Below are 115,343 nucleotides of genomic sequence, written 5' to 3'. Positions count from 1 at the left end.
TCTTGATGCCGATCTGGAGCAACTGCTGGCTCAGGGTCTCCAGCGCGGTGATGTAGTCGGTCCAGCCGGCGACCACCTTCACGGTCAGCGCCAGCGGCTTGCCGTCTTTGGCGTAGATGCCGTCCGGGCCCTTGGCGTAGCCGGCGGACGTGAGCAGCTCGGCGGCCTTGGCGACGTCGGCGTTCATCGGTGCCATGCGGTCGGTGAGCTTGCTCGACAGCAGCGCGGTGTCGCGCGGCTGGAGCGTGAAGCCGGGGGACATCTCGCTGCCGGTGTTCTGGAACGCCAGCGAGTTGATCTGCGTGCGGTTCATCCCGTGGTAGATCGCCTGGCGCACGGCCGGATCGGTCTGCGCGCCCTGGCAGCCGAGCTGCGCGTTGGAGCAGGTGAACAGCGAGACCTGGTTGAGCGGCAGCGTGACGACCTTGTAGCCGGGGTAGTTCTTCTCGACGTCCTTGATGTCCGGGACCGGGCCGGTCTGCCAGTCGATCGACCCGGCCTTGAGCGCGTCCACGCCGGCCTGGTTGCCCGACAGCGACAGGTATCGGACCTGCTTCACCGCGGGCTCGCCGCCCCAGTACTTCGGGTTCGCCTTGAGGGTGAAGGACTGCGCCTTGAAATCGCCGAGCTGGAACGGGCCGGTGCCGACCGGGTTCGGGTTCACCTCGGTGGCGGGCGTGGCGTAGTTCTTCCAGATGTGCTCCGGCATGATCCACAACTGGCCCAGCACCTGCGGTCCGTCCATGTAGGACGGTTCGGGGAACTTGACGACCACGTGGGTGTCGTCGACCGCCGTCGTCGTGCCCTTGAAGCCCGTCTTGTTGACAGCGGGGGTCTTCGCGACCATGTCGAGCGTGAACTTCACGTCCTCGGCGGTGAACTTCTCGCCGTCGGACCAGGAGACGTCGTTCCTGAGCGTGACCGACAGCTCGGTGCCGTCCGGGTTCCACCCGAACTCGGTGCCGAGCATGGGTTTCGGCGGCTGGTCCTTCGCGATGTTGAAGAAGAACAGCGGCTCGTAGATCGTGCCGGGGCCCTCGATCTGGGTGGGGGCGTACGGGTTGAAGTTCAGCTGGTAGTCGCCGGCCTGCCCGGTGTAGACGACGAGCGTGTCGCGGGACCGGCTCGTTCCGCCGGATCCGGAGCAGGCGGCGGTGGCCGCGACGACCACCGCGAGACCGAGTGAGCAGAGCCTCTTGTGCAGGAACATCGTTGATCCTCCCGTGGGCTGGGTGGTTCGCGGCGAGGATTCTTCAGTTACTAAACAAAGAAAGTCAACGACTCGGGATGCTTTACTGATCCCGAACTTGTCGATGTGCCAAGTTCGTCGTTCGACGGAGGAGTGCGGTGAGCGGACCGGCGCGGGTGACCCACGCGAGCACCAGGGCGGCGGTGCTGGACCTGGTCAGGGCGGCGGGAATGATCAGCCGGGTCGGCCTGGTCAACGCCACCGGCCTGACCGGCGGAACGATCTCCACGGTCGTGCGCGGCCTGATCGACGAGGGCCTGGTCGCCGAGACCGGGCACGCCGAGTCGACCGGCGGCAAACGCCGAGTCATGTTGCAGCTCAACCACTTCGCGCGTTACGCCGTCGGCGTCCACCTCGACGACGCGCGGATCACCTACGTGCTGACCAACCTCGGCGGGGCGGTCGTCGCCAGGATCTCGCGCGCCGGTGCCGGTACCGACGATCAGGCGGCAGTGGTCGCCAGGGTGGCCCGCGAGGCCGACGCGCTGATCGACAGCGTGGGCGTCGAACGCGATCGAATCCTGGGGCTGGGACTCGTCGCGGCTCGCCCGGCGGAGCACCACGAGTTCGGCCGTGCGCTGGAACGCGCGACAGGCCTGCCCGTCGTGCTCGACCACGACGCGACCGCGGCGGCGATCGGCGAGCACTGGTCCGGCGGTGTCGGCGCGACGTCGACGTTCGCCGCGCTGTTCATGGGCACCGGCATCGGTGCGGGGGTCGTGCTCGGCGGCACGACCTACCGCGGTCCGAGCGGCCACACCGGCGAGATCGGCCACGCCTGCCTCGACATCGACGGCCCGCGCTGCTGGTGCGGCGCGAGGGGGTGTCTGGAGGTGCTGGCCGGTCCCGCCGCCGTCGTCGAGCAGGCGCGGGCCGACCGGGCGCTCACCCGTGCGGCGGGTCTGGTCGGCGGCCGGACCCGCGCGGCCACGCCGGTCGCGGCGGACTTCGCGGCGATCAGCAGGGCGGCGCGGCAGGGCAACACCCGTGCGGTGGCGTTGCTGGAACGGTCCGCCCGGTACGTCGCGGCGGCGGCGCGCACGCTCGCGAACCTGCTGGACCTGGAGGTGCTGGTGCTCACCGGTCCGAGCTTCGCGATCGCGGGCTCGGTCTACCTGCCCGTGTTGCGCGCCGAGCTCGACAGCGCGTTCATCGCCCGCGACGCCCACCCGATCTCCGTGCGGTTGTCGCCGTCGGCGGCCTCGGCGCCCGCGATCGGCGCCGCGGCGATCGTGCTCCAGTCGGAACTGGTGCCGCGGCGGCAGGGGCTGCGGCTGCCGGAGGACCTGGCGGCGGAGGAGCCACCGGTGTTCCAGGTACTGCGCTGAATGGCGTTTCTTTTGTCTCAAAAGGAGCTGACCCTTGTAACAAGGAGGTGTCCTTCCCAGACAATGCCGGGCATGACTAGGCAAGACAGTGGCGCAGGTCACAAACCCAGGCGATGGATCGCGGGCACGGCCGCCGTGATCATCGTGCTGGTCATCGGGACATCCGTGCTCGTCAGCGGAGTGTTGAGCGGCGAGGAGCCGGCTGCCACCGTCCTGACCACGGCGCCGGCCGCGCCTCCGCCGCCCGTCGAGGACTGGTACGACCTCACCGCCTACCAGACGGTCGAGTCCGGCGACGGGCACGAGACCGTGGCGTCGATCAGCATCGGGGTGGGCAAGGAGCCGTTCTCCCGCGGCATCCGGGGTTCGGCCGTCTCGTCGGCGACTCAGCCGGCCAACTTCCGCACCTGGTCCACCGCGGGCAGGTGCACCCGGCTGTCGGTGTGGATCGGCAAGGACGCGGCCTCGCCCCAGGCGGAAGGGGTCGGCCAGTTCGTGATCAGGGCCGACGAGGCGGACGCGGTCACCCGGCAGGCGGGCATCGCCGACGCTCCCCAGCACGTCGAGATCGACATCTCGGACGTCGAGCGGCTGACGTTGCTGGACGTGCGCGCCGGCCGCGACGCCGCCAACGCCTGGGGGACCCCTCGGGTGTTCTGCGCCGCGCCGCCCGGCAAGGCCGTCTGACCGCCTCGTTCGGGAGGCTCTGGCGGTGCGGTGGGCAATCGCGTGAAGGTGGTGCGCGAGTCGTCGCGCCGGTGAGGCTTTGCGTTGAGGAGCAATAGCTTCAGCACGCGCGGGTGAGCGCTGTTAACTGCCGTCATGGTTTCGAGAACCTTCAGCAAGATCGCCGGCCGGATCGCGGCCGCCGCCGTGGTCGCGCTCTCGGCTGTCGTCGTCAACGCGCCCTCGGCCGGTGCCGCCGCGCAGGAGTGGATCTACTCGGGGCAGGACTACGGGTACGCCGGGGCGACGTTCGACTGGACCGGGCGGAGTTCGGTGGGCAACATCGATCTGCTCGTGTCGGACTGGGGCTGTGACGCCAAGCCGGTCTACGCCTACTTCCTGTTCTACAACGGGTCGCTGCACCCGGACACGACGCCGACGCGTCGTTACGACTACTCCGGTTGTGACAAGGAGGACTACTCCTCCTACAACAACCTGACGTGGTCGATCAGCGGCGACTCGATCACCTACATGGGCGTCGTCGTCTGTCGTGACGCGTCGAACGGCCCGTGCAAGGTGGGCGGGCTCTCCGGGCGCAACCCCTACGCGTAAAGCCCGCTCCACAAAGGACTCCCGCTGAACGGGTCGTCGAACGACGAAATGTCGTTCGACGACCCGTTCGACGCAGTTCGACACCTTGCTTGACGCTCGTGATGCATCGATGCAGACTCCGGAAAGCGTTTTCCAGACGACGGGGTCAGGAGCTCATGAGCGCTCTCGACGAACTGCGCGGGCTGCGCCGCGGCGGTGCGCAGGTGCGCAAACGGGACAACCGGGCCGCGTTCTGGTTCCTGGCGCCCTGGTTCGCCGGGCTGCTCCTCGTCACGGTCGGACCGGTGCTCGCGTCGTTCGGGCTGGGGTTCACCAGGTACAACCTGATCCAGCCGCCCAGGCTCATCGGATTCGACAATTTCGCGCGCATCCTCAGCGACACGCGTCTGCACAACGCGTTGCGGGTCACGTTCACGTACGTGCTCGTGTCCGTGCCCCTGCAGTTGGCGTGCGCACTGGGTGTGGCACTGCTGCTCAACCGCGGGCTGCGGGGGCTCGCGTTCTACCGCTCGGCGTTCTACCTGCCGTCGCTGCTCGGGTCGAGCGTGGCGATCGCGGTGCTGTGGACGCAGGTCTTCGGCACCGAGGGCCTGGTGAACCGCGTGCTGGGCTTCTTCGGGGTCGAGGGCAAGGGGTGGATCTCCGACCCGGACACCGCGCTGTCGACGCTGATCGTGCTGAACGTGTGGACGTTCGGCTCGCCGATGATCATCTTCCTGGCCGGGCTGCGGCAGATCCCCGAGGTCTACTACGAGGCCGCCGCGATCGACGGGGCCGGCAGGTGGTCGCGGTTCTGGCGGATCACGCTGCCGCTGCTGTCGCCGATCCTGTTCTTCAACCTGGTGCTCCAGATCATCCACGCGTTCCAGTCGTTCACGCAGGCGTTCGTCGTCTCCGGCGGCACCGGCGGACCCTCCGACTCGACCATGTTCTACACGCTCTACCTGTACCAGCAGGGTTTCAGCCGGTTCGACATGGGTTACGCGTCGGCGCTGGCCTGGTTCCTGCTGCTGATCATCGCGGCGTTCACGGCGATCAACTTCTGGGCGGCGAAGTTCTGGGTGTTCTATGACGACTGAGCGGCTCTCCCGGCTGGCCAAGCACGCCGGCCTGGTCCTGATCGGGTTCGTGATGCTGTACCCGGTGCTGTGGATGGTCGTCAGCTCGTTGCGGCCGGGCGACGAGATCTTCCGCAGCCCCGGACTGATCCTCGACAGCCTCCAGACCGAGAACTACACGGAGGGCTGGAACGCGCTCACGCCGTCGTTCGGGACCTACCTGCTGAACTCGGCGATCCTGGTGCTGGGCTGCATCGTCGGCAACCTGGTGTCGTGCTCGATGGCGGCCTACGCGTTCGCCCGGCTCCAGTTCACCGGCAAGCGCTGGTGGTTCGGGATCATGCTCGGCACGATCATGCTGCCGATCCACGTGATCATCGTGCCGCAGTACGTGCTGTTCTCGAACATCGGCTGGGTCAACACGTTCCTGCCACTGATCGTGCCGAAGATCCTCGCCACCGACGCGTTCTTCGTGTTCCTGATGGTGCAGTTCATCCGCGGGCTGCCGCGTGAGCTGGACGAGGCGGCGCGCATCGACGGCTGCGGCCATCCGCGGATCTTCCTGCGGATCGTGCTGCCGCTGATGAAACCGGCGCTCGCGGCCACCACGATCTTCACGTTCATCTGGACGTGGAACGACTTCTTCAGCCAGCTGATCTACCTGACGGACCCGGAGATGTACACGGTTCCCGTCGCCCTGCGCTCGTTCGTCGACTCGACGGTCGCCACGTCGTGGGGCTCGCAGTTCGCGATGAGCGTCGTGTCGCTCCTTCCGATCTTCCTCGCGTTCCTGATCGGCCAGCGGTACCTCGTCCAGGGGATCGCCACGACCGGGGGCAAGTAGCCGAAAGGACAGCTCATGTTCAGAGGTGTTCGCCGCGGTGCCGCGTGGGTGGTGCTGCTGTCGCTGACCGCGTCCCTGGCGGCGTGCGGGTCCGGGTCCGACGCCGGTGGCGACCTGACGACGGAGAAGGTCACGCTGCGCTTCACGTGGTGGGGCGCCGACGACCGGCACAAGCGGACCCAGCAGGTCATCGACATGTTCCAGAAGAAACACCCGAACATCACCGTCAAGGGCGAGTTCAAGGAGTGGAACGGCTACTGGGACAGCCTCGCCACCACCATGGCCGCCAACGACGCGCCGGACATCATGCAGATGGACGAGCTCTACATCGCCTCCTACGCCGAGCGCGGCGCGTTGCTGGACCTGAACGAGGCGAAGAAACACCTCGACACAGCCAACTTCGACCAGAAGGCGCTCGCCACCGGTGCGATCGCAGGCAAGCAGTATGGGTTGCCCGTCGGCCTGGGCATGTACTCGATCATGGTCAACCTCGACCTGCTCGCGAAGTACAACATCCCGGTTCCTGATGACACGAAGTGGTCCTGGGACGACCTGAAGAGCATCGGCGACCAGGTGTCGAAAGCCGGTGGCGGCGCGGTGTTCGGCGTCCAGTCGCCCGGCATCAACGACGCGGCCGGGCTGAGCATCCGGGCACGCCAGCAGGGCAAGGCGATGTTCGACGCGGACGCGAAGGTCGTGCTGCCGCAGGAGATCGCGCGCGACTACTGGCAGTACATCCTCGACCTGGCCAAGTCCGGGATCGCGGCGCCGCCGTCGGTGACCGTCGAGAAGGCGTCCGCCGGGCTGAACCAGTCCGCCACCGCGACCGGCACCGCGGCGTTCGGGCTGTGGTGGAACACCCAGCTGACCGCGCTGACCGCCGCCAGCGGCGCCAAGCTGAAGCTGCTGCGGCTGCCCGGTGAGACCCAGGGCACGGCACCCGGCGCCTACTACAAGCCGTCGATGTTCTGGTCGGTGTCCTCGCGGTCGAAGTACCCGGCCGAGGCCGCCGCGTTCGTGAGCTTCCTCGCCAACGACGAGGAGGCCGCGAAGATCCTGCTGACCGAACGCGGTGTGCCCGCCAACCAGAAGATCCGGGAGGCGATCGCGGGACAGCTCAAGGACACCGACAAGGCCGCCAAGGAGTACCTCGACACCGTCCCGGTCAGCGACCCGCCCAGGATCACGCCGAACGGTGCCAGCACGCTCGACACCATCCTGAAGCGGCACACCGAGGACGTGCTGTTCGGCCGGACCACCCCCGACGCTGCCGCGGCGTCGTTCATCAAGGAAGTGCAGTCCGAAGTGGACGCTGCGAAGTGAGGCACGCCGCCATCATCGGCACCGGTGCGATCGCAGCCGCCCACGCCGAAGCTCTGCGGGCGGCGGGAGAACGCGTGGAGCTGGTCGCCGTGGTGGACGTGGACGCCGGTCGTGCGACGGCGTTCGCGCAGGAGTGGGGTGTGCCGCGCACACACCCCACTCCGGCCGCGCTGCTCGACGCGGAGGACCTGGACCTGGTGCACATCTGCACGCCGCCGCGCTCTCACCTGCCGCTCGCTCTCGAGTGCCTCGCCGCGGACGTGAACGTGCTGGTGGAGAAGCCGCCGGCGTTGTCGCTGAGCGAGATCGACACGCTGATCGCGGCCGAACGCGGCTCGGCCGGACGGCTCGCGACGGTGTTCCAGCACCGGTTCGGGCCCGCCGCGATCCGGTTGCGGCGGCTGGTCTCCGAGGGTGTGCTCGGCCGGTCGTTCGTCGCCAAGTGCGACACGCTCTGGTATCGCGGCGACGCCTACTTCGACGTGCCGTGGCGCGGGACGTGGGAGAGCGAGGGCGGCGGGCCGACGATGGGCCACGGCATCCACCAGTTCGACCTGATACTGTCGATTCTGGGGCCGTGGCAGGAGATCCGTGCGGTGGCGGTCCGGCAGGCCCGGAACGTGCAGACCGAGGACGTCTCGCTGGCGTTGGTGACCTTCGCCGACGGCACGGTCGCCTCGGTGATCAACTCCTTGCTGTCACCGAGGGAGACCTCGCAGCTGAGGTTCGACTTCGAGCGCGCCACGGTCGAGGTCGAGCACCTCTACGGCTACACCGACGCGCATTGGACCGTCACTCCCGCGCCTGGCCACGACGAGGTCGTCGCTGCCTGGCGTGGCGACCAGCCGCTGGTCGTGAGCGGTCACCGGTGTCAGGTGGCGGCGTTGCTGGACGCGCTGGACAACGGCGAGACGCCACCGGTGACCCTCGCGGACACGAGGAACACGATGGAGTTCGTCGCGGCGCTCTACGCCTCCGCGTTCACCGGGGCCGCCGTGAAGGCCGGCGAGATCGGTCCGGACAGCCCGTTCTACGCGACGATGGAAGGAATCGGTGCCCCGTGGGCGGATCCCCGGTGATCACGCGGCAGGACGACGAGGTGCTCGCCGTGTCGGTGGGCGACGTCGAGCTCTTCTCTTATGTGCACCAGCCGTCGACGCCGGCGTTCGAGGGCCCGAAGCCGTACCTGCATCCCGTGCGCACGCTGGCCGGTGATGTGGTGACGGCGTTCCGGCCGCACGACCACCGCTGGCACAAGGGCGTGCAGATGACCGCGACCGACGTGTCGGGGGAGAACTTCTGGGGTGGCGTGACGTACGTGCGCGACCAGGGGTACGTGGTGCTGCCGAACGTCGGGACCATGCGGCACGAGGAGTTCGAGGTCGACGGGGTCCGGATCGACGAGCGGCTGTCGTGGTTCACCGAGGCAGGAGAACGCTGGGTCGGGGAGACGCGCTCGTTCTCGGTGTGCGACGTCGAGAACGACTCGTGGACGCTGGAGTTCACCACGACGCTGACGAACCTTCGCCAGGAACCGTTGGTGTTCGGCAGTCCGACGACCAACGGCCGGGATCTCGCGGGCTACACCGGCTTCTTCTGGCGCGGCCCGCGTTCGTTCACCGACGGCGCCGTCATCGCGGCGGACGGGGGAGCGGGGCAGGAGATGATGGGCAGGACCGCGCCGTGGCTCGCGTTCATCGGCCGCCACGACGAGGTGGACCGCTCGTCGACCCTGCTGTTCCTGGACCACCCGGACAACAAGGGCACACACTGGTTCGTGCGCAGCACCCCGTTCGCCGCCGTCAACCCGTCGTTCGCCTTCCACGACACGGTGGAGCTTGCTCCCGGCGACGCGCTGACCCTGCGCTACCGGCTCGTCGTGGCCAACGGCGAGTGGGACAGGGCACGACTGGAATCCTATGTGGAGGAACATCCGTGGTGACGCCGTTTCCCGGCGGGGTCGGGATCTCCGGGCTGAGGGTGTACGACTGGCCGGCGGTGGACGGGGCCTGCGGAGGCTCGCCGCACGTCCACCTCGCCTGTTCGGAGTGCTACTACGTGATCGGCGGGCAGGGCAGCGTCCAGACCCTGACGCCGCGCGGGTTCGCCGAGACGCCGTTGCGCGAGGGCACCGTCGCCTGGTTCACACCCGGCACGATCCACCGCCTGGTCAACGACGGCGACCTGCGGATCCTGGTCGTGATGCAGAACAGCGGCCTGCCCGAGGCGGGCGACGCGGTGTTCACCTTTCCCTCCGAGGTGCTGGCCGACGCGGAGAACTACCCCGCGCACGCTCAGGCCGGTGACGAAGGATCCGCTCGGCGGCGCAGGGATCTTGCCGTCGAAGGATTCCAGGAGTTGCGCCGACGCGTCGAGGCGGGCGAGGACTCGGCGCTCGACGACTTCTACCGGTCCGCGGTGCGGCTGAAGCAGGACGCTCTGGACGCCTGGGAGAAGCGGTGGCGGGCCGGCGCGCTGGCGTCGGCCGAACGCACCGGTGAGCAGCTGAACCGGTTGCGGGTCGGCGACATCGGCCACCTCGCCGAGGCGGACGTCCACGTGATGCGCACGGAAGGGCCGCGGCGGTTCGGCATGTGCGGCCGGCTCGACGTCCACGACCCGGCGGAGGGGATCTCGCCGCACGACTGAACCCGTCGAGTCGAACGGTCCGTCGAATCGACGAAACTGTTGTGCGGCAACAAGTCTGTCCTGGACAGTGAGACGATGAGAATCGCAGCAGGCGCACTCGTCGTCGTCCTCACCGCCGCTTCCACGACCCCCGCGAACGCGGCGGTGTGGGAAGAGGTGATCGGGACGGGTTCCTTCAGCGGCTACGGCGCGCTGGAGTCGGAATGGAACTACCGCTACCCCTGGGGCTCCGACCACAACGGCACGGCCAGGATGTACGCGAGCTCCAGCGACCACAACCACGTGTCGCTGTCCGGCGGCGTGCTGACGGTGAAGGCGACGCGCATCTCGTGGGACGAGGGCAACAGCGGGGCCGATCCGCACCTGCCCATCCGCTACCACTCCGGTGCGATCCACGCCAGGGAGCACGTCGTGGTGAACGACCAGTTCCCGAACTGGGAGGTGAAGGGCGACTTCCAGGCGCCGTCCGTCCGCGGCACCTGGCCCGCGTTCTGGCTGACCGGGGTCAACAGCTGGCCGCCCGAGAGCGACGTCCTGGAGTTCAAGGGCGACAACCGGAACTGGTTCAACACCTTCCGGACGTCCAGCGACGTGTCGAGCTCGATCGTCGGGGTGTCCTCGCCGGGTTCGTGGCACACCTACCGGGCGTGGATGACCAAGGTGAACAACACCGACGTCGTCATCCACTACTACCTCGACGGAAAGTGGATCGCCCAGCACACCGCGAGGAACTTCGTCGGCAAGCCGCTCTGGGTGATCATCAACCTGCAGATGGAGGGCTCGTCCGGCAGCCCGGGCCCGACCGCGGAGACCGTCTACCGGGCCCGAAACGTCTACATCGGACGGACGCGGGCGTGACAAGGAGGTGGCCCCGGTGAACCTCGGGGCCACCTCCACCGGTCAGGCCCCCGCCGGAAGGCCCGACCAGGCCTCCTGCGACGTCAGCGGTCGCATCGTGATCGTGTACTCGTAAGTGCTGTCGGGACGGACCTGACTGCGCTGCCGCACCGGGTTCGGCGTGTCACCGACACCGGTCACGGCGTGATCGGCGTGCAGCGTGAAGTACCCCTTGTTGCGCTGCAACATGAACGGGTACGCGGCGCGCTCGATGTCGTCGTACTGCGTCACGCTGACCTCGCGAGCACCTGAGACCAGCAGACCGGACGTCCGTCCGTCGGTGAGCAGCGCCCACCGGGTGTCGGTGTGGTTGCCGTGGTCCTGCGGACGGTGGTACTCGACGTACTGGTCCGCCACCGAGGTGGAGTGCACCCCGATCGGCGTGCCGTCCTTGCGGTCGACGTAGCTCTCCGCCTTCCGGCCGTACCAGGAGAACTCGGAGAAGCGGTCAGGTACGGACAGCTGAACACCGATGCGCGGCAGGTACGGCAGGGTCCGCATGGAGCCCTGCGGCGTCACCCGGTGCCCGAGTCGCAGCACACCGGCCGAGTCCACCGAGTAGACCATCGTCTGGTCGAACCACGCCCCGCTCACACCGGGCGCGGCCACCTTGCTGTCCACGACGATCCGGGTGGTCTGGTGGCCGTCCTTCTCCACCCGCACACCGGACACGGTGGTCTCCAGGCGGTCCAGGCCGGCCTTGCGCCAGTCCTCACCCTCGGCGCGGCCCCACGTGTAGGTCTCGTTGCTGATCGGCGCGCGCCACGCGTCGAGCTTCGGACCGCTGGCGAGCAGTTCGCGTCCCCAGGACTTCATGGACGTCAGCGCACCGGACTTCTTGTCCACCGTGTAGGTGGCGCCTGCCGCCGTCGCGGTGACCTTCTGAGCGTCCTCGTGGGTGAACACGACGGCCCAGTCGAGCGGCGCCTTGTCCAGGCCGGGAACGCGGCTGCCGCCCAGCGAGAACTGGTCGTGCGCGAGCACGTGCCCGGCCGGCAGCAGTGGTGCCGCGGCCGAAGTGACCGTCTCGACCGTCAGGAACCGTTCCCGATCGGCGTCGTTGACCGGCACCGGCAGCGAGATCGGCGCGGTCGACGCGGCGGCGACGCGCAACGGTTGTTCGCCGCTCTTGACCACCCGTGAGCCTTCGGTGATCCGCCAGCGCAGGGTGAGGTCGTCGGTGCCGGTGAACTGCCGTTCGTTGGTCACCGACAGCACGCCGCCGGAGTAGCCGAACCGGATCGGCTGGTGTGCCCACGCCATCTGCGTGGTCTCCGGCTGCGGCTTGCGGTCCGTGCCGATCAGACCGTCCACACCGGACAGCGTAGATCCGTACGCGAAGTGCGTGCCGCGTTCCCGCACGCTGTCGAAGTCGAGCGCCAGCACGGCGCCGCCGGCCGGAGCGGAGGAGGTACCGAGCTCAGCGGCCGGCAACGCCCTGTCGTAGACGCGCACGTCGTCGACCTCACCGCGGGCCATCCAGCCGACGGTCGACGGGTCGTTCCACGACATCTCGAAGTCGCGGCCGATGTTCACGTCCGCCGCCGAGTAGTCGATCGTGCCGGTGAACGGCAGGGTGCCGACCTCGGCGCCGTCGATGTACAGCCGCAGCGCGGTGCCGTCGTACGTGCCGCTGACCCGGTGCCACTTGCCGTAGAAGTCGGCGGGCACCTTCGCCTGCACGGCACGCCACGTGCCGCTGTGGATGAAGAACTCGAGCGTGGTCTCGTTCTTCATCTTGAGCGTCCACTGGTGGTCGCCCTTGGCGATGATCGGGAACTGGCCGGTCCACTTGCCGGGCTTGACCCACGCGTCCAGCGTCAGCGCCGTGCCGGTGATGTCGAGCCTGCGGTCGCGGTAGACCTCGACGAAGTCGTCGAGCCCGGACAGCGACAGCGCCTTGCCGCGGTGGCCGTCGACGAGCTTCGGCGCGCCCGACAACAGTGCCGTGATGTCGTTGCCCGAACTGTCCGGAGCGACGCGGGTCTTCTGCTTGATGTTCTGCTCGGCCCAGTCCCAGATGAAGCCGCCCTGGGTCTGCGGGTTCGCCCGGATGATGTCCCAGAACTCCCGGAAGTTGCCCAGGCTGTTGCCCATCGCGTGGGCGTACTCACCGAAGATCAACGGCTTGGTCGTGCTCTTCGCCTGCTCGGCGAACCTTTCCGGCGACGGGTAGCGCGGCCCCCACACGTCGGCGAACGGCGCGTCGCCGTCGGGGTTGTTGGACTGGTGGTAGATCGGCCGCGACGGGTCGTTGGCCTTGAGCCACTTCGCCATCTCGTAGTGGTGCGCGCCGAGCCCGGCCTCGTTGCCGGTGTCCCAGAGGAAGACGCTCGGGTGGTTCTTGTCCCGCTCGACCATGCCGATCAGCCGGTCCAGGAAGGTGTCGCGCCACTCCGGCTGGTTCGCCTGGCACCACCGGGCACAGTTCTCGTGGTTGTGGGTCTCGATGTCGACCTCGTCGTCGATCCAGATGCCGTGCTGGTCGGCGAGGTCGTAGAAGTAGGGGTCGCTCGGGTAGTGCGAGGTGCGCACGGCGTTGACGTTGAGCTGCTCCATCAGCGCCACGTCGCGTTCCTGCGCCGCACGCGGGACATGCCGTCCGTGGTCCGGGTCGGTCTCCGCGCGGTTGACGCCCTTGAACAGCACGCGCTTGCCGTTGACCAGCAAGGTCCTGTTCCGGATCTCGATCTCGCGGAAACCGGTGGTGTCACTGGTGATGTGCGTGATCCTGCCGTCGGGCGCGGTGAGCGTCAGCACGACGGTGTAGAGGTTCGGCGTCTCGTCGGTCCACTTCGCCGGGTTGCGCACCGGCAGGGTGAGGCGTGCGGTGCTGCCGTCCGTTTCCTGGCTCACCGAACCGACTTCGGCTCCACGAGAGTCACGCAGACTGGCGGTGACGCGGTGCGTGCCGGTGGTGCCGCCGGGTTTGTGGCCGAGTTCGACGTCGGCGGTGAGGGTCGCGTCGGTGTAGGTGGCGTCGAGGTCGGTCTTGAGGGTGACGTCCTGGATGAACGTGGCTGGCGTCGAGTACAGCGACACCGAGCGGAAGATGCCCGAGTACCGCCACTGGTCGTAGTCCTCGAGGTAGGAACCGGCGCTCCAGCGGTGCACCTGGACGGCGATCTTGTTGCGGCCCGGTCGCAGCGCGGAGGAGATGTCGAACTCGGCCGGGGTGTAGCCGCCCTGGTCGTAGCCGATGTACGTGCCGTTGACCCACACGAAGTAGCTGGACGTCACGCCTTCGAAGCGCACGAACGTGGCGCGCTTCGTCCAGTCCGCGGGCACCTCGAAGTCACGGACGTACGCACCGGTCGGGTTCACGTCGCGGGGCACGCGGGGCGGGTCGTCCGGCTGCACCTCTGTGGCGATGTTGCGGAAGATCGGGTGGTCCAGGCCGTCGGTCTGCCAGGTGTGCGGCACGGTCACCGTGCGCCAGCCGGACGTGTCGTGGTCGTCGGCGTAGAACCGCGCCGGAACGTCGGCGGGCTTGTCCGCCATGGAGATCCGCCACTTGCCGTCCAGCGACTGCGTGAACGGCGTGCGCTCGTCGCGGCGCACGGCCGAGGCGATGTCCGCCTGCGGGAGCAGCAACGCGTGGTGCGGCTCCTGTCCCTCGGCGATCTTGCGTGGATCCTCGAGGTAGGTGTGCACGTCCGGAGGCGGATCTGCCGCGGAGGCGATCGGTGTCATCGAACCCGCCGCAACCAACAGCACCGTGGCAAGAACAATCGCACGCCGCACGCTGAACCTCCATGTTCAGACAGAACTCAACACAAGTGAACAGTCGGCGTGGAAGGGCGACAAGGGGCCACGAGGTCCGTGCCGTTCACACGACGCCTGCTGTTATCGAACAACTCGACGCTTGCGTTCGATTTTGTTCGACTTCACGCTCCGGGGAACAAGCCGAACCGCGACCTGCCGGGGGAACCGTGAAGAGGACAGCTCTGAGCTTGGTGGCCGCGATGCTGCTGGCATCGCTGGGAACCGCGGCGGGTGCGCCCGCGGCGGCACCGGCGGTGAGCCTCGTGGGCGACACACTGCTCGATCCTTCGGCGCTGTACTTCGTGTCCTACGACGGAGTCGTGAACAACAACTCGTTCCAGCAGGACGCGATCCTGACCTACCAGGGACGTCAGTACGCCACCTGGTACACCGCGAGCCGTGACGCGGTGGTCGCGCGGCGGACCGTGGGCAGCACGCGGTGGGAGACCGTGGTCCTGCCGCACCGGCTCAGCGTCGACGACTCGCACAACGTGATCTCGCTCGGAATCTCCCCGCAGGACAACGCGATCCACGTCGCGTTGGACACGCACAACACGCGCTTGTTCTACTTCCGGTCACAGCCAGGCCTCGCGACCGGCGCCCAGCAGTGGAACGCCGCCGCGTTCGGTCCGGTGCAGCGCACGCTCGGCGGCGTCGAGCTCGGTTCCATGACCTACCCGCAGTTCGTGGTGACACCCGAGGGCAGGCTCCAGTTCAGCTACCGCACCGGTGGCTCCGGCAACGGCGTCAACGAGCTGGCCGAGTACTCCGGCGGCACGTGGCGCAAGCTCGGCGGCTGGTCGTCCGCCACCGGCTCGTACACCGGCCCGAACGGCGTGGTGTCCACGACCCGCAACATGTACCTGCACGGCCTGACCTATGACCGAAGTGGACGGTTGCACGCCGCTTTCACCTGGCGTGAAGGCAACACCGGCGTGCTGTGCAACGCGGGCGGGCTGACCAACCACGACACCGGGTACGTCTACAGCGACGACCGCGGCCGGACGTGGCGCAACGGTGCCGGAACAGTGGTGGGCACGACAGGTGGCACACCGGTGAACGTCAACTCGCCAGGTCTGGTGGCCGATCCGCTCGACCCGAACCACGGCCTGATGAACCAGGAGAGTCAGGCCGTGGACGCCCAGGGCCGGCCGCACGTGGTGATCAGCTACGTCCCCGGCCGGTTCACCCAGTGCGTGTCGAACTACGCGCAGCAGCGCACGCAGTACGGCCGCACCTTCCACGTCTTCCGCGGAGCGGACGGTAGCTGGACCAAGATGGAGGTCCCGATCCCGCCGAACCACACCCAGCGCACGAAGATCGTGTTCGACCGGGACGACAACGCGTACCTCGTGCTGCCGCGCGGGAAGATCGTGGCGGCGAGCAGGGCCAGCGGGTGGACGGACTGGACGACGTTGTTCGACCGCCCGTCACTGCGGGCGTTCGGCGAGGTGAACGTGGACGCGTCGCGCGTCGTGTCCCAGGGGATCCTGTCGGTGCAGTACCAGCAGACCTCCAGCGGCACCACGCCGTCGCCGATCCGCGTCGCCGACTTCCGGCTGGGGGCCTGACGTGGCGAGGTTTCTACTGGCCCTCGCGCTTGTCGCCGCCGGCCTCGTCACGCCGGCCGCCGCAGCGGACCCGTTGCCGCAGAACGCGGTCACCGTTCGCGTCGACCCGTCGTACCAGCAACCGGAGTTCGAGGGCTGGGGCACCAGCCTGGTGTGGTTCGCGAACATCACCGGCGGCTATCCGGAGCCGATCCGCCGCAAGCTCGTCGACCTGCTGTTCGGTGAGGACGGGCTGCGCCTGAACATCGCGCGGTACAACATCGGTGGCGGCAACGCGCCCGACGTCCGCAAGGACTACATGAAGAAGGGTGCGACGATGGAGGGCTTCTGGAAAGCCCCTCCCGGCACCACGCGTGAGGACGTGGACTGGTGGCAGCCGGACAACCCGGACCACTGGGACTTCTCCGCGGACGCCAACCAGCGCTGGTGGGTCGACCAGGTCAAGCGCAAGGTCACGAGGTGGGAGGCGTTCAGCAACTCGCCGCCGTGGTTCCAGACCGTCAGCGGCTACGTCTCCGGCGGGTTCGACGCGAACACCGACCAGATCCGGCGGGACCGCGTCGAGGACTTCGCCACGTACCTGGCCCGCGTGACCCAGGAGGTGGAACGCGCGCACGGCATCAAGTTCGACACGCTCGCCCCGTTGAACGAGCCCAACACGAACTACTGGGGCACGCAGATCGGCCAGGACGGTCAGCCGACCGGCGGACGTCAGGAAGGCGCGCACGCCGGACCCGAGTTGCAGCAGGATGTTCTGCTCGCCACGCGACGCGCGCTCGACGAACTGCGGTCGCGGGTGAAGGTGTCCGCGATGGACGAGACGAACCCGGGCACGTTCGTGCGCAACTGGAACGGCTACGGCCCGGCGCGGGACGTGGTCGACCAGCTCAACGTGCACACCTACGGCACCAGCCAGCGCACCAGCGTCCGCGACATCGCCAAGGGCGCCGGCGAGAAGCTCTGGATGAGCGAGGTCGAGGGCACCTGGGGCAACGGCACCACCGACTACACGAGCATGGAACCCGGTCTGGGCATGGCGACCAGGATGCTCGAGGACATCCGTGAGCTCGAACCGTCCGCGTGGGTGTTCTGGCAGCCGGTCGAGGACACCGCCCCGCAGACGGTCGCCGGCAAGAACTGGGGCAGTGTCCACATCCCGTTCGACTGCACGGCGAACGACACGCTGGAGACCTGTCCTATCAGGACCAACACCAAGTTCCACGCCATCCGCAACTTCACCCACTTCGTCCGGCCGGGCGACCGGTTCGTCAAGACCGACGACCCGTCGAGCGTCGCCGCGGTCAAGCGGTCCGGTCTGGACGCGACGGTCGTGCACGTCAACAGCGGCGACACCGATCGCGCGGTGACGCTGGACCTGTCCCGGTTCGGGCTCGTCTCGCCGCTGGCGAAGGTGACCCCGGTGGTCACCGACGCGTCCGGGGCCCTCGTGCGCGGCAAACCGGTGCGGGTGGCCGGAAAGTCGGCGACACTCGCCGTACCGGCGAAGTCGGTCACCACGTTCCTCGTCGACGGTGTGGCGGGGGTGTCCGGCGACGCCGCGCTCGTCCAGCCCGGCCACGTGTACCGGATCGCCACGGGTGGGAAGTCCTTGCAGCCGTCCGACGACTGGGCGAAAGCGGTCCTGCGGACCACCGACACCGCGAGTGCGCGGCAGCTCTGGTCGGTCCGGAAACTGGGCGTGGGCAACGGAAACCGCGAACGGTACGAGATCGTGAGCGCGGTGACCGGAACTCGGCTGGCCGCGTACGGTGACGCTGTCGTGCTGCAGTCGGCCAGGGACACCGCGGCTCAGTGGATCATGTCGACGACCGGCGACGGCGGCTGGACGTTCGTCAACGCCGCCACCGGCACGCTGATCGACGCGACCGGGGAGACCGTGTCGGCCAGGACCCCGACCTCCGGCGCGAGCCAGCGCTGGACACCGGTCGATGAGACCGCGCAGCGGGTTCAGGACACCGCCGTGTTCACGGTTCCCAAGCTGCGGCCCGTGTTGCCGTCGACCGTGACCCCGGTGTACCCGGACGGAGCTCGAGGCGCTCTACCCGTGGTCTGGAACCTCCCGCCGGACCGGCACTGGCAGCAGCCCGGCACCGTGCGCGTCCACGGCACGGCGACGGACGTGCTCGGGCGGAAGCTGCCGGCACTGGCGGTGGTCACCGTCGACACGATCGCGTCGACACTGCCCGCTCGCGCGAAGACCTACGTCGGCGGGCGGCCCGAGTTGCCGGCCACCGTCACGGGTGTCGGAAAGCGGGGCGGCAGGGCCGAACTTCCCGTGGTGTGGGACGCCGCGGTGTTCGACCACGTCGGGACGGTGACGGTGACCGGACGTGCCCAGGTCGTCGACGGCAGCACGGTGGCCGCGACAGCGGTCGTGCGGGTGACCGAGCCCGTCGAGGTGAACGCGGCGCTGGACTCGGCTGTCGCGGCGACCTACACCGAGCCCGGCTATTCCGCGGAACGGCTGCGCAACGGCGTCACAGAGGAGAAGGCGTGGTCGAACTGGAGGTCCGGCACCAAGAACCCTTCCGACACGATCACCTTCACCCTGCCCGGAACCCGTGATCTGACGCGGGTGGCCGTGCATTCCCACCGCGACGGTGAAGGCGGCATCGCCCAGAGCCTCAAGGTCCAGGTGCGCACGGTCGACGGCACGTGGGTCGATGCGAGCGGCGACGTCGAGGTCACCGCACTGCGGACGGAGGTCGTGCTGAACCCCTCGCCGCCGGCGACCGCGGTGCGAGTCGTCCTCACCGCGCGTCCGTCCGGATATCTCACCCTCGGCGAGATCGAGGTGCTGGCGAAGGCACCTGCTTTGTGAGAGGCGTCGAATCCAGGTCGAAGAAACTGCCCTCCGCGCATTCGATTTTTCGACGCTACCGTTCCTCGTGGTGAAACGTTTCAATTCTGCGGATCACTTCTGGGGAACACATTTCCGGTGTCAGGAGGGTGATCGACGATGAGACGGACAACGATGTCAGCGCTGCTCGCGGCGATACTCGTCGCGAGCGGCGTTCCCGCGGTCGCGGCCGAACCGGCGGGTGCCGCCGACCGCGGGCTGGTCAGCATCCGGTCGGTGCGCGGCGACGGCAACTTCGTGTCGTGGCGGCTGCTCGGTTCGGACGCCGCCGAGGTGGCGTTCAACGTCTACCGCGACGGGGTGAAGGTCAACCGCGCGCCGGTGACGACGGCGACGAGCTATCTCGACGCGGGTGCGCCCGCTGACGCGTCCTACTCGGTGCGCCAGGTGAGCAGAGGCGTGGAATCGGCGGCGGCCACGCGTTCCGTCGGCACCCTGGCGACGAGCAGGGACGTCCCGATCCAGAGTCCGGGTTCCGGCTACGTGGCGAACGACGCGTCGGTCGGCGACCTGGACGGCGACGGCGAGTACGAGATCGTCCTGAAGTGGGATCCCGCTGACGCCAAGGACAACTCGCAGGCAGGCCGCACGGGCAACGTGTACCTGGACGCGTACAAGCTCAGTGGCGCCCGGTTGTGGCGCGTCGATCTCGGCCGCAACATCCGGGCGGGCGCGCACTACACGCAGTTCCAGGTCTTCGACTACGACGGTGACGGCAGGGCCGAGATCGCCGTGAAGACCGCGGACGGCACGCGGTCGGGCACCGGACAGGTGATCGGCAACGCGAACGCCGACCACCGCAACAGCGACGGCTACGTCCTGGCCGGGCCGGAGTTCCTCTCGGTGTTCCGCGGTACGGACGGCGCGGTGCTCGACACCGAGAACTACGTGCCACCACGCGGAACCGTCTCGTCGTGGGGTGACAGCTACGGCAACCGGGTCGACCGCTTCCTGGCCGCCACCGCGTACCTGGACGGCGCGCGGCCGAGCATCGTGATGGCCCGCGGGTACTACACCCGCAGCGTGATCTCGGCGTGGGACTTCCGGGGCGGGCAACTGACCCAGCGCTGGACGTTCGACTCGGCGTCCCAGTCGAACCGCTCGGCCTGGGAGGGCAAGGGAAACCACAACCTCTCGATCGCCGACGTGGACGCGGACGGCCGCGACGAGGTCGTCTACGGCTCGATGGCCATCGACGACAACGGCCGCGGCCTGTGGCAGAACAACACCCACCACGGCGACGCCCTGCACGTCGGCGACTTCGTCCCGTCCAGGCCGGGACTGGAGGTCTTCAAGCCGTCGGAGTGGACGACCGAGGTCTCGCACTGGATGGGCGACGCGCGCACCGGTCAGATCATCTGGAGCGCGCCGTCGTGCGGCTGCGACAACGGTCGCGGGGTCGCCGCGGACATCTGGGCGGGCAACCCCGGCGCGGAGGCCTGGTCCTCGTCCGTCGCGGGCCTGCGCAGCGCCACCACGGGCGCCCAGGTCACCGCGCGGAAGCCGGGTTCGACCAACTTCGTGATCTGGTGGGACGGTGACGCGCAGCGCGAGTTGCTCAACGGCACCACGATCGACAAGTACGGCCCCAACGGCGACACGCGGCTGCTCACCGGTTCGGGCGTGGCCTCCAACAACGGCACCAAGTCCACGCCGGCGTTGCAGGCGGACATCCTCGGCGACTGGCGCGAGGAGGTCATCTGGCGGACCTCGGACAGCAGCGCGTTGCGGATCTACTCGACCACCGAGCCGACGACGATCCGGCGGGCCTCGCTGATGGAGGACCGGCAGTACCGGGAGGCGGTGGCGTGGCAGAACACCGCCTACAACCAGCCGCCGCACCCGAGTTTCGCCTCGCCCTGAATCTGACTGGGAAACCGAATTCACGAACGGTGAGCCGTTCGCGAGTTCGGTGTTCCCGCGTGGAACTACTATGCGGAGCATGACGCGATACATCGACGAGGACCTGCGTGGTGCGGAGTTCCGCGAGTGCGATCTGACCGGGGCGCGTCTCATCGGCGTCGTCGTGCAGGACGCCGTGATCGACGGGCTCGTCACCAACCTCGTGGTGAACGGTGTCGAGGTCACCGAGTACGTCGAGGCGGAGTTGGACCGGCGTCATCCGGTGCGGGTGCTGATCCGTTCCGACGACCCTGCCGATCTGCGCGAGGCAGCGCGTCGGCTCCATGCCGGCTGGGCCGCCACGATCGACCGAATCCGCCGTGCGCCCGGCATCGAGCGCCGCGGCGTGAACGACGAGTGGTCGGCGGCGCAGACGTTGCGCCACCTGGTCTTCGTCCACGACTCGTGGTTCCGCCGCTGCTGCCTGGGTTCGACGGAGCTGTTCACGCCGATGGGCATCGGACCGGCGGTCGAGCCCTACCGTGAAGCGCACGGGCTCGACCTGTCGCTCGATCCGGCCCTCGACGAGATCGTGAGCGTGCGTGCGGCCCAGGCCGCCGAGCTCGAGGCCTGGCTCGACGAGGTCACCGCGGTGCGGCTCGCAGCGCCGGCGCCGGTGCCCGCCGACGACGTATGGCCGCCGTACGCCCGAGGCCGCTCGGTGCGGCAGTGCCTCCGCACGGTGCTCAACGAGACCTTCGAGCACCACGGTTTCTGCGTCCGCGACCTGGACCTGATCGAGGCAGAAGACGCCGAGCAGGGCGGGCGCCGCTAGATCCTGGCTGCCACGATCGGCGCCAGCCTCTCGGCGATCTTGCGGTGGCCCTGGTCGTTGGGGTGCACGTTGTCCGTCGTGTCGGTGGCCTCGTCGATCCAGCCCAGCGTGTCGACGAAGTACACGTTGCGGTCGCCGCCGTCGGTGAGCGCCTTCACCGCCGCCTGGGTCTCCGGGACGTACCGCTTGCGGAACGTGCCGAGGGCGAAGATCGCCGCCGTCGGGTACTTCTCCCGCGCACGGCGTAGAAGCGTGACGTAGGAGGAACGGAACTCGTCCTTGGTGACGCTGTGGCCGACGTCGTTCGTGCCGAGGTTGATCACGACGGCGTTCGCCCTGTACCGGCCGAAGTTCCACGCTGGCGCATTCAGTGCCAGGCCGGTGCGCAGGAAGCCCTCGCGCATGCTCAGGCAGCCGTCCGCCGCCGGGTGCAGGCACGCGCCGCCCACCGCGACCTGAGTGTGGCCAGCCTTGAGCTTCTCGCCGGTCAGCCAGCCGTAAGCGGTGAGCGCCTGCTTCGACGACAGCTGGCCGACGGTGATCGAGTCGCCGACGAACTCGACGATCTTCGACGGCACGGTGGGTGTGAACGTGCGTGCGCCGGTGTCGATCTCGATGCCCTGGTACACCGCGTCGCCCTTGTAGGAGCCCGCGATCGGGCGGTAGGAGACGCGGAGGGTGTGGTTGCCCGCGGCCAGTGGCGTCGCGGTGAGGTCCACCGTGCCGGTCCGGTTCACGTAGGACACGTCAGGCCCGCCGTCGATGCTCACGAAGAAGTCGATCGCGCGGCGCTGCCTGAGCTTCACCGTCCGGCCGGTGAAGCCGACGACGAGGTAGGCGCCCGCCCACTCGGAGACGTAGGCGCTCGACGAGCTCGTGTTCCAGCGGCCGAAGTACCTGACGTTCGGGTCGGTGGGCGAGCTTGTCGTGGCAGCTGATGCCGTCGGGGTCGCGGTGCTCACGAGTACCGCGACCGTGAGGAGAAGTCTTGTGATCATGGACCGGCCAATCGGTGCGAGGGCAGGGGAACGCGCGACCAGTCGACGTCCGAGGCGAAGTAGAAGCCCGGGTACGACGGCTGGTTGTAGGTGGTCTGCTGACGAGCGACCTCGACGCGGTACTGGCGGTCGTGCATGAGCGTGTACATCTTGTGGTGCGTCGGTTCGGTGCTGAGGTAGAAGCGCAGGGCCGTGCTGTCCTGCGTGCGCACGACCAGTTCCTCGCGCCAGTCACCGAACACGTCGGCCACGAGCGACGGGTTTCCCTTGGTGCCGTTGTTGGTGCGCGTTCCGGTGGCGGTGAGCAGCGTGCCGCGCCGCCAGTCCTCGACGGCCGGCGTCACGTCCTGGGCGCCGGTCACGATCTGGGTGGTCAGGTCGCCGGCCCAGCGGATGCTCATGTTCGTTCCGGGAGAACGGTTCTCGAGCCGGCGGCCGTCCGCGCTCCAGATGCCCGCGGAGTCCGAGCCGTTCGGCATGGACGCCCACGTCTCGAGGCCGGGCACGTCCGGGCGGACGTCGCCGATCATGCCGCGGCCGGTGTCCATTCCGGAGTAGGCGCCGTAGATGGTCGCGCCGGTGCGGGCGTCGCGCAGCGCGTAGCCGTACGGGGCGGAGCGCGCGCCCTCGTGGACCATGTAGATCTCGAGACCGGGACGGTTCGGGTCGATGTCGGTGACGTGCAGGGCGTCACCGTGTCCGACCCGAACCTCGGCTCCCGGTTCCGCGCTGCCCGGTGGCAGCACACCGACCGAGCTGTACATCAACGAGCCGTCGTCGTCGAGCGTCGCGCCGCCGTAGATGATCTCCTGCCTGCCGTCGCCGTCCACGTCGGCGACGCTCAAGGAGTGCGCCCCCTGCGTCGTGAGCTTGGCGTGACTGGGGTTCGTGCCGTCGCGGCCGTGCGGGGAGTCGCGGAACGGGTTCGTCATCGGCACCCAGCCGCTGTCGGCGAGCCAGCGTTTCTGGAGCCGCCTGCCGTCCCAGTCGTAGGTCGCGACGGTGGAGCGGGTGTAGTAGCCGCGGGCGAAGATCGCGGACGGACGCTTGCCGTCCAGGTAGGCGACTCCCGACAGGAAGCGGTCGACGCGGTTGCCCGGTTCGATGCGGGGCATCGCGTAGTCGCCCCACATCAGCCCGTCGTCGGTGCGCCCGGGCTCGTAGCGGACGGTCTGCAGCTCGCGTCCCGTGGCGCCGTCGAACACCGTCAGGTACTCCGGGCCGTCGACGATGAAACCGGCGAACTGACGCAGTTTGTTGTTGGCGCTGCGGGACGGCGCGTAGACGTCGATGAAGTGGTCGACCAGCGCGGCAGCGTCCTCTGTGGACAGCGGGTAGGTGTACCGCCGCTCGATGCCGAACGCCTGCTCCAGCGTCGTGGGCCACCGGCCGGCGACCACCTCGGGATGGGAGTCCCAGCCGCGGAACACGCCGATGAGACGGTTGCGGTAGCCCTCCGGGCTGAGCCGGTGATCGTCGGTGTTCCGGTACCCGGCGCGCACGTCCTCGCGCGGCATCGTGATGAACCGCCCGCGGCCGTCACGCGTGCCCGGCGCGGTCTTCGTCATCAGCTCCGCGCGGCCGTCGCCGTCGAAGTCGTAGACCAGGAACTGGGTGTAGTGCGCGCCCGCCCGGATGTTCACGCCGAGGTCGATCCGGTGCAGCAGCGTGCCGTCGAAGCGGTACGTGTCGAGGTACACCGGTCCGGTGTAGCCGACCTGCGAGACGTCCTTGGAGTTGCTGGGGTCCCACTTGACGACGTACTCGTACTGGCCGTCGCCGTCCACGTCACCGACGCTGACGTCGTTGGCGGAGTAGGTGTAGTGCTCACCGGCCGGTGTCACGCCGTCGGCGGGCTTGTGCAGCGGCAGGTCGTGGTGGGACGCCGGCCACGCCGTCACGGACTTGCTGCGCCCCAGCTGGACACCGCGTCGCACCGGAGCGACCTGGTACCGCGCGCCGGGTGCCGCGCCGGTGTCGACGTAGGTGGTGCTGTCGGTAACGGTCGCGATGCGCTTTCCGTCCCGGTACACCGCGAAATCAGGTCCCGAGAGGCCGGTCGCGGTGGCGCCGGTGGCCTCCCGGCCGAGCAGGCGCCAGCTCAGGTGCACGCCGCTCTGGACGGAGGCCGCGACGAGCCCGCGGTCGAGGCGTTCACCGGGCGTGGGGTGCGCGGAAGCAGGCAGCTGCCCGGCCAGGACGGCGGTGAACACGAACGGCAGCAGAACCCCTCGTCGCAGATCCACAACGGCTACGATGACCCTTGTCCAGCACCTGACGCAAGGGTCTGAATGTGTTGCTGCATAATACGGAAAGCGTTTTCCGTCTTCGTTGTCGAATCGAGCGCGCCGTTCGACGGGAGAGGTGTCGAACGAGTCGAATCGCCCTGGTGGTGGCGCGGTGACCCGCCTGTGGTTCGAGGCCCCCGCCGGGGCGTGGGAGGAAGCGCTGCCGCTGGGCACCGGCAGGCTCGGCGCGATGTGCTTCGGTGGCATCGGCACCGAACTGGTGCAGCTCAACGACGACCGGCTGTGGACGGGGTCACCGCTGCCGGCGCCGTCCGGTGATCCGGATCTGGTGGAGCAGGCCCGCGCGCACGTGCTGGCCGGCTCACCTCGTGCGGCGGAAGAGGTGTTGCGACGCCTTCAGGGGCCTGACACCGCCAAGTACCTGCCGCTGGCCGACGTCTCGCTCGTCGGTGGGCCCGACCGGGCCGAGGCCTACCGGCGTGAACTTGACCTGCGCACCGGCGTGTACTCGGTCTCCTACCGGACGGGGGAGAGAGTGGTGCGGCGGGAGGCCGTGTGCCACGCGGGCCTGCACGTCCTGGCGTTGCGGGTGACCGGTGCCGGCGTGAGTCCGGTGCTGCGCGGGTCGTTGCCCGGCGAGCACTTCACCTCGTCCGGCGGGATCGTGGGAGTGCGAGGCGTGGTGCCGTCCGGAATGGCCTGGGCGGCGGTCGTGGCGGTGGACGGCGACACGGTCTACGTCACCACGGAGACCGGCTACCGCGGGCCTGGCACCGTGCCGGTGGACGATCCCGCCGAATGCTCCCGTGTGGCGCTCGAGCGGGTCGAACAGGCCCGAGGGCTGGGCTGGGCGACGTTCCGCGACCAGGCCGTCCAGTCCCATCAGACGTTGTTCGACCGGGTGAGCCTCCAACTGGGCCCGGTGCCGGACCTGCCCACCGGCGAGCGGATCGCGCGGCCCGACCGGGCGTTGCCGGCGTTGCTGTTCCAGTACGGCCGCTACCTGCTGATCACCAGCTCCCGGCCGGGCACGCTGCCCGCGAACCTGCAGGGCATCTGGAACCCGCACACCGATCCGCCCTGGCGCGGCAACTACACGCTCAACATCAACCTGCAGATGAACTACTGGCCGGCCGAGGTCACCGCGTTGCCCGAGTGCCACGAGCCACTGCTGGAGTTCATCGCGCGGCTGTCCGGACCCGGTGCGGCGACGGCGAAGGTCCTCTACGGCGCGCCGGGCTGGGTGGCGCACCACAACAGCGACCCGTGGTGCCTCACCACCCCGGTCGGCGACGGCGGTGGCGACCCGGCGTGGGCGAACTGGCCGATGGCCGCGCCGTGGCTGTGCCGGCATCTCCTGGACCACTACGCCTTCACCGGTGACGTCGGCTGGTTGCGTGACCACGCGTGGCCGGTGCTGCGCGCGGCGGCCGAGTTCTGCCTGCACTGGCTGGTCTCGCGCGACGGCGTGCTCACGACGGCGCCGTCGACGTCACCCGAGAACCACTACCTGGCCGGGGGAGAGCCGGTCGCGGCCGGCGTCGGGTCGACGATGGACCTGGCGTTGACGGCGGACCTTTTCGCCGGTCTGGTCCAGGTCGCGGAGGTGCTGGGCCTGCGCGACGACGTGGTGGACGAGGTGCGGAGGATCGAGCTGCCGCCACCGCCGATCGGGTCGCACGGCGGGCTGCTGGAGTGGGCCGACGAGGTGCCGGACGCGGAGCCGGACCATCGGCACGTGTCGCACCTGTACGGCCTGTACCCCGGTGATCAGATCGATCCCGCGCGCACTCCGGAACTGGCCGAGGCCGCCCGGCGCGCGCTCGTCGCCAGGGGAGACGCGGGCACGGGCTGGTCGCTGGCCTGGAAAGCCGCGCTGTGGGCACGGCTCGGTGACGGGGACCGCGCGCACACGTTGCTCTCGATGTTGCTGACGGAGGCGACAGACGGCAGCCCGCACGGGGGAGGGGTGTACCGCAACCTGCTGTGCGCGCACCCTCCGTTCCAGATCGACGGCAACTTCGGCGCCACCGCCGCGATCGCGGAAATGCTGCTGCAGAGCCACACCGGCGAGCTGCGCCTGCTGCCCGCGCTGCCGTCGGCGTGGCCGACCGGGGTAGTGCGCGGACTGCGGGCACGGGGCGGCGTGGTCGTCGACCTGTGGTGGGACGGAGGGGAGTTGAAAGCTGTCGCGCTACGAACTCTCCAAGGGGAGAAGACGGTCGTCGTGACGTGCCAGGGACATGCGGCAGAAGTGACGATCCGGCCGGACGTTCAGCTGATGCTCGGCGAGAAGCTCGTGCCGAGGTGACGACGTCCGCGCCCCGCGTGCCACGGGGCGCGGACGTCGTCCCGTTTCTCAGGCGGGCACGAAGATCGCGCCGAGCCGGTCGATCTCGGTGCCCGACCTGCCGGTGAACCCGGCGATGCGCCAGCCCGCCGGTGCGGTGACGGTGAGCGTTTCCCCGGTCGGCTGACCCGCCGAGAGCGTGCGCCCCCGGTTGGTGGTGAAGGCGGCCGAGAACACCCGCGTGCGACCGTTGTACTTGCTCTGGCTCAGTTTCGCGGACACGAAGTGTTCACCCGGTTCGAGCGTGAGGGACGTGGCCGTGCCGCCAGAGCCGCCGTGGGTGAGCGTCGTGCCGTTCGTGAGGGTGGCCGCGACCTGGTCCAACCTGCTGCCACCGCGCAATGTGAGCGTGCGCACGGCACCCAGGTCGACCGCCGCGACGTCGGTGAACGGGCTTCCGTGCGGACCGCCGGCCTCGGCGCTGAGCTTGATGTTCTCGTCCGCCGTCCAGTCGAACCGCGCGGCGATCGGGTAGTGGTCGGACAGCGGTTTGCCCTGTGCGTCCACGAACGCCGCGTTGTCGTTGCGGTAGTCCCGTGCGGTCAGCGTGATCTGCCGGTTGCCCCGGTAGAGGATCTTGTCGACGACCTCGCAGGAGTCGGTGAGCGCGGCCGGGTCGCACACCAGTGCCGGGGCGCCCGCCGCCGGTGCCTGGCCGCCGCGTTCGAGCTGCACCCATGCGTCGGTGAGTCCGTTGGTGCCGGCCAGTTCGCGGATGTTGTCGTCGGCACGGGTGTAGCGGGTGTTGGTGTCGCCCATGACGATGACCGCGTTGCCCGCCGAGTACGCGGCGATGAAACGGGACAGCTGGGTGATGTTCGACCGGCGCGCGGCGAGGTCCGCGTTCTCGGTGCCGGCGTTGGGGTGCAGGTTGTAGACGTCTACGGACACCCCTGCGGCCAGCTCGACCCGTTTGTACGAGAAGCCTTTGGGTGTGAGGCAGTCCGTGCCGTTGCAGGACGACCACTTGATGCGTTCGAGGTCGCTGTAGGGCCGGTGCGACAGCGTGTTCAGGCCGCTGCCGAACGGGACGCCGCCGGTCGTGGGCGTGCGGTGGGCGTGGTTGTCGCCCGCGTACAGCGCCGCGTGGTAGTTGAAGTCCTCCTGGACGTTGACGATGTCGTAGGGCGCGAGACGCGGGCTGATCAACGGGGTGTTCACGGCGGGGTTGCCGGACGACAGCGGCTCCGGCAGGCCTGCCACGTTGTAGGTCAGCACCTCGAAGCTGCCACCGGTGGTGGCGTGTGCCGGTGTGGCGAGCGCCGCCAGCACCACGGGGATCAGGAGCAGGGGTCTGATCATCAGTTGCGCGTCCACTTCTGGTTGGCGGCGCCGTTGCACGTCCACAGCACGAGTTTCGTGCCGTTGGTCGTCGCCGCGTTGTAGGCGTCGAGGCAGAGACCGGACTGCACGCCGGTGATGGTGCCGTCGGCGTTGAGGTTCCACTGCTGGTTGGTGCCACCGGTGCACTCGTAGATGGCTACCTTCGTGCCGTTGGTGGTGCCGTGGTCCCACGCGTCGAGGCACTTGTTCCCGTAGACCACGAGTTCCTTGCGGGATGTGAGCGTGAACGTCTGCTGCTCGCCACCGTTGCAGTCCCACAGCTGGGCCTGCGTGCCGTTGGTGATGGTGTTGCCGTTGATGTCGGCGCACCGGCCGGACTGCGAGCCGATCACCTCGGTGCCCGCGGTGCCGGGTAGTTCGCGCACCTCGACGGCCGTCACCCCGGTTCCGGACAGCGTCAGCGAGTTGGTTCCCTTCGCCAGGGACACGATCGCGGACACGGTGCCCTTGGGCGTCGGCGGAAGAGCGAGCGTGGTGGGGACCTGGCCGCCGTTGACCTGCAGGGTGGTCTGGCGGGCGACGCGATCACCGTTGGTGTACTCGAACGTGGCGACCGCCAGCCCGCCGGTCCTGGCGGTGATTCCGGTGGCGCTGGAGTTCACTACGGAGTAGGTCGCGGCGCTCGCCTCCGAACCGGCGATGGACAGCAGCACCGCGTCGCCCGCCGGAACCGTGACGCTGTGGCTGCCGTTGGTGATCGGTGTGGCGACGCCGCTCCACAGGTCGCGCGCGGCCGCCATCCGGCCGGCCAGACCGAGATCGGCCAGCCTGACCGTCATCGTGGCCGCCGAGGACGTCCGGTTGAGCAGGGCCACGGCCCTGCGTCCGGTGCCGGACAACACCTTCGCGTAGACCTGCTGGTCGCGGACGTCCTCCGCGACCTCCACGGCGGGCAGGCCGCGCGGGTCCTGGCCCACGGCGAGCACGTCGCGGTTGGTCAGCACGGACAGCGCGTTGTCGTCCATCCTCGCCAGGTCGTTGCCGAGCAGCATCGGCGAACCGCCGACCGCCCACAGGCTCATGTGCACCCGGCTCGCCGCGGCGGACAGGCCGGGCATGCCGATCATCATCATGTCCGGGTCGTTGTAGTAGCCGGTGTGCTGCGCGGTCGGCCGCTGGTTCTTGTCGAAGTTCTCGTGGACCATGCCGATCGACGGCGTCTCGTGCGCGAAGATGATGTCCGTTCCGGTGCGCCACAACGGCGCCATGCCCGGCGCCCAGTTCCACGGGTCGTTCTTGCCCCACTCGCAGATCGACAGCACCAGCTCACGTCCGGTGGTGGCGCTCGCCTTGGCCGCGGCGTCGCTGAGCGCCCGGTAGGTGCCGGGCGCGTCGAGCTTCTCGACGTCGGCGCCGCACCAGTCGACCTTGACGTAGTCGAAGCCCCAGCGGGAGAACCGCAGCATGTCCTGCTCGTAGTGCCCCTCGCTGCCGGTGCCGGCGTGCGGTGGACCGGGGGTGGGGAAGTAGTAGCCGCAGCCGTTCTTGCCCGCGTCGGTGTAGATCCCCGCCTTGAGCCCCTTGCCGTGGATGTAGTCGGCGATCGCCTTCATGCCGCCGGGCCACTGGGCCTCGTCCACGGTGATGTCGCCCGCGCTGTCGCGGGTCCCCTTCCACCAGCCCGAGTCGATGTTGACGTACCGGTAGCCGGCGGCCGCGAGCCCGGACGACACCAGGGCGTCGGCCTGCGCCTTGATCACGTTGTGGTCGATGTTCTCGAAGAACGTGTTCCACGAGGCCCAGCCCATCGGCGCCGCGGGCACCCGGACCTGGTTCGCGGAGATCGCGGGCCCGGCAGACGCCGGCGCACCGCCGATCCCGGTGACGGTGCTCAAGGCGACTATCAGAACAAGCAGGCGTGTGAGCGTTAACATCCGCTTTTGTGACTCGCTTTCCGCTTGGCAGGGGGATTCAGGGAAAGGGAAATCCGACGTGATGTGAGCGCTGCCATGATCTAGCCGCGAACTGGGGCCGTCAACGGCCCGGCGAATGTTCGCGGTCGATTCGACGAATGCGTTCGACGGTCTGACAGGGGCCGTCCGGCCGGACAAACCCGAGGTCAGCCGGATGTCCGCAGTGGACAGGCTCCGCCGGTGGGCCACTCGGCGGTGTCTCGGGGTGATCGGCTGGCTAGGGTCCGAATTCTGGGAGCGCTCCCAGAATTCCCCGAGATCAACCGAACATTTCCCTGGAGGTCGTCGTGACCTTGCGATTTCTCCGAGCGGTGGTGACCGGGCTGCTGCTGGCGGCCTGTGTCGTCATCGCTCCCACCGCGGTGAACGCCGCCGCACCCGCGCGCGTGATGGCGCTCGGTGACTCCATCACCGGCTCCCCGGGGTGCTGGCGGGCGCTGCTGTGGAAACACCTGCAGGACACCGGGTACACCGACGTCGACTTCGTCGGTTCGCTGCCGGCGCCGGGCTGCGGGTTCACCTACGACGGTGAGAACGAAGGCCACGGCGGGTTCCTCGCCACGAACATCGTGCGGGACAACCAGCTACCAGGCTGGCTCTCCACGGCGCGGCCGGATGTCGTGCTCATGCACCTCGGCACCAACGACGTCTGGAGCAACATCCCCGCGAGCACGATCCTCAACGCCTACACCGCGTTGCTCGGCCAGATGCGGGCGAGCAACCCCGCGATCAAGCTCATCGTCGCGCAGATCATCCCGATGAACCCGTCGAACTGCTCCGCGTGCGGGCAGCGGGTGGCCGACCTGAACGCCGCGATTCCGGGCTGGGCCCAGGCGAACAGCACGACGGCGTCACCGATCACGGTGGTGGACCAGTGGACCGGGTTCAGCACCGCCGCCGACACCACCGACGGCGTCCACCCCAACACCACCACCGGCATCCAGAAGATCGAGAGCCGCTGGTACCCGGCGCTGGTGGCGGCCCTGCGGCCACAACCGGCGGCGATCGGCCTGCACGTCGAGGGCACGCGGGTCGTCGAGGGCAACGGCGCCACGTTCGTCATGCGCGGCGTGAACCACGCGCACGTCTGGTACCAGAGCCAGACCAGGGCGTTCGCGGACATGAAGTCCTTCGGCACCAACACGGTGCGGGTCGTGCTGGGCAGCGGGCAGCGGTGGGGACCTACTCCGGCGGCGGAGGTCTCGAGCGTCATCTCGCTGTGCAAGCAGAACAAGCTGATCTGCGTGCTGGAGGTGCACGACACCACCGGGTTCGGCGAGCAGAGCGGCGCCGCGAGCCTGGACCAGGCGGCGACCTACTGGATCGGCGTGGCCGACGCTTTGAAGGGGCAGGAGAACTACGTCGTCGTCAACCTGGGCAACGAGCCGTTCGGCAACAACGCCTCGGTGAGCGCGACGTGGGCCAGCGCCACGAGCAGCGCGATCAGCAGGCTGCGCGGTGCGGGGTTGCAGCACCTGATCATGGCCGACGCGCCGATGTGGGGCCAGGACTGGGGGAACATCATGCGCGACAACGCGGCGTCGGTGTTCAACGCCGATCCGTTGCGCAACACCGTGTTCTCCATCCACATGTACGGCGTCTACGACACCGCGGCCGAGATCAACGCCTACTTCGACGCGTTCCGGACCGCCGGCCTGCCACTGGTGGTGGGGGAGTTCGGGCACAACCACAGCGACGGTGACCCGGACGAGGCCACGATCATGGCGCAGGCGCAGTCGCGCGGCCTCGGTTACCTGGGCTGGTCGTGGAGCGGCAACAGCAGCGACGTCGGTTACCTCGACATGACCAACTCCTTCAACCCGGCGAGCCTCACCTCCTGGGGCGAACGGTTCCTCAACGGCGCCAACGGCGTCCGGCAGACGTCGAAGGAGGCGACGATCTACGGCGGTGGCAATCCCGGCGACACCCAGCCGCCGTCCACGCCGGGCACTCCGGCGGCTTCGGCGGTCACGTCCACCGGCCTCACGCTGAACTGGACGGCCTCGACCGACAACGTCGGCGTCACCGGCTACGACGTGCTGCGTGCCGTGGGCAGTGGCTCGTTCGCGGCGGTCGGCTCGACGGCGACCACCACCTACGCGGACTCCGGCCTCACCCCGTCGACCACCTACCGCTACCAGGTGCGGGCGAAGGACGCCGCCGGCAACATGTCGGCGACTTCCGGCATCGTGTCGGCGACGACCGGCGCGGGCGGTGGCACCGGTGCCTGCAAGGTCGGGTACTCCGGCCAGAACTGGGGCGGTGGCAACGGTTTCACCGCCAGCGTCACCATCACCAACACGGGCACCTCGACGGTCGACGGCTGGACGCTGGCCTTCAGCTACGCCAACGGCCAGAAGGTCACACTCCCGGGCTGGGGTGCGACGTTCGCCCAGTCGGGCGCCGCCGTCACCGCGACGAACCTGAGCTGGAACCGCTCGCTGGCGCCGAACGCGTCGGTGGGCATCGGGTTCAACGGCACGTACGGCGGGTCGAACCCCGCGCCGTCCTCGTTCACCCTCAACGGAAGCACCTGCACGACCGGTTGACGTTTAAACGATTCAACCGGTGATGTCCGATTGTGGACAGCCTGCTCCCGCAGTCCTTGACACTCCGTCTCGCCCACCACAGTCTGGCCCTCGACGCAGCGATTGAAACGTTTCATCCAGCGACGAAGGTGGAGACGACGTGCGCAGACGTGAGTTCCTCAGGACATCGGCCGTCGGGCTGTCCGCGACGGCGCTCCCGGTCGGGGTGGCGCACGCCGGGCCCGATGAGAAGGCCGGCGGGTTGCGGGTCGTGCGCACGACCGTCGAGTACGCGGAAACGTTGCTGGGCACCGATGTCACGGCACCGAGGCTCGGCTGGACACTCGCCGCCGGCGGTACCGGTGCTCGGCAGACGGCCTACCAGGTCGAGGTCGGCACCTCTCCTGGACGGTCGGACGTGTGGCAGTCCGGCCGGGTCGCCTCCGACCGCACGGTCGGGGTTCCGTTCGCGGGCAAGGAACTGAAGCCGCGCACGCGTTACCACTGGCGGGTGCGCGTGTGGGACGGCTCCGGCCGGGTGTCGGCGTGGAGCACGACGAACTGGTGGGAGACCGCCCTGCTCGGCACGCCGTGGCAGGCGCGGTGGATCGGCGCCGCCGACACGTCGATCACCTTCGCCGGCGCCTCGTGGATCTGGTCGGCGACGACACCGGCGGAGAGCCGGTGGTTCCGGACGTCGGTCGAACTCCCCGCGGACGCGGTCAGGGCCAGGCTCGTCGCGACCGCGGACGACGACTTCACGTTGTACCTCAATGGCTCTGAGGTCCTGCACGTCCCGGAACAGGTCGACGTCTGGAAGGTCGGGCAACGCGCCGACGTGACCCGCCTGGCCGGTCGGCGGATCGTGCTGGCCGCCCGTGCCACCAACAGGTCGCCGGGTCCGGCCGGACTCCTGCTGCGACTGGTGGTCGATCTTCCCGACGGTCAGCGCGAGATCGTCACCGGTCCTGGCTGGAAGGTCGCGCAGACCGAACAACCCGGCTGGCAGACGCCGGACTTCGACGACTCGGCGTGGACGCCCGCGACCGTGCTCGAACCGTACGGCCAGGGGCCGTGGGGAGCGAACGTCACGGTGAAGGAGCAACCGGCGCCGTTGCTGCGCAGGGAGTTCACGCTGGCCAAGCCGGTCAGGCGCGCCCGGCTGTACGTCAGCGGTCTCGCGTACCACGAGACCGAGATCAACGGCCGCCGCGTCGGCGACCGCGTGCTCGACCCCGGATTCACCGACTACGACAACACCGTTCTGTACGCGACGCACGACGTCACCAACCTGGTCCGCCGTGGCCGCAACGCGATCGGCGTGACGCTGGGCCGCGGCTTCTACGGCATGAAGACACCGAACGTGTGGCGGTGGGAGCGCCCGCCGTGGCACGACGAACCGAAACTGCTGGCACAGCTGGAGATCGACCACCCGGACGGCACGCGCACGACCATCACGTCGGACGAGGAATGGCGCCTGACCGACGGTCCCACGGTCTCGAACTCGCTCTACACCGGCGAGACCTACGACGCCCGCCTAGCCCCGCGCGACTGGACGAAACCGGGCTTCGCCGACGGCACGTGGCAGCGCACGACGATCAGGCCCGCGCCGAAGGGCACGCTGAAGGCCCAGGAGCACGAACCGATCCGCGTGATCGAGTCGGTCACGCCGACTGTGAGCGTGCTCAAACCGGGCGTGTTCGTGGCCGACATGGGCCGCACGATGTCCGGCTGGACGCAGCTCACCGTCACCGCCCCCGCCGGAACCCTGGTGCGGCTCAAGCACGGCGAGACGCTGAACCCCGATGGCAGCGTTCACATGGAGAACGGCCACGTCACCGGCAACCGAATCCAGCTCGACGAGTACATCTGTGCCGGCGGCGCGGAGACGTGGGAACCGAAGTTCTCGTACAAGGGTTTCCGCTACGTCGAGGTGACCGGACTGACGACGGCACCGAAGCTCGTCGGCCGGCTGGTGCACTCGGACGTGCCGCAGGCCAGCACCTTCCGCTGCTCCGAGCCGCTGTTCGAGCAGTACGACGCCGCGATGCGCCGCACCGTCGCCAACAACCTGCACGGCATCCCCACCGACACCCCGACCTACGAGAAGAACGGCTGGACGGGCGACGCGCAGGTCGGCGCGCCGTCGATGCTCGCCGAGTTCGGGATGGCGAAGTTCTTCACCAAGTGGCTGGGCGACCTCGCCGACAGCCAGGACACGGCCGGACAGCTCCCGGTGATCGTCCCGAGCGGAGGCTGGGGCTACCGCGAACTCGCGCCCGCTCCCGAGTGGACGACCGTGTACCCGTTCGTGCTCAGGGAGATGTACCGGATCTACGGCGACGACCGCCTGCCCGCGCAGCACTGGCCGGTGCTCACCCGCTACCTGGACTGGGAGATCGGCAGGCTGCGCGACGGCCTCGCGATCACCGCGCTGGGCGACTTCCTGCCGCCCGGCTCGGGCGGCATCCCGCCCGAGGACACCAGGCTCACCGCCACCGCGTACCTCTACCGGGCGTTGGTGCACACCGCCGAACTCGGTGACGTGATCGGCAAGCCCGTCCCGCGCTACCGCGAGGTGGCCGCGAACCTGTTGTCGGCGTTCAACGCCGCGTTCCTGGACGGCTACTACCGCACCGCCAAGGACACCGACTACCGGCAGACGTCGAACGCGATCCCGCTCGCGTTCGGCATGGTGCCCGCCGGCTCCGTCCAGACCGTCGCGGACAAGCTGGCCGCCGAGGTCCGCGCGAACGGCAACCACGTCAACGTCGGCTGCCTAGGCGCCAGCGTGCTGCTCCAGGCGTTGGGCGACAACGGTCACGCCGACGTCGCGCACGCCATGGCCACCGAGCGTTCGTACCCGAGCTGGGGCCACTGGTTCTCGAACGGCGCCGACACCATGTGGGAGATGTGGGACACCGGCACCCGTTCCCGCAACCACTACTTCAAGGGCACCGTCGCACAGTGGCTGTACGAGCACGTCGCCGGTCTGCGGCCGGGCGACGCCGGCTACCGGACGTTCACGGTCCGGCCTTCCGTGACAGCCCTGTCCTGGGCGCGGATGGAGTTCGAGAGCGTGCGCGGACGCATCAGCGTGGCGTGGGCCAAGGTCGACGGCGTGCTGCGGCTGACCGTCGAGGTGCCGGTCGGATCAACCGCCGAGGTGCACGTGCCGCATTCCAGCGGTGTCGCGGTGGTGAAGGTGCCGCACGGGCGGTGGAAGTTCACCGGGGGAGGTAGCGCCGCAGCGGCGGCGACCGCCGAACCGGCTTCCTGAGATCGGGCAGCGGTCGTGGACGCTGTCACGGCCTGCCTTGCATCCCGTTCGTGCGCGACAGTCGGCCCGTCCTCCGCGTTCCGCTGGGCGGGCTCGACTGAGTCCTTTGTGTACGTTGGCTCGTCGTGACCGGCTCAGGTGGTCGCCGTCGCCCAAGTTCGCTGGTTCGCACCACGAGGTGCCGGCAGGTCGCTCGTGGGCGCGTCGGTCACGATCAGGTCGAAGCGTTCACACCGCATGGCGTAGCTCGCCGGCGCGGACAGGGGTGCTCGCACCCAGAACTCCTGGGTCTCGCCTGCGCGCAGCGGTTCCCGGAAACGCAGCCCGCACTCTCCTTTCAGCGCTCCTTTCAGCACGGTCACGTCGGTGGTGCAGGGAAGAGTGAACTCGTCCACGCCGTCGCGCAGGGCCACGACCGTCCAGTGTTCGACGCGGGTCGGTGGCGACTCGTTCAGCCGGAGTTCCACGCGGATGCGCGCGATGTACCACTCTTCCCGTGGCCGCCGGCGTGGCCGGAGCGCTGCCTCGGCCAGGCGCGCGAATCCGTCGTCGAGTCTGCGTCGGACGGTGCGCGCGTCCCTGTGTGAGCGGTCGGCGAGCCAGTCCAGCCGATGAGAGAGAAACAGGTGTTGTGCTTGCGGGTTCAAGCCGAGCGCGGTGGTGACGACCAGTCGCAGGTCTTCCGGCAGCACGTGGACGAGGCCGTCGACCCACGTCCGGAGTTTCTCCCTGCTCATTTCCGCGCCGTCGTGCTCTTCCACCGCGGTTGCGGTGCGCAAGAACGGACCGATGTGTCGCTCGAGACCAGGCGCCTGCACGCCACGACCGCGGCATAACGATTTCAGCTCGCACACGAGCTGATGCGTCGAGACGGTCATGCTTCCCTCCGACCAGATCGTCCCCAATAGACTCGGTTTTCTGAGCGCTATGTCGACGATGGCATCGGGTGCGTTACCGGCTTTGCGAGAACGTTGTTTTCCAGGTGGCAAAGAATGTCAACTTCGGGAAACTTGCAAAAAACACGACAAAATCAGGACTCGCGCTTTCTGGCGACTTGCTGCTCGAACCAGTCGAACGCGTGCATCGCCGCGCTCGGGAGGATGGTCGCCAGGAGTTCGGCCGTGAACGCCTGGCCGTAGAGGTCGTTGCGGCGTCCCATCTCCTCCACCGCGTCGCGTCGCACCGATCGGAACGTCCGCCTGGCCTCCGCGCGGTCGCCTCGCCAGAAGTGCATGATCCCGAGCTCGTAACGCGTTCTCAGCGTTTCCGGGTGGCCGGCGCCGAGCACGCGCTCCTGGCCGTTCAGAGCTCGGGTGTAGTGGTCGAACGCCTGGTCACGATCTCTGTTCTGGGCGTGTGCCTGGCCGAGGAGGAACACGGTGCGCAGGTGGAGCCGGTGGTCGGAGCCGAGGTGTTCGGCCACGATGCCGGCCAGGTCCGCGTACTCGGCCAAGACCAGGTGAGGGGCACCCTGCCCGACCATGACCCGCAGGTGTGCCACGGTCGCGGCCAGAGTCCTCGGGTTGCCGGCGCCGAACTCGCGGCGGGCGGCCGCCACCTGTTCGCGCAACGCCACCTCAGCTCTCACCCAGTCCTCCTTGGCCGGGAACTTCTCCAGGATGAAGACCTCCAGCTGCGCCTCGTGCAGCAGCGCCGCGGCCTCCAGCGCGTGGATGTGGCCGGGAAGTCCTTGGCGCTGGTAGTGATCGACGATCTCCTTGGCCTTGATGCGCGCGCCGATGCGGTCCTCCGTCGCCATTCCGATGGCGACCAGCTCGAGCTGAAGGGGTATCAACTCCTCGGTGAACTGTCCGCCCATCTCGGCCACCAGCGTGTTCGCCAGGCTGGTCGCTTCGGTGAAGTAACCGAGCGCGCGGCGGTTGCGAACGTGCGCGGTGCGGACCGTGATCTGCTCCTGCGGTGGTGCGCTCTTCAGCGCGTCGCCCGTGACCAGTCGTTGCCAGATCGGTTCGGCTTCGCGGTGCCGGGTCCTGGCGTCCAGCACATCGGCTCGGACGTGGTCTGCCCGCATGGTCGTCACGTCGTCCTGCGCGAGTTCGGCGAGCTTGCCGGCGTGTTCCAGTGCCTTGTCGTAGTCGCCGGCGGCGAACCTGTTCCGGGCCGCCGCGTGCAGGTGGCCGAGCTGGTCGGGCTGCCAGCCGAACAGCTCCTCGTGGCGCGGTGCCGCGAGGCCGGGCTCACCACGCGCGTCGTGATGGGCGGCTACCAGCTCGTTGAGCGAGATCGACAGGTCGGGTGACGACGTGGTCCGGGAGAGCAACGCGCGTGCGTGCGGTGCCAGCTCGGCTGTGCCGGTCTCGGCCAGTGCGAGCAGCTGACGCGCTGCGACCACGGCGACCGCGCCCTGCTCGTCCTGTCCGGCGCTCTGCGTCATTGCCTCGCGCACCAGTTGGTGCACCTGCCACGACGTGTCTTCCTGAGCGACGAGCCGGTCCTGGTCCAGCTTGGTCAGCACCGCGGCCGTGTGGGGGAGCGCCGACGGTTCCAGCGCCCCGATGACCTTGCTGATCAATGCCGCCGGCAACGGTTCGGGTGCGCACACCGCGGACAGCACGAGCACGATGCGTTCAGGGCCGTCACGGTGTTCGATCGCGTCGCGGGTCATCGCCAGGGCCCGGTCGAGCACCCCGGCGTCGGAGGTGAGGTGGTCGACCCGTTTGCGCAGGTGCCAGAGCCCCTCTCGCCCGCGGGCTCCCGCCGCGGCGAACCGGATCGCATAGGGGTGCCCGCCCAGACGTTTCACCACCGTGTCCACGGCGTCGACCTCGTCGCCCACCGGCGGGTGGCGCTGCTGCTGTGAGAAGAGCTCGCGGCCGTCGTCCGCGGAGAGACCGTCGAGTCGCACGGGTGCGGCGATGCTGTGGGAGAGCTCCTGCTGCCCGATGAGCAAGGTGTGCACGCCACCGACGTCCGGGACCAGCTCGGCGAGAACGTCGTCCGGCGTGCCCGCCGGTACCGCGTCCACCACCCACAGCTTGGGACCCGGCCGGTCCTGCAGATGCCGAGTCCACCAGCCGAGCAGCTGACGGCGGGTCAGACCGCCCGGCAGGCGGTCGACCTGTTCGGCGAGCTCACGCAGGCGCGCTGTGTGCACCGCACGCGCCCGGTCCGCGTGACGAGTCGCGCCGGTCAGGTCGGTCCAGTAGATGCCACCGGGGTAGATGAACCCGTAGTCGTGCACGTACACCTTGGCGAGCGAGGTCTTGCCCATGCCGGTCATGCCGGTGAGCGAGGCCACCTGCGGTGCCGTCACCGGGTTCATCAGCGGGTGGTCGCCGCGGTGCAGGGCCGAGTGCAGCGCCCACCGGTCGCGGTACCTGCCGACGAAGTCCACCGTCGGCTCGAACTTCCGGTGATGCGTCAGGGGTGGCGGGCCGAAGTCCATGCCGGGGAACGGGCCGTCCAGCGCCTCCGCCTTCTGCCGGACCAGCGCTACCAGGGTGGCGAGATCGCGCTTCGACTGCCAGGTCCGCACGTACCGGTTGGTGCTCAGCTCCAGCGGTAGCAGGTGGCCGGTGTTCGGGTCCTCCGGGTTGACCACCAGGATCCGCTGCTCGACCTCACCCGCGCGCAACGCCGTGAGGTAGGCGTACCGCAGCTCGAACTCGCACGCCGACCGCTGCGGGAACGAAGCCGAGTAGTACACGAGCATCGTCTTCGACTCGCGTAGCGCCGTCGTGATCTCCGCGGTGACGCCATGGCCGTATCGGATGCCGCGCTCGTCGATGAACGCGCGCAGGCCCTCGTCCTTCAGCGCCTCGTACAGCTCCATGACTCGCGGCCGATCATCGCCGCTGAACGACAGGAACACGTCATAACCGGCTTCCACGCCGTGGACGGTATAGGTCGATGCGTGCTGCTACTCGGCAATGTCCTGCTTCCACCGAGAAACTGTCACTTTTCTGTCCTGGTCGAATCCGTTGGGTGCGGCATCATCGGGCGCCGCAGAATGCGACAGGGAACTGTCCCGGTTCTGTCCACTGCGGCCTGGGGGTGGGCGCCTACGCTCGTCTTTCACCAATTCGTGGGAAAAAGTGAGGTTTCGGCGCATGACGCGACGCTTGGGGAGTCGGTACACGCTGGGCGAGTTCCTCGGTTCCGGCGCGATGGGCCAGGTGTACGAGGGCGTGGACGAGAGCGGCGCGCCTTATGCGTTCAAGCTGCTGCGTTCCGACCTGGTCGACGATCCGGATTTCATCGCCAAGTTCCACCAGGAACGAGCGATACTGACCAGCCTGCGGGGGCAGCACCTCGTCGCTGTTCACGACCTCGTCGTGGAGGGCGACACGGCCGCGATCGTGATGGACCTCGTGCGGGGCGGCAGTCTGCGCAAGTCGCTCAACGCCGCGGGCGGCACGCTGTTGCCGGCCGAGGTCGCGCGCATCGGCGCGGGCATCGCGGACGCCCTGCACAGCGTGCACCTGGCGGGGTTCGTGCACCGCGACGTCAAGCCGGAGAACGTCCTCATGGACTCCTCCACGCCCAGGCTCACGGACTTCGGCATCTCCAAGATGGCGAACGCGTCCAAGGTCGGCCGCAGCACGATGCTCGCGGGCACGCCGTACTACGTGGCGCCCGAGCTGGTCGACGGCAAGGACGTCAGCCCGGCTGCCGATCTCTACTCTCTCGGGATCGTCCTGTACGAACTGTGCTGCGGTGTCACGCCGTTCGTGGGTGACTCGGTGTTCCAGGTGTTGCGCGACCACTGCGAGAAGGCCCCTGGGCGGCCGAACAGCGTTCCGGACGAGCTGTGGGACGTGATCGCGAACCTGCTGCACAAGAACCCGGCCGCCCGGCCGCGGTCCGCGGAGCTCGTCTCGGCGGTGCTGCTGAACCTCTCGTCGCGGCTGCTGAACGCGCCGGTCGGCACTCGTCTCGACCTGCCGCCCGCGGCCATTCCGTTGAATCACGGCAACGACAACGAAACGGTGCTCCGCGTGCCCAAGGCCTCCTCGTCCGCGCCTGCCAAACGCAAAAGCCGAGCGCTCCCCATCCTGGCCGCGGTCATCGTTCTGCTGGGTGGCGCCGGCGGTACCTACGCGTTGATGTCGGCCAAGGAGAACAGTTCCGGCAACGGCGCGGCCGCCGCCACTCCGACCGGTGGGAACAACAACACGACCACGACGACCACGGAGTCGACCACCACGACCTCCAGCGAGGTCCGGATCACCACGATGCCGGATCTGATCGGCAAGAACGTCAGCACGGCGAAGGACGCGTTGCCCAGGTCGATGAAGGTGGAGATCGTCGACCAGGTCGACGAGAAAGCTGCTGCGGACACGGTGCTCAGCCAGGAACCCGCTGCCGGGCAACCGATCGGTGAAGGCGCGAAGCTCGTCGTCGCCCGCGCGGGAGTGGTCGTCTACCTCGACTCGCAGGAACCGTCATCCGGTAGTTGGGGCACTTCGAGAAGCGCGTTCGTCGTCGGTATGGGCGCCAAGCAGTACGTGCACTCGCTGGGTACGTCGTTCTACTCCTACTGCGCGGAGCGGACTTACTACGCCGAGTACAACCTCTCGAAGGGGTACCGGCGGCTCGTTGCCTCGGCGGGTATCAGTGACGACTCAGCCCGTACGGCGTTGAAGGTCCAGCTCGAAGTGCTGGCGGACGGCAGGCAGATCTCCAACACGGCAGTGGGGTTCGGTTCGACCGTCCCACTGGACCTGGATCTCACCGGGGTGCTGAGGCTGAGGTTCCAGTACCAGGTGACGAGTGGCAACGGGACCTGCGACGGAACGTTCGCCCTCGGTGAGGCGAAGCTGCTCGGCCTGGCCAGGGAGATTCCCACTTCGGGTCTGCCGCCGGTCTCCACCGCGTCGACGACGACCACGACGACGTCCCGGTGACAGCCGAGTTGGAGGTGTCGTCGGGCGGTCGGTCGTGGACGTTCCCGCCGGGAGCTTCGGTTCTCGTGGGACGCGGTGCGGCGAGCGATGTGGTGGTCGAGGACCCGGCGGTGTCGCGCCACCACCTGCGGGTCGAGTACGACAACGGGTGGGTACTGCGTGACCACGGCAGCGCGGGCGGCACCTGGGTGGACGGTCGGCAGGTGCGTGAACAGCGCATCGCCGGTGAGCTCGTGGTGCGGCTGTCAGGTGAGGTGGAGGTGGTGTTCCGCTGCGGTACCGCCACACCACCGAGCGGCGTGATCAGCATCGGCCGGGCGGCCGGCAACGACCTGGTGCTCGCTGATCCGATGGTGTCACGGCGGCACGCGACCGCGCGGTACACCGGCGACGGCTGGCGGGTCTCCGATCTGGGCAGCGCGAACCCGGTGCTGCACAACGGCGAACCCATCGCGGCCGATGCTCTGGTGTCCTCTGGTGACCTGCTCACCTTCGGTTCTACGGACGTGATCGTCACACCGGTCGGACTGACGTCGTTGCCGGGTGCCAAGCAGCACCTGGTCGTCGACGACGTGGGGTTCACGTTGCCGAGCGGCCAGCCGTTGCTCTCCGGAGTATCGCTGGACGTGCGGCCGGGCGAGCTCGTCGCGGTGGTGGGCCCGTCCGGCGCGGGCAAGTCGACGCTGTTGAAGGTGCTGACCGGCACGCTCGTGCCGACGCACGGTCATGTCAGCTACGACGGACTCGACGTGCACGAACACCCTGCTGTCCGTGAGCGCATCGGCGTCGTGCCGCAGAAGGACGTGATGCACGTCCGGCTCAGCGCACGCCGTGTACTCGCCTATGCCGCGAAGCTGAGGTTGCCTGCCGACACCATGCGACGTGAACGCAACGACGTCGTTGCCGCGGCATTGGCACAGGTGGATCTCACCGCACAAGCACGGACCACGGTGCGCCGGCTGTCCGGAGGACAGCAGAAACGCGTGTCGATCGCGATGGAGCTGCTCACATCGCCACCGCTGCTGTTGCTCGATGAACCGACCTCCGGCCTCGATCCGTGGCTGGACAAGCAGATCATGACCTCCTTGCGCACTGTTGCGGACACCGGACGGTCGGTCGTGGTCGTGACCCACAACCCCGACAATCTCGCTCAATGTGACCGGATCCTCGTGCTGGCGCCTGGCGGCGTGCCGTTCTTCCTGGGCGCGCCCGACGACCTGCGCGTCCGGTTCGGAGCGGCCAGTTGGGCCGACATCTTCGAAGCGGCCGCCAGCCGGCCCGTGCCCACCGGGGTCGGCGCTCCCGAACGGCGGGTGGCCGCGAGCGTGCCGCGGTCCGTCGCCACCCCGAGAACGATGTGGCGTCAGCTGGTGACACTGGTGTCCCGGCACACCAGGCTCATCCTGGCGGATCCCGGCTATGCCGCGTTCCTCCTGCTGATCCCGTTGTTGCTCGCCGGGCTCGCGCTGGCCGTGCCGGGTGAGGCAGGACTGGGTCCACCGGGAGCGGCGGATCTCACCGAACCGACGCAGATGCTCGTTCTGTTGTTCGTCGGAGCGGCATTCACCGGCGGCGCCTGCGGAGCAAGGGAGATCGTCGCGGAACGGGCGATCTTCCTGCGTGAACGTGCGGCCGGGCTGAGGCCCCGTGCGTACGGGTTGAGCAAGCTGCTGATGTTCGGCGTCATCGTCGCTGTGCAAGCGGTCCTGCTGGTCGCCGGGACCCTGGCGGTGAAACCAGGACCGGCGGACGCCGTCCTGCTCGGTCATCCGGCGGTCGAACTGATCGTGGCTGTCTGGCTCACCGCCTTCGCCTCGTGCGCGCTGTCGTTGGTCGTGTCGGCGTGGGTGAAGTCCTCGGAGCAGGTCATGCCGTTGCTGGTCGTACTGGTGATGGCACAGCTGGTGTTGTGCGGGGGAATGATCCCGGTCACCGATCGGCCGGTGCTGGAGCAGCTGTCCTGGCTCGCCCCGGCGCGCTGGGGGTACGCCGCCGGGGCATCCACTGTGGACGTTCGGGCGCACGTGCCCGGTCTGCCCGCGGAGCCGTTGTGGCGCCACGAACCGCTGTGGTGGCTACTCTCCGCAGGAGTCCTGCTTGCCATGACGGTTCCGCTCGCGGCGCTCCTCGTGCGCAGGGCGGGCCGGGTCCGAGCCGAGTGACCGCCTTTCGTCCCAGGCGATTCCGTAGGACAGGTTGGGGGTGAGATCGCGGAAGGCCACCTTCACCTCACCCGCGCTGTCGGGCCGGATCGGTCCTCGCGGCGCGGCACTGTCGTTGACCTCGCTCATGCGCAGACCGTCCACCTTCCAGACAGCAGCAGGCGGGCGGTCCGCGGCGAATCTGACATGTAGATCGAAGAACTCGCACGGAAAGCTCGGGGTGCACGCGTAGAACGGCCCCATTCTCCTGGCGCCGGAAAAGCGGAAGCGAACGAAGAACTCGTGTTCGTTCCCCTCGGTGAGCGGCTGCGCCAGTTCCAGGTCGAAAACGACGCGACTCGACGAGTAGTTCGCCCGTGCCTGCAATGTTCCGCCGGTCAGCACCACTATTTCCGGATCATCGATCGGAGTGGTGCTGTCCCAGTTCTCGGGAACTGGGACCGAAACCTCGAGGCGCACTTCCCGTACTTCACTCGCTGACGTCGTGATCCGGCGCATTTCGTACACCTCGGTCACGTCGCGATCGAGCACCACCCAGGTGCGCAATGCCCTTGTTCGCCACGGCGCCGGCTCCGGCCTGTCCTCCGGAGTTGCTTTCGAGAGTTCCGCGATCGCGAGCTGTGCCAGGAGCTGGATCCCTTCGTCGATCCGCCTGCTGGCCGTTCGCCGATCGCGGTGGATCTGCCGGGCCACGAGAGCGACGCGGTCGCCGTACAGACGGGTGCGGCTGTCCTCGGCCAGCCCGAGAGCCGTCGCCACGGCGGCGGCGAAGTCCGGGTGCAAGCGTGCCGCCAGTTCGGTCAGCTTGAGGGACAGAACCGTTCTGGCCTGCGCAGGACCCGTGTCCGGCGCAAGCGAGAACGTTGTCCGCAGCGCCGGTCCGATGCGGGGCAGGATGTCGGGCGTGTCCAGTCCTCGCCCCTTGCGCAGTGCCTTGAGCTCGGCGACGAGGTCACCGATGTCGACCCGCATCTCTGCCTCCCACGAGCAACGCGAGGCACGAGAGTCTAGTCAGCGCCTGTTTCCAGGTTTCCCGTTGGTTCGGGTCACAGGAAACCACTTCTGTCCGATCGGTCCGCGGGTGAAGCTTCTGGTGTCGGCAAAAAGCTGACGAAGAAGAGGAAGAAAGCGTCGGCGGGCGTAGCGGCGGAGGTATGAGATGAGCCTTTTCGTGTCGGTCTCCGTGCTGTGCAGAATCGTCGCACTGGCCTTCGTCGTGGGACTTTTCCTGGGCGCCTGGTTCGGCGACTGGACAGGTTCCGCCCCGCCTCCGCAGCCTTCCTCGGCCACCCAGGAGGTAACACAGCCATGCACACCCACTTCGTCATCGTCGTTGACTTCGTCCAGCTCCTGCTCGCCCTGATCTGAGTGTGGCAGTGATGTTCCGGCCGCCGGGTGAAGCTTCCGGCCGGAACGTCGACAAGCATTCTTTTCAGCTGCCGGGTGAGGCATCATCAATCCATGGCAGCAGCGGAGTTGTCCCTTTTCGGCGGTGAGCTGCGACGGTTGCGCCTGCTGGCAGGGCTGTCCCAGTCCCGGTTCGCCGTTCTGATCCACTACAGCAAGGGTTATCTCAGCAAGGTCGAGACAGGCAGTGCCGAGGTCAACCGCGAGTTCGCGAAGGCCTGCGACGACGCGCTCGAAGCCAACGGCGCGCTGCTGGAGCTGGCCGGTGACCGCCCGCGCAAGCGATCGGTGGGTCAGCTGGCAGCCACGATGAGCGGGCTACCACCGTCCACACCGCATTTTGTCGGCCGTTCCGCGGAACTGGCGCGGATCACCGCGTTCCTGTCCGCCGAGCAGGGAGCTGTCGCCTGCGCGCTGACCGGACTCGCGGGCGCGGGCAAGACCGCTCTCGCGTTGCGGGCGGCTTGGGCCGTGGCGGACTCGTTCCCGGACGGGTGTGCCTACCTCGACCTCGCCGGACACGCCCCCGAGGCGCAGGCAATGAGCGCACGGGACGCGTTCCACCCACTTCTACGCATGCTCGGCGTCCCAGCCGAGCAGATCCCGTCCCATCCGGACGCCAGAGCCAACCTTTATCGCAGTGTGCTGCGCGGCAAGCGATGCCTGTTCGTACTCGACAACGTCGGCAGTGCGCGCCAGGTCGCGCCGCTGCTGCCTTCCGAACCGAGGTGTCGAGTGATCATCACGAGTCGCAACCGGCTGAACGCGTTGGATGACGCGGTGCACGTCACGGTGGACGTGCTGCCTGCGGAAACAGCGGTGTCGTTGTTTCGCGCCATTGCGCGGGAGCGTGCGGAGTCCGCCCCGGACGAGGTCGTCGCCCGAGTCGTCGACCGCTGTGGTCGTCTGCCGCTCGCGGTGCGCATCGCCGCGGCGCGGTTCCACGGCAGTCCGATGTGGACGCTGGAGGAGTTCGACGAGCGCCTCGTCGGCGAGGCGTCCAGGCTGAGTGCGTTGAACGACGGTGAGCGCAGCGTCGCCGCGGCGTTCAGTCTGTCGTGCCAGGCGTTGACCGCTGCCCAGCTGCGGCTGTTCGCACTGCTCGCACTCCATCCAGGCCGTGACGTGGAGGTGCGCAGCGCGGCGGCACTCGCCGACCTGGGTCTCGTGGAGACGCAACGGTTGCTGGACGACCTCGGCGACGTGCACCTCGTTTCCCCGCTCGGCACGAACCACGTCACCGTGCACGACCTCGTGCGCGCGTTCGCCGGCGATCGCCTTCTTCCGGGTATCGGGCCGGCCGAGCAGGCGGCCGCGTTGCGGCGGTTGCTGGACCACAGCCTTGTGCTGACCGAGTCCAGCGACGAGTTCCTCGCACCGCACCGGCATCGCCTGGCGCTGTCGGTCGGAACGCTCCCGGAGGTCTCGGTGAAGTTCACCGAGCGCGCGACCGCCACCGCGTGGATCGACGCCGAGTGGCCGAACCTGGTGGCCCTCTGCCGCACCGCGGCGGCACGTGGACTCCACGACCAGTGCTGGCAACTGGCGTTCCTGCTCAGGGACTTCTTCTTCCTGACGAAGCTGTGGGACGTGTGGATCGACCTGCACCTCCTCGCCGCTGACGCCGCTCGTGTCGCCGGGGACGGGAAGGCGCTCGCGATCACGTTGAACAACCTGGGCATGGCCCATGCCGACCGGGGCGAGCTCGCGGTCGCGATCGGCTACTACGAGGAGGCGCTGGAGCAGTTCCGCGAACTGGAGGACCCGCGCGGGGTGACCGACGCGCTGTCCAACATCGCGTGGGCCGCGCTCTATCAGGGCGATCCGGGCAGGACGATGCGCGACCTGAGTGAGGCACGCGCTTCCTATCTGCGAATGAACTCCCCACGTAACGCGGCGATCGCGTTTCGCGGCATGGCGCTGGCCGAAGTGGAGCTCGGCTCGTGCGATGACGCCGTGCGGCACGCGGAGGAGTCCGAAGCCGAGTTCGCGGCGCTCGGCCTGGAGCTGGACGTCGTGATGTCCGCCAACTGCACGGCGTGGGCCCACTTCCGAGCCGGTCGGCTCGACGACGCGGCGGAACAGTACGCACGCGCGGTTGAACTGGCCAGGAACTGTGGAAGCCAGTACGAGATGGCTCGCGCGACGACCGGCCTGGGCAACGTCGATGCGGCGAAAGGACACCTGGGGGCGGCGGCAACGCACTGGGCGGCGGCCGACCAGCTGCACGGTGGCCTGAACGATGTCATGGTCGGTGAGACGCGCGCCCGAAAAGCCCTGGCGTGACACGGTTTACCCAAAAGCTGGGCAGTTTCGTGACAACGTGCGGCAGGTCGTTAACGGCGCAGCACGCCGTCCGATGACGAGCGGGGAGGCAATGAAGAACCCGACCGCCCGGAGGCCGCAGTGGACGAATCCCAAGCACAGCAACCACAGCAGGAGAAACAGAAGCGAAGGCGCCGCTCGGTCGCCTGGGTGTACTACGCGATCCTCGCCGCCGTCGGCCTGTACGTGGGCTTCGACGTCAACGCGAGCCTGCTGATCCCCGGCGCCCTGTGCGCGTTGTACGCGGTCTACATCTTCCGCGGTGGCCGGTTCGTGGTGTGGATCTGGTGACCGCCATGAGAGGAGTGTCGCTGATGATCGTGGTCGCCGTGGCTCTAGCGGGCTGCTCGTTCGGGCCGACCACGAAGGACGAGGTGTGCGAGAGCTACCAGGAACTCGGGCACAGTGTGAGCAACGCCAACGGTATCTTTGACAACGCGATCTTCAGCGATGCCGGCACGTTGTCCAGTGTGGCCGGTCGCTACGAGGGCGGTAGCCGGCTCGAGTCGGACGCGGAGGCACTCGACGCGATCGCCGACTCGAAGAGCACCAGTGTTCTGGCGCTGATGAACGCGACGCAACAGATCGCACAGCTTTGCGGTCAGCAGTTGGGCCGTGGATCCTCGTTACCTGGCTAGTGGCGCGAAGATGGGCGACGGCTGCACCAGCCGTCGCCCATCTCCGTGTCGGCGTTCGGATCAGCAGTGACCCACCGAGGTCTGGTTCTCGACCAGCGAGGAGCGGGTCCATCCGGTTCCGGCCGGAGAGGCGATCCGGAACCAGCGCGGCGAGGCGTAGCCGGACTGGGGCGGGTAGACCCGCGGCGCGATGCCTTCGGTGCGGGAGGACGGGGTTGGCCGGCAACGCGCCAAGCGCGTCGAGCAGGCCGTGGTCGGCCGCCCAGCTGTTGACCGTCGAGGTGCCGGTGGGATCACCGCCGAGGTGCACCGCGCAAGGCTTCTCGGTCCGCTCCATGCCCCATGGACGTTCAACGGAACAGCTTGAGCGGAACGGCCTCGGCGAGCATGCGGTAGCCCGTGGGATTGAGGTGCAGGTGGTCGCCGACGTCCGCGACGGAAAGCAGCTGCCGCGGGATGGCAGGGTCGCGGACGGCGGCGTCTAGGTCGATGACGGCGTCGAAGCGGCGGCTGGTGCGGATCCAGCGGTTCACCGTCTGCCTCGCCGCCTCGTGGAAGCCGCCGGGGTCGTCGTAGCTGTGGCCACCGAAGGGAAGGAGCGTCGCGCCGTACACCTTGATGTCACGCGCGTGGGCGCGGTCGACGATCTGTTGGTAGGCCGCGATCAGATCATCGGCCACCTGTTTCTGGGCGGCTTCGGTCGCGGCGGCCGTGCCGATGTCGTTGACGCCCTCGAACAGGATCAGCCACCGGACCCCGCTCTGCGCCAGCAGGTCGCGGTCCAGCCGGGCCAGGACGCTGGGGCCGAGGCCGTCAGCGAGCACCCGGTTGCCGCCCGCGGCCTGGTTCAGCACCGCGACGCCGCCGCGCAGCCGGTCGGCGAGCCGGTCCGGCCAGCGGTCGTTGCCGTTGGTGGTGGAGCCTCGGCCGTCGGTCAGCGAGTCACCGATCACCACGACAGCAGGCGCGGTCGACAGCACCTCGATGCCGCTGAGGAAGTACCAGTGGTCGGTGGGCGTCGAGCCCGGCAGGTCCGCCGCCTCGACGTGGTTGCCCGTCAGCAGGTGGGACGTGGTGCGGGAGCCGGGATGCGAGGAGACCTCGTTGGACGCCTGTCCTCGGGCGAGATAGGCGGTCACCGTGAGGATCGTTCCTGGAGTCAGGGCGAAGTCCAGCGGGTCGGACACCACGGGTGCACCTCGGGGAACGTCCACTGAGGACCGTCCGTTGAAGGTGACCCGTTGCGTTGTGCCCGGCTGGATCGCGCTGACACCCGCGCGGCCGTCTTTCGGAAGCGCCACGGTGACCGCGGTGATCGGCAGCACCGCGCCGCCGAACGCGTTGGAGAAGCGCAACCGCATCCGCCGCCCGCCGACCGTGACGCGGACGGTCTGGCGCAGCGTGGCGTCGTTCATCACCAGGCCGTCCTGGGTGAACGGCGGGGGCGGCATGTTGTGCGGCTCGGCCTGCTGGGGCATGGACGTCCAGGTGTTGACCCAGCCGGTTCGTGCCGGGGCCTCGGCCTGGGCGGCTGTCGGGGCCAGCAAGCCGGTGGCGGCCAGACCGAGGAACAAGCGCCTGCGCATCTTCCACGCCCTTTCGGAAAAGGAACCGAAAGATCAACCTAGAAGTGCGCGCAAATAGGCGTCAATTGACAAAGGGCGTCGAATTCATTTTCGAAACCTTTTCGAGAACGTCACCGCGGGAGATAGCGCCGCAACGGTTGTGACTCCAGCACCAGCTTCCTGAGGTCGGAGAGTGTGCCGTGGGCCGCCCCCACGGCACGCGCCTGCACCAGGACGTTCCCCAGCGCGGTCGCCTCGGCCGGACCCGCCACGACGGGCAGACCGCACGCGTCCGCGGTGAGCTGGCAGAGCAGCTCGTTGTGCGAGCCGCCGCCGACGATGTGCACGACGTCGACCTCCTTGCCGGACAACCGCTGCGCGTCCGCGATGGCATCGCGGTGGGCCAAAGCGAGACTGTCCAGAATGGACCGGACGATCTCCGCTCTCGTCATGGTCTTCCCGCACCACTGCTGGATGCGGGCGGGCATGTCGCCGGGCGGGAGGAACACCGGGTCGTTGGGGTCGAACACCGCGCCTGACGCAGTGCCGGCTTCCCGCAGCAACGGCTCCAGCGAGGTGTCCCAGGTCCGCAGGCATTCCTGCAGGAGCCAGAGGCCCATCACGTTGCGGAGGTAGCGGATCGTGCCGTCGACCCCGCCCTCGTTCGTGAAGTTGGCGGCGCGGCTCTCGGCGGTGAGCACCGGGAAGTCGAGTTCGACGCCGACCAGCGACCACGTGCCGCACGAGATGTAGGCGAACCGGTCCGTCTCCGCGGGCACCGCGACGACGGCGGACGCGGTGTCGTGCGAACCGACCGCGGTGACCGGGATGCCCTTGAAGGTGCCCGCGAGGTCGCCGGGATGGCGCAGGGCCGGCAGGAGGCCGGGTGGGAGGTCGCGGGTCAGCTCTGGTGACCACTGTCCTGTTCGGACGTCGATCAGGCCGGTCGTGGTGGCGTTGGTGTACTCGGTGCCGCGTTGCCCGGTCAGCCAGTAGGAGAGCAGGTCGGGGATCAGCAGGAGCTGGGAGGCCTGGGGGAGCAGTGGTTCGGCCATCAGCTGGAACATCGTGTTGAACGGCTGGAACTGCAGTCCGTTGATCTCGTACAGGCCATCGGCGGGCGTGATGCCGTCGGTGCGGGAGTCGCGGTAACAAACGGGATTGCCCAGCAGTTCGCCGGACGGGTCGAGGAGTCCGTAGTCGACCGCCCAGCTGTCGATGCCGATGCTCGCCAGGCCGCCGGCGCGTCTCAGTCCGGCGAGAACCTCGTGGTAGAGGCCGGGCAGGTCCCAGTGCAGCCGGTCGCGGTGGCGCACCGGCCCGTTGGCGAACCGGTGCACCTCCTCGATGTGCACGTTGCCATCGGTGACGATCCCTCGTACCACCCGGCCACTGGACGCGCCGAGGTCGATCGCCGCGACCGCTGTCATCGCAGGAACGCTGCTGCGACGCCGGCGTCGACCGGCACGTGCAGGCCGGTCGTGAGGGACAGGTCGCCGGCTGTTAGCGCGAACACCGCCGCTGCCACATGTGAGGGCAGCACCTCGCGCTTGAGCAGTGTGCGCTGGGCGTAGAACTCGCCGAGCTTCTCCTCGGGCACGCCGTAGACGGCGGCGCGCTGGGCGCCCCAGCCGCCGGCGAAGATCCCGGAACCGCGGACCACGCCGTCGGGGTTGATGCCGTTGACGCGGATGCCGTCCCCGCCGAGTTCGGCTGCCAGCAAGCGGACCTGGTGCGCCTGGTCGGCTTTGGCCGCTCCGTACGCGACGTTGTTCGGGCCGGCGAAGACCGCGTTCTTGCTGGAGATGTAGACGAGGTCGCCGCCCATGCCCTGAGCGCGCATGACCTTGGCCGCCTGCTGCGAGACCAGGAACGATCCCTTGGCCATCACGTCGTGCTGGAGGTCCCAGTCGGCCTCGGTGGTCTCCTCGAGCGGCTTGGAGATCGACAGGCCCGCGTTGTTGACCACCAGGTCGACGCCGCCGAACGCGAGTGCCGCCGCACGGAACGCCTCGGCGATGCCCGCGGCGGAAGTGACGTCGACCGTCACCGGCACCGCCACGTCCGAGGAACCAAGGCTCAAAGCGACTTCACGCGCGCTGTCACCGTCCCGGTCCGCCACCACGACGCACGCACCCTCGGCGGCGAGTCGCTGAGCGACCGCGCGACCGATGCCCGAGCCACCACCGGTGACGAGGGCGACGCGGGTGGCGAGCGGCTTGGGCTTCGGCATCCGCTGGAGCTTGGCCTCCTCGAGCGACCAGTACTCGATGCGGAACTTCTCGCGCTCGTCGATCGGCGCGTACCGCGAGACGGATTCGGCGCCCCGCATGACGTTGATGGCGTTCACGTAGAACTCTCCGGCGACGCGCGCGGTCTGCTTGTCGCGGCCGAAGCTGAACATCCCGACGCCCGGCACGAGCACGATCGCCGGGTCGGCGCCGCGCATGGGCGGGCTGCCCGGCTCGGCGTGCCGCTCGTAGTAGGATCGGTAGTCCTCGCGGTAGGCGTCGTGGAGCTGTTCCAAGCGCGTGACGGCGTCCGTCAGCGGCGCGGTCGGCGGCAGGTCGAGCACCAGCGGCCGGACCTTGGTGCGCAGGAAGTGGTCGGGACACGACGTGCCGAGCGCGGCCAGTTCCGGATGCCGTTCCCGCGACAGGAAGTCGAGCACCACGCCGGAGTCGGTGAAGTGGCCGACCTGCGGGCTGTCCGTGGAAGCCAGGCCGCGGATCACCGGTGCCAGCTCGGCGGCCCGCACCCGCCGCTCGTCCGCAGACAGCGGCGCGTGGACCACCGGCCCGAACGGCTCGGCGCGGCCGTGTTCGTCCAGGTAGCGCTGGGCGGTCTCGATGATCTCCAGCGAGTGCGACTCGCACTCCTCGCTGGTCGCGCCCCACGCGGTGATGCCGTGCCCGCCCAGGACGACGCCGATCGCCTGCGGGTGGTCGCGCTTGATCGCCGCGATGTCCAGCCCCAGCTGGAAACCGGGCCGCCGCCACGGCACCCACGCCACGCGCTCGCCGAAGCACGCCTTGACCAGTGCCTCGCCGTCCGCGGCCGTCGCGAACGCGATGCCCGCGTCCGGATGCAGGTGGTCGACGTGGGCGGCGTCGACCAGGCCGTGCATGGCCGTGTCGATCGACGGCGCCGCGCCTCCCTTGCCGTGCAGGCAGAAGTCGAACGCGGCGACCATCTCGTCCTCGCGCTCCACACCCGGATAGACCTCGGTCAGCGCGCGGAGCCGGTCGAGCCTGAGCACGGCGAGCCCGGACTCCTTCAGCGTTCCCAGGTCGCCGCCGGATCCCTTGACCCACATCAGGTCCACGGGCTGCCCGGTCACCGGATCCGTCTCGGCTCCCTTGGCCGAGGTGTTGCCGCCCGCGTAGTTGGTGTTGCGCGGATCGGCGCCGAGCCGGTTGCTCCGCCCCAGCAGCGCTTGGACCTGCTCCATCACGCACCCCACCCGGCGGCCTCGCCACCGACTCGTTCCCGGACGATCTGCTCGGCGTACCCGGACCGCCGGTACGCGGCCATCGGATCGGGATCGAGGCCCATCTCCGCGCGGAGCTCCCGCAGAAGTGGCCGCACGTCGGTGTTGTACGCGTCCATCACCGCGGCGTTGGCACCCAGCACGTCACCGGCCTGCTGGGCCTCCGACAACATCTTCTGGTCGACGAGCAGCGCCTTCGCCGTCGCCTCCTGGACGTTGAGCACCGACCGGATGATCGCCGGGATCTTCGGCTCCAGGTTGTGGCACTGGTCGAGCATGAACGCGATGCCGGCGGCCGGCTTCAGCGCGTCGGCCAGCACGATCTCGTGCATGATCCGGAAGAGCTGGAACGGGTCCGCCGCCCCGGCCATCAGGTCGTCGTCGGCGTAGAAGCGCGAGTTGAAGTCGAACGCGCCGAGCTTGTCCGCCCGCAGCAGGAACGACACGATGAACTCGATGTTCGTGCCGGGGGCGTGGTGCCCGGTGTCGATCACGACCTGCGCCCGTTCGCCCAGCTGCACGCAGTGCGCGAACGCAGTGCCCCAGTCCGGCACGTCCGTGGCGTAGAAGGCGGGCTCGAAGAGCTTGTACTCCAACAACATCCGCTGATCGGCGCCGAGCCGTTCGTAGGTTTCGGCCAACGCCTCGGCGAGCCGGTCCTGGCGTGCTCGAAGGTTGTCCTGGCCGGGGTAGTTCAGGCCGTCGGCGAACCACAGCTTGAGATCGCGCGACCCCGTCTGGTCCATGATGTCGACGCAGTCGAGCAGGTGCCCGATCGCCTTGCGGCGCACCGTCGCGTCCGGATGGCAGACGCTGCCGAGCTTGTAGTCGTCGTCCTGGAACACGTTGGAGTTGATGGCCCCGAGCGCGACGCCCCGGTCCCGCGCGTACTCGGACAACTTCCCGTAGTCGTCGACCCTGTCCCACGGAATGTGCAACGCGACGGTCGGCGCGATGCCCGTGAGCCGGTGCACCACCGCGGCGTCGTCGATCTTCTCGTACGGCGTGCGCGGAACTCCTTGCTGCGCGAACACCTTGAACCGGGTGCCGGAGTTGCCGTACGCCCACGACGGCGTCTCGATCCGTTGCTCGCGCAGCGCGTCTTTCACACTCATGGTTCTCCCCAAAGCTTTTCAGTCGAGGTGGAAGACCTCGTCGAGCGGGCGCATCCGTTCGTCGGCGTTGCCGTCGCCTTCGAAGAACTCCGCCATCTCGGTCTGCCAGCGCGCGTTCACCTCGGTGCGTGCCATCTCCGCGAGCGCCGCGTCGAAGTCGTCGCACTCGAGGTAGCCGATGAGCAGGCCGTCCCCGGCGAGGAAGAGGGAGTAGTTGCGCCATCCCGCTTCGCTGAGGGCGGCCCGCATCTCCGGCCACACCTCGCGGTGTCGCGCCCGGTACTCGTCGAGACGGTCCGGGCGGACCCGCAAGGTGAAGCAGACGCGCACGTCAGAAGTCGAACTTGTCGATGTTGTCCTTGGTGAACACGGTCGGCGGGCCGAGCACGACCTCGCCCTTGGCGCCGATCGTGTAGTCGCCGAGCTCGCCGGCCTTGTACTTCTCGCCCTCCGCACCGGTGATCTGCCCGGACGCGAGCGCGGCGGCGGTGTAGGTGGCGAGGTAGCCGAGCTTGCTCGGGTCCCACAGCGCGAACGACTTCACCGTGCCGTCCTGGACGAACTTCCGCATCTGGTTCGGCGTGCCGAGACCGGTCAGCTGCACCTTGCCCTTGTACTCCGAGGAGCTGAGGTACCGGGCGGCGGCCGCGACACCGACGGTGGTCGGCGAGATGATGCCCTTGAGGTTCGGGTGCGCCTGCAACAGACCCTGGGTCTTCTGGAACGACGTCTGGTCGTCGTCGTTGCCGTACGCGGTCTCCACGAGCTTGAGACCGGCGAACTCGGGCTTCGCGAGCTCGGTCTTCATGACCTCGATCCACGCGTTCTGGTTGGTGGCGTTGGGAGTCGCGGACAGGATCGCGATCTCACCGGATCCGCCGACCGCCTCGGAGATCAGCTTCACCTGGCCGGCGGCGATCTCGGTCGACGTGGCCTGGTTGATGAAGACGTCCCTGGCGTCCGGCGCCGCGTCGGAGTCGAACGTGACGACCTTGAGTCCTTGTGAACGCGCGCTCTTCAACGCCGGAGCCACGGCGTTGGCGTCGTTCGCGGAGATCACCAGCGCGTCCTGCTTCTGCTGCGCGGCGGTGTTGATGTAGGTGACCTGCGAGGAGGCGGCCGCGTCGGACGGTCCCGTGGCCTTGAGCTCGGCCTTGATCGCCGTGCCCGCCTGTTCGGCACCCTTCTGCGCCACGGTGAAGTACGGGTTGTTGACCTGCTTGGGCAGGAACGTGATCTTCAGGCCCTCTTTGAGTGCCGCGTTGGGATCGCCCTTGGCGGCGTTGGTGGCGCCACCGGTCTGGTCGCCCGCGCTGTCCTTCGTGGTGCCTCCGCAGGCGGTGAGTGCGACAGCCCCGGACATCACCAGGGCAAGCACTAGACGTGTGTTCATGGGGCTGCCTTTCTTAGGCTTCCTACGCGACGGGTGACGGACGGAGCGAGAACGCTCACCAGCAGCAGGAGGCCGGTGACGATGGTGAGGACCTCGGTGGAGGTGTCCTGCAGGATCAGGAGGTTGCGCAGACCGCCCAGCAGCAGCACGCCCGCGAGCACGCCGAAGAGCGATCCCTTGCCACCGAAGATGGACACGCCGCCGAGCAGCACCGCGGCGACGACGGCCAGCTCGAGCCCGACGCCGTTGTCCGCGCGGGCGCTGGAGAAGCGGAACGTGTAGACGATGCCGGCGATCGCGGCCACGGCCCCGGCGAGCACGAACAGGGACAGCTTGACGCGCTTGACCCTGATGCCGGAGAAGCGCGCACCCTCTTCGTTGGAGCCGATCGCGTAGACGGACCGGCCGAACGAGCTGGCGTGCAGGGCGACGCCGAACAGGACGGCGAGGATCGCGGCCAGCACGATCGGATAGGGGATGTCGGTGCCGGGCAACGGAGTCGTGCCGAACGAGGTGTAGCTCGCCGGGAAGTCGGCGACCGCGGTGTCGCCCAGCACGACCAGCGCGAGGCCGCGGTAGAGCGCGAGCGTGCCGATCGTGACGGCGAGTGAGGGCAGCCCGAGGCGAGTGACCAGCAGGCCGTTGACCGCTCCGCACACCGCGCCCACGACGATCACGGTGGGCAGGATCGTTTCCAGCGACCAGCCCGCGTTCCACAGCCAGCCGATCAGAGCGCTGGACAGGCCGAGCACCGACGCGACGGACAGGTCGATCTCGCCCGCGACGATCACCAGCGTGAGCGGGAGGGCGATCAGCGCGATCTCGCCGATGTCGAGGCCGAGGTAGAAGAGGTTGCCGCCGGACAGGAACGAGCCGTCCGTGCTGACCTGGCCCGTTAGCGCTACCACGATGAGAAGGAACACCAGCGCGGTCTCCCACCGCAGGAGGTTACGCATGGCTGGTCCCTTCGGAGGTGCGCAGGGCTTTCGCCAGTCGCAGTGCCAGGAGCCGGTCGACGGTGATCGCGCTCAACAGGAGCGCGCCCGCGATCGCCTGCTGCCAGAACGCGGGGATCTGCAACACCACGAGGCAGCTTGTGATCGTGCCCAGCAGGAGCGCGCCGAGCGCTGCCCCGGTCACCGTTCCGGAGCCGCCGAAGATCGCGACTCCGCCGACCACGACCGCCGCGACGACCTGGAGTTCGAGGCCGGTGCCCGCGGCCGCGTCGACCGTTCCGTACCGGGCCACCCACAGCGCGCCCGCGAGCCCGGCGATCAGTCCGGAGACGGCGAACGTGGTGAGCGTGCGCTTGGCGACCGGGATGCCGGCGAGCGTGGCGGCCTCCGGGTTCGAGCCGATCGCGTACAGCTCGCGGCCGGACCGGTAGGAGCGCAGGTAGACGGCGGCCACCACGATCACCACGACGGCGACCAGCACGAGGATCGGGATGCCGAGGACGCGGCTGCTGCCCAGGTTCAGCAGGGCGTCCGGGAGATTGGCGGCGTTGACCTGCTTGCCTTGGGCCAGTGCGTAGTCGACGCCCCGGAACACGTACAGCGTGCCGAGGGTGACCACGAGGCTGGGGACGTTGCCGAGCGCGACCAGCAGGCCGTTGAGCAGGCCGCACGCGAGACCGACCGCCACACCGAAACCGATGCCCAGGACGAGTGGGGTGCCGGGGTTGTCGGCGAAGTGCTGGGCGGTGAGGAAGGCGGACAGGCCCAGGACCGAGCCGACGGACAGGTCGACGTTGCGGGTGATGACGACGAGGGTCTGACCCACGGCGAGAAGCGCGACGATCGAGGCGTTGAGGAGGAGGTCGCGGAGGCTCTGGGGCTGGATGAAGCGCGGGTTGACGATCGCGGTGGGGATGACCACGAGGGCCAGCGCCACGACGATGCCGAGTTCGCGGACCCGGCCGACTCGGGTGCTCAGGCGGCGGGCGGCGGTGCGACGAGAGGGTGCGACGGCAGGGGTGAGTTGGGTGGTCATGGAGCCACCGCCCGCCCGCAGAAGCGACGACGTGCCGGCGTTGCGATCATTTCGCCACCGCCTGTCCCGCGGCCGCCATCGCCACGCGTTCCTCGGTCGCCTCGGCCCGCGACAGTTCCTCGACCAGACGGCCTTCGTGCATCACCAGCACGCGGTCGGCCATGCCGAGCACCTCCGGCAGTTCCGACGAGATCATCAGCACCGCGACGCCCTGCCCGGCCAGTTCGGACAGCAGCCGGTGCACCTCGGCCTTGGTGCCGACGTCGATGCCGCGCGTCGGTTCGTCGACGATCAGCACGGACGGCCGGCGCGCCAGCCACTTCGCCAGCACGACCTTCTGCTGGTTGCCGCCGGACAGCACGCCGACCGGGTCGCTCAGCTTCGAGAACTTCAGCCGCAGCTTCACCGCCCAGTCCTGGGCGAGCGCACGTTCACTACGACGGCGCAGCAACCCGAACGTCGACAGCCTGCCCAGCGAGGCGAGCGCGGTGTTGCGTTCGATGGACGCGTCCATCACAAGTCCCTGCTGGCGGCGGTCCTCCGGCACGAACCCGATGCCCGCGGCCATCGCGGCGGTGGGGGAGCCGTACTTCAGCCGCCGGCCTCCCACGTGCACGGAACCCGCGTCGGGACGGTCGATGCCGAAGATCGCCCGGGCCACCTCGCTGCGGCCGGCGCCGACGAGCCCGGACAGGGCGACGATCTCGCCCGCGCGCACGTCGAAGGAGACGTCGGTGAACACGCCTTCGCGGGTCAGGCGCTGCACCGAGAGCAGCACCTCTCCGGCGGTCGTGTCCTGTTTGGGGAAGAGTTGCGACAGTTCGCGGCCGACCATGCGGCGTACCAAGGAGTCCGGTGTCTCGTCGGTGAGTTCGCCGGACCACACGAACCCCCCGTCGCGCAGCACGGTGGCGCGCTGGCACAGTTCGAACACCTCGCCGAGCCGGTGCGAGACGAACAGCACGGCGGCGTCCTGCGCGCGCAATGCCTGCACCACCCCGAAAAGCCGCTGGACCTCGTGCGCGGACAGGGCCGCGGTCGGTTCGTCCATCACGATCACGCGGGCGTCGAACGACAACGCCTTGGCGATCTCGACGAGCTGCTGGTCCGCAATGGACAGTCCGCGTGCCGGACGGGCCGGGTCGAGCTTGACCCCCAGGCGGGAGAACAACTCCGACGTGCGGGCGTGCATCGAGGCGACGTCGATGCGGCGGCCGAACCCGAGCGGCTGGCGGCCCATGAACACGTTCTCGGCCACCGACAGGTCGCCGAACAGCGTCGGTTCCTGGTAGATGATCGCGATGCCCGCGGCGAGGGCGTCGGCGGGACCGGAGAACCGTTGCGCGGCGCCGTCGACGAGCACTTGTCCGGCGTCCGGGCGGTGGACCCCGGCGAGTGTCTTGATCAGCGTCGACTTGCCGGCGCCGTTCTCGCCGAGCAACGCGTGGGCCTCGCCGGGCAGCAGTCGCAGCGACACCCCGGACAACGCGCGGACGGCGCCGAAGGACTTGCTCACCTCGTCCAGTGTCACCACGGGAGGTCGGTCCACGTCCGTCTCCTCGATGTTGAAACGTTTTAACGCCTGAGTTACGAGCACTCTGGGTGTGTTACGGCACCATGTCAAGGGTTGCGGGGTACGATTCGTTGTCACGTTTCAACAAAGGAGCCGCCGGTGAAGCCGTCAGTGGGCATCCGCGACGTCGCGCAGCACGCCGGCGTGTCCAACGCGACCGTCTCGAACGTGCTGAACCGGCCCGACGTCGTCGCTCCCGCCACGCGCCAGCGGGTGCTGGCCGCCATCGAGGAACTCGGCTTCGTGCGCAACGAGTCCGCGCGTCAGCTCCGCGCGGGCCGCAGCCGGGTGATCGCCTACGTCGTGCTCGACGCGGCGAACCCGTTCTTCACGGACGTGGCGCGCGGTGTCGAGGACGCGGCGCGGGAGGCGGGCCTCGCCCTGTTCCTGTGCAACAGCGCGTCGGACGACGGCCGCGAACGCGAGTACCTGGAGCTGCTGCACGAACAACGCGTCGAGGGCATCCTGATCACCCCGGTCGACGCGGAGTGCGCGCAGATCGCCGAACGCGGCACGCCCGTCGTGCTGGTCGACCGCGAGGCGACGGACGGCACGCGCTGCTCGGTGGCCGTGGACGACGTGCTCGGCGGCGAACTGGCGGTCACCCACCTGATCGAGAACGGCCACACCCGCATCGCGATGGTCGGCGGCCCGCTGTCCATCCAGCAGGTGCGTGACCGGCGTGAGGGTGCGATGCGAGCGCTCACAAATGCGGGGCTCCCTGCTGACGCGCTCACGTTCCTCGAAACCAAGAGCCTGCAGGTGGCGGAAGGCCGGGGCGCGGGGGAGAGGCTCGTGGGCCTGCCCGCCTCGCGCCGTCCCACGGCGGCGTTCTGCGCCAACGACCTGCTCGCGCTCGGTCTGCTCCAGTCGATGACGCAGCAGGGCCTGCGCGTGCCGGACGACCTGGCCGTCGTCGGCTACGACGACATCGAGTTCGCCGCGGCCGCCGCCGTTCCACTGACTTCGGTGCGCCAGCCGCGTGAGCAGCTCGGCCGCACCGCCGCCCAGCTGCTGCTGACGGAGAACGAGCCGGACCACGAGCACCGGCACGTGAAGTTCCAGCCGGAGCTCGTGGTCCGCGCCTCCACCGCGGTCAAACGGCGGGCGTGAGTTACCTGACGAGCATCATTTCCCTGTCGTTTTCCACAATCCTCGAACTGTCCGGCGGAAGGTAGACGTTCAGGGAGGCGGAAGTGAATGCGATGCCCTGGCGGAACGCCTTCGTGCGCGACACCACGGTCACGTCGACCTTGTGGTAGTCGCCGGTGCACGGAACGCTCGACGTGTACTTGTCGCCGATCGCGAGGTCACCCCGCACGTTCTGCGTGACCTGCACCCACAACGACCCGGTGGCGCCGTTCTGGCACATCACGCGGGTCGGCACGACGACGGCGACGCCCCGCGCCTCCAGCCTGGCCTGCGGTGCGAGAGCCACGGCCGCCTCGATCTGTGCCGCCGACGCCGGCAATGCGGTGGCCAGTATCGCGGCCGCGGTCAGCACGAACGCCGAAATTGCACGCACGATTGTTCACCTCGTTCTTGTGGAAGGGCGGAATGCGGCCGCACGCCGACATTAGCCACGAGGTCTCAGGCGGTGCGAGGGGCCATTGATCATCGCGAATCCGGTCCGCATGGGTTGGATCACCGGTCTGGTGGGCACCCACCGGTGGTCCCGCCCGAACGGAAAGGCCCGCCCATGCCGCCGGACAGTGTTCTTCTCGCCGACCGGTACCGGCTGGGCGAGGTGCTCGGCACGGGCGGGGTCGCGCAGGTCCGCCGGGCCAGGGACGTCCTGCTGGCGCGGGACGTCGCGATCAAGCTGTTCCGGCCGGGCGAGGACCTGGCGGACGCACAACGGATCGACAACGAGATCTGCGCTCTCGCGGGCCTGTCGCATCCGGGCCTGGTCACGGTCTACGACGCGGATCCAGGCGGCGAGACGCCGTACGTGGTGCTGGAACTCATCGAGGGCAGCACACTGCGCGAGCGCGCCTCGAAAGGGCCGATGGCCGTCGAGGACGTGCGCCGGGTGGGTGCGGCACTGGCCGACGCACTGGCTCACGTGCACGCGCGCGGCTTGGTCCACCGTGACGTCAAGCCCTCCAACATCCTGCTCGACGCCGAAGACCAGCCGCGCCTGGCCGACTTCGGCCTGGTGCGCTTCAACGGCGGCGCGAGTCTCACCAGGACTGGTCACGTCGTCGGCACGGCCGCCTACCTCGCCCCGGAACAGGTGCGCGGCCAGGAGGTCACCGCGGCGACCGACGTCTACGCGCTGGGGCTGGTGCTGCTGGAGTGCCTGACTGGACGCCGTGAGTACGAGGGCGCGGAGGTCGAGGCCGCCGTCGCCCGGCTGCACCGGCCACCGGAGGTGCCGGACGACCTGCCGTTCGACCTCGTGCGGTTGCTGTCCAGGATGACGTCCCTGACCGCGGCCCGCCGTCCCTCCGCTCGCGAGTGCGCGAAGGCTCTGCTCACGCCGGCGTCGGACCCGCCGACTCTCGTGACGGCACCACCTCGGCCGCCCCGTTCACGCGGACTGCTCGCGGCCGCCTCGATCGTGGTGCTGATCTCGGCGATCGGCACGGGGATCAGCGCCTGGAACAGCGCCACGTCAACGGGTTCGGAGCCGCCGGAGACCACCTCGCCCGCCTCGACCCAGCCGCGCACGGCGGAGTTCGTCCCCACGCCCGTCGTGGTGCAGCCGACCGCTCCGGCAGTCGCGCCGCCGGTCCAGGCCGTGGACAGGGACAAGCCGGACAACAGCGGTAAAGGCAACTCCGGCAAGGGGAAGGGCAAGCGGGACGGGAACTGACTCAGCGCAGGGGAAGGGTGATCGAGGACGGGTGCGCTGGTCCACAGTGGACCGTCTGCTGCGCCGCGATCATCGTCGTGGCCGTCGCCTGCGGTTCGCCGGTGCCGGGATTGCGGGCGTACCGGGGGAACGCGCCGCTGGAGACCTGCACCCGGATGCGGTGCCCGCGCCGGAATCGGTACGCCGTCGGCCACAACCGGACAGCGGCGCACTGCGGTTCTTCCGCCGAAGTCAGGGTCACCAGGCCGTCGCACACGTTCCACGAGCGCCCGGCCTCGTCGACATCACAAAGCCGGACGAACACGTCGGCGTGCGCGAGTGACGAGGAGAACCAGATCTCCGCGCTGACCTCACCGATCACCTCGACGTCCTGGTCGAGCACGGGCGTGGTGTAGGTGAGCACGTCCGGCCGGGCCTCCAGGGCGGTGTTGTCCACACGACCGCCGTCCCGCGCCAGGCGCACACCGCCGGACGCCGGGGTGGGATCGGCCGGGTCGTAGCGAAAGGTGTCCACTGAGGACTCGTCAGGCGTCGCCGAACCGAGTGCGCCGCCCGAACCCAGGTGGAAGCGCGTGGGCGAGTAGCCGGAGGGCGGCCAGGAGTCGAACGAACGCCAAGCGTCCTCACCCATCACGTACAGCCGGACCGCGGCACGGGGAGGTGGTTCCTCACCGCGGGCGTGCGCGAGACCGAACTCCACGGCTTCGCCGACCGGTGCGGCCATGACCTCCGTGTGGGTCCACGGACCGACGGTCAGCCTCGGGGAACGGCCGTTGTCCTGCAACGCCTGGAAGTCGCGCAGCTGACCGGGCAGGAAGATGTCGTACCAGCCGCCGATGGAGCTGACCGGCACGGTCACACCGGCGACCCGGTGGCTGTGGTCGAACCCCTCCCAGCGCGCAGAGCCGGCGTCGTGCGTGAGGATGTCCTGGATGTAGCCGGAGCGCGAGCCGAACGCCGCGATGTCCGCTTCTCGCAACGGAAGCGTCCGCAGTGCTCGCGCGGTCTTCTTGTCCTGGAACGTCTTGCGCAGCATCGCCAGCGGGCGTTGCTGGGTGCCGACCAGCACACCCCACTCGAACGGCGTCTCCAAGGACAGGCCGTCGGTGCGCAGGAACTCCAGCGTCAAAGCGGATTCCGTGACCACCGGGATCATCGCCTTGACCTGGGACGGCAGCTGGTCGGCGACCGCCCACTGCACGTGGCCGAGGTAGCTCAGCCCGTAGAGCACGATCGCGTCGCTCCACGGCTGCTCCACCAGCCAGTCGAGCGTCGCGAGGCCGTCCGCGCGTTCCTGGCGCATCGGGTCGAACGTGCCGCCGGAACCGAAACCGCCGCGCACGCTCTGGATCACCACCTGGTAGCCGCGCTCGGCCAGCGGCCGCGCCAGGATCGTGCCGAACATGCGCCGGCCGTACGGGGAGCGGATCAACGCCGTCGGCAGCCCGTCGCCGCCGGAGCGTGGCGTCCACCGGTCCGCGAGCAGGTCCACGCCGTCGGGCATCGGGACGCGCAGATCTCGTTGCACCACCACGTCGCGGGTCAGCGGCGGTGAGAGCTTCAGGCCGCGCTGAAGAAGAAGGCTGATCATCGGGGCTCCAGGAGTAGTGAGATCACGCTGATCAGCCGGTCGGTGAAGGTCTCCGGATCGGGCGCTCCCGCGACCACCCAGGACGTGACGAACGACCCGGCGCCGCCCGTGACGAACGCGGCGAGGTCGTCGACGGCCTGCTCGGAGAGCCGGTCGCCGTGCACGTGCTCGACGGCCTGCCGGTTGATCGGCAGGAGCAGGCTGATGAGCCCGCGGTCCAGCGCGAACGCGCACGAACCGGTGAGCAGCGCGCCGTAGAACACCCGGTGGTCGGCGAAGTGACTGGCCACGGCGAGGGTCTCGGCCCGCGGGTCCACCGCCTGGCTGAAGCCGGTGAGCCTGGGCAGCAGCTCACGCCGCGCGAGGTCGAGCCCCGCCTCCAGCAGCAGCGAGTCGAGGTCGCCGAAGTGCTGGTAGACGACCCGCCTGCTGACGTCGGCCGCCTCGGCGATCTCGGACACGGTGATCGCCGCCGTGCCCCGCTCGGTGACCAGGTCGACCACGGCCCGCAACACGGCCGCGCGAGTGCGGCGCACCCGGCGGTCGCGTGCGGGCTCGACCTCGCTCAGATCCATGCGCCAGATCGTGTAACAGTTGTTACTAAGTAGTCAAGTGTTACTTATCTTCGTCGCGGTGGCCGCGCAGCGAACCGGGGTGAGCCTTGGCCGACGGGTCGTTGCGCGTCTTGACCAGGCTGGCGACGGTCACGATCACCAGGATCGCGATGATCACGCCGAGACTGAGCGGCGTCGGCACCTCGGGCACGCTCGCGGAGATGTCCACGTGCGCCCAGTGCAGGATCAGCTTGACGCCGATGAACGCGAGGATGATCGCGAGCCCGGCCGACAGGTACACCAGCCGGTCCAGCAGGCCCTTGACGAGGAAGAACAACGCGCGCAGGCCGAGCAGCGCGAACGCGTTGGCGGTGAACACGATGTAGGGCTCCTCGGTCACGCCGAACACCGCAGGGATCGAGTCGAGCGCGAAGAGCAGGTCGACGCCGCCGATCGCGACCAGCACGACGAACAGCGGAGTGGCGAACCGCTTGCCGTCGACGCGGGTGAAGATCCTGCCGCCGACGTAGTCGTCCGTGACGGGCAGGAGCTTGCGCGCGGTTTTCACGACGATGTTGTTCTCGACGTCGGGATCCTCGTCGCGGTGCCGGAAGAGCTGCACGGCCGTGAAGATCAGCAGCAGGCCGAACAGCAGGAACATGAACGAGAACAACGACAGCAGCGTCGCGCCGACCGCGATGAAGATGCCGCGCATGATCAGCGCGAGCACGATGCCGAACGTCAGCACCTTGTGCTGGTGCTCCTCGGGCACCAGGAACGTGGTCATGATGATCACGAAGACGAAGAGGTTGTCGACCGACAGGCTCTTCTCGACGATGTAGCCGGCGAAGTACTCCGCGCCGAACCCGCCGCCGTGCGCGCTGGCGAACCACACGCCGAAGCCGATGGCGACGAGGATGTAGAACACCGACCACAGACTCGCCTCGCGGAAGCCGATCCGGTGCGGCCGCCACGCCGCGAGCACGAGGTCGGCCGCCAGCAGCACGACGATCACCCCGATCGTCATCGCCCACGTCAGTCCGCTGATCTCCAGCACAGAACACCCCTCTGGCAGCCCGGTCCGTCCGCAGTGGACGTTACCGGTCCGCCAGAGGGACGACCGCCAGGAACTCGCGGTCAGATGGGTGCGTCGTGGTGTCGCCCGGACCGTATGGGGGCGTGGGGGCGGTGCCGCGAGGCGTCCTGCTGAGCGTGAACAGGCCCGCCAACGTCCGAGGGCCGCGCCGCTAGGAACTCGCGGTGAACTCCGGTGTCGCGGTGCGGTCGAACCCGACGCGCCGGGCGGGCCCGGTCAGCGTGAGCTTCAGCGCGGTGTGGATGTTCGCGCTCGACGTGCCGACGTGGAGCTCGACGTCACCGGGATCGACCTGGCGGTGGCCCGCGCGGCCGGTGTAGGAGGTGAGGTCCGCGTGCAGCCGTGCGGTGACGGTGCGGGTCTGGCCGGGAGCGAGGTCCACCTTCACCGCGCCGATGAGCTGCCGGACTGGCCGCGCGACCTCCGCGACCGGGTCGTGCAGGTAGATCTGGACGACCTCGGTGGTCGCGATGTCCATGTCGTTGCGCACGACCACGTGCACGCTGCAGATGCCGTCAGTCGGCCACTCGCGTTCCTCGGAGCCCGCCGTCACCCACGTGGCGGGCGCGTAGGAGAGTCCGTGACCGAACGGGAACAGCGGGGTCGGGTCGACCGTGCTGACCTCGCTGCGGGTGCCCAGCTTGGCGCTCAGGTACGTGGAGGGCTGGGTGGATCCGGCGCCGGGGAAGCTGACCGGGAGCCGGCCGGACGGGTTGACGTGTCCACTGAGGACACCCGCGAGTGCCGCCGCGCCCTCCTGCCCGGGGTAGAAGCCGCACACGACGGCGGCAAGCCGGTCGGCCTGCCGGGACAGGTCGTAGGGCCGGCCCGACAGCAGCACGAGCACCACAGGCATGCCGGTGTCGAGCACCGCCTCCAGCAGTTCCTCCTGACGGCCGGGCAACTTCAGGTCGGCGACGTCGCAGCCCTCACCGGACGTGCCCTTGCCGAACAGGCCCGCCTTGTCGCCCAGCACCACGACGCAGATCTCCGACTGCCGCGCGGCCTCGACGGCTTCGGCGATGTCGTCGTCGGTTCCGCCGAGCACCGGACATCCGCGTGCGAACGTCACGTCGTGGTCCGCGCGCAACGCCTCCAGCACGGTGGTGACCTCGATGCCCATCTCGACGTCCGGGTGGTGCACGCCGACGTGCATCGGGAACGAGTAGCAGCCCATCATCGCGCCGGGCTCGTCCGCGCGCGGGCCGACCACGGCCAGTCGCTTGCCGGACAACGGCAGCACGCCGTCGTTGTGCAGCAACACGATCGAGCGTTCGGCCACCTCGCGGGCGAGCGCGCGGGACTCCGGGTCGTCCACGGTGAGGTCCGCGTCGGGGGCGGGGGAGTAGTCCGGGTCGAGCAGGCCCAGGCCGAACTTCTGCGTCAGCACACGGGACAACGCCCTGTCGACGAGCGGCATGTCCACCCGGTCGAAGTAGAGGCCTTCGAGCAGGGGTTCGCCGTAACAGTCCACAGTGGGCAGTTCGACGTCGATCCCGGCTGCCAGCGCCTGTGCGGCCGCCTCTTCACGGCCCGCGGCGACACCGTGCAGCTTGTGCAGGAACGCCACCGAGAAGTAGTCGGCGACCACGGTGCCGGTGAAGCCGTACTCGTCGCGCAGCAACGCGGTGAGCATCGACGGATCGGCGGCGACGGGGACGCCGTCGTTGTCGGCGTAGGAGTTCATCACCGACCGGGCACCGGCGCGCAGTGCCATCTCGAACGGCGGCAGGATCACGTCCGCCAGTTCGCGCGGCCCGATCGACACCGGCGCGAGGTTGCGTCCCGCGCGGGAGGCCGAGTAGCCGGCGAAGTGCTTCAAAGTGGCCACGATTCCAGCCGATTCCAGGCCCTCGACATAGGCGGCGCCGATGGTGCCGACGAGGTGCGGGTCCTCGCCGATGGTCTCCTCGACCCGGCCCCAGCGCAGGTCGCGTGCGACGTCCAGGACGGGCGCCAGGCCCTGGTGGATCCCGAGGCGGCGCATCGAGTCACCGAACCGCGCGGCCATGCGCCGCACCAGGTCCGGTTCGAAGGTCGCGCCCCAGCACAGCGGGGACGGGTACACCGTCGCCTGCCACGCGGCCAGTCCGGTGAGGCACTCCTCGTGCACCACGGCGGGAATCCCGAAGCGGCTCGACCCGACGACCTGGCGCTGGGTGCGGGCCAGCGAACGCGCGCCGACCTCCGGCGCGATCGGCCGGGTGCCGAAGACGCGGGTGAGCTGACCGATGCCGTGCTTGGTCGCCTCGTCGAAGTCCTGTGGTGCCACGGCGAACTCGTGCTGGTGCGGTGCCATCTCGCCAGCGGCGTCGATGCCGACCCAGATGCCCTGCAACTGCGCGATCTTCTCCTGCGGCGTCATCCGTGCGATGAGATCGCGCACGCGGTCGGCAACAGGGGCGTGCGGGTCGCGCCAGAGCTCGTCCGGCGCGGTGGCTTCTGTCGTCACGGGAACAACCTCACGGAGTCAGGGGGCGGGTCGACTGCCGGACGACCAGCTCGGTGCCCAGGGTGATGTGGGTGTCGCCGGGCTCGGTGCCGTTGATCAGCCGCACCAGCAACTCGACGGCGCGGTGGCCCATCTCGCGGATCGGCTGCTGCACCGTCGTGAGCGGCGGCGTGCACAGCGCGGACTCGGGGATGTTGTCGAAGCCGACCACCGACAGGTCCTCCGGCACCCGCAGGCCGAGCTCGCGGGCGGCGTCGATGGCCGCGATGGCGGTGGTGTCGTTGGCGGCGAAGATGGCGGTCGGCCGGTGGGGGCGGCTCAGCAGGGAGCGCGTGGACGCGGCGGCCACGTCCGCGTCGTAGTCGCCCCGGCAGACCAGGCTCTCGTCGACCTCGACGCCCGCGCTGGCGAGTGCTCCCCGGTAGCCGGTTTCGCGCTGCTGCGCGGACTTCAGGTCCGCGCGGCCGGTGAGCAGCCCGATCCGGCGGTGGCCGAGTGCGAGCAGGTGCTCGGTCGCGAGCCGTCCGCCGTGCAGGTTGTCGGAGTCGACCGTGGGCAGCGCCGCGCGCCCGGTGTGCGGGTCGACGGCGACGACGGGGGTGCCGGGCAGGCCTTCGAGATCGACGGCCGGCGTGACCAGCACGGCGCCGTCGACGAGGGTGCCGCTCAGCCGGGTCAGGTAGCGCTGTTCCCAGCCCTGCGGGTCGCCGGTGCGACCGCCCGCCGAGTACACCACCAGCTCGAAACCGGTGCCGCGGATGGCATCCGCCGCGCCCTTGAGCAGTTCGGTGCTGAACGGCTCGATGTCGGCGACCAGGATCCCGATGACGTTCGTGCGGTGGTTGCGCAGGCTTTGCGCGACCAGGCTCGCCTCGTACCCCAGATCCTTGATCACGGCCGTGACCCGCGCGAACGTCTCCGCGGAGACGCCGTACCGCTGGTTGAGCACCTTGGACACGGTGGCTACCGAGACGCCGGCCTGAGCGGCGACGTCCTTGATCGTGACGCGAGAGCGTGGAGGCACCGGGTCAGGCTAGCCGTGTAAAACGTTATCGACAACGATTGACACGAGGCCGATTTGGCGGGAGTCTCTGGCCCCAACACACGCAGTCCAACTCGGCCGACGTCGTCAGGAGTGGACCCCAAATGCGTTCCAGAAAGCCCCTTGCCCTCTTCGCCGCCGCGGCACTCGCGCTGGCAGGGTGCAGCGGTGGCGGCGGTGACGCCTCCACCGAAGGTCCCGTCACGCTCACCTGGTGGCACAACCGGACCACCGAGCCCATGAAGTCGAAGTGGCAGCAGATCGCCGACGACTTCCACAAGACCCACCCGAACACCTCGTTCACGATCGAACCGCTGCAGAACGAGCAGTTCCAGACCAAGGTGCCCCTTGCCCTGCAGGGCAACACCCCGCCGGACCTCTTCCAGCAGTGGGGTGGCGGAGCGCTCGCCGACCAGCTGAAGTCCGGCAAGATCGCCGACATCACGCAGGCCTCGTCGGGCTGGATCGGCCCGCTGGCCAAGAACGCCGACGGCTGGAAGGTCGGCGGCAAGCAGTACGGTGCGCCGTACCTGATGCACGCGGTCGGGTTCTGGTACCGCAAGGACATCTTCGCCACCGCGGGAATCACCGCGACACCGACCACTGTGGACGAACTGAACGCGGCGGTCACGAAGCTGAAGACCGCGGGCGTCGTGCCGATCGCGCTCGGCGGCAAGGACCGCTGGCCCGACGCGTTCTACTGGGCCTACTTCGCGGTGCGCCAGTGCTCGGTCGACACGCTGAAGAAGGCGGTCGAGAAGACCGAGCTCACCGACCCGTGCTTCCTCAAGGCGGGCGAGAACCTCAAGAGTTTCCTGGACACGAAACCGTTCCAGGACGGGTTCGTCGGGACGCCCGCTCAGCAGGGTGCGGGCAGCTCGGCGGGCCTGGTGGCCAATGGCAAGGCGGCCATGGAGCTGCAGGGCGACTGGAACCCGGACGTCATGCAGGCGCTCACCGAGGACAAGGAGATCGGCTCGAAGATCGGCTGGTTCCCGTTCCCCAGCGTGCCGGGTGGGCAGGGCGATCCGAGCGTGCTGCTCGGCGGTGGTGACGGGTTCTCCTGCACCACTCGCGCGGCCAAGGCGTGCGCGGAGTTCCTCGGGCACCTCGTCGGCGACGACGTGCAGAAGATCCTCGCCGAGACCAACTCCGGTCTGCCGGTGACCCCTGCCGGGGTGGCCGCGCTCAAGAGCGAGCCGCACAAGACGATCGCCGCGGCCATGACCAAGGCGTCGCACGTCCAGTTCTACTTCGACACCGCGTTCCCGACCAAGGTCGGTCAGGCCCTCAACGACACCATCGCGAACTTCTTCGCGGGCCAGGGCGGACCCGACACCATCGTGAAATCGGTGAGCGAAGCAGCAGCCGGGAACAAATGATGAGTGCCGCGATCACCACGCGGCCGCCGACCGCCCCCGTGCCGCACGCGCCAGCGGCCGGGGGCACCCGGCGGCGGTCCCGACTCCGCCCCCGCCTCGAACTCGCGTTCCTGCTGACCCCGGCTTTGCTGCTGTTCATCGGGTTCGTCCTGATCCCGATCGGCGTCGCCGGGTACTACAGCCTCTACTCGTGGAACGGCTTCGGCCCGCTCACGGACTTCGTGGGGCTCGACAACTACGTCGACGCCTTCTCCGGTGACGTCTTCCAGGGCGCCATCGGGCACAACCTGATCATCGCCGTGCTGTCCGTCGTCGTGCAGCTGCCGTTGAGCATCGGACTCGCGTTGCTGCTCAACCGGAAGCTGCGCGGCCGGACGTTCCTGCGGATGGTGGTGTTCGCGCCGTACGTGCTGTCCGAGGCGGTGACCGCGGTGATCTGGCTGCTCATGTTGCAGCCGGGAGGGTTCGTCGACGAGATCCTGCGCGGTGTGGGCCTGGGCGGTCTCGTGCAGCTGTGGCTCGCCGACCAGTCGCTCGTGCTCTACACGCTCTTCGTGGTGATCACGTGGAAGTACATCGGGTTCGGCGTGATCCTGCTGCTGGCCGGACTGCAGGGCGTGCCGGCCGAGTTGCGGGAGGCCGCCGCGCTCGACGGCGCCAGTGCCTGGCAGACCACCCGGCACGTCGTGCTCCCGTTGCTGGGACCGACGATCAGGATCTGGATCTTCCTGTCCGTGATCGGGTCGCTGCAGCTGTTCGACCTGGTCTGGATCATGACTTTGGGCGGACCGGCCAACGCGTCCACGACGATGGCGACCTACCTGGTCGACCACGGTTTCAAGCGGTACGAGTTCGGGTTCGGCAGCGCGGTCGCGGTGATCCTGTTCATCATCTGCTTCGTGTTCGCGTTGTTCTACCAGCGGTTCGCGCTGCGTCGCGACACCGCCGGCGCGTTGACGGGAGCTCGCTGACATGGCACGTCGCAACACCGTCGGCTACCTCGCCGCGTTCGCCGTCATCGGCATGACGGTGGTTCCACTGCTTTTCGTGGTGCTGGGCGGTTTCCGCACCACCGCACAGATCAACTCGTCACCGGCCGGTCTGCCCGGTCCGTTCGTCTGGGACAACTACTTCGAAGTGGCGACCTCCGTGCAGTTCTGGCGGCTGCTCGGCAACAGCGCGCTGATCGCGGTGATCGCGACGACGCTGGCGGTCGTGCTCGGGTCGATGGCGGCGTTCGCGTTGTCCCGGTACGCGTTCAAGGGGCGCGAGGCGTTCTACACGTTGTTCACGCTCGGGTTGCTGTTCCCGCTCGGCGTGGCGACGTTGCCGCTGTACCTGTGGCTGCGCGAGCTGAACCTGCTGGAGAACCCACTCGGTGTCGCGATCCCGGAGGCGGCGTTCTCGCTGCCGGTGACGATCGTGATCCTGCGGCCGTTCATGCACGCGATCCCCGGTGAGCTGGAGGACGCCGCGCTGCTCGACGGCGCGGCCAAACTCGGCTTCTTCTGGCGGATCCTGCTGCCCCTGTCGCGGCCCGCGCTGATCACGGTGTCGGTGCTCGCGTTCGTCACCAGCTGGAACTTCTACCTGCTGCCGTTGCTGGTGTTCAACGACTCCACGAACTTCACGCTGCCGCTCGGCGTGGCGATGTTCCAGTCCGAGCACACCCAGGACACCGCGAAAGTCCTCGCCTTCACCGCGTTGTCCATGATCCCCGCGCTCACGTTCTTCGTGCTCGCCGAACGCCGCATGGTCGGGGGACTCACCGGTTCAGTGAAGGGCTGACTCACAAGGGAGTGATTCATGCGAACCCGATTAGCGGCCGGCATCGCCGTTCTGGTGGTGCTGTCCCAGACAGTTCCCGCCTCGGCGGCGGGGCCGTTGAAGAGCGTCACGAACAGGTACGTGGGCAGTGCGGTGGCCGTCCAGCACCTGAACGCGGAAGCGGACTACAAGAGCGTTCTGACGCGGGAGTTCGACAGCGTCACGCCCGAGAACGAGATGAAGTGGGGCGTCGTCGAAGCCGTCCGCGGCCAGTACGACTGGTCCGGGGCGGACGCGATCGTCGCCTACGCCAAGAAGACCGGCAAATCCGTGCGCGGGCACACGCTGGTCTGGCACAGTCAGCTGCCCGACTGGGTGGGCGGGCTGGAGGCGGCGGAGCTGCGGGCCGTGGTCAAGGACCACATCAGGACCGAGGCAGGCCGGTACCGCGGCAAGATCCGCGCGTGGGACGTCGTCAACGAGGCGTTCAACGAGGACGGCACGCGCAGGCAGACGGTGTTCCAGGAGAAGCTCGGTGACCGCTACATCGCCGACGCGTTCCGCTGGGCCCACGCGGCGGACCCGAAGGCCAAGCTCTACATCAACGACTACAACATCGAGGGACTCAACCCCAAGAGCGACGCGACCTTCGAACTGGTGAAGTCGTTGAAGCGGCAGGGCGTGCCGATCCACGGCGTCGGCATCCAGGGACACCTCTCGCTGATGTACGGCTTCCCATCGGGCATGAAGGAGAACATCGCCCGGTTCGCCGCGCTCGGCCTGGACGTCGCGATCACCGAGGCCGACGTGCGGATCCCGTTGCCCGTCACGCCCGAGAAGCTGGACGCGCAGGCGAGCTACTTCGGCCAGGTCTGGGACGCCTGTCACGCGGTGCGGCGGTGCGTCGAGTTCACCACCTGGGGCTTCACCGACCGCCACTCGTGGGTGCCCGACGTGTTCCCCGGAGAGGGCGCGGCCTGCCTGTTCGACGAGAACCTGAGGCCGAAGCCCGCGTACGCCAGGCTCAACCCGTAGCAGGAGTGTCCACTTGACACAGTTCGAGAACCCGGTCCTGCCCGGCTCGCACCCCGATCCGTCGGTGTGCCGGGCGGGATCGGACTACTACCTCGTCACCTCGACCTTCGAGTACTTCCCCGGCCTGCCGATCTACCACAGCAGAGACCTGGTGCACTGGCGGCTGCTCGGGCACGTGCTGGACAGGCCGTCCCAGCTGCCGCTTCAGGGCGTCCGGGCCTCCGGTGGCCTGTACGCGCCGACGATCCGGCACCACGAAGGCGTGTTCTACGTGGTGTGCACGCTGGTCGACGGCGCGGCGAAGAGCGGCAACTTCGTCGTGACGGCACCCGATCCGGCCGGGGAGTGGTCGGAGCCCCGGTGGTTGCCGGAGGCGGACGGGTTCGACCCGTCGCTGTTCTTCGACGACACGGGCCGCGCGTGGTGGACGGCGACCCGCGAGGTGCCCGGCGGCCGGCCCGGTCAGACCGAGGTCTGGTTGAGGGAGTTCGACCCGGCCGGGTTCGAGCTCATCGGCGAGGAACACGTGCTGTGGAGCGGCTCGCTGCGCGACTCCGTGTGGCTCGAGGCACCTCATCTATACAAAGTGGACGGTAAGTACGTGTTGCTGTGCGCGGAGGGTGGCACCGACTTCGAGCACTCGGTGGTCGTGGCGACGGCGGACGACATCACCGGGCCGTATCGCGGTTCGCCGCTCAACCCGGTGCTGACCCACCGCCACCTCGGCCGGGACCACCCGATCGCGGCCGTCGGGCACGCCGACCTGGTGCGCACGCAGGAAGATCAGTGGTTCGCGGTGCTGCTCGCGACCCGGCCGTACGGCGGCTACTACTACAACCTCGGCCGCGAGACGTTCCTCGTGCCGGTGTCCTGGGAGGCGGGCGGTCCGGTGTTCAGCCCGGGAACCGGTCGCGTCGAGACCCGCTACGACGTCCCCGCACTGCCCGCGCACCCGTGGCCGGAAGACGACCCGACCGACGACTTCGACGCACCGGTGCTCGATCCCGCCTGGATGTTCCTGCGCACACCGGACGAGGTGTTCTGGTCGCTGACCGATCGGCCCGGCCACCTCCGGCTGAGGGTGCGCCCGGAGTCGATCACCGACCTGGCCTCGCCGAGCCTCGTCCTGCGCCGCCAGCAGCACCAGGACTTCCACGCCTCGTGCGAGCTGGAGTTCGCGCCGGCGCACCCGGCCGACGCCGCGGGACTGGTGCTGCTCCAGAACAACGACCACCACGTCCGGCTCCTGCTCGGTGCCGACCGCGAGGTCGCCCTCGTTCGCCGCGCAGGTGGACGCGACGAACTGCTGGCCACGACGCAACTGCCCGGCGGCCCGGTGCGGCTGGGCTTCGAGGCGGCCGGGCAGGAGTACCGGGCGCTGGTCGCCGCCGGCGCCGGGCAGTGGCGGGAGGTGGGCGAGCCGTTCGACGGGCGGGTGCTCAGCACGCAGGCGGCGGGCGGGTTCACCGGTGTCCACATCGGACTGTACGCGAACGGTCCCGGTGGGACCTGGGCCGACTTCGGCAGCTTCACCTACCGGCGCCTGGACGGCTGACCGGTCACCGGCGCGCCGCGACCGCCTGTTGCAGCAGGGTCAACGCCTGTTTGGCCACGACGTTGAACATGCCCATTGTGGTGTCGCGCTCGCCGAGCACCACCAGCAGCGTGTCGGCGTCGACCCCGAACACGCCGACCTGCCCGGAGTCGCCCTCGAAGAACACCGCTCGCGGGCTGCCGACTCGGGCCTGCGAGGTGAACTGGGTCGCGAGACCCGCTGCCGCCGAGGCCATCGCGGCGACGCCGTCGTCCTCGATTCCGCGCGTGACTCCGCACAGCACCAGGCCGTCCCGCGTCGCGACCAGCACGCCGTTGATCGCCACGGAGTCGATGCTGCCGTGGATCTCCTCCAGCGCCTCGGTCATCAGCTTCGCGACGGCACTCGACGGCACGTGCCGCTCCGGCGCGGGAGGTGCCTCCGACAACGGACCACGCCGGCGCAGGGGCAGTGCGCCGGGCGTGTGGGTGGACATCTCGCTCACACCGTGAGGTCGGCTTCGATGGCCTTGAGGCTGTGCCTGGCCAGCGCGAGGTTGGCGCGCTCCCGGTCCAGCACGAGGTAGAGGAACAGCTTCGAGTCGCTCCGCTTTCCGGTCGTGAGCAGGCGGATCAGGTGGTACTGGCGGTGCAGGGTGATGAGGATGTCCTCGATCTCGTCGTTCAGCTTGAGCGCGGAGATCACCCGCTGCTTGGCCCGCACGACCTCGGTGTTGCCGGCCGCGGCCACCTCCAGGTTCAGCCAGTCGCCACCACCGATCGAGCCCAGTGACATGCCGCTGTCGTAGTCGACGAGCGCGGCTCCCACGGCACCGGTGATCGTCATTGCTTCTTTGAGCGCTGTGTCGATGTTCATGCGACTGCTTCTCCTCGTACGCGACCGGTCACGCGCGGCGACGATCTGCCGGAATCTCACCGAAATTCGCTGGCAGACCGCGTGATCGACTCACCCTACGTCGCCGCGGCGGGGCGAGGGACAGGCCCGTTCGGAGCAACGTGCGAAGTGCACAGTCCGTTCAGGACCGAACGGAAACGGTCCCGCGACGGCGTTGTTCGACGACTGTTCGACTCGAACGGAGTCGAAATGATCCTTTTCCGCGATCAGCACGTACCCCGTGACATGAGCCTCTACAAAGGACGTTCTCTCGCGGTGAAGCTCACCGCGGGTCTGCTCGGCCTGACCGCCTTGGGCGCGCTCGCGGTCGCCGTCTCGAGCGGTGGCGAGGTGTCCGCCCTGGCCGACGGCGCCGACAAGTCCCAGTTCGTCGACATCACGAAGGTGAAGCCGAACGTCCAGAGACCCAGACCGGGGAAGGGGGCGACGACCGGCACGTTCACCGTGAACTGCGGCCGCAACGAGAACGGGCACTTCAACCCGGACAACTTCATCGCGCAGCCGGGTGTCCGCAACGGCGCGCAGCACCTGCACGACTACGTCGGCAACCTGTCCACCGACGCCGACTCGACCGACGGCTCGCTGGAGCGGGCGGGAACCACCTGCCGCAACGGGGACAGGTCGGCCTACTTCTGGCCGGTGGTGCGGATCAACGACGGCGACGAGGACGAAGCCAAGACGGTGAACTGCCCCGACGTCGCGAGCAAGCTGCCCAAGGTCCCCGACCAGGCGAAGGCCGAGGTAGACCGGAACCTGGCTCTGCTCAAGACGCAGATCGACGAGGCGAACACCCGCCTGGCCAAGAACGAGAACCCCCGCGATCCCAACTTCAACCAGAACGCGATCGTGGGACCGTTGAAGGACAAGCGGGTCGCCACCATCGACCGCATGGCCATCGCGATCGGCCGCAACGCGGAGCGCCCGCAGGGCCTCGACAAGCTGGCGCCGTGCAAGCTCGAGGGCGGCGGCGGCGAGAACGAGCTTCCCGGCAACGAGGGCGACATCCAGCGCCCGGAGACCGTGGACCTGACCTTCCGCGGTTCCCCCGCCGGCAAGGTCGTGGCGATGCCCAAGTTCCTGCGCGTCCTGTACGGCGACGCCAAGGTCACGGCCAACGGCACGAAGAACGCCCGCGACTCGTGGACCTGCACCGGCTTCGAGGACAAGGTGCTGATCAACAAGTACCCGGTCTGCCCGAAGGGCTCCAAGGTCAAGCGCGTCCACGACTTCCCGAGCTGCTGGGACGGCAGGAACACCGACTCGAAGAACCACCGCGACCACATCGTCTTCCCCGACCCGGGCACCGGCAAGTGCAAGGACGGCTTCAAGGCCGTTCCCCAGCTGCGGATCTCCTTGACCTACAACATTCCCCGCGAGGTCCAGCAGCAGGGGCGGTACGCCGTCGACTCCTTCCCGGAGGAGAAGCACAACCCCTTCTCCGACCACGACGACTTCGCCAACGTCATGTCCCAGCAGATCATGAGCAGGCTCGTCGACTGCGTGAACACCGGGAGGAAGTGCCGGGAGTGAGCCACCGGGACGTCAGGCGAGTGAACAGGCGTGCCCGTTGAGGGTGAAGGCACGAGGCGTGGTGCTGGTCCCCGACGCGGTGAAGCCCAGCAGCAACGACTCTCCCGCCGGGATCGCGACGTTGTACGGCACGGCGGTGGCGGAGACGTCCCTGCCCGTCTGCTTCGGCGTCGCGTTCCACATCTCGGACACCGTCTGCCCGCCGGCGAACGTCCACTGCAGCGTCCAGCCGTTGATCTCCGCGGCACCGGTGTTGCGGAGGGTGACGTCGGTGCGGAACCCGCCGGGCCAGGCGTGGGTGACGACGTAGGCGACCGAACAACCGGTCACCGGCTTCGGCGCCTGCGGGGCGGCGGGCGTGGACGCGGCCGGTGCGGTGGGAGCGGGTGGCGCGGTGGCGCTGGGAGCGACGCAGGGCGGCCCCCACTGCCCGAGTCGCTTGGCGGTCGCGGACGCCTCCGCCTCCCGCATCGCGCGGTCGTCCGGATTCTCGTTGCGCGCCATGCCCATCTCGACGGCGAGCAGCGCGTAGTCGGTGCCGTCCGTCAGGCGCAGCGACACCACGGGTTCGCCGTCCGGTGTCCGTTCGACGGGCTTCTCGAGCAGCATCGTCTTCGCGAACGTCGTGGACGCCTCGGTCCAGCACGCGGCCGGCGCGGCGAGTCCCTTGACGCGCACCTCCTCACCGTCGGAGAGCCGCACGGTCCGGACGTCCACGACGGTCTGGACGGTCGCGGAGTACGCGGTCTTGAGCGGAGGCTCGATGATCGAGGGGAACGCGGGCGGCGTCGAGGTGACGACAGGGGGCGCCGGCTCCCCGCCGCAGCCGGCGACGCCGATCAGCAGGACCACGGCGATCGCCGGCCACCTGCCAGGTCTGGCTCCTGGAGCGGTCCGCGCGTCGCCTCGTGCTCGTGTCATTTTTCCTCTGCCGGGATGCGGCGAACACCAGGAGGAGTACGCCCGAACGGTCGATGTGATCCCGGGAGGTTACGACCTTTCGGAGGAACGCGGAAGATCTTTCGCGTCAATGAGAAGTGTTCTTCGACGCTTTCGAGTCGAATATCGTCGAATGCGCGCCGTGCGGGAAAATGGTGAACAACGTTGCCTGCTTTTCTCGGCTACCGCGGGGGCTCAGCGGGAGGCGGTACTGCCGCGATCGGTGAGCAGCGGCTGGAGGAGACGGACCTCCGGCGCGAGTTCACGGCCCAGGCGGGCCATCACCATCTCGACGGCGATCGCGCCCAGTTCCTGTGCGGGGACGGCGATCGAGGTGAGCGGGACGGGCAGGGTCTCCGCGACGTCGCCGGGGCACAGCGTGATCACCGACAGGTCGCCGGGGACGTCCAGCGACCGGCGCCGCAGTTCGAGCAGCAACGTGCCGAGGATCGCCTCGTTGTGCACCACCAGTCCGGTGGTGCCGCGGTCCGGGTGCAGCACGTCGTCCAGGCACTCGGACACCGCGTCGAAGCCGGCCGCGCACGAGTGGACCGAGGCGGGCAGACCGCGTTTGGCGGTCTCGCCCTGGAATCCGGCCAGCAGTCGTGCGGCGTAGCTCGTGCCGCGTTCGTAGACCGAGGGAGGCGAGCCGATCAGCGCGATCGAGCGGTGACCGCGATCCGCCAGATGGCCCGCCATCTGCCTTCCCGCAGTGGCGAAGTCGAGGTCGACACAGCTCAGACCCTCGTGGTCGTCGGGCATGCCCAGCAGGACCACCGGCGCGTCGACGTCACGCAGTTCCGGCACGCGCGGATCCGCGCTCTCGACGTCCATCACGATGATCGCGTCCGCCATGGACCGCGCGATGACGCGGTGGGCCTCGCCGGGGCCCGCCTCCTTGGTCAGCAGCAGCACGTCGTAGTCGTGGTCACGGGCGCGCGCCACGATCGACGACACGAACCGCATGATGATCGGCATGTTCTGGTCGGAGTGCAGCGGCACGACCAGGCCGACCACGCGCGACCGGTTCGACGCGAGCGCCCGCGCCCCGGCGTTCGGGTGGTAGCCGAGGGTCACGATGCTCTGCTCGACGCGGCGCTTGGTCTCCTCGGAGATGCTGCGCTTGCCGCTCAGCACGTACGAGACCGTGCTCATCGAGACGCCGGCGTGGTGGGCGACCTCCTTGATCGTGATCATGCCCGTCCTTCGGGTCGCGCCGGTTCGTCGCGAGCATCGTAGTTCGTGGGACCGGTGTGGTCGAACAGCTGTCGAACGCCGGCGCGACAACGGTCGAACTCGTCGAACAGGTGCACTGCGCTTGACGTGCGGGTTTCGCCTGTGTCACATTCTGAAACCACGTTCGAAGCGCTTCGATTCAATTCTGTCCGGGCGCTCCGGGACCGGAGGTGTCGGCGTGGTCACCATTGTGGACGTGGCGAGGCACGCGGGTGTCGCGCCCAGCACGGTCTCCTACGTGCTGACCGGCAAACGCCCGGTTTCGGCCGAAACCCGAATGCGGGTGGGGGAGAGCATTCGGCTGCTCGGCTACCAGCCGCACGCGGGGGCGCGGGCGCTCGCCGGCAGCCGGACGAACGTCCTGGCCCTCGTTCTGCCGCTGCGGGAGGGCGTGCACCTGCCGGTGGTGATGCGGTTCGCCTCCTCGGTCGTCACCACCGCCCGCGAGCACGACATGGACGTGCTGCTGGTGACCGCGGACGAGGGCGCCGCCGGACTCCGCCGAGTCGCCGGCACCGCCAGGGTGGACGGGTTCCTGGTGATGGACGTGGAGCTGGACGACGAGCGCGTGCCGGTGCTGCGCGAGCTCGGCCGCCCGGCCGTCCTGCTCGGGCATCCCGCCGTGGCGAACGGCCTGACCTGCGTCGATCTGGACTTCGAGGCGGCCGGCGCGCGGTGCGTCGACCATCTCGTCGAGCTCGGGCACCGCACCATCGGCTTCCTCGGGGCGCCGGGAGCGGTCTACGCGCGCAACACGGGATTCGCGCGGCGCACGCTCGCGGGTTTCAGCGCCGCGGCCATGCGGCGCGGTGTCGCGTCGACCGCCCTGCCCGCCGAGCGGCACCGTGACGCCGTGCGCGCGGTGGTCGGGACGCTGCTCAGAGAGCTGGCGCGGATGACCGCGCTGGTCGTGCACAACGAGGCGGTGCTGGGCCTGGTCGTGGAGTGCCTGCGTGCCGAGGGGCGCCGCGTGCCGGAGGACGTCGCCGTGGTCGCGATCTGCCCGGACGAACTGGCCGAACAGCTGCGGCTGACCTCGGTGCGGCTGCCCGCCGACGTGCTGGGGCGGCGCGCGGTCGAACTGCTGATGGCCAAGCTGGGCGGGCAGCACCCTCCGGCGCTCACGTTGCTGCCGCCGAAACTGTTCAGCCGGACGGGGTGAGGCGTGAATCGGATTCGCCGCGCACCTGTCCGTGAATCCTCGTCGAATTTTTTCGCTCGGGTGTGTTCGATGATTTCGATGTTAGGTTGAATTCAGCGAATCGCTTCGGCTTCTCGGGCGGCGCGAATTCCGTTCAATGGTGTGCGGAAGGGAAAATCGAAGATGAAGATCGTGCGTGCATTTGTTGTCGTGCTGGCGGCCGCCCTGACGGTCTCCCTGGTCGCCGGCACCGCGTCCGCCGCGACCTGGAGTTCCTCGGACAGGTGGGGAACGTGGTCGAACGGCGGCTACACGGTCCGCAACAACATCTGGGGCAACGGGTACGGGCCGCAGACGGTCTGGGCCAACTCCTACAGCAACTGGGGCGTCTGGGCGAACCACCCCAACACCGGCGGGATCAAGGCCTACCCGCACTCCGAACGGCAGGTGAACCGGCGGCTGGGCTCTCTCGGGAGCCTGTCGAGCAGCTTCAACGTGTCCTATCCGAACTCCGGCGCCTACACGACCGCCTACGACATCTGGGCCGGCAACAACGCCTACGAGATCATGCTGTGGATGAACAAGGTCGGCCCCGTCGGCCCGATCGGGGCGCGCGAGACGACGGTGTCGGTGGGCGGCCACACCTGGGACGTCCACCGCGGTTCGAACGGCGCGAACCAGGTGTTCTCGTTCGTCCGCACGTCCAACACCGGGTCCGGCACGGTCAACATCAAGGCGGTCATGGACTGGATCCGCAACCGCGGCTGGTTCGGTGACGTCACGGTCGGCTCGGTCCAGTTCGGCTACGAGATCACGTCGTCCAGTGGCGGTCTCAACTTCACCACCAACAGCTACTCCGTCTCCTTCGGCTGACACCGGACAGAGGGATCACGGCGTCAGAGCCCGGTCGCGCAGCCACTCCAGCTGCGTGACCGGGTTGGACCCGTGCCCGCCACCGTGGTCGGCGAACGGCCACACGGTCATGGTCCGGTCCCCGCCCGCGTAGTGGTTGAACGCGGCGTACACAGTGGACGGTGGGCAGATCGGGTCCATCAGCCCGACGCTGAACAACGCCGGCGCCGTCGCCCGTTGCGCGAAGCAGACACCGTCGAAGTAGGACAGCGTGGTGAAGGCAGGCTCCACCCGGTGCCTGCTGTGCCAGCGCAGGTACTCCGCGATCTCGACGTACGGGCCCTCGCCGGCCATCTCGGCCCCCCGCCGGAAGTGGCACAGGAACGGCACGTCCGGCAGCGCGGCCGCGACGCGGTCCCGCGCCAGCCCGGCGACGGCGATGGTCAGCCCTCCGCCCTGGCTGCCGCCCGCGACGACCACCCGCTCCGGGTCCAGCCCAGGCAGGTGCGGGACCGCGTCCACCGCGCGGACGCAGTCGGTGACGAGCCGCCGGTAGTAGTAGTCGTCCGGTGAGTCGATGCCGCGGGTCATGAAGCCCTTGGCCCACTGGGTGCCCCCGCCCGCCACGCGGTCCGGGGTGTCGTGGCCCTGACCGCGGCTGTCGACCACGAGCTGGGCGTACCCGGCGGCGGACCACAGCAGGTGCTCGGTGGGCAGGCCCCGGCCGCAGCTGTAGCCGAGGTACGTGACGACGACGGGCAGCGGGCCGTCGCTGTCGCGCGGGCGCAGCAGCCAGGCGGCCACCGGGTCACCGCCGAAGCCGGGGAAGCGGACGTCGGCGACCTCGACGGTGCGCAGCAGGTGCCGGTCGGTGACCCGCTCGGCCTCCACCGGGCCGCCGGCCGCGCGTGCCTCGGTGAGGGTCCGCTCCCAGAACGCGTCGAAGTCCGGTGGTGCCTGCACGTCCGGGCGGTAGACGACGAGTTCGTCGAGTGGGGCGTCCGTCAGCGGCATCGAGGCTCCTTCAGGCGGGTCGGCGTGCGGATCTCATTCTGCGGTGGAGAAGCGGAAGGACGTGAGCCGGAAGGAACCGTGCAGGACCACTCGCAGGTCGTGGACCCCCGTCACCGCCGAAGGCAGCGCCGCCGAGACGGTCGTCCACTCGTAACGGCCGCCGGTGGCCGGCACCGGGAGCTCCGCCAGCACCCCCTCGTCCGTCCTGAACTCCAGTCGTGCCAAGGGGTTCTCCGCGGAGACCTCCGCCTCGACGCGGAGCGCGCCGGACAGGTCGGTCCGCCCGAACCACAGGGTGGCCGGTCGATCGGCGTCGGTGGCGGTGACCGCGTCACCGGTCACGCGCGTGGCGTCGACGAGGGTCACGTTGTCGTGGTCGTCGAAGTCGGCGGCGAAGAGACGGCGGACGCCCGCGCGAGGCGACGGAGCCGGTCCTGCCACCGTGAGCGGGGCGGTGAGCACGACGTCCCCGGCCGACCGGGCGACGAGAACCTCGTAGGCGCCGGGATCCACCGCGAACGCACCGGTCGCGACGTCCCAGTGGGCGAGCCGGTCCACGGGCAGCCGGAAGGACAGGACCCGGCTCTCACCGGGAGCCAGCGTGACCTTGCGGAAGTCGGCGAGCCGCAGCAGCGGGGCCTCGTACCGCGCGTGCAGCGCGCGGACGTAGAGCTGGACGACGTCGCTTCCGTGCCTGGCTCCGGTGTTGGCCAGCGTCACCGAGAGGTCGATCGCGCTGTCCGGGCTGGCGGTGTTCGACGACAGGATCAGGTCGCGGTGGGCGAAACCGGTGTAGGAGAGGCCGTGGCCGAAGGGGTACAGCGGCGTGGCGCGGTGGTACTGGTAGGTCCAGCCGGCCTTGATGATGTCGTAGTCGAGCGGGTGCGGCAGCGCGTCGTCGCCGCGGTACCAGGTCTGCGGCAGCCGTCCGGCGGGTTCGGCCTCGCCGAGCAGGACGGCGGCCAGCGCCCGGCCCGTCTCCTGCCCGCCGTGCGACGTCCACACCACGGCGGGCACGTGCTCGTCCGCCCAGTCCAGGGCGTACGGGTAGCTGCTCATCACGACCAGAGCCGTGTCCGGCCGGACTCCCGCGACCGCGCGCAGCAGCGCGTCCTGGGCGGCCGGGAGCGCGATTCCCGCGCGGTCCTCGGTCTCCCGTCCGTGGATCAGCGGGTGGTTGCCGAGGACCACCACCGCGACGTCGGCCGACAGCGCGGCGGCCAGTGCCTCCGCGGTGCCGTCGCGCAGGACCTCGCGCTCCCAGCGTTCGGCGGCGTCGGCGGTCTGGGCGGTGACGGTCACCCTGCCGTCGACGGGATCGACGACGGCGTACCGGCCCGTGAGCACGTTCTGCAGCAACACCGAGTCTTCGGCGGGCACGAGGCGGAACGTCTCGCGGACCTCCCAGCTCTTGATCAGCTCCTGGTCGGCGGCCAGCGAGGTGTCCTGGAGGCTCAGGTAGCGCCCGGACTCCGCCGACCGCAGCGTCAGCACGCCGTCGCCCCAGTCGACGACGTCGAACGGCGTCTTGCCCAGCAGCTCGCCGCTGGTGCGCGAGCGCAGCGCGATCCGGTCCGAGCCGTCCGCGACGACCACCTCGCCGCCTTCGCCCAGCACGGCCTGGAGTCCACTCGCGACGGTCACCTGGTACGGAAGCGTGCCGCTGTACCAGTCCTCGCACACCATGTCGGCGAGCGGGCCGATCACGGCGATCCGCGACGTGCTGCCCGCGTCGAGCGGGAGCAGTCCTTCGTTGCGCAGCAGCACGACCGACTCGGTCGCGGACCGCAGCGCGAGGGCGCGGTGCTCGGCGCAGCCGATGACCTCGGGGCCGATGGTGGCGTACGGGTCGAGATCGGGGTCGAACTCGCCGAGGCGGAAGCGGATCTCCAGCTGCCGGCGCACGGCGCGGTCCACGTCCTCCTCGTCGATCAGGCCGCGCTCCAGCGCCTCGCGGAGCCTGCCGATCGGCACGGCGCTGTCCTCGCCGTGGTCGGTGAAGCTGTCGATGCCCGCCCTGAGCGCGGCGGCGTGGGACTCGGCGTGGTCGTCGAAGTAGTGCTCCGGGTCCACCAGGTTGGACGGCGCCTCCGCGTCGCTGACCACGAACAGCTCGTGTCCGGTCGGCTCGGCCCAGCGGCGCAGTTCCGTCCCGATGAGCGGTGTCACGTGGCACGGGCGGCCGTTGACCAGGTTGTAGCCGGCCATGGCGCCGGTGGCGGCGCCCGAGGCGACCACGGGGCGGAAGGCCGCGAGGTCGTACTCCTGGAGCACGCGCGGGCGCAGGCCGGAGGAGGTGACGCAGCGGTCGTCCTCGTTGTTGTAGGCCAGGAAGTGCTTGAGCACCGGGGCCGCGCGCAGGAACCGGTGGTGCTCGCCCGCGAGACCGTGGCAGAACGCCGTGCCGATCCGCGCGGTGTGCACCGGGTCCTCGGAGTAGCCCTCCTCGTTGCGGCCCCAGCGGGGGTCGCGCAGCAGGTTCAGCACCGGAGCCCATGCCTGAAGGCTGTTCCTGCCCGTGCCGACGGCGGCCGGGCGGTGGTAGTGGAACGCCCTCAGCTCGACCGAGGTGGCTTCGGCGACGCGGCGCACCAGCTCCTCGTCCCAGGTCGCGCCCAGCCCGACCGCCTGGGGGAACACGGTGGCGGAGCCCAGCCACGCGACGCCGTGCAGCGCCTCCGACCCGGTGCGGAACGCGGCCACACCGAGGCGGGGCACGGCCGGTGAGTACTGGTGCAGCATCGCGATCCGCTCGTCGAGCGTGAGCCGCGCCAGAAGATCGTCGATGCGCTTGCGCGTCGACAGCGCGGAGTCGCGAAAAGGCAGCCGATCGACGGCGGGCACGAACTCGGAAACCACGTGGTGACCCCTCAGCTCAGAGCTAGCGTTGAAGCGTTTCGACGTTGTCACGCAGAGGTTTCTGCTGTCAACGGTCTTGTCTGATGCGACCTGCGTCACTAACCTCCCCGGCATCTGTTTAAGCGCTTCGACACTTCAACGATGAAGGATCGGTTCCGCCATGGGCAACGAGTTGAACCGCAGAAGCTTCCTGAACGCCGCCGTCTCCGCGGCAGGGCTCGTCGCGATGGGGCCACTGCTGTCCGCCTGCGGAAGTGGCCCGGCGCAGCGGGCCGGAGTGGGCTCGGAGGCCGCGCTCAAGGCCGTGTTACCGGCCTACGTGCCGAACACGTCGATCAAACCGGACATCCCGTCCGTCCTGGGCGGCCCCGACGTGATGACGAACCCCGGCTTCCTCAGCTACCCGGCGAACCGGGTCGCCACGGTGTCCGGTGTGCCGGGCAGGGGCGGGAAGTACTCGGCGGTCACGCCGCTGTGGGGGACCATCCCGCCCGCCGACAACGCGTTCTACTCGGCCATGAACAAGGCTCTGGGCGTCCAGCTGGAGATGAAGCCGGCGGACGGCAACACCTACAACACCATCATCCCGACGATGACCGCCTCGAAGCGGTTGCCGGACTGGATCCAGCTGCCGGCCTGGTGGAACTCCCAGATGAACGTCGGCGGGCTGGTGGGGAACCAGCTCGCGGACCTGACGCCCCACCTGTCCGGCGACAACATCAAGAAGTACCCCAACCTCGCGGCCATCCCGACCTCCGCGTGGCGGACCGGTGCCTGGGGCGAGAAGCTCTACGGAATCCCCTCGTTCGCCACCGGTTTCCAGATCGCGGGCACCCTCTACTACCGCCGCGACCTCTTCGACGCCAAGGGAATTACCGCGGACCAGGTGAAGTCCGCCGACGACCTGATGAGGCTCGGCAAGGAGCTGACCGACGCCAAGAGCGGCGTGTGGGCGTTCGACGACGTCTACCGCTACCTCTACACCTCCTTCGGCGCGCCGCTGAAGTGGCGGGTGGACAACGGGAAGCTGGTCCACCTGTTCGAGACCGAGGAGTTCTACGCGGCGCTCGACTGGAACAACCGGCTCGCCGCCGCGGGCTACGTGCACCCCGACGCGCTGGCGGGCGACAACGCCAACGGCAACACGCGGTTCTACGGCGGGAAGACGCTGATCTCCAGTGGCGGCACGGGGGCGTGGAACCTCGCCGACCTCCAGTCCGGCAGGGCCGCCGACCCGAACTACCGCCGCGGGGCGTTCAACGTCATCGCCGCCGACGGCAAGAGCACGCCGCGCGTCTACATGGGCGCGGGCGCCGACATCATGAGTTACCTCAACATCAACCTGAAGCCGGAACAGATCGAGGAGTGCCTGGCCGTCGCGAACTACCTCGCCGCGCCGTTCGGCTCCGCCGAGTTCACGATGGTCAACTTCGGCGTCGAGGGCACCCACTTCACCACGGTCGACGGCGTGCCGACGGCCACCGAGGCCGGTAAGAAGGAGGTCCAGGCGCAGACCTACCCGTTCCTGGCCGCGCCGGCCGCCGCGACCAACAGCCCCGGCGCGCCGCAGGTCACCAAGGACTACCTCGCCTGGCAGGCCGCCAACGTGAAGGCGCTGGCCAAGCCGGTCTTCTGGAACATGAACATCAGCATGCCCCAGGCGCAGGCCACGGCGGACGCCGCACAGCAGGTCGAGGACGCGATCAAGGACTGCATCCACGGCAAGAAGACGGTGGCCTCGGTGAAGGACGCCGTGGCGAGCTGGAAGACCAGTGGTGGCGGGGACAAGCTCATCCAGTGGACGAACGACAACGTCCTGCAGAAGCACGGCACCGGGCAGTGACCACGGCGACTCCGACGCGGCCGGACCGCGCAGCGCGACCGGTGCGGCTGAACTGGCGGGTGAGGCTGCGCCGCGACCGTTCGCTGATCCTGATGACGCTGCCCGCGGTCGTCCTGCTGCTGGTCTTCAACTACGTCCCGCTGTTCGGGCTCGTCACCGCGTTCCAGGAGTACGACCCGCTGGCCGGGATCTGGTACAGCACGTGGGCGGGTCTCGACCAGTTCCAGCGGCTGTTCGGTGACGCGCTGTTCTGGAACGCGGTGCAGAACACGCTGTACCTGAGCTTCGTCCAGCTGGTCCTGTTCTTCCCGGTCCCGATCGCGCTGGCCCTGCTGCTCAACTCGGTTCTGTCGCAACGGGTGCGCAACTTCATCCAGTCGGTCGTCTACCTGCCGCACTTCTTCTCGTGGGTGCTGGCCATCACGATCTTCCAGCAGATGCTCGGCGGTGCGGGAGCGCTCAACCACTTCCTGCGCAACAACGACATCGGTACCTGGGACGTCATGACGAACCCGGACACCTTCGCGCTGCTGGTCTCCGCCCAGGTGATCTGGAAGGAGGCCGGCTGGGGGATCATCGTCTTCCTGGCCGCGCTCGCCGCCGTCAACACCGACCTCTACGAGGCCGCGGCGGCGGACGGTGCCGGTCGGTGGCGGCGGCTGTGGCACATCACCCTGCCCGGCCTGCGCGGCGTCATCGTGCTGATGCTGGTGCTGCGCCTGGGAAACGCGCTGACCGTCGGCTTCGAGCAGTTCCTGATCCAGCGCGACGCCGTGGGCTACGACACGGCCGACGTGCTGGACACCTTCTCGTTCTACTACGGCATCGCGACCGGCGACTACAGCTACGGCGCGGCGGCGGGTCTGTTCAAGAGCGTGATCTCGCTGCTGCTCATCTGGGGTGCGAACAAGCTGGCGCACGCCTTCGGCGAAGACGGGTTGTACCGGAGATGACCGACATGCTCACGATCGAACGCACCCTCGAGGCTGCGGAAACTGCTGCGCCGCAAGCGGTTCGCAAGAAGAAGCGGAACACCCGGCCGGCGTGGGAGGAACCGCCGACGATCGCCGGCGAGACCGCCAAGGGCATCACCCTCGGCGGCGTGCTGCTGGTGATGCTGGTGCCGTTGTGGATCATCGTGGTGACCAGCCTGTCCACCCAGGGCGCGGTCAACCGCGCCGGTGGTCTCGTGATCTGGCCCGACGGACTGACCTTCGAGGCCTACCGGGTGATGCTGGAGGACACCACGGTGCGCACCGCGCTGCTGGTGAGTCTCGGCATCACCGCGGCCGGCACCGCCGTGTCGATGGCGGTCTCGGTCATGTGCGCCTACGGCCTGTCCCGCTCCCGGTCGTTCGCACACCGCTTCCTGCTCACCCTGTTGATCGTCACGATGTTCGTCAACGGCGGCCTGATCCCCACCTTCCTGGTCGTCACCGGGCTGGGCGGCTACGGCCAGTGGTGGTCGCTGATCCTGCCGAGCGCGATCTCCGTCTTCAACATCCTGATCCTGCGGTCGTTCTACTCCAGCACCTCGGCCGACCTGATCGAGGCGGCGCGGATCGACGGCGCGGGGGACTGGCGGATCCTGTGGTCCATCGTGCTGCCGACCTCGCGCGCGGTGACCGCGGTGATGGCGCTCTTCTACGGTGTCGGCTACTGGAACTCGTTCTTCAACGTCATGTTGTACATGCCGACGGACAGCGAGAAGTGGCCGCTGCAGTACGTGCTCTACACGTACGTCAACCGGGGCAACGGCATGCCGGGCTCGGTCAACTCGGGCTTCGGCACGGCGTTCTCCCAGACCGCGCCCCTGTCGCTGCAGATGGCCGTGGTGGTGCTGACGCTCGTGCCGTTGCTCATCGTTTATCCGTTCGTGCAGAAGCACTTCCGCACGGGCGTCCTGACCGGCGCGATCAAGGGCTGAACATCCATGGTGACCATTGCCGACGTGGCCAGGCATGCGGGCGTGTCGTCCAGCACGGTGAGCTACGTGCTCAGCGGCAAGCGCGCGATCTCCGAGGAGACCCGCCGCCGGGTGCGCAGCTCCGTGCGGGAGCTCGGGTACCACCCCAACGCCGGTGCGCGGGCGTTGGCCGCGCGGCGGTCGCACATCATCGCGTTGATGGTGCCGTTGCGGACCGACGTCTACGTCCCGGTCATGATGGAGATCGCGATCTCGGTGACCACGGCGGCCCGTCAGCACGGCTACGACGTCCTGCTGATCACCAACGACGAGGGGCCGGACGGGGTCCGCAGGATCGCCGCCAGCGGTCTGGCGGACGGCCTGATCCTGATGGACGTCGAGCTGGACGACGAACGGATCCCGGTGCTGCGCGCGCAGGGCACCCAGGCCACGCTCATCGGGCTGGCCGACGACGCGCGCGGACTGTCCTGTGTGGACCACGACTTCGTGGCGGCCGGGGCGTTGTGCGCGGACCACCTCGCCGATCTCGGTCACCGCGAGATCGCGTTCATCGGCTACGGGTCCGGGGTCTACCACCGGCACGCCGGGTACGCCGAACGCACGCTCGCCGGGTTCCGCGACCGGGCGGGGCAGCGTGGTCTGCGCTTCCTGCACCGGACCTGCGAGGGCACCTACGAGAGCACCGCGGGCACGCTCGCCCGCGTGCTCGCGGATCGTCCCGGCACCACCGGGTTCGTGGTGCAGAACGAGGGCGCGATCGGCCCGTTGCTCACCCTGCTGCGCACCGGCGGGCGGACCGTCCCCGAGGACGTCTCGGTGATCGCGTTGTGCCAGGACCAGCTCGCCGAGCAGTTCGCGCCGAGGCTCACGGCGGTGACCGGGTCCGCGCAGGAGCTCGGCCGGGTCGCCGTGGAGCAGATCGTCGGCAGGCTCGCCGCGGCGAGCGAGGGCGGCCGTCCGGACGACGACCGGGCTCTGCTCACCCCGACCCTGACCGTGCGCGAGAGCACGGGACCCGCGCCACTGCTTCCCTGACCTTCTCCGCACTCATCCAGGAACGTGAGGAGCTTCCGCATGCCCCAGTACTTCCGAGACCTCGGCACCGCGCTCGAATGGCGGGCCAGGGGCGAGACGCTCCGAGTCGAGGCGTGGGGCTCCGACGCGGTCCGCGTGCGCGCCACTCCCGCCGGTCCGCTGCTCGACGACCTCCCCGGCGCGTTGCTCGGCACGCCACCGGACGGCGGCCCGGTGGAGATCAAGATCTCCGAGCACCACGCCACCCTCGTGCACGGCACGCTCACCGTGCGCATCGACGCCGGCACCGAAGGCGCCCTGACCCCGGAACTGGGAGCGGCCGCCGGCACGCTGACGTTCACCAGAACCGAGGACGGCACCGAGCTCCTCGCGGAGGAACCAGCCCACTTCTGGTGGCCAGGGCCGCGTCTCGCCACCGCGACGGGCAACGGCCATCACCGGCTGGAACAGCGTTTCCGCGCCTACCAGGGAGAACGGCTCTACGGCCTCGGCCAGCACACCCACGGCATGCTCGACCAGAAGGGCGCGGTCATCGACCTCGTCCAGCGCAACGCCGAGGTCACCATCCCGTTGCTGATCTCCGACCGCGGCTACGGCCTGCTGTGGAACTCGCCCGCGATCGGCCGGGTGGAGCTCGCGGAGACCGGCACCCGCTGGGTGTCCGACAGCGCCCGTCAGATCGACTACTGGATCACCGCGGGCAGTCCCGCCGACGTGCTGCGGCGCTACGCGGACGTGACGGGGCATTCGCCGGAGCTTCCCGAGTGGGCTTCCGGTTTCTGGCAGTGCAAGCTGCGCTACCGCACCCAGGAGGAACTGCTCGAGGTCGCGCGCGAGTACCGGCGGCGCGGGCTGCCGTTGTCCGTGATCGTCTGCGACTTCTTCCACTGGACGCACCTCGGCGAGTGGAAGTTCGACACCTCCGAGTGGCCCGACCCGGCGGCGATGGTCCGCGAGCTGGACGAGATGGGCGTCAGGCTGATGGTCTCGGTCTGGCCCTCGATCAGCCCGGCGAGCGAGAACTACCACCCCATGCTGAACCAGGGCCTGTTCGTCGGCACCGAGTTCGGGCCGATGGCGCACGCCGACTGGCCGGACAAGGGCCTCGGCGCCTACTCCGCCCAGGTCGCCTTCTACGACGCCACCAACCCCGAGGCGCGCGAGTACGTCTGGGAACGGATCCGGCGCGGCTACCACGACCTCGGCATCTCCGTGTTCTGGCTGGACGCCGGCGAACCAGAGCTCAAACCCGGCCACCAGTACAACCTGCGCTACCACGCGGGTCCCGGTCTCGAGGTCGGCAACCTCTACCCGCGCGAGAACGCCCGGACCGTCCACGAAGGACTGACCGCGGCGGGGGAGACCGAGATCATCTCGCTCAACCGCTCCTCATGGGCGGGCGCGCAACGGTACGGCGCCGCGCTGTGGTCCGGTGACATCGGCACGGACTTCGCCACGCTGCGCACGCAGATCAAGGCCGGGCTGAACGTGATGATGTCCGGCATTCCCTGGTGGACGACGGACATCGGCGGTTTCCACGGCGGTGACCCCGACGACCCCGCCTACCGCGAGGTCCTCGTGCGCTGGTTCCAGTACGGCACCTTCTGCCCGCTGTTCCGCCTGCACGGTTTCCGCGGCGACGAGCAGGTGCTGGAGCCCGCGATGACCGGGCTGGCCAACGAGGTCTGGTCCTACGGAGAGGAGGCGTACGAGATCCTCGCCGGGCACCTGCGGCTGCGGGAACGCCTGCGCCCCTACGTGATGGCGCAGATGCGCACGGCCTCCGAGACCGGTGTGCCGCCGATGCGGCCGGTGTTCCTGGAGTTCCCGGACGACCCGGCGGCGTGGCGCGTCGAGGACGCGTTCCTGCTCGGCCCCGACCTGCTCGTGGCTCCGATCACCGAGGCGGGCGCCCGCGAGCGTGCCGTCCACCTGCCCGCCGGCGCGCGATGGACCGACGCGTGGACCGGCGAGGAGCACGAGGGCGGGCAGACGGTCACCGTCGCCGCGCCGCTCGACCGCATCCCGCTGTTCCTGCGCGACGGCGCCAGGCTGCCCGTGTGGGAGGAGGCGTGATCGCGGATCGGCTGGGCGGCCTGGCTTTCGGTGGCGACTACAACCCCGAGCAGTGGGACGAGCGGGTGTGGAAGGAGGACGACGAGCTGATGCGCGAGGCCAGGGTCAACCTGGCCACGGTCGGCGTCTTCTCCTGGGCCCTGCTCGAACCGGAAGAGGGCCGCTACGACTTCGCGTGGCTCGACGCGCACCTGGACCGCCTGCACGCCAACGGGGTCTCGGTCGACCTGGCCACGCCGACCGCCTCACCGCCGCCGTGGTTCACCTTGGCTCACCCGGACGCGATGCCGGTCACCCGTGAGGGCACCAGGCTGGTCCACGGCAGCCGCGACACCTACTGCGTCAGCGCCCCGGCCTACCGCGAGGCGGCCCGGCGCATCGCCTCCGCGCTCGCGGAACGCTACGGCGACCACCCGGCGGTCGCGTTGTGGCACGTGCACAACGAGTACGTGACGTTGTGCTGGTGCGAGCACACCGCCGCCGCGTTCCGGGTCTGGCTGCGCGCCCAGCACGGCTCGCTGGACGCTCTCAACGAGGCGTGGGGGACGGCGTTCTGGAGCCAGCGGTACGGCAGCTGGGAGCAGGTCCTGCCGCCGCGCGCCACCCAGTGGCACCGCAACCCCGGTCTCACGCTGGACTTCAGCCGGTTCTTCTCCGACGAGGTGATCGCCGCCTACCTCGAGCAGCGGGACGCGATCCGCACGCACAGCGACCGGCCGGTGACGACGAACATGATGCAACCCGGCTACCAGAACGTCGACCTGTGGGCGCTGAGCCGCGAGGTCGACCTGGTCGCGATCGACCACTACCCGGATCGGCCGGGTCTCGACGCGGCGGCGGACGTCGCGTTCGCCGCGGACCGGGCCCGCTCGTTCGGGAACGGCAGGCCGTGGCTGCTGATGGAACAGGGCACCAGCACGGTCTACGACCAGGGCCGGACGTTGGCCAAGGAACCCGGCGAGATCCTGCGCCACTCCCTCGGCCACATCGCGCGCGGCTCCGACGGGGCGCTGTTCTTCCAGTGGCGCCAGTCGAAGGCGGGCGCCGAGCAGTGGCACTCGGCGATGGTCCCGCACGCCGGTCCGGACAGCCGCGTGTTCGCCGAGGTGAAGGCGACGGGCGAGGCCGTGTCCCGGCTCGGTGCGCTCGCGGGCTCGACCGTGACCGCCGACGTGGCCGTGCTGCACGACTCCGATGCCTGGTGGGCGTTGAGCTCGGACGGCCTGCCCTCGTCCGGGCTCGGCTACCACTCCGCACTGCGAAACGCGCACCGGGCGTTGTGGGACAACGGGGTCGTCACCGACTTCGCGCATCCGGAAGCAGACCTGAGCCGCTACCGGCTGGTCGTCGCCCCGGCGCTGTACCTGCTCTCCGACGCGGGCGCGGAGAACCTGCGCCGTTACGTCGTCAACGGCGGAACGTTGCTGGTCCAGTACTTCAGCGGGGTCGTCGACAGTCGCGGGCACGCCCGGCTCGGCGGCTATCCCGCCGCCCCGCTCCGCGAAGCGCTGGGCATCCGGGTCGAGGAGTACCGGCCACTGCGGCACGAGGAACGGATCGTCCTTTCGGACTCCTCGCACGGCACGGTCTGGAGCGAGTCGGTGCGCGCACAGGGCGCGGAGACCATCGCCACGTACACCCACGGCGCGCTCGCCGGTTCTCCCGCGCTGACCCGGAACCGTTGCGGCGCGGGCGATGCCTGGTATCTGTCGACGCGGCTCGACGACGCGGACCACACGGCACTGGTGTCCCGGCTGCTGGACTCCGCCGGCGTCGGCCCGACCCTGCCCGGTCTGCCGCCGGGCGTCGAAGTCGTTGTCCGCCAAGGTGAGGACGGCCGCCGCTGGCACTTCGTGCTCAACCACCGCGCCGAACCCGTGTCCCTGCCCGATCCCGCCCACGACGTGCTGACGGGCGGACCGGTGCGGGAGCTGCCACCCGGCGGGTGCGCTGTGCTGGAAGGAGAAAGCCCGCTGTGACGATCCCCGTGATCCCGGGAATGCACCCCGACCCGAGCGTGTGCCGGGTGGGGGAGGACTACTACCTGGTGTGCTCCAGCTTCGAGTACTTCCCCGGCATTCCGGTCTTCCACAGCCGGGACCTGGTGCGGTGGAACCAGATCGGCAACGCCCTGGAGCGTCCGAGCCAACTGCGCCTGACCGCGGAGACACCGTCGTCGGCGGGGATCTACGCGCCGGCGCTGCGCCACCACGACGGCCGGTTCTGGCTGGTCGTCACGAGCGTGAGTCACGGCAGCGGCAACATGGTGTTCACCGCCACCGACCCGGCCGGTCCCTGGTCCGATCCGGTCCCGCTGCCCGGTGTCGGCGGCATCGACCCCGACCTCGCCTGGGACGACGAGGGCAACTGCTGGTGCACGGTCGCCGGGGTGCTGCAGTACCGGGTCGACCCGGCCACCGGTGAGACGTTCGGTGAGCCGCGACGGCTGTGGTCCGGTACGCCCGGTGCCAAGGCGCCGGAAGCACCGCACCTGTACCGGATCGGCGACCACTGGTACCTGCTGATCGCCGAGGGCGGCACCGAACGCGGCCACGGCGTCTCGATCGCCCGCTCCTCGTCGCCGGACGGCCCGTTCGAGCCGTGCCCCGCCAACCCGATCCTGAGCCACCGCGGCACCGACGAGCGCGTCCAGAACACCGGTCACGCCGATCTGGTGCAGGCACCGGACGGCGCGTGGTGGATGGTGCTGCTCGGTGTCCGGCCCGGCGGCGGCACCCCCGGCTGGCACGTGCTCGGCCGGGAGACCTTCCTGGCGCCGGTGGCCTGGGTCGACGGCTGGCCGGTGGTCGGGGAGCTGGCGTCCGGCGCGCCCGGTTCCCCCGCGCCGGAACGGGACGACTTCGACCTGGCCGAACTGCGGCCGTGCTGGGTCTCCCTGCGCGACCGCTCCGAGCGTCACTGCACCACGAAGGAACGCGCGGGCTGGCTCACGCTGCACGCCCGAGGGTCCGGAATGGACGATCCCGCCGTCGTGTTCGCCGGGCGCCGCCAGCAGCACCTGTCCTGCCTCGCCCGCACGCTGCTGGACCCGTCGGAGGGTCGCGGTGGCCTGGCGGTCCGGCTCGACGAGGAACACCACTACGAGATCGAGGCCGGGCAAGGGGAGGTACGCGTTCTCGCCCGCATCGGACCGGTGAGCACCGTGGTCGCCTCCCGGCCGGTGCCGGAGGGGCCGCTGGTTCTGGTCGTGCGCGTGGAGGAGGCCCGGGACCTGCGGGACGCGCGCTCCGGGCCCGACACCCTGTCGTTCGGCGTGGAGGAACCCGGCGGCGCCTTCACCGCACTCGCCACGCTCGACGGCAAGTACCTCTCGACCGAGGTGGCCGGTGGGTTCACCGGCCGCGTCATCGGCCTGTACGCCGCGGCGGGCACCGTCCACTTCGACTGGTTCGAGTACCAGCAGCTCGACTGATTGCGAGGGTTCATGTTCGGATCACGCAGGAGAGTGCACGCGGTTCTCGGCGCGGTGGTGGCCCTCGTGGCCACCGTCGTGCCGGCGACGGCGTCCGCGGCCGCCGAGACCGGCTGTGAGATCACCTATTCGGTGAAGGGCCAGTGGCAGGGCGGCTTCGTCGCCGACGTCGCCGTGACCAACCGCGGCGCGGCCCTCGACGGCTGGGAGCTGAGCTGGGAGTGGCCGTCCGGCCAGCAGGCGGGCCACGGCTGGAACGCGAAGATCACCGAGTCCGGTCAGCGGGTCACGGCCGGGAACGTGCGGTACAACGCGAAGATCGCGACGAACGCGACGGTGAGGTTCGGCTTCAACGGTACCTGGGCGGCGGCCAACACAGCGCCGTTGTCGTTCTCCCTCAACGGGGTCACGTGCGTCCACGGCGGCCCGCGCCTGAGCGCGACGCAGCACACCGCAGCGATGCAGCCGGGGTGGAACCTGGGCAACACCCTCGACTCGACGGGCAGCGACGAGACGTCGTGGGGCAACCCGCGCATCACGGAAGCCCTGCTGGACAACGTGAAGGCGCAGGGCTTCAAGAGCGTGCGCCTGCCCGTCACGTGGAGCGCGCACCTCGGGCCTGACCACGTGATCGAGCCGGCGTACCTCGCCCGCGTCAAGGAGGTCGTGCGCTGGGCGTTGGCCCGCGACCTGTACGTGATGGTCAACATCCACCACGACTCGTGGCAATGGATCTGGACCATGCCGGCGGAGCACGACAACGTGCTTGCCCGGTTCAACGCGATCTGGACGCAACTGGCGGGCGCCTTCGCCGAGTTCGGGCCCAGGCTGACGTTCGAGAGCTGGAACGAGCCGCAGTTCACCGGGAGCACCGGCAAGCCGCAGGAGATCGCGCTCAACAGCGAGCTCAACGCGTCGTTCCACGACATCGTGCGGCGGTCGGGCGGCAACAACGCCACCCGCCTGCTGGTCCTGCCGACCCTGCACACCTCGTCCGAGCAGACGTACGTCGACGCGCTGGTGGAGCAGATCCGCGGGTTCGCCGATCCCAACCTGATCGCGACCGTGCACTACTACGGCTACTGGCCGTTCAGCGTCAACGTCGCCGGTGGCACGCGCTTCGACGCGACCGCGCGGAAGGACATGACCGACATGTTCGACCGCGTGCACGACAGCTTCGTCGCGCGCGGCATCCCGGTGATCATCGGCGAGTACGGGCTGCTCGGCTTCGACCGGCACACCGGCACCATCGAGCAGGGCGAGAAGCTGAAGTTCTTCGAGCACCTCGGCTTCTACGCCCGCACGAAGAAGGTCACCACCATGTTGTGGGACAACGGCCAGCACCTGAACCGCACCTCGGGGCAGTGGAACGATCCCGAGCTCTACGCGCAGATCAGGTCGAGCTGGACGACCCGCTCCGGCACCGCCCACACGGACCAGGTGTTCAACGAGAAGTCGAGCGCCATCACGGCCAAGACCATCGCGCTCGACCTCAACGGCACGAAGTTCACCGACCTCTACCACGGGTCTACGAAGCTGACGCGCGGCCGTGACTACACGATCTCGGGCGACCAGCTCACCCTGACCGCGCCCGCGCTGACGAGGCTGAGCGGTTCCCGGGGCTACGGCACGAACGCGGTGCTGACGGCCCGCTTCTCCCAGGGCGTGCCGTGGCGGTTCCACGTCATCACCTACGACACCCCGGTGCTGTCCAACGCTTCCGGGACGACGGACGGGTTCGAGATTCCGACGGCCTTCCGCGGTGACCAGCTCGCCACGATGGAGGCCAAGTACGACGACGGCACCAATGCGGGGCCGCACGACTGGACGTCCTTCAAGGAGTACGACCGGACCTTCCTGCCCAACTACACCGACGGACGCACGACCCTGACGCCGGACTTCTTCGCCGCCGTCAGGGAGAACGCACGGGTGACGCTGACGTTCCACTACTGGAGCGGCCTCAAGGTCACCTACTACGTCGTCAGGTCGGGCAGTTCGGTGACCGGCACGACCGCCTGACCGGGCGAACGGCGTCGAACGGGATCGTTCCCCCGTTCGACGCCGTTCGACACTACCCTTGGCCTCCAACGAGGTTCCGTGTTCGCGCAGCCATCCACAGTGGACTCAAGGAGCACAGGGTGTACCGGTTCAAGCCGGCGGCGGCCGCCGTCCTCACCGCCGCACTGACCGCGGCCGTCACGATCAGCAGCGTCCCGCAGGCCGGAGCCGCCGCGGGCTGCCGGGTCTCCTACCAGGTGACCCACGAGTGGCAGGGCGGCTTCAGCGCGGACGTCAACCTCACGAACCTCGGCGATCCGGTCACCGGCTGGCAGCTGACGTGGTCGTTCGGCGCCGGCCAGACGGTCACCCAGCTCTGGAACGGCACGGTGCGCCAGTCCGGCGCGCAGGTCTCGGTCGACGACGCGGGCTACAACGGCTCGCTCGGCACCGGCGCGAGTGCCGGGTTCGGCTTCGTCGGCGCCACCAACGGTTCCGCCAACCCCGTGCCCGCCGGCTTCACGCTCAACGGCACGGCGTGCACGGGCACGGCACCCGCACCGGACCCGCTGGAGCAGGCGCACACCGCGGGCCGGGTCACCTCGTCCGGGCAGTACACCTGGCCGGGGATCTACTTCGAGGGCCGGTTCCGGGGCACCGGCGTCGGGATCGTCCTCAACGACTCGGTGAACGACTACGACGTGCAGATCGACGGTGCGACCGTCGCGACGCTGGTGACGCCGGGCAAGACGACGTACCGGGTCGGGAACCTGAGCAACACCGAGCACCGCGTGCGGCTCGTCAAGCGGACCGAGAGCACCTGGGCGGCGGGGGAGTTCGGTGGCTTCGTCGCCGCGAACGGCGGGGCGATTCTCGCCAGGCCCGCGGCAAGGACCCGGCAGATCGAGTTCATCGGCGACTCCCTGACCGCGGGCTACGGCAACCTCTCGACCACCCGTGACTGCTCCGCGAACGGCGGCGTCACCCGCAACACCAACACCGACATCAGCTTCGGCGCGCTCGCCGCCAAGGCGCTGAACGCCGACTACCAGGTCAACGCGTTCTCCGGTCTGGGCATGGTGCGCAACTACAACGGTCACACGCCAGGAACCAGCTACCGCACCTACTACGACCGGGCGTTGCTGCACGTCGACGGCGACGTGTGGCGCAACCCCGGTACGTGGCGGCCGCAGCTGGTCGTGGTCGGCCTGGGCACCAACGACTTCTCCACCGCGCTCAACCCCGGCGAGCAGTGGCCCACCCCGGACAGCCTCGTCACCGCGTACAAGTCCGCGTACCAGGGCTTCCTCGACAGGTTGCGCACCCGGTACGGCCCGGCCACGACGATCGTCGTGAGCGTCCCCGAGGCCTCCGGCGCGTTCGCCGACGCCGTCCGCCAGGTGGTGCAGGACCGCAACGCCCAGGGCGACAGCCGTGTCCGCCACTGGAACTACAGCGACCCGGCGCTCGACCGGCTGGGGTGCGACTGGCACTTCTCGGCGCGCGACCACCGGTTGATAGCGGGGAAGCTCGGCGAGTACCTCGCCACGCTTCCCCTCCCGTGGTGACGGCTACTTCGGGTCGAGCACGAACACCGGGATCTGCCGGTCGGTCTTCACCTGGTACTCGGCGTAGTTCGGGAAGGCTGCGACGGCGCGCTCCCACCACTCGGCCCGTTCGGCGCCGTCGACCTCGCGGGCGACGTAGTCCTTCGCCTCGGTGCCGTCCTGCAGGACGATCTCCGGGTGCGCCTTGATGTTGAAGTACCAGGTCGGGTGCTCGGGCGCGCCGCCCTTGGACGCGACGACCGCGTAGCTGCCGTTGTGCTCCACGCGCATGACCGGGGTGTAGCGCAGGGCGCCGCTCTTCGCACCGCGCACGGTCAGCAGCACGATCGGCCTGCCGACGACCTTGATGCCCTCGGTCGTGCCGGTCTCGAGGATCTTCTTCGTCTGCTCCTGGACCCACTCGGTCGGGCTGAGCTTCACATCTGCCATGTCCACGATCAACAACGCCGGGGCCGGTCTCATTCCCCGGCGCGGGCGAACTGCAGGGTCGTGGCCTGGACCGCGTCGGGCCTGACCGGCAGCGCGTTCACCACCAGACGTTCGCCGTGGACGTCGGTGACCGCGATGGCCCCGCCGCACCCGGCGCCGTTCTCGGAGAGGAAGTAGTTGTACTCGGCGCGTTTCAGCTGCCGCCACTGCCCGCCCGCCTGGACCTCCAGCCGGGCCACGGGGTTGCGGTGGTCGAGGACCTGGATCCCGCACCAGTACTGGCTGGACCCGGACTTGTAGCGGATCGCGATGGTCTTGGACGTCTCCGGGCTGACGAGGGACCAGGTGATCGGGATCTCGCCCTTCACCGGAGGTGCCAGCATGGCGAACGCCTCCGCGCTGAGGTCCAGCTGTCCTGGACGGCACGGCGCGGGGCAGAGGTTCGTGATCCGCACCGTGATGCTCTTCCCGCCGGCCTGGACCAGGACGAACGCACCGCACGCGGCGGAGTTCTCGTAGTCCGACTCGTTCATCGCGGCGGTCAGCGGATCGGGGCCGGGGTCGTACGAGCACGCGCCGCCGCCGTCGGAGTCGTAGAACGTCGCCACGCCCTTGCGCTGCTCACCGGGCTTGATCTTCCCGGCCAGGGGAGCGCCCTGGGGCGTCTTGGCCGGGCTCGGGACCGACGTGGTCACGGCCGTGGTCGTCACGGGAGGGGCGGTGGCGGGCGGGGTGGTGGTCGTGGGTGCGGCGCTCGGGCCGGCCACGGCCGTGCCCGCGATGCCCCGCGGATCACGCAGCACCACCACGCCGACGACCGCCACCAGCAACGCGACCACGGCTAACAACAACAGGCGGGTGCGTGTCACCGCCGGACTATAGTCCGCTGCACGGCGATGAACACCAGGAGCAGAACGCCGATCACGATCTTGGTCCACCACGAGCTGAGCGTGCCCTGGAACGAGATCAGCGTCTGGATCGTGCCGAGCACCAGCACCCCGGCCAGCCCGCCGAGCACGTAGCCGACCCCGCCCGCCAGCAGCGTTCCGCCGATGACGACGGCCGCGATGGCGTCGAGCTCCATGCCGACGGCGTGCAGGCCGTAGCCGGACAGCATGTAGAGGCTGAACAGCAGACCGGCCAGCGACGAGCAGAGGCCGCTGATGACGTAGACGCCCACCTTGACGCGCGTGGTCGGCAGGCCCATCAGCAACGCGGACGACTCGCTGCCGCCGACCGCGTAGACCGTGCGGCCGAAGCGCGTGCGGTGCAGGACGTACATCGCGGCGGCGACGACCAGCAGCGCGATCACGACGTTGTAGGTGATGGTCACGCCGCCGGGCAGTTCGATCGCGGCGGTGGCGACGTCGCGGAACGTCCTGTCCTTGATGGACACCGACTCCACGCTGATCAGGAAGCACAGGCCGCGGGCGAGGAACATGCCGGCGAGCGTGACGATGAACGGCTGGATGTCGAACTTGTGGATCACCAGGCCCATCAGCAGACCCAGCGTCGAGCCGGTGAGCAGGACGGCGACGATCACGAGCGGGACGGGCCACCCCGCCTGCAGACCCGACGCCGTGACCATTGTGGACAGTGCGACGACCGAGCCGACGGACAGGTCGATGCCACCGCTGAGGATCACGAACGTCATGCCGGCGGCGAGCACGATGAGGAAGGCGTTGTCGATGAACAGGTTCGCGATCACCTGGCCGGACGCGAACCCGTCGTAGCGTGCCGAGCCGACACCGAACGCGAGGACGAACAGCGCGACGGTCGCGAGCACCGGCAGGAACCGCGACGGCACCCGTTGGGCGAGAGTGGTCATGAGACGGCCACCTTCCGGAAGCTCAGTGCGGCACGGGCCTTCGGTGCCTGGACCAGGCACACGGCGATGACGACGATCGCCTTGAAGACCAGCGTCACCTCCGGGGCGACGCCGATCGTGTAGACGGTGGTGGTGAGGGTCTGGATGATCAGCGCGCCGAGCAGCGTGCCGGTGAGCGAGTACCGTCCGCCGGCCAGCGAGGTGCCGCCGATGACGACGGCGAGGATCGCGTCCATCTCGATCCACAACCCGGCGTTGTTGGCGTCGGCCGCGCTCACGTTGGAACTGATCATCAGCCCGGCGATGCCCGCGCACACCGCGGCGAACACGTAGACGGTCCAGATGATCGTGCGGGACCGCACCCCGGCCAGCCGTGAGGCCTCCGGGTTCACGCCGACCGCCTCGATGAGCATGCCGAGCGCCGTCCGCCGGGTCACGAACGCCACCAGCCCCAGCACGAGCAGGGCGATCAGGATCGAGACCGGCAGCACCACGAACCCGGCGCCGACCTGGCGGTAGGCGGTGTTGTTGACCGTGACGATCTGTCCCTCGGTCACCAGCATGGCCACGCCGCGTCCCGCGGTCATCAGCACCAGGGTCGCGATGATCGGCTGGATGCCCAGCCCCGCCACCAGGAACCCGTTCCACAACCCCAGAACCGCGCAGAGCACCAGCGCGATCGCCATGCCCGCGAACGCCGTGGAGGCGCTGCCCGACGTTCCGATGTGGACACACGTCACGGCACCCGCGATCGCCGCCACCGCGCCGACGGAGAGGTCGATGCCGCGGGTGGCGATCACCAGCGTCATGCCGAGGGCGATCAGCAGGGTCGGGGCGCCGTTCTTCAGCACGTCGACCAGGCCGCCGTAGAGGTGGCCGTCCTGCATGCGCAACGCGAAGAAGGACGGCGTCACGATCAGGTTGAGCAGCAACAGCGCGACCAACGCCAGCAGCGGCCACAGCAGTTTGTTCTTCACGACACCACCTTCTCCGGCGTAGCCCCGCCCGCGATCAGTTCGACGACCTCGTCGACGCCGGTCACCGAGCCGTCCAGCTCGGCGATCTTGCGCCGGTCGCGCAGCACGACGATGCGGTCCGCGATGCGCACGACCTCCTCCAGTTCCGCGGAGATGAACAGGATCGCGGTGCCTTCCGCGGCCAGCGTGGTGACGAGCTGCTGGATCTGCGCCTTCGCGCCGATGTCGATGCCTCTGGTCGGCTCGTCCAGGATCAGCAGCCGCGGTTCGGTGACGAGCCAGCGGGCCAGGAGGACCTTCTGCTGGTTGCCGCCGGACAGGGTGCGCACCAGCGCGTCCGGGTTGGCGGGCCGGATGTCCAGCGCCTTCAGATACTTGTCGACCAACTGGTCCTTGGTCTTGCGCGGCAGCGGGCGGGTCCAGCCGCGGGCCGCCTGCATCGCGAGCACCAGGTTGTCGCGGATCGAGAGGTCCGCGACGAGGCCTTCGCCCTTGCGGTCCTCCGAGCTGAACGCGATTCCCGCCGCGATCGCCGACCGGGGGCCGCGCAGGCGCAGTGGTTTGCCGTCCACGAGCAGCCGGCCGGAGTCCGCGCGGTCGGCGCCGAAGAGCAGCCGGGCGAGTTCGGTGCGGCCCGACCCGAGCAGACCGGCGAGGCCGACGACCTGGCCCGCGCGGATCTCCAGGTCGAACGGTTCGATCGCGCCGCGCCTGCCCAGGCCCGTCGCCGCCACCAGCACCGGGCCCTGGGCCTGGCGCTCCTCCGCGGCGTGCTCGATCGCCTCCAGCGTGCCGAGGTCGCGGCCGATCATCTGCGCGATGAGCGTGCGCCGGTCCACGTCCGCGGTGAGGTGTTCGCCGACGAGGGTTCCGTTGCGCAGCACCGTCATCCGGTCGGAGATCTCGTAGACCTGGTCGAGGAAGTGCGACACGAACAGGATCGCCACGCCCTCGTCGCGCAGCACGCGCATGATCCGGAACAGCTCCGCGACCTCGCCCGCGTCCAGACTGGACGTCGGTTCGTCGAGCACGAGCACGCGGCAGTCGATCGCGATCGCCCGCGCGATGGCGACCAGCTGCTGCACCGCGATCGGGTGCTCGCCGAGGCTCGACGCCGGGTCGATGTGCACGCCGATGCGCGCCAGCACCTCCGCGGCACGCCGTCGCATCGCCGGGAAGTCGATGCCGCCGAACCTGCGGGGTTCGCGGCCCAGCAGGATGTTCTCCGCGACCGTGAGGTTCGCGCAGAGGTTGACCTCCTGGTACACCGTGCTGATCCCGGCGTGCTGGGCCTCACCGGGGGAGGAGAACGCCACGTCGTCGCCGGCCAGCACGACCTGCCCGGTGTCGGGGCGGTGCACGCCGGTCAGGGTCTTGATCAGGGTGGACTTCCCGGCGCCGTTCTCGCCCATGAGGGCGTGCACCTCACCGGGGAACAGCCGGAAGTCGACGTCCTGCAACGCCTTCACGCCGGGAAACGCGAGGCTGATGCCCCGCATCTCGACGACAGGTGGCGGTGACTCGGTCATGGGCCCTGGCTCTCGTCGTTCTGGCCGCAAGGCCCGTCACCCGATGCGCGGGAGTGACGGGCCCTACGGGTCTATGGGGGTGAGTCCTCTGCTTGTGAGAGTAGGACTCGGTTCAGTACTGGCGCTGGGGGAGTGCGGCCTTGGCCTGCTCCTGCGTGAACGTGCCCTCCACGGTCACGACCCGCTCCGGCACCTGCTCGCCGGCCACGACCTTCTTCGCGAGGTCCATCAACTGCTTGCCCAGCAACGGGTTGCACTCGACGATGAAGTTGATCTCGCCGTTGGCCAGCGCCTGCATGCCGTCCTTCACCGCGTCCACGGTGATGATCTTGATGTCCTTGCCGGGCACCTTGCCCGCGGCCTTGATCGCCTCGATGGCGCCCAGACCCATGTCGTCGTTGTGCGCGTACACCACGTCGATCTTCGGCTGGGACTTGAGGAACGCCTCCATGACCTGCTTGCCGCCGGAGCGGGTGAAGTCACCGGACTGCGACGCGACGACCTTGATGTCGGGCTTGGCCGCGATCTTCTCCTCGAAGCCCGTCTTGCGGTCGATCGCGGGCGCCGCGCCGGTGGTGCCCTGAAGCTCCACGACGCTCGTCGGGCCGGAGGCGTTGGCCACCAGCCAGTCGCCGGCCTTGCGGCCCTCCTCGACGAAGTCGGAACCGAGGAACGTCTTGTACAGCGACGTGTCGTCGGAGTCGATCGAACGGTCGGTGAGGATCACGGGGATGTTGGCGCGCTTGGCTTCCAGCAGCACGGTGTCCCAGCCGGTCTCGACGACCGGGCTGAACGCGATCACCGACACCTTCTGCTGGATGTAGGAGCGGATCGCCTTGATCTGGTTCTCCTGCTTCTGCTGCGCGTCGGAGAACTTCAGTTCGATCCCGGCTGTCTTGGCCTCGTCCTGGATCGACTTGGTGTTGGCGGTGCGCCAGCCACTCTCGGCACCCACCTGGGCGAAGCCCATCGTGATGGTGCCGCCGGACGAGCCGGTGTCCCCACCACCGCCTCCTGAGCCGCACGCGGTGAGCGCGCTCAGCAGGACCACGCTGGCGACTGTCGTGATCTTCTTCAGCACTGGGGTTCCTCCGGGGTGACGACGGTGTCGCGGAGCTCGACCGCGTGTCCGCGGTTGTCAGGTGGACAAGAGTGAACGCTCACAACTGTCGCGTCAAGGGCTTGCTCGTAACGAGTTCGCAGCCCTATGTTAACGCTCACTTCCGAGCTTGGGGAGGAAACCCGTGCCCCGCAAGCACGTCCTGCTGAGCGCCGCCCTCGCGGCCAGTCTGCTCGTCGCCGTTCCCGGATCTGGGGCGGCCGCCGAGACCGACTACACGCTCAAGATCGACGCCACGAAGAAGGGCGCGTCGATCGACGACTCGATGTACGGCGTCTTCTTCGAGGACATCAACCGAGCCGCCGACGGCGGTCTGTACGCCGAGCTGGTGCAGAACCGCTCGTTCGAGTACGACCCGGCCGACAACGCGAGCTACCACGGCCTGACCTCGTGGGCCCCGCACAGCGGCACGCTCGACGTCGCCGACGACACCGGCCGGATGAACGAGCGCAACCGCCGCTACCTGAAGCTGGGCCTGCCCGCCGGCGTCATCAACTCCGGCTACAACAGCGGAATCGCGGTCCAGAGCGGCCGGCGCTACGACTTCTCCGTCTGGGCGCGCACCGACCAGGCGAGCACCCCGCTCACGGCCACCGTCACCGACCCCGCCGGAACCGCGCTGGGCGACCCGGTGAAGATCCAGGTCCGCGGCGACGGCTGGACCCGCTACACCGGCACCGTCCGCGCCCAGAAGACCTCGACGACCGGCCGGTTGCTGGTCACCGGCGGCGGCACCGGAACCCTGCGCCTCGACATGGTCTCGCTGCTGCCGCAGGACACCTTCAAGGGTCACGGCCTGCGTCGCGACCTCGCCGAGAAGATCGCCGCGCTCAAGCCCGGCTTCGTCCGGTTCCCCGGCGGCTGCCTGGTCAACACCGGCAGCCACTACGGCTATGAGGCGCCGAACTTCGAGCGCCGTCGCTCGTACCAGTGGAAGGACACCATCGGCCCGGTCGAGCAACGCGCCACCAACTCGAACTTCTGGGGCTACAACCAGTCCTACGGTCTCGGCTACTTCGAGTACTTCCAGTTCTCCGAGGACGTCGGCGCCATGCCGTTGCCCGTCGTGCCCGCCCTGGTCACCGGCTGCGGCCAGAACCGCGCCACGGACGACCCGGCGTTGCTGGCGAGGCACGTCCAGGACACGCTCGACCTGATCGAGTTCGCGAACGGCCCCGCCGACTCCACCTGGGGTCGCAAGCGTGCCGAAATGGGGCACCCCAGGCCGTTCAAGCTGACTCACCTCGCGGTCGGCAACGAGGAGAACCTGCCCGACGAGTTCATGGCCCGCTTCACGAAGTTCCGCGACGCCATCAACGCGAAGTACCCGGACATCACCGTCGTCAGCAACTCCGGCCCCGACGACACCGGCGGCACGTTCGACCGCCTGTGGCAGCTGAACAAGCAGGCCGGCGTGAAGATGATCGACGAGCACTACTACAACAGCCCGAGCTGGTTCCTGGAGAACAACAACCGCTACGACTCCTACGACCGCAACGGTCCCAAGGTGTTCCTCGGCGAGTACGCCTCGCAGGACAACAGGCACTTCAACGCGCTGAGCGAAGCGGCGTTCATGACCGGCCTCGAACGCAACGCCGACGTCGTGAAGCTCGCCTCCTACGCGCCGTTGCTGGCCAACGAGGACTACGTCCAGTGGCGGCCGGACATGATCTGGTTCAACAACCACGCGTCGTGGGGCTCGGCCAGCTACGAGATGCAGAAGCTCTTCATGACCAACGTGGGCGACCACGTCGTGCCGAGCACCGCGTCCGCCACGCCGTCCACCCAGGCGCCGATCACCGGTGCCATCGGGCTCTCGACGTGGGCGACCGCCGCCACCTACGACGATGTGAGCGTCACCAATGCGTCTGGCCAGCCGTTGTTCAGCGACGACTTCTCGGGCACCGACGCGCAGTGGACCAAGTCCGGTCGTGGCGCGTGGAACGTCGTCAACGGCGCCTACGTCCAGTCCGACGCCGCCGCCGAGGACACGCTCGTCACGGCAGGCGACAGGTCCTGGCGTGACTACACGCTGAACGTCAAGGCCACCAAGCAGTCCGGACGTGAGGGCTTCCTCGTCGCGTTCGGCGTGCAGGACACCGGCAACTACTACTGGTGGAACCTCGGCGGCTGGAACAACACCCAGTCCGCGGTGGAGAAGGCCGTCGGCGGTGGCAAGAGCACGCTGATGAGCAACGGCACGCGCATCGACACCGGCCGCACGTACGACGTGCGCGTCGAGGTCCGCGGCCGCCACGTCGCGTTGTTCCTCGACGGCCAGAAGTGGGGCGAGTTCACCGACGACAAGCTCGCCGAGCCGTTCCGCCAGGTCGTCACCCGCGACCTCGCCACCGGCGAGCTGATCGTCAAGGTGGTCAACGCCCAGGACAACGCCGCCCGCACGCGGATCGACCTCGGCGTCCCGGTGGCGTCGACGGCGCGGGCGACCGTGCTCCAGGGCCGTCCCGACGACGTGAACACCGAGTTCACCCAGCCGATCCGGCCCCGTGCCGAACAGGTCCGGGTGGCGAGCAGCTTCACGCACACGTTCCCGCCGAACTCCGTCACGTTCCTCCGGATCAGGAGCCGCTCGTGATCACCCGACGATCTCTGCTGGCGACGGGCGGTGTGCTCGCCGCGACCGGTGCGCTCGCGTCCGCCGCGCCCGTTTCCGCTGATGCCGAACCCGCCGCGGAGGTGCCGACCCGCAACCCGCTCGTCGAACAGCGCGCCGACCCGTTCGTCACGCCGCCGACCGACGGCATGTACTACCTGACCGGGTCCGTGCCCGAGTACGACCGGGTCGTGATCCGCGGCGCGTCCACTCTGGACGGTCTGGCCTCTGCTCGTGAGCGCACCATCTGGCGGCGTCCGGCGTCGGGGAAGATGGGCGGCTACATCTGGGCGCCGGAACTGCACCGCATCGACGGGAAGTGGTACGTCTACTTCGCCGCGGGCGACAAGGACGAACCGTTCCGCATCCGCACCTACGTGCTGGAGTCGGCGAACGCGGACCCGCGCGAAGGCGGCTGGGTGCTGCGCGGGCAGATGGTGACGGCGTGGGACACGTTCACACTGGACGCGACCACCTTCGCGCATCGCGGCAAGCGCTACTTCCTGTGGGCGCAGAGCGAGCCCGGCATCGCCACCAACACCAACCTCTACATCGCCGAGATGGCCTCGCCGCTGGCGTTGAAGACCGCCCCGGTGCGCATCGCGACGCCCACGCTGTCCTGGGAGGTGCTGGGCTTCAAGGTGAACGAGGGGCCCGCGGTGCTGATCCGCAACGGCCGCGTGTTCGTGACGTACTCCGCGAGCGCCACCGACGCCCGGTACTGCATGGGCCTGCTGACCGCCGATGAGAACGCGAACCTCCTGGACGCGCGGTCGTGGACCAAGTCGCCGAACCCCGTGTTCACGACTCATGCGCCGACCTCGCAGTACGGGCCGGGGCACAACTCGTTCACCACGGTCGGTTCCACCGACGTGCTCGTCTACCACGCCCGCGACTACCGCGACATCACCGGCGACCCGCTGTTCGACCCGAACCGGCACACCCGCGTCCAGAAGCTCCACTGGAACGCGGACGGCACACCTTCGTTCGGTGTTCCCGTCGGACGTGGTGGGCCGATCGCGCGGCTGTCGCCTTTGGACGCGCCCTCGCTGGTGGTGCGGCACTACGAGTACCGGCTGCGGGTCGACGGCAACGTCCGCGACCTCGGCGACAGCCAGTTCCGTTTCGTGCCGGGCTTCCTCGGTGCCGGGACGGTCGCGGTGCAGTCGGTGAACTTCCCGGACCGGTACGTGCGAGTGGATGGAGACGTGATCCGCATCGACCCGTTCGAGGACACCGACGCGTACGGCCGTGCGGCGAGTTTTGTTCGCGTGCCGGGACTTGCGGACGGTCGTGCGGTTTCGCTGCGTGCCGGTGCGGACACGTATCTGGCCCACGACAACGGTCGCGTCGTGTTGTCCAGACCAGGAAGCGACCGCGACGCGCGCAGACGTGCCACATTCCGACTCGAATAAGTGGACAATGAGCACTGCATCGAAGCCGACCTGGTGTTATCGCTAACATCACCGGCGCAGATCGAAGATCGGAGACCGCTCGTGGAGAAGACGTCGCGTGACCCCGCGATGACCGATGTGGCACGACTTGCCGGGGTGTCGCACCAGACGGTCTCGCGTGTGCTCAACAACCACCCGAACGTCCGCGAGCAGACCCGGCTGCGGGTGAAGGCGGCCATCAAGGAGCTCGACTACCGCCCCAACCGGGCCGCTCGCGCGCTCGTCACCGGCAAGACCCAGCTCATCGGCGTGGTCGCGCAGAACTCGACCCTGTACGGCCCGGCCTCGTTGCTGTCCGCCTTCGAGGAGGCGGCGGGCGAGGCCGGGTTCGCGGTCAGCGTCGGCAGGGTGAAGGTGCTAGACCGCGACTCCATCGCCGCCGCCGTAGAACGGCACCGCGACCAGCGCGTGGCCGGCATCGTAGTGATCGCGCCGAACTCGTCGGCGGCCGACGCGCTGGCCGACGTGCCCGCCGGGGTACCGCTGGTGACCGTGGACGGCGACCCGGACCGGTCGACGCCGCTGGTCACCGTAGACCAGGCGAAGGGCGCGTTCGACGCTACCAAGCACCTGATCGACGCGGGCCACGAGACGGTCTGGCACGTGTCCGGCCCCGCGGACTGGTTCGACGCGGCGGGCCGCGTACAGGGCTGGCGCGCGGCGCTGGACGCCACCAGCGCCGAGGTGCCGCCGGTCGTGGCGGCCGACTGGAGCGCGGCGTCGGGCTACCGGGCAGGGCAGATGCTGGCCAGGATGCCCGAGGTGACGGCCGTGTTCTGCTCGAACGACCACCTCGCCCTCGGCGTGCTGCGGGCGATGAGCGAACGCGGCAGGAGCGTGCCGCACGACGTGAGCGTCGTGGGCTTCGACGACGTGCCCGAGGCCGCCTACTTCATCCCGCCGCTCACCACCGTGCGCCCGGACTTCGCCGCGGTGGCGCACGAGACCCTCGGCCTGCTGCTGGAACAGATCAGCGATGGCGAGACCACCCGGCCGCGCCGGACGGTCGCGCCGACGCTGGTGAAGCGGAACAGCGTGGCGCCGCCGTCCCGGTAGTTCGGTGTCGTGGTTCCGTGCTGGACGGTCGTGCCGACGCTGGTGAAGCGGAACAGCGTGGCTCGCCCCGGTAGCCCCGCCCCGGCGGCTCGCCGCCCTGTCTCCAGGGATGCGCGGGGGGAGCGTGCGCATTTCGGCTGCGGGTCTCTGGGCGGCATCGAGGCTCGGTGGTTCCACCGGCCGTCGCGTGGGCCCTCGCCGAGGGCGCGGGGAACGTTCGCACTTCGGCAGTGCGGGTCCCCGCGCGGCGTCGAGACCTCGCCGGTCCCCGTACCGGCCCTGACGCGGGCCGTTTTGTCGTGCGCTCACGTCCGTGCACATTTCCCTCACTCGCAGGGAAATCACGATGTATCGGACGCATCTTGACTCCCTGATTGTTAGCGATAACACTCAGGTCGTGACTGACATGACGATCGACCGCGACGCGTGCGTGGTGGGTGTCGACTTCGGCACGCTGTCCGGCCGCGCCGTGGTCGTGCGCGTCCGCGACGGCGCCGAGCTCGGCACCGCTGTGCACGAGTACCGCCACGGAGTGGCGGACCAGGTGCTGCCCGCGACCGGCCGGCCGCTGCCGCCGGAGTGGGCGCTGCAGGTCCCGGCCGACTACCTCGACGTCCTGCGCACCGCCGTCCCGCAGGCTGTCGAGGCGGCCGGGATCTCCGCAGCGCAGGTGGTCGGCATCGGCACGGACTTCACCGCCTGCACGATGGTGCCGGTCACGGCGGACGGCACACCATTGTGCGAGTTGCCGGAGTTCGCGGAGAACCCGCACGCCTACGTCAAGCTGTGGCGCCACCACGCGGCCCAGCCGCAGGCCGACCGGATCAACGAGCTCGCGCGTCAGCGCAAGGAGCCGTGGCTCGCGCGGTACGGCGGCCTGATTTCCTCGGAGTGGGAGTTCGCGAAGGGCCTGCAGGTGCTCGAGGAGGCGCCCGAGGTCTACGCGGCGATGGCGCGGTGGGTCGAGGCCGCGGACTGGATCATCTGGCAGCTCACCGGCACCTACACGCGCAACGCCTGCACCGCCGGCTACAAGGGCATCCACCAGGACGGCGAGTACCCCGGCGAGGACTTCCTGGCGGAGCTCAACCCCGAGTTCGCGACGTTCGTCGCCGACAAGCTCGACCACCCGCTGTCCGCGCTCGGCGACCGGGCCGGTGGGCTGACCGCGCAGGCCGCCGAGTGGACCGGGCTGCCCCAGGGCATCGCGGTGGCGGTCGGCAACGTCGACGCCCACGTCACGGCGCCCGCCGCGCAGGCCGTCGGGCCCGGCCAGATGGTCGCGATCATGGGCACCTCCACCTGCCACGTGATGAGCGGCGAGGTGCAACGCGAGGTACCGGGCATGTGCGGCGTCGTCGACGGCGGCATCGTGCCGGGGCTGTGGGGCTACGAGGCCGGGCAGAGCGGCGTCGGCGACATCTTCGCGTGGTTCCTGCGCAACCAGGTGCCGCCCGCCTATCACGATCAGGCGAGCGAGCGCGGCATCACGGTGCACGAACTGCTCTCCGAACTGGCGGCGGACCAGGAAGTGGGCGAGCACGGGCTCGTCGCGCTCGACTGGCACAGCGGCAACAGGTCCGTGCTGGTCGACCACGAACTCTCCGGTGTGATCGTCGGTCAGACGCTCGCCACGAAGGCGGAGGACGTCTACCGCGCGTTGCTGGAGGCCACGGCGTTCGGCACGCGGATGATCATCGACACCTTCACCGACGCGGGCGTGCCGGTGACCGAGCTGGTGATCGCCGGCGGGCTGGTGAAGAACACGCTGCTGATGCAGATCTACGCCGACGTCGTGAACCTGCCGCTGTCGGTGAGCGGCTCGGCACAGGCGCCCGCGCTCGGCTCCGCGATGCACGCGGCGGTGGCGGCGGGCGCGTACCAGGACATCCGCGCGGCGGCGGACTCGATGGGATCGGTGCGCCGCAACGTCTTCACGCCCGTTCCGGAGAACGTCGAAGCCTACGAACGACTTTTCCACGACTACCTGGAGCTGCACGACTACTTCGGCCGCGGTGCCAACGATGTCATGCACCGGCTGCGTGAGTACCGCCGCGCCGCCCTGGAGGGGAAGAGCTGATGTCCGCCACGGCAGAACTCCGCCGCACGGTCGCCGAACTCCACCGCGAGCTGACCCGCTACGAGCTGGTGAGCTGGACGGCGGGCAACGTGTCGGCACGGGTGCCCGACCAGGAGCTGATGGTGATCAAGCCGTCCGGGGTGTCCTACGACGAACTGGGTCCGCACGCGATGGTCGTGACGGACCTGCACGGCACCCTCGTCGAGGGTGAGCTCGCGCCGTCCTCCGACACCGCGGCGCACGCGTACGTCTACCGGCACATGCCCCATGTCGGCGGTGTCGTGCACACGCATTCTCCTTACGCGACAGCGTGGGCGGCGCGCGGTGAGCCCATCCCGTGCGTGCTCACCATGATCGCGGACGAGTTCGGCGGCGACATCCCGGTCGGGCCGTTCGCGTTGATCGGCGACGACTCGATCGGCAAGGGGATCGTGGAGACCCTCAGTGCCAGCAGGTCTCCTGCCGTGCTGATGCGCAACCACGGCCCGTTCACCGTCGGCGTGACCGCCCGCGCCGCCGTGAAAGCCGCGGTGCTGGTGGAAGACGTCGCCCGCACCGTCCACTTCGCACTTCAGCTCGGCAAGCCGGACGTGATCGAGCAACAGCACGTCGACCGGCTCTACGAGCGCTACCAGAACGTTTACGGCCAGTGAGCCCAGAAGGAGAGCACATGCCGGACAAGCCCCAGATCTGGTTCCTCACCGGCAGCCAGCACCTCTACGGCCAGGAGACGCTCGACCAGGTCGCGGCCCAGTCCCAGCAGATCCAGCGGATGCTCAGCGAGTCCGGCCGGATCAGCGCGGAGATCGTGTGGAAGCCGGTGCTCACCGACTCCGGCGCCATCCGCGCGATCATGCAGGAGGCGAACAACGACCCCACGTGCGTCGGCGTGATCGCGTGGATGCACACGTTCTCACCGGCGAAGATGTGGATCACCGGGCTGGACCTGCTGCGCAAGCCGTTGCTGCACCTGCACACGCAGCTCAACGAGGCGTTGCCGTGGTCGACCATCGACATGGACTTCATGAACCTCAACCAGGCCGCGCACGGCGACCGCGAGTTCGCCTACGTGCAGACCCGGATCGGGGTGGCGCGCAAGACGGTCGCGGGACACGCGAGTGATCCCGTGGTGGCCGAGCGGATCGACGGCTGGGCCCGCGCCGCCGCCGGTCGGGCGCACCTGCGCGGCCTGAAGCTGGCCCGCTTCGGCGACAACATGCGCGACGTCGCCGTGACCGAGGGCGACAAGGTCGAGGCGGAGCTGCGGTTCGGCGTCTCGGTCAACACCTACGGCGTCAACGATCTCGTCGCCGTGGTCGACGCGGTGCCCGACGCCGGCATCGACCTGCTCGTCGCCGACTACGCCGAGACCTACCGGCTCTCACCAGAGCTGGCGCGCGGGGGAGAGCGGCACGACTCGCTGCGGTACGCGGCCCGCATCGAGATCGGTCTGCGGTCCTTTCTGGACGACGGCGGGTTCGGCGCGTTCACCACGAACTTCCAGGACCTCGGCGGGTTGCGGCAGCTGCCGGGCCTTGCCGTGCAACGGCTGATGGCGGACGGCTACGGCTTCGGCGGTGAGGGCGACTGGAAGACCTCCGCGCTGCTCGCCGCCGTGAAGGCCATGGGCGACGGCACCGGCCGCGGCACGTCGTTCATGGAGGACTACACCTACCACTTCGGGCCGGGCACGCCGAAGATCCTCGGCGCGCACATGCTGGAGGTGTGCCCGACGATCGCCGCCGCGCAGCCGTCCTGTGAGGTCCATCCGCTGGGCATCGGCGACCGGGAGGACCCGGTGCGGCTGGTGTTCGACGCCGCCCCCGGTCCCGCCGTGGTGGTCGGGCTGGCCGACCTCGGTGACCGGTTCCGCCTGGTGGCCAACGAGGTCACGGTGGTCCCGCCGGACGAGCCGCTGCCGAAGCTGCCGGTCGCACGGGCCGTGTGGCAGCCGGCGCCGTCGCTCTCGACGTCGGCGGAGTGCTGGCTCACCGCGGGCGGCCCGCACCACACGGTGATGACCCAGGCGGTCGGAGCCGAGGTGCTGCGGGACTTCGCGCAGATGGCCGCCACGGAGCTCGTGCTGATCGACTCCGAGACGACCCCGGCCTCGTTCACCGACCGGCTGCGCTGGAACTCCGCCTACCACCGCCTGGCGCTGGGAATCAGCTGACGCGCGTGGAACTCGGCGATCTGCCGCCACACCGCGACGGGGTTGGAGTACATGGGGAGCTGCCCGCTGTGCGGGATCTCCGCGAGCTCCACCCCGTTCGCGTCGAGGATCGGCAGGTAGGAGAGGTTCGCGCACTGCTCGCCGTAGAGGTACATCCGCGGGCAGGGCAGTGACAGGAACTTCTGGAGCAGGTTCCCGTGGTCGGCGAGTTCGACCATCGATCGGAAGAGGGTGGGCACGGCACCGCGCTGGACCTTGATCGGGAGGTTCGCCGCGTACAGGCCGCCGCCGTAACAGGGTGTCTCCCGGCTGCGTTCCGCGAGCCTGAAGAGGTAGTCACCGGGATCGCGGTGGTTCAGCGCCTCCCTGCTCAGCACGCAGTCCTCGGGTGCGAGCACGCCCTTGATGTTGACGAAGCTCAGCACCCGGCCCGGTTCCTGGTGAGCCAGGAGAAGCGCCGCGAGTGCTCCCGTCAGGTGTCCGACCACGTGGAACCGGCCGATGCCCGCGCGGTCGAGCATCGCCCGCGCGGTCTCCGCCAGGAACGGCACGTCGACCTCTCCCAGGGCGGAGCACTCCGTGGCGCCCGCACCGGGTGCGTCGTAGGCGAGAAACGGGCGCCCGGCGAACTCGTGTCGCTGGAGGACGTCGAGGTAGTCCTCCTTGCTCGTGCCGAACCCGTGCAGGAAGACGACGGGCGCGTCGACGCCCTCGCGACGCACCGACGCGACCTTGAG

General features: G+C 69.1%; 84 protein-coding genes and 2 pseudogenes (2 of these 86 cut by a window edge). 49 read left to right on the top strand and 37 right to left on the bottom strand.

Annotation, left to right across the window (positions count from 1 at the left end; all coding sequences use genetic code 11):
• Nucleotides 1-1,210 carry the 5' portion of an ABC transporter substrate-binding protein gene (locus BM417_RS09600; protein WP_093590154.1) on the bottom strand. Its footprint begins 455 nt before the window's first position, so 1,210 of the gene's 1,665 nt are visible here — the first part of the coding sequence; its start codon is at nucleotides 1,208-1,210; its stop codon lies off the left edge, out of view.
• Between the two features lie 137 nt (nucleotides 1,211-1,347).
• Here BM417_RS09600 and BM417_RS09595 point away from each other — a divergent pair, with 137 nt between their 5' ends.
• The 10 genes from BM417_RS09595 (at nucleotide 1,348) to BM417_RS09550 (ending at nucleotide 10,587) form a co-directional block, all read left to right on the top strand.
• The gene (locus BM417_RS09595) at nucleotides 1,348-2,577 is read left to right on the top strand and encodes an ROK family protein (RefSeq protein WP_093590151.1); all 1,230 of its coding nucleotides are present in this window, start codon (nucleotides 1,348-1,350) and stop codon (nucleotides 2,575-2,577) included.
• Between the two features lie 72 nt (nucleotides 2,578-2,649).
• Nucleotides 2,650-3,264: an NPCBM/NEW2 domain-containing protein gene (locus BM417_RS09590; protein WP_177320350.1), complete on the top strand. Its 615-nt coding sequence runs from the start codon at nucleotides 2,650-2,652 to the stop codon at nucleotides 3,262-3,264.
• A 135-nt stretch (nucleotides 3,265-3,399) separates the two neighbouring features.
• The gene (locus tag BM417_RS09585) at nucleotides 3,400-3,855 is read left to right on the top strand and encodes a hypothetical protein (RefSeq protein WP_093590146.1); all 456 of its coding nucleotides are present in this window, start codon (nucleotides 3,400-3,402) and stop codon (nucleotides 3,853-3,855) included.
• A gap of 155 nt (nucleotides 3,856-4,010) precedes the next feature.
• Nucleotides 4,011-4,934 (top strand): carbohydrate ABC transporter permease, encoded by a 924-nt coding sequence (locus tag BM417_RS09580; RefSeq protein ID WP_093590143.1) that lies wholly within the window; start codon nucleotides 4,011-4,013, stop codon nucleotides 4,932-4,934.
• Nucleotides 4,924-5,757 (top strand): carbohydrate ABC transporter permease, encoded by an 834-nt coding sequence (locus BM417_RS09575; protein WP_093590140.1) that lies wholly within the window; start codon nucleotides 4,924-4,926, stop codon nucleotides 5,755-5,757. The genes BM417_RS09580 and BM417_RS09575 overlap by 11 nt, the downstream gene beginning before the upstream one ends.
• 15 nt (nucleotides 5,758-5,772) lie before the next feature.
• On the top strand, nucleotides 5,773-7,080 hold the full coding sequence (locus tag BM417_RS09570; RefSeq protein WP_093590137.1) for an ABC transporter substrate-binding protein: 1,308 nt from the start codon (nucleotides 5,773-5,775) through the stop codon (nucleotides 7,078-7,080).
• Nucleotides 7,077-8,159: a Gfo/Idh/MocA family protein gene (locus BM417_RS09565; protein WP_093590134.1), complete on the top strand. Its 1,083-nt coding sequence runs from the start codon at nucleotides 7,077-7,079 to the stop codon at nucleotides 8,157-8,159. The genes BM417_RS09570 and BM417_RS09565 overlap by 4 nt, the downstream gene beginning before the upstream one ends.
• On the top strand, nucleotides 8,156-9,022 hold the full coding sequence (locus BM417_RS09560; RefSeq protein ID WP_245821809.1) for a DUF6807 domain-containing protein: 867 nt from the start codon (nucleotides 8,156-8,158) through the stop codon (nucleotides 9,020-9,022). The genes BM417_RS09565 and BM417_RS09560 overlap by 4 nt, the downstream gene beginning before the upstream one ends.
• Complete coding sequence (locus tag BM417_RS09555; protein ID WP_245821808.1) at nucleotides 9,016-9,729, top strand: cupin domain-containing protein; 714 nt, start codon at nucleotides 9,016-9,018, stop codon at nucleotides 9,727-9,729. Before BM417_RS09560 ends, BM417_RS09555 begins: the two co-directional genes overlap by 7 nt.
• Nucleotides 9,730-9,804: 75 nt before the next feature.
• Entirely contained in the window at nucleotides 9,805-10,587 is a 783-nt protein-coding gene (locus BM417_RS09550; protein ID WP_143138576.1) for a LamG domain-containing protein, read from the top strand.
• Nucleotides 10,588-10,629: 42 nt separating this feature from the next.
• Here BM417_RS09550 and BM417_RS09545 read toward each other — a convergent pair whose 3' ends face one another.
• A complete protein-coding gene (locus BM417_RS09545; protein ID WP_093591057.1) occupies nucleotides 10,630-14,319 on the bottom strand; it encodes a glycoside hydrolase family 2 TIM barrel-domain containing protein in 3,690 nt (1,229 codons plus the stop codon).
• Between the two features lie 239 nt (nucleotides 14,320-14,558).
• Between BM417_RS09545 and BM417_RS09540 the strand changes: the two genes are divergently transcribed.
• The 4 genes from BM417_RS09540 to BM417_RS09525 all read left to right on the top strand — a co-directional run bounded on the left by BM417_RS09540 (nucleotide 14,559) and on the right by BM417_RS09525 (nucleotide 21,520).
• A complete protein-coding gene (locus tag BM417_RS09540; protein WP_245821807.1) occupies nucleotides 14,559-15,962 on the top strand; it encodes a BNR repeat-containing protein in 1,404 nt (467 codons plus the stop codon).
• A gap of 1 nt (nucleotide 15,963) precedes the next feature.
• Entirely contained in the window at nucleotides 15,964-18,804 is a 2,841-nt protein-coding gene (locus BM417_RS09535; protein WP_218164409.1) for a glycoside hydrolase, read from the top strand.
• A gap of 138 nt (nucleotides 18,805-18,942) precedes the next feature.
• Nucleotides 18,943-20,706: a rhamnogalacturonan lyase gene (locus BM417_RS09530; protein ID WP_093590128.1), complete on the top strand. Its 1,764-nt coding sequence runs from the start codon at nucleotides 18,943-18,945 to the stop codon at nucleotides 20,704-20,706.
• A gap of 79 nt (nucleotides 20,707-20,785) precedes the next feature.
• A complete protein-coding gene (locus BM417_RS09525) occupies nucleotides 20,786-21,520 on the top strand; it encodes a DinB family protein (protein WP_177320349.1) in 735 nt (244 codons plus the stop codon).
• On the opposite strand, the gene BM417_RS09520 is transcribed toward BM417_RS09525, so the two are convergent.
• Together BM417_RS09520 and BM417_RS09515 are read right to left on the bottom strand one after the other, a co-directional pair.
• Entirely contained in the window at nucleotides 21,517-22,482 is a 966-nt protein-coding gene (locus BM417_RS09520; protein WP_245821806.1) for an SGNH/GDSL hydrolase family protein, read from the bottom strand. The two genes, BM417_RS09525 and BM417_RS09520, sit on opposite strands and share 4 nt — an antisense overlap.
• A gap of 32 nt (nucleotides 22,483-22,514) precedes the next feature.
• Nucleotides 22,515-24,764 carry a rhamnogalacturonan lyase gene (locus BM417_RS09515; RefSeq protein ID WP_245821805.1) on the bottom strand — a complete coding sequence of 750 codons (2,250 nt, stop codon included), beginning with the start codon at nucleotides 24,762-24,764 and terminating at the stop codon, nucleotides 22,515-22,517.
• A gap of 154 nt (nucleotides 24,765-24,918) precedes the next feature.
• Between BM417_RS09515 and BM417_RS09510 the strand changes: the two genes are divergently transcribed.
• On the top strand, nucleotides 24,919-27,078 hold the full coding sequence (locus BM417_RS09510) for a glycosyl hydrolase family 95 catalytic domain-containing protein (protein WP_177320347.1): 2,160 nt from the start codon (nucleotides 24,919-24,921) through the stop codon (nucleotides 27,076-27,078).
• A gap of 48 nt (nucleotides 27,079-27,126) precedes the next feature.
• On the opposite strand, the gene BM417_RS09505 is transcribed toward BM417_RS09510, so the two are convergent.
• Nucleotides 27,127-28,419, bottom strand: coding sequence for a jacalin-like lectin (locus BM417_RS09505; protein WP_093591049.1), 1,293 nt, complete (start codon nucleotides 28,417-28,419; stop codon nucleotides 27,127-27,129).
• Nucleotides 28,419-30,296 carry a ricin-type beta-trefoil lectin domain protein gene (locus BM417_RS09500; RefSeq protein WP_245821804.1) on the bottom strand — a complete coding sequence of 626 codons (1,878 nt, stop codon included), beginning with the start codon at nucleotides 30,294-30,296 and terminating at the stop codon, nucleotides 28,419-28,421. Before BM417_RS09500 ends, BM417_RS09505 begins: the two co-directional genes overlap by 1 nt.
• A 365-nt stretch (nucleotides 30,297-30,661) precedes the next feature.
• Here BM417_RS09500 and BM417_RS09495 point away from each other — a divergent pair, with 365 nt between their 5' ends.
• The gene (locus tag BM417_RS09495) at nucleotides 30,662-32,923 is read left to right on the top strand and encodes a cellulase family glycosylhydrolase (RefSeq protein ID WP_093590114.1); all 2,262 of its coding nucleotides are present in this window, start codon (nucleotides 30,662-30,664) and stop codon (nucleotides 32,921-32,923) included.
• Nucleotides 32,924-33,062: 139 nt separating this feature from the next.
• Entirely contained in the window at nucleotides 33,063-36,182 is a 3,120-nt protein-coding gene (locus BM417_RS09490; RefSeq protein ID WP_093590111.1) for a family 78 glycoside hydrolase catalytic domain, read from the top strand.
• Nucleotides 36,183-36,316: 134 nt separating this feature from the next.
• On the opposite strand, the gene BM417_RS09485 is transcribed toward BM417_RS09490, so the two are convergent.
• Both BM417_RS09485 and BM417_RS09480 read right to left on the bottom strand, forming a co-directional pair.
• Nucleotides 36,317-37,171, bottom strand: a complete 855-nt coding sequence (locus BM417_RS09485) for a hypothetical protein (RefSeq protein WP_177320346.1) — start codon at nucleotides 37,169-37,171, stop codon at nucleotides 36,317-36,319.
• A gap of 41 nt (nucleotides 37,172-37,212) precedes the next feature.
• Complete coding sequence (locus tag BM417_RS09480) at nucleotides 37,213-40,032, bottom strand: tetratricopeptide repeat protein (RefSeq protein ID WP_093590105.1); 2,820 nt, start codon at nucleotides 40,030-40,032, stop codon at nucleotides 37,213-37,215.
• Between the two features lie 220 nt (nucleotides 40,033-40,252).
• Between BM417_RS09480 and BM417_RS09475 the strand changes: the two genes are divergently transcribed.
• The 4 genes and pseudogenes from BM417_RS09475 (at nucleotide 40,253) to BM417_RS50260 (ending at nucleotide 44,211) form a co-directional block, all read left to right on the top strand.
• Complete coding sequence (locus BM417_RS09475) at nucleotides 40,253-42,049, top strand: protein kinase domain-containing protein (protein WP_177320345.1); 1,797 nt, start codon at nucleotides 40,253-40,255, stop codon at nucleotides 42,047-42,049.
• Nucleotides 42,046-42,552, top strand: a pseudogene (locus BM417_RS50270) (FHA domain-containing protein); the annotation flags it as partial. The gene BM417_RS09475 and the pseudogene BM417_RS50270, both read left to right, overlap by 4 nt.
• A gap of 114 nt (nucleotides 42,553-42,666) precedes the next feature.
• Nucleotides 42,667-43,176 (top strand): annotated as a pseudogene (locus BM417_RS50265) (ATP-binding cassette domain-containing protein); the annotation flags it as partial.
• A 228-nt stretch (nucleotides 43,177-43,404) separates the two neighbouring features.
• Nucleotides 43,405-44,211: an ABC transporter permease gene (locus BM417_RS50260; RefSeq protein ID WP_407656137.1), complete on the top strand. Its 807-nt coding sequence runs from the start codon at nucleotides 43,405-43,407 to the stop codon at nucleotides 44,209-44,211.
• Here the strand turns inward: BM417_RS50260 and BM417_RS09465 are convergent.
• Nucleotides 44,125-45,183: a hypothetical protein gene (locus BM417_RS09465; RefSeq protein ID WP_093590096.1), complete on the bottom strand. Its 1,059-nt coding sequence runs from the start codon at nucleotides 45,181-45,183 to the stop codon at nucleotides 44,125-44,127. The two genes, BM417_RS50260 and BM417_RS09465, sit on opposite strands and share 87 nt — an antisense overlap.
• Before the next feature lie 489 nt (nucleotides 45,184-45,672).
• On the opposite strand from BM417_RS09465, the gene BM417_RS09460 reads away from it, so the two are divergent.
• From BM417_RS09460 to BM417_RS09455, 3 genes are all read left to right on the top strand, one after another.
• Nucleotides 45,673-47,904 (top strand): tetratricopeptide repeat protein, encoded by a 2,232-nt coding sequence (locus BM417_RS09460; RefSeq protein WP_093590093.1) that lies wholly within the window; start codon nucleotides 45,673-45,675, stop codon nucleotides 47,902-47,904.
• Between the two features lie 120 nt (nucleotides 47,905-48,024).
• Complete coding sequence (locus tag BM417_RS46695; RefSeq protein WP_143138574.1) at nucleotides 48,025-48,234, top strand: hypothetical protein; 210 nt, start codon at nucleotides 48,025-48,027, stop codon at nucleotides 48,232-48,234.
• Between the two features lie 23 nt (nucleotides 48,235-48,257).
• Entirely contained in the window at nucleotides 48,258-48,581 is a 324-nt protein-coding gene (locus tag BM417_RS09455; protein WP_143138573.1) for a molybdenum ABC transporter substrate-binding protein, read from the top strand.
• A 350-nt stretch (nucleotides 48,582-48,931) separates the two neighbouring features.
• Here BM417_RS09455 and BM417_RS09450 read toward each other — a convergent pair whose 3' ends face one another.
• The 9 genes from BM417_RS09450 to BM417_RS09410 all read right to left on the bottom strand — a co-directional run bounded on the left by BM417_RS09450 (nucleotide 48,932) and on the right by BM417_RS09410 (nucleotide 59,700).
• Nucleotides 48,932-50,167, bottom strand: coding sequence for an SGNH/GDSL hydrolase family protein (locus BM417_RS09450; RefSeq protein WP_093590087.1), 1,236 nt, complete (start codon nucleotides 50,165-50,167; stop codon nucleotides 48,932-48,934).
• Nucleotides 50,168-50,277: 110 nt separating this feature from the next.
• Complete coding sequence (locus BM417_RS09445; protein WP_093590084.1) at nucleotides 50,278-51,576, bottom strand: rhamnulokinase; 1,299 nt, start codon at nucleotides 51,574-51,576, stop codon at nucleotides 50,278-50,280.
• The gene (locus BM417_RS09440) at nucleotides 51,573-53,597 is read right to left on the bottom strand and encodes a bifunctional aldolase/short-chain dehydrogenase (protein ID WP_093590081.1); all 2,025 of its coding nucleotides are present in this window, start codon (nucleotides 53,595-53,597) and stop codon (nucleotides 51,573-51,575) included. The genes BM417_RS09445 and BM417_RS09440 overlap by 4 nt, the downstream gene beginning before the upstream one ends.
• Nucleotides 53,597-54,751, bottom strand: coding sequence for an L-rhamnose isomerase (gene rhaI / locus BM417_RS09435; RefSeq protein WP_093590078.1), 1,155 nt, complete (start codon nucleotides 54,749-54,751; stop codon nucleotides 53,597-53,599). The genes BM417_RS09440 and rhaI overlap by 1 nt, the downstream gene beginning before the upstream one ends.
• A gap of 18 nt (nucleotides 54,752-54,769) precedes the next feature.
• Entirely contained in the window at nucleotides 54,770-55,081 is a 312-nt protein-coding gene (locus BM417_RS09430) for an L-rhamnose mutarotase (protein WP_093590075.1), read from the bottom strand.
• Between the two features lies 1 nt (nucleotide 55,082).
• Nucleotides 55,083-56,144 (bottom strand): rhamnose ABC transporter substrate-binding protein, encoded by a 1,062-nt coding sequence (rhaS, locus tag BM417_RS09425; protein WP_218164408.1) that lies wholly within the window; start codon nucleotides 56,142-56,144, stop codon nucleotides 55,083-55,085.
• Nucleotides 56,141-57,100 (bottom strand): ABC transporter permease, encoded by a 960-nt coding sequence (locus tag BM417_RS09420; protein WP_093590072.1) that lies wholly within the window; start codon nucleotides 57,098-57,100, stop codon nucleotides 56,141-56,143. Before BM417_RS09420 ends, rhaS begins: the two co-directional genes overlap by 4 nt.
• Nucleotides 57,093-58,136 (bottom strand): ABC transporter permease, encoded by a 1,044-nt coding sequence (locus BM417_RS09415; protein ID WP_093590069.1) that lies wholly within the window; start codon nucleotides 58,134-58,136, stop codon nucleotides 57,093-57,095. The genes BM417_RS09420 and BM417_RS09415 overlap by 8 nt, the downstream gene beginning before the upstream one ends.
• A 46-nt stretch (nucleotides 58,137-58,182) precedes the next feature.
• Nucleotides 58,183-59,700 (bottom strand): sugar ABC transporter ATP-binding protein, encoded by a 1,518-nt coding sequence (locus BM417_RS09410; RefSeq protein ID WP_143138597.1) that lies wholly within the window; start codon nucleotides 59,698-59,700, stop codon nucleotides 58,183-58,185.
• A gap of 108 nt (nucleotides 59,701-59,808) precedes the next feature.
• Here BM417_RS09410 and BM417_RS09405 point away from each other — a divergent pair, with 108 nt between their 5' ends.
• On the top strand, nucleotides 59,809-60,822 hold the full coding sequence (locus BM417_RS09405; RefSeq protein WP_245821802.1) for a LacI family DNA-binding transcriptional regulator: 1,014 nt from the start codon (nucleotides 59,809-59,811) through the stop codon (nucleotides 60,820-60,822).
• A 1-nt stretch (nucleotide 60,823) separates the two neighbouring features.
• On the opposite strand, the gene BM417_RS09400 is transcribed toward BM417_RS09405, so the two are convergent.
• On the bottom strand, nucleotides 60,824-61,234 hold the full coding sequence (locus tag BM417_RS09400; RefSeq protein ID WP_143138572.1) for a hypothetical protein: 411 nt from the start codon (nucleotides 61,232-61,234) through the stop codon (nucleotides 60,824-60,826).
• A 174-nt stretch (nucleotides 61,235-61,408) separates the two neighbouring features.
• Here BM417_RS09400 and BM417_RS09395 point away from each other — a divergent pair, with 174 nt between their 5' ends.
• Nucleotides 61,409-62,527, top strand: coding sequence for a serine/threonine-protein kinase (locus tag BM417_RS09395; RefSeq protein ID WP_093590060.1), 1,119 nt, complete (start codon nucleotides 61,409-61,411; stop codon nucleotides 62,525-62,527).
• Between the two features lies 1 nt (nucleotide 62,528).
• Here BM417_RS09395 and BM417_RS09390 read toward each other — a convergent pair whose 3' ends face one another.
• From BM417_RS09390 to BM417_RS09370, 5 genes are all read right to left on the bottom strand, one after another.
• Nucleotides 62,529-64,118, bottom strand: coding sequence for a CocE/NonD family hydrolase (locus BM417_RS09390; RefSeq protein WP_093590058.1), 1,590 nt, complete (start codon nucleotides 64,116-64,118; stop codon nucleotides 62,529-62,531).
• Nucleotides 64,115-64,693, bottom strand: a complete 579-nt coding sequence (locus BM417_RS09385; protein ID WP_093590056.1) for a TetR/AcrR family transcriptional regulator — start codon at nucleotides 64,691-64,693, stop codon at nucleotides 64,115-64,117. The genes BM417_RS09390 and BM417_RS09385 overlap by 4 nt, the downstream gene beginning before the upstream one ends.
• 40 nt (nucleotides 64,694-64,733) lie before the next feature.
• Complete coding sequence (locus tag BM417_RS09380; protein ID WP_093590054.1) at nucleotides 64,734-65,729, bottom strand: TerC/Alx family metal homeostasis membrane protein; 996 nt, start codon at nucleotides 65,727-65,729, stop codon at nucleotides 64,734-64,736.
• A 190-nt stretch (nucleotides 65,730-65,919) separates the two neighbouring features.
• Nucleotides 65,920-68,220 carry a beta-xylosidase/alpha-l-arabinosidase gene (locus BM417_RS09375; protein WP_093590051.1) on the bottom strand — a complete coding sequence of 767 codons (2,301 nt, stop codon included), beginning with the start codon at nucleotides 68,218-68,220 and terminating at the stop codon, nucleotides 65,920-65,922.
• A 10-nt stretch (nucleotides 68,221-68,230) separates the two neighbouring features.
• On the bottom strand, nucleotides 68,231-69,244 hold the full coding sequence (locus BM417_RS09370; RefSeq protein WP_093590048.1) for a LacI family DNA-binding transcriptional regulator: 1,014 nt from the start codon (nucleotides 69,242-69,244) through the stop codon (nucleotides 68,231-68,233).
• 122 nt (nucleotides 69,245-69,366) lie between these two features.
• Here BM417_RS09370 and BM417_RS09365 point away from each other — a divergent pair, with 122 nt between their 5' ends.
• Genes BM417_RS09365 through BM417_RS09345 form a run of 5 tightly spaced genes read left to right on the top strand, consistent with a single transcriptional unit; the run spans nucleotide 69,367 to nucleotide 75,001 of the window.
• Nucleotides 69,367-70,644, top strand: a complete 1,278-nt coding sequence (locus BM417_RS09365; RefSeq protein ID WP_093590045.1) for an extracellular solute-binding protein — start codon at nucleotides 69,367-69,369, stop codon at nucleotides 70,642-70,644.
• Entirely contained in the window at nucleotides 70,644-71,615 is a 972-nt protein-coding gene (locus BM417_RS09360; RefSeq protein WP_093590042.1) for a carbohydrate ABC transporter permease, read from the top strand. The genes BM417_RS09365 and BM417_RS09360 overlap by 1 nt, the downstream gene beginning before the upstream one ends.
• Before the next feature lies 1 nt (nucleotide 71,616).
• Nucleotides 71,617-72,432, top strand: a complete 816-nt coding sequence (locus tag BM417_RS09355; RefSeq protein WP_093590039.1) for a carbohydrate ABC transporter permease — start codon at nucleotides 71,617-71,619, stop codon at nucleotides 72,430-72,432.
• A gap of 18 nt (nucleotides 72,433-72,450) precedes the next feature.
• Nucleotides 72,451-73,446 (top strand): endo-1,4-beta-xylanase, encoded by a 996-nt coding sequence (locus tag BM417_RS09350; protein WP_093590036.1) that lies wholly within the window; start codon nucleotides 72,451-72,453, stop codon nucleotides 73,444-73,446.
• 13 nt (nucleotides 73,447-73,459) lie between these two features.
• Nucleotides 73,460-75,001, top strand: coding sequence for a glycoside hydrolase family 43 protein (locus BM417_RS09345; protein WP_093590033.1), 1,542 nt, complete (start codon nucleotides 73,460-73,462; stop codon nucleotides 74,999-75,001).
• A gap of 4 nt (nucleotides 75,002-75,005) precedes the next feature.
• On the opposite strand, the gene BM417_RS09340 is transcribed toward BM417_RS09345, so the two are convergent.
• Together BM417_RS09340 and BM417_RS09335 are read right to left on the bottom strand one after the other, a co-directional pair.
• The gene (locus tag BM417_RS09340; protein WP_093591041.1) at nucleotides 75,006-75,476 is read right to left on the bottom strand and encodes a roadblock/LC7 domain-containing protein; all 471 of its coding nucleotides are present in this window, start codon (nucleotides 75,474-75,476) and stop codon (nucleotides 75,006-75,008) included.
• Nucleotides 75,477-75,481: 5 nt separating this feature from the next.
• Nucleotides 75,482-75,856, bottom strand: coding sequence for a hypothetical protein (locus tag BM417_RS09335; RefSeq protein ID WP_093590030.1), 375 nt, complete (start codon nucleotides 75,854-75,856; stop codon nucleotides 75,482-75,484).
• Between the two features lie 264 nt (nucleotides 75,857-76,120).
• Here BM417_RS09335 and BM417_RS09330 point away from each other — a divergent pair, with 264 nt between their 5' ends.
• Nucleotides 76,121-77,425, top strand: coding sequence for a DUF1996 domain-containing protein (locus BM417_RS09330; RefSeq protein ID WP_093590027.1), 1,305 nt, complete (start codon nucleotides 76,121-76,123; stop codon nucleotides 77,423-77,425).
• Between the two features lie 12 nt (nucleotides 77,426-77,437).
• Here BM417_RS09330 and BM417_RS09325 read toward each other — a convergent pair whose 3' ends face one another.
• Together BM417_RS09325 and BM417_RS09320 are read right to left on the bottom strand one after the other, a co-directional pair.
• Nucleotides 77,438-78,346: a cellulose binding domain-containing protein gene (locus BM417_RS09325; RefSeq protein WP_093590024.1), complete on the bottom strand. Its 909-nt coding sequence runs from the start codon at nucleotides 78,344-78,346 to the stop codon at nucleotides 77,438-77,440.
• Between the two features lie 213 nt (nucleotides 78,347-78,559).
• Nucleotides 78,560-79,561 (bottom strand): LacI family DNA-binding transcriptional regulator, encoded by a 1,002-nt coding sequence (locus tag BM417_RS09320; RefSeq protein WP_093590022.1) that lies wholly within the window; start codon nucleotides 79,559-79,561, stop codon nucleotides 78,560-78,562.
• A 217-nt stretch (nucleotides 79,562-79,778) separates the two neighbouring features.
• Between BM417_RS09320 and BM417_RS09315 the strand changes: the two genes are divergently transcribed.
• Both BM417_RS09315 and BM417_RS09310 read left to right on the top strand, forming a co-directional pair.
• Nucleotides 79,779-80,762 (top strand): LacI family DNA-binding transcriptional regulator, encoded by a 984-nt coding sequence (locus BM417_RS09315; RefSeq protein WP_093590019.1) that lies wholly within the window; start codon nucleotides 79,779-79,781, stop codon nucleotides 80,760-80,762.
• A 162-nt stretch (nucleotides 80,763-80,924) separates the two neighbouring features.
• The gene (locus BM417_RS09310) at nucleotides 80,925-81,614 is read left to right on the top strand and encodes a glycoside hydrolase family 12 protein (RefSeq protein WP_093590016.1); all 690 of its coding nucleotides are present in this window, start codon (nucleotides 80,925-80,927) and stop codon (nucleotides 81,612-81,614) included.
• 15 nt (nucleotides 81,615-81,629) lie between these two features.
• Here the strand turns inward: BM417_RS09310 and BM417_RS09305 are convergent, their stop codons facing one another.
• Together BM417_RS09305 and BM417_RS09300 are read right to left on the bottom strand one after the other, a co-directional pair.
• Nucleotides 81,630-82,607 carry an acetylxylan esterase gene (locus tag BM417_RS09305; protein ID WP_093590013.1) on the bottom strand — a complete coding sequence of 326 codons (978 nt, stop codon included), beginning with the start codon at nucleotides 82,605-82,607 and terminating at the stop codon, nucleotides 81,630-81,632.
• Nucleotides 82,608-82,640: 33 nt separating this feature from the next.
• Entirely contained in the window at nucleotides 82,641-85,466 is a 2,826-nt protein-coding gene (locus BM417_RS09300; RefSeq protein ID WP_218164407.1) for a glycoside hydrolase family 3 protein, read from the bottom strand.
• A gap of 160 nt (nucleotides 85,467-85,626) precedes the next feature.
• On the opposite strand from BM417_RS09300, the gene BM417_RS09295 reads away from it, so the two are divergent.
• The 9 genes from BM417_RS09295 (at nucleotide 85,627) to BM417_RS09255 (ending at nucleotide 99,346) form a co-directional block, all read left to right on the top strand.
• Nucleotides 85,627-87,309, top strand: coding sequence for a type 2 periplasmic-binding domain-containing protein (locus BM417_RS09295; protein ID WP_093590007.1), 1,683 nt, complete (start codon nucleotides 85,627-85,629; stop codon nucleotides 87,307-87,309).
• Entirely contained in the window at nucleotides 87,306-88,262 is a 957-nt protein-coding gene (locus BM417_RS09290) for an ABC transporter permease (protein WP_245821801.1), read from the top strand. The genes BM417_RS09295 and BM417_RS09290 overlap by 4 nt, the downstream gene beginning before the upstream one ends.
• A gap of 5 nt (nucleotides 88,263-88,267) precedes the next feature.
• Nucleotides 88,268-89,236, top strand: a complete 969-nt coding sequence (locus BM417_RS09285; protein WP_093591035.1) for a carbohydrate ABC transporter permease — start codon at nucleotides 88,268-88,270, stop codon at nucleotides 89,234-89,236.
• A gap of 6 nt (nucleotides 89,237-89,242) precedes the next feature.
• Nucleotides 89,243-90,271 carry a LacI family DNA-binding transcriptional regulator gene (locus BM417_RS09280; RefSeq protein ID WP_093590004.1) on the top strand — a complete coding sequence of 343 codons (1,029 nt, stop codon included), beginning with the start codon at nucleotides 89,243-89,245 and terminating at the stop codon, nucleotides 90,269-90,271.
• Between the two features lie 39 nt (nucleotides 90,272-90,310).
• Entirely contained in the window at nucleotides 90,311-92,347 is a 2,037-nt protein-coding gene (locus BM417_RS09275) for a glycoside hydrolase family 31 protein (protein WP_093590001.1), read from the top strand.
• Entirely contained in the window at nucleotides 92,344-94,326 is a 1,983-nt protein-coding gene (locus BM417_RS09270; RefSeq protein ID WP_218164406.1) for a beta-galactosidase, read from the top strand. The genes BM417_RS09275 and BM417_RS09270 overlap by 4 nt, the downstream gene beginning before the upstream one ends.
• A complete protein-coding gene (locus BM417_RS09265) occupies nucleotides 94,323-95,780 on the top strand; it encodes a glycoside hydrolase family 43 protein (RefSeq protein WP_218164405.1) in 1,458 nt (485 codons plus the stop codon). The genes BM417_RS09270 and BM417_RS09265 overlap by 4 nt, the downstream gene beginning before the upstream one ends.
• Nucleotides 95,781-95,846: 66 nt before the next feature.
• On the top strand, nucleotides 95,847-97,799 hold the full coding sequence (locus BM417_RS09260; RefSeq protein ID WP_245821800.1) for a cellulase family glycosylhydrolase: 1,953 nt from the start codon (nucleotides 95,847-95,849) through the stop codon (nucleotides 97,797-97,799).
• 119 nt (nucleotides 97,800-97,918) lie between these two features.
• Nucleotides 97,919-99,346 carry a cellulose binding domain-containing protein gene (locus BM417_RS09255; protein WP_093589995.1) on the top strand — a complete coding sequence of 476 codons (1,428 nt, stop codon included), beginning with the start codon at nucleotides 97,919-97,921 and terminating at the stop codon, nucleotides 99,344-99,346.
• Between the two features lie 3 nt (nucleotides 99,347-99,349).
• Here the strand turns inward: BM417_RS09255 and BM417_RS09250 are convergent, their stop codons facing one another.
• The 6 genes from BM417_RS09250 to BM417_RS09225 form a co-directional block, all read right to left on the bottom strand.
• On the bottom strand, nucleotides 99,350-99,775 hold the full coding sequence (locus BM417_RS09250) for a nitroreductase family deazaflavin-dependent oxidoreductase (RefSeq protein WP_093591027.1): 426 nt from the start codon (nucleotides 99,773-99,775) through the stop codon (nucleotides 99,350-99,352).
• A gap of 29 nt (nucleotides 99,776-99,804) precedes the next feature.
• Nucleotides 99,805-100,644 carry an expansin EXLX1 family cellulose-binding protein gene (locus BM417_RS09245; RefSeq protein WP_245821799.1) on the bottom strand — a complete coding sequence of 280 codons (840 nt, stop codon included), beginning with the start codon at nucleotides 100,642-100,644 and terminating at the stop codon, nucleotides 99,805-99,807.
• Nucleotides 100,641-101,603 carry a galactofuranose ABC transporter, permease protein YjfF gene (gene yjfF, locus BM417_RS09240; protein WP_093589992.1) on the bottom strand — a complete coding sequence of 321 codons (963 nt, stop codon included), beginning with the start codon at nucleotides 101,601-101,603 and terminating at the stop codon, nucleotides 100,641-100,643. Before yjfF ends, BM417_RS09245 begins: the two co-directional genes overlap by 4 nt.
• Nucleotides 101,600-102,580: an ABC transporter permease gene (locus BM417_RS09235; RefSeq protein ID WP_093589989.1), complete on the bottom strand. Its 981-nt coding sequence runs from the start codon at nucleotides 102,578-102,580 to the stop codon at nucleotides 101,600-101,602. The genes yjfF and BM417_RS09235 overlap by 4 nt, the downstream gene beginning before the upstream one ends.
• Nucleotides 102,577-104,109, bottom strand: a complete 1,533-nt coding sequence (locus BM417_RS09230) for a sugar ABC transporter ATP-binding protein (protein WP_093589986.1) — start codon at nucleotides 104,107-104,109, stop codon at nucleotides 102,577-102,579. The genes BM417_RS09235 and BM417_RS09230 overlap by 4 nt, the downstream gene beginning before the upstream one ends.
• A gap of 112 nt (nucleotides 104,110-104,221) precedes the next feature.
• Nucleotides 104,222-105,190, bottom strand: a complete 969-nt coding sequence (locus BM417_RS09225) for an ABC transporter substrate-binding protein (RefSeq protein ID WP_093589983.1) — start codon at nucleotides 105,188-105,190, stop codon at nucleotides 104,222-104,224.
• Nucleotides 105,191-105,353: 163 nt separating this feature from the next.
• Between BM417_RS09225 and BM417_RS09220 the strand changes: the two genes are divergently transcribed.
• The 6 genes from BM417_RS09220 to araA all read left to right on the top strand — a co-directional run bounded on the left by BM417_RS09220 (nucleotide 105,354) and on the right by araA (nucleotide 114,606).
• Nucleotides 105,354-107,825 carry an alpha-L-arabinofuranosidase C-terminal domain-containing protein gene (locus BM417_RS09220; RefSeq protein WP_218164404.1) on the top strand — a complete coding sequence of 824 codons (2,472 nt, stop codon included), beginning with the start codon at nucleotides 105,354-105,356 and terminating at the stop codon, nucleotides 107,823-107,825.
• Entirely contained in the window at nucleotides 107,822-109,258 is a 1,437-nt protein-coding gene (locus BM417_RS09215) for a family 43 glycosylhydrolase (RefSeq protein WP_093589980.1), read from the top strand. Before BM417_RS09220 ends, BM417_RS09215 begins: the two co-directional genes overlap by 4 nt.
• 108 nt (nucleotides 109,259-109,366) lie before the next feature.
• Nucleotides 109,367-110,353, top strand: coding sequence for a LacI family DNA-binding transcriptional regulator (locus BM417_RS09210; RefSeq protein ID WP_093591018.1), 987 nt, complete (start codon nucleotides 109,367-109,369; stop codon nucleotides 110,351-110,353).
• A gap of 406 nt (nucleotides 110,354-110,759) precedes the next feature.
• Nucleotides 110,760-112,433, top strand: a complete 1,674-nt coding sequence (araB, locus tag BM417_RS09205) for a ribulokinase (protein WP_093589977.1) — start codon at nucleotides 110,760-110,762, stop codon at nucleotides 112,431-112,433.
• Complete coding sequence (locus tag BM417_RS09200; protein WP_093589974.1) at nucleotides 112,433-113,086, top strand: L-ribulose-5-phosphate 4-epimerase; 654 nt, start codon at nucleotides 112,433-112,435, stop codon at nucleotides 113,084-113,086. The genes araB and BM417_RS09200 overlap by 1 nt, the downstream gene beginning before the upstream one ends.
• Nucleotides 113,087-113,103: 17 nt before the next feature.
• Nucleotides 113,104-114,606, top strand: a complete 1,503-nt coding sequence (gene araA, locus BM417_RS09195) for an L-arabinose isomerase (protein WP_093589971.1) — start codon at nucleotides 113,104-113,106, stop codon at nucleotides 114,604-114,606.
• Here the strand turns inward: araA and BM417_RS09190 are convergent.
• Nucleotides 114,576-115,343: the 3' portion of an alpha/beta fold hydrolase gene (locus tag BM417_RS09190; RefSeq protein WP_093589968.1), read on the bottom strand. Its footprint extends 60 nt past the window's final position; 768 of the gene's 828 nt are visible here — the last part of the coding sequence; its start codon lies off the right edge, out of view; the stop codon is at nucleotides 114,576-114,578. The two genes, araA and BM417_RS09190, sit on opposite strands and share 31 nt — an antisense overlap.

It is taken from the genome of Lentzea waywayandensis, assembly GCF_900115955.1.
In the GTDB taxonomy this organism is placed as follows: Bacteria; Actinomycetota; Actinomycetes; order Mycobacteriales; family Pseudonocardiaceae; genus Lentzea; species Lentzea waywayandensis.
Note: the sequence above shows the minus strand (reverse complement) of the source record. Positions and strands in the feature narration are given on the sequence as shown.

Excerpts from the sequence above, each read along its gene's own strand:
- BM417_RS09590 (WP_177320350.1), top strand. The coding sequence starts at position 2,650 with ATGACTAGGCAAGACAGTGGCGCAGGTCACAAACCCAGGCGATGGATC.
- BM417_RS09585 (WP_093590146.1), top strand. The coding sequence starts at position 3,400 with ATGGTTTCGAGAACCTTCAGCAAGATCGCCGGCCGGATCGCGGCCGCC.
- BM417_RS09580 (WP_093590143.1), top strand. The coding sequence starts at position 4,011 with ATGAGCGCTCTCGACGAACTGCGCGGGCTGCGCCGCGGCGGTGCGCAG.
- BM417_RS09575 (WP_093590140.1), top strand. The coding sequence starts at position 4,924 with ATGACGACTGAGCGGCTCTCCCGGCTGGCCAAGCACGCCGGCCTGGTC.
- BM417_RS09570 (WP_093590137.1), top strand. The coding sequence starts at position 5,773 with ATGTTCAGAGGTGTTCGCCGCGGTGCCGCGTGGGTGGTGCTGCTGTCG.
- BM417_RS09550 (WP_143138576.1), top strand. The coding sequence starts at position 9,805 with ATGAGAATCGCAGCAGGCGCACTCGTCGTCGTCCTCACCGCCGCTTCC.
- BM417_RS09545 (WP_093591057.1), bottom strand. The coding sequence starts at position 14,319 with ATGACACCGATCGCCTCCGCGGCAGATCCGCCTCCGGACGTGCACACC.
- BM417_RS09530 (WP_093590128.1), top strand. The coding sequence starts at position 18,943 with ATGAGACGGACAACGATGTCAGCGCTGCTCGCGGCGATACTCGTCGCG.
- BM417_RS09525 (WP_177320349.1), top strand. The coding sequence starts at position 20,786 with ATGACGCGATACATCGACGAGGACCTGCGTGGTGCGGAGTTCCGCGAG.
- BM417_RS09505 (WP_093591049.1), bottom strand. The coding sequence starts at position 28,419 with ATGATCAGACCCCTGCTCCTGATCCCCGTGGTGCTGGCGGCGCTCGCC.
- BM417_RS09475 (WP_177320345.1), top strand. The coding sequence starts at position 40,253 with ATGACGCGACGCTTGGGGAGTCGGTACACGCTGGGCGAGTTCCTCGGT.
- BM417_RS50260 (WP_407656137.1), top strand. The coding sequence starts at position 43,405 with ATGTGGCGTCAGCTGGTGACACTGGTGTCCCGGCACACCAGGCTCATC.
- BM417_RS09465 (WP_093590096.1), bottom strand. The coding sequence starts at position 45,183 with ATGCGGGTCGACATCGGTGACCTCGTCGCCGAGCTCAAGGCACTGCGC.
- BM417_RS09460 (WP_093590093.1), top strand. The coding sequence starts at position 45,673 with ATGGCAGCAGCGGAGTTGTCCCTTTTCGGCGGTGAGCTGCGACGGTTG.
- BM417_RS09455 (WP_143138573.1), top strand. The coding sequence starts at position 48,258 with ATGATCGTGGTCGCCGTGGCTCTAGCGGGCTGCTCGTTCGGGCCGACC.
- BM417_RS09450 (WP_093590087.1), bottom strand. The coding sequence starts at position 50,167 with ATGCGCAGGCGCTTGTTCCTCGGTCTGGCCGCCACCGGCTTGCTGGCC.
- BM417_RS09445 (WP_093590084.1), bottom strand. The coding sequence starts at position 51,576 with ATGACAGCGGTCGCGGCGATCGACCTCGGCGCGTCCAGTGGCCGGGTG.
- BM417_RS09440 (WP_093590081.1), bottom strand. The coding sequence starts at position 53,597 with ATGGAGCAGGTCCAAGCGCTGCTGGGGCGGAGCAACCGGCTCGGCGCC.
- rhaI (WP_093590078.1), bottom strand. The coding sequence starts at position 54,751 with ATGAGTGTGAAAGACGCGCTGCGCGAGCAACGGATCGAGACGCCGTCG.
- rhaS (WP_218164408.1), bottom strand. The coding sequence starts at position 56,144 with ATGAACACACGTCTAGTGCTTGCCCTGGTGATGTCCGGGGCTGTCGCA.
- BM417_RS09420 (WP_093590072.1), bottom strand. The coding sequence starts at position 57,100 with ATGCGTAACCTCCTGCGGTGGGAGACCGCGCTGGTGTTCCTTCTCATC.
- BM417_RS09415 (WP_093590069.1), bottom strand. The coding sequence starts at position 58,136 with ATGACCACCCAACTCACCCCTGCCGTCGCACCCTCTCGTCGCACCGCC.
- BM417_RS09395 (WP_093590060.1), top strand. The coding sequence starts at position 61,409 with ATGCCGCCGGACAGTGTTCTTCTCGCCGACCGGTACCGGCTGGGCGAG.
- BM417_RS09390 (WP_093590058.1), bottom strand. The coding sequence starts at position 64,118 with ATGATCAGCCTTCTTCTTCAGCGCGGCCTGAAGCTCTCACCGCCGCTG.
- BM417_RS09385 (WP_093590056.1), bottom strand. The coding sequence starts at position 64,693 with ATGGATCTGAGCGAGGTCGAGCCCGCACGCGACCGCCGGGTGCGCCGC.
- BM417_RS09365 (WP_093590045.1), top strand. The coding sequence starts at position 69,367 with ATGCGTTCCAGAAAGCCCCTTGCCCTCTTCGCCGCCGCGGCACTCGCG.
- BM417_RS09360 (WP_093590042.1), top strand. The coding sequence starts at position 70,644 with ATGAGTGCCGCGATCACCACGCGGCCGCCGACCGCCCCCGTGCCGCAC.
- BM417_RS09355 (WP_093590039.1), top strand. The coding sequence starts at position 71,617 with ATGGCACGTCGCAACACCGTCGGCTACCTCGCCGCGTTCGCCGTCATC.
- BM417_RS09350 (WP_093590036.1), top strand. The coding sequence starts at position 72,451 with ATGCGAACCCGATTAGCGGCCGGCATCGCCGTTCTGGTGGTGCTGTCC.
- BM417_RS09340 (WP_093591041.1), bottom strand. The coding sequence starts at position 75,476 with ATGTCCACCCACACGCCCGGCGCACTGCCCCTGCGCCGGCGTGGTCCG.
- BM417_RS09335 (WP_093590030.1), bottom strand. The coding sequence starts at position 75,856 with ATGAACATCGACACAGCGCTCAAAGAAGCAATGACGATCACCGGTGCC.
- BM417_RS09330 (WP_093590027.1), top strand. The coding sequence starts at position 76,121 with ATGAGCCTCTACAAAGGACGTTCTCTCGCGGTGAAGCTCACCGCGGGT.
- BM417_RS09325 (WP_093590024.1), bottom strand. The coding sequence starts at position 78,346 with ATGACACGAGCACGAGGCGACGCGCGGACCGCTCCAGGAGCCAGACCT.
- BM417_RS09320 (WP_093590022.1), bottom strand. The coding sequence starts at position 79,561 with ATGATCACGATCAAGGAGGTCGCCCACCACGCCGGCGTCTCGATGAGC.
- BM417_RS09310 (WP_093590016.1), top strand. The coding sequence starts at position 80,925 with ATGAAGATCGTGCGTGCATTTGTTGTCGTGCTGGCGGCCGCCCTGACG.
- BM417_RS09305 (WP_093590013.1), bottom strand. The coding sequence starts at position 82,607 with ATGCCGCTGACGGACGCCCCACTCGACGAACTCGTCGTCTACCGCCCG.
- BM417_RS09295 (WP_093590007.1), top strand. The coding sequence starts at position 85,627 with ATGGGCAACGAGTTGAACCGCAGAAGCTTCCTGAACGCCGCCGTCTCC.
- BM417_RS09285 (WP_093591035.1), top strand. The coding sequence starts at position 88,268 with ATGCTCACGATCGAACGCACCCTCGAGGCTGCGGAAACTGCTGCGCCG.
- BM417_RS09280 (WP_093590004.1), top strand. The coding sequence starts at position 89,243 with ATGGTGACCATTGCCGACGTGGCCAGGCATGCGGGCGTGTCGTCCAGC.
- BM417_RS09275 (WP_093590001.1), top strand. The coding sequence starts at position 90,311 with ATGCCCCAGTACTTCCGAGACCTCGGCACCGCGCTCGAATGGCGGGCC.
- BM417_RS09250 (WP_093591027.1), bottom strand. The coding sequence starts at position 99,775 with ATGGCAGATGTGAAGCTCAGCCCGACCGAGTGGGTCCAGGAGCAGACG.
- yjfF (WP_093589992.1), bottom strand. The coding sequence starts at position 101,603 with ATGACCACTCTCGCCCAACGGGTGCCGTCGCGGTTCCTGCCGGTGCTC.
- BM417_RS09230 (WP_093589986.1), bottom strand. The coding sequence starts at position 104,109 with ATGACCGAGTCACCGCCACCTGTCGTCGAGATGCGGGGCATCAGCCTC.
- BM417_RS09210 (WP_093591018.1), top strand. The coding sequence starts at position 109,367 with ATGACCGATGTGGCACGACTTGCCGGGGTGTCGCACCAGACGGTCTCG.
- araB (WP_093589977.1), top strand. The coding sequence starts at position 110,760 with ATGACGATCGACCGCGACGCGTGCGTGGTGGGTGTCGACTTCGGCACG.
- BM417_RS09200 (WP_093589974.1), top strand. The coding sequence starts at position 112,433 with ATGTCCGCCACGGCAGAACTCCGCCGCACGGTCGCCGAACTCCACCGC.
- araA (WP_093589971.1), top strand. The coding sequence starts at position 113,104 with ATGCCGGACAAGCCCCAGATCTGGTTCCTCACCGGCAGCCAGCACCTC.